The sequence below is a fragment of the Rudanella lutea DSM 19387 genome (genome assembly GCF_000383955.1).
Classification (GTDB): Bacteria; Bacteroidota; Bacteroidia; order Cytophagales; family Spirosomataceae; genus Rudanella; species Rudanella lutea.
The window spans coordinates 1254795-1370137 of sequence record NZ_KB913013.1 but is presented as its reverse complement, the minus strand read 5'-3'; the positions used below and the strand labels follow the sequence as shown (position 1 = coordinate 1370137).

Below are 115343 nucleotides of genomic sequence, written 5' to 3'. Positions count from 1 at the left end.
CGGGTTGCAGCCGCCACAACGGTACAACAACAAGAAATTCTGACGTATTTGAATCAGGCCCGTGCGAAGTCATGCCTTTGTGGATCAACTACATATCCGGCTACTACGCCCCTGCAACTCAACGCAAAACTCAACGCAGCTTCGGACAAACATGCGGTCGATATGGCTACATACAACTATTTCAGTCATACGGGTCGGGATGGGTCGCGGCCCTGGGATCGGATGACTCGTGAGGGATATGTTTGGCGTACGGCGGGTGAAAACATCGCAGCCGGTTACACTACAACCCGGGCGGTAGTTGATGGGTGGCTTCGCTCCCCAGGCCATTGTGCCAACATCATGAACCCGAACTTCAAAGAGGTGGGAGTAGGGTATGGTTACAGCACTACCAGCACGTACAAACACTATTGGGTGACCGACTTCGGAACGCAGCTGTAAGCGAATCACCGGTCGATACCATACGATTTTGTTTGTCTCTCCGGCATCTCCCCCGACCGCTATTTCGTTCGGTAAAGAGCGCTAAAGAGACGTGAAAAACAAAAGGCAGAGCAGTCATCCGGTTTAAGAAGATGACAGCTCTGCCTGTTACTTAGGAGAAGGTTTTTCGTTTACTGGTACTGTACGTAAACCACTTTGGGCGTGAGCGACAGTACTTCCTGCGGAGTCATAAGGTGAGGAACCTTGTGCTTCGACCGCATATCGACCTTCTTCAGATCGTTTTTGTAGAACAGCTTAAAGCCAGTGTACTGAACGGGTTCTTTCACGATGTAGTCGCGGTACGTATCCATCTTGAGCGATGGTGGCCCCCAACCGTCCATGTGCATCACAATCTGCACATTGGGGTTCAGCTTGATGTTTTTGTAGTTCGTAACCATTCGCTGCGTAAACCGGTGCACCACCAGAATTTTGGGGGGCAGGTTATTCGCTTTCACAATGTCGCTCAGGAAGTTGACGGCCTGATTGATGTCGGCGGCATCGTACGTGCCAATCTTGGTGCCGGGCCGGGCGCCGGTTTTCATCGAAAACTCAGGGTCAATACCCAGGTGTACGTATGGCAGCTTGAGGTAGGGCTTCAGAAACTCCATTTCGGGGCCGAGGGGAGCTAAACCCACCTGAATATCCAGAAAACAGATGGCGTTGTGTTCGGCGGCCCACCGGATCACCTTCCGAATGGTTTTGTCGCTCATCCGCATCCGGTAGTAGCCGTCTTTGCCCGGTGCGCCCTGTGCTGAAATAGCGACGAGGTGCAGAGCCTGCTGTACCGGCAATGAGTCAGCCTTGGCCCACTCCTGGCTCTGGCGGTCGAGCCGCTGCAGCATGTCATCTTTAGGGTACTCGCCCAATGCCCCCATTTTTTTCGAGTGCGGATTGCCGTAGTAGGCCACAATCCGCTTGTTAGGCAGAATAGCTCCGGTAATTTTCGGGCCAATCAGCTTGAGCGAATCAAGGGGCGACAGGGGTTCGGCGGTACTCACCCCGGCCGAGTCGGGGGCGGGGGCTGCCGCCGAAACAGAGGATGTGGTGGCCGAAACCGGCGTTTGTGCCGAATCGGGTGGGCTGGCCGATCCTTCGGTCGGCTTGGAACTGGATTGGCATCCGGCCAGGAAAAGGGTAGCAAGCAGGGATGCAGAGAGCGTACTTTTGAACATAATGCCGAAAAATACGACCTCGGGTAATTATTTCTAAGGACTTGGTGGATTAAATTGACTTTATTTAAAAATCGACTACACCCAGCCCCTCCCGAACGACTTCTACGTCGGTGCCTTCGGCCCGGATAATCGTCGACGGGACATTACCGCCGTATCCGCCATCAATCACAATATCGACCTGATGCTGAAACCGTTCGAAAATAATCTCAGGGTCGGTGGGGTACTCTATAATTTCGTCGTCGTCCTTGATTGACGTTGTAATAATCGGGTTACCCAGCTCATACACGATCCGGCGTGGAATTTCGTGGTCAGGCACGCGAATACCCACCGTTTTCTTGTTCGTATTCAGAAGCTTGGGTACACGGTTGGTCGCGTCCAGAATAAACGTGTACGGGCCCGGCAACAACCGTTTCATGAGCTTAAACGCCCCGTTGTCGACGCGGGCGTAATCGGCAATGTGGCTCAGGTCGTAACAGATAAACGAAAAGTCGTTTTTCTGGGGTTTGATGCCTTTGATCCGGGCGATCCGCTCTACGGCCCGGGCATTATGAATGTCGCAACCCATCCCATAAATCGTATCGGTTGGGTAAATGATCACCGCGCCATCGCGCAGGGCCGATACCACATGCCGGATTTTCCGTTCTTCGGGCGTTTGGGGGTGAATATGAATGTATTCGGCTGGCATAGCGGCAAGTTTACGGTTTTTCGATTACAGTTTTGTCTGGTATGGCGCTGATGTTGGCCCTCAGGTTTAACTATCCACGGCCCAAAATGTATGGTAATGACCCCGACGAATGCCCAAAAGATGATTCTGTAGCATTGACGTACACAACGTAGCGTTAGTACAGAGGGCGGCTAAACGAACCGTAGCCGAAGTCGGATGTACTGCTGGTACAACCCGTTGACGGGCAGGTGCAGGCGGCTCAGAAACAGAATGCCGGACGTAAGCAGGCCGGGGCTTTCAATATGGTTGAGCAACTCCCCAAACCGCAGGGCCAGCTCAAACTGCTCGGCATAAAACGCCTTGCGCAGAAACTGCCGCACCCGGTTGGCCAGAGCGTGGTACTCGTCGGGGGTTTGGCAGCGGTCGAAGGCCTTGTAGCATACGTCGAGGGTCGAAGCCAGCAACCGGTTGTGCGGCTCAATCACCTGCATGGATTGTGAATTAGGAAGACGCCGTTTGTAGGTCAGAATCTCGTCGATGTATCCGTACGCGTAGTGCCGGGCCGAGCGTACCCAAAAGTCAAAGTCTTCGTAATCCAGCGATTCGTCGTAACCGCCCAGCTCATCGAGCACGGCACGGCGCATCATCATGGTAGGGGTACAGATAAAGTAGCGTTCCAGAATCTTGCTAAACACGTATCCCGACGGCACTTCCGACACGGCCCGGCCCCGCTCGTCGGTCGGAAAGTGGATAGACAGGGGTTGCCCTGCTTCGTCGATGTACACAGCATTGCTGAACACGACAGCGTATTCGGGCGGGAGCTGCTCGAATCGCTCTACCTGTCGGGCAATCCGGTCGGGGAAAAGAATATCATCCGCTGCCAGGTCGATTAGGTATTTGCCGTTGGCATGCCGCAGTCCCTGATTGAAAGCCCGGCACAGGCCAATGTTTTCGGAATTCTGGATAAACCGTACGGCGGGGTGCCGTTTCACAAACTCGGTAATCCGGCGGGCGCTCCCGTCGCTGCTGGCATTGTCGATCACAATCAGTTCAACATTCGGGTAACGCTGATCAACCACCGACTGTAGGGCCTCCTGTACATACGCTTCGTGGTTGTAACACGTACACACAACGGTCACCCACGGCTTTATCTGGTTTAGATAAGGCCCCATTGGCAGGGTGGTTGTTTGGTCGGTTACGGAGGTCATGCGCACGGCAGGTAGCCACAGCTACAAGTGTCGGGAATACAGATTAACGTTCAGGTTTATTTGAGTGACACAATATTACACCAACCTGTATTCGTCTGGTCAGACGTTTTAGGGAACGGAATTGTTTTAACGTTTACGGTATCAATTGAAAGTTTGGCACGGTTTTTAATTGATCCTAACCGGTTGCTTCCGCAGTTTAGTACACAGCCTCAAAGGGAGCAATCATTAATCACATTTTATGGGTTAGGGTTTGCAAACACCACACTACTTGTTTAGAGTGGTGTTTGTTGTTTTTGTGTCGGCCACTTTCTCTTCGGGTTTGGGTTTTTTCTCACCTTCCAAACCATACAGCGACACGTTCATTTCGAACCCCAGTACTACCAGCAATGCGATCAGGTTGATCCAGACCATTAAGGCAATTAGTGTACCTATTGAACCGTAAATTTTATTATAAGAACCAAAATTGGACAGGTAGAACGAAAAAAGGAGGGTAGTCAGCACAATTAGGATCGAAGCCGTGAGCGAGCCGGGCGTGATAAATGTCCACTTCATGTCAACGTCGGGCCCGAACTTGTAGATCACCGAAACCACGCCTACAAACACCGCAAACACCAGCAGATACCGGACGAAACTGAGGAGATAGGCGATAACCGGATTGCTAAAAAAGCCGAATTGAAGCAGGTATTCCGTAATGATACCCCCTACAAGTAGCACGATTATTGCTACAACAATTGCCACACCTAATGAAAAGGTAAGGGCCAGCGCGGTTAATCGGATTTTCAAAAAACTTCGCCGGTCCGGCGTTTCCTGCGAGGTATGAAATGCATTCATCAGGGCCACCATACCATTGGTAGCGGCATATACTGTTGCCAGAAAACCGAACGATAGTACCCCACTCCGCTGACGGCCAATAATATCCCGAATGGTAGTATCAACGGCTTCAAACGTACCGGCTGGTATGACCCGGCTCAGCAGGTTCATAATTTGTGGTTGCAAGTCCGGTATCGGGATGTACGGAATAAGGGTAAATAAAAAGATAATAGCGGGAAAAATGGCCAGAAACAGATTGAACGCAACGGCTGCGGCCCGTTCGCTGAGGTCGTTACCCGCTATTTTGTCGATTATCTTGTTGATGAAATCGTACCAGGTGATGACCTTCGAATCAAAGGGCCGGTGAGTGCGCAGCCAGTCGCGAGCGCCCGAAAGCGCTGACAAGCCCATGAGTTTGTCAAACATATCATCAGTGAGGTTGCTCAACGTTCAAACGGTCTCACTAAAAAAAGGTTTCAGGGCCTGAAGCAACGGTTCGGGGGCCGCGCAGAGCCGCCCGGTATCGCGCCGTTGAAACACGAGCGTTGTCTCGCCCGTGTTGAGCAGCAGACCGGCTTCGTTCCGAATGGCGTATTGAAACACAATGCGGGCCTTGGGCAGGCTCGGAATCGTCACGGTCACCGAGAGCAGGTCGTCGTACCGGGCGGGCTGAAGATACCGCGAGTGATTTTCGTACACGGGCATCATCACACCGGATTCCTCCATCTCTTTGTAATGAAACCCTAGGCTCCGCAATGCCTCTACCCGCCCGATCTCGTAAAACCGGGCGTAGTTGCCGTAATACACGTAACCCATCTGATCCGTATCGGCGTACCGAACCCGGATGTCTGAAACAAGAAAAGTAAACATGGGAAAGAAAGGGAGGAAGGAGGAAAGGGAAAAAGGAAGAAAGGGAGAAAGGAGGAAAGTATTACCCAAATCGGGCTTCTCCCTTTTCCTTTCTCCCTTTCCTCCCTTCTCCTTCTATTTCATAATCTTCCGCTCGGTCAGAGCCTTCTGGTAGAGCCGGGCGTTGGCGAGGTGTTCGCTCAGCGTTTTCGAGAACGTGTGGTAGCCATTGAAACGGGCGTCGACCACGAAGAACAGGTAATCGTGCTTTTCGGCATTCAGCACGGCGTCGATGGCATTGATCGACGGCAGGTTGATGGGGCCGGGGGGCAAGCCGGTGTACCGGTAGGTATTGTACGGCGAGTCGACGGTCAGTTGCTTGTTCAGGAGCCGCCGGATCGTGAAGTCGCGCAGGGCAAAAATCACCGTTGGGTCGGCTTCGAGCTTAATGCCCCGCTCCAGCCGGTTTAGGTACACACCCGCTACCCGAGGCTGTTCGTCGACCTTGTTCGTTTCGCCCTGTACAATAGATGCCAGCGTCTGCACCTGCGTTTGCGTCATGTTGAGCGCTTTCGCTTTTGCCTGCCGGGCGGGTGTCCAGAACGACTTGTATTCTTTGGCCATACGGTCGAGCAGGGCTTTGGGCTTAATGGTCCAGAACATCTCGTAGCTGTTCGGGATAAACATGCAGACGATCGTGGTGGTATCGAACCCGTATTCTTTACACAGGGCGGGGTCGTCGAGGTATTTGCCGAGTGAGTCGGGGCCAAACGCAAACTTGGCACCCAGGCGTCGCGACAGGTCCTGCTTCAGCCGGATATTGTTAAACGTCACCGTGAGTGGGTCCTGACTACCACTCCGCAATTTCTTGATGGCTTCGTAATTGCCCATGTCCGGCTGAATTTCGTACCGGCCCACCTTCACATTCTGGTCGTATTTCATCAGCCGCGACAAAAACCGGAACGACTTTTCGTCGTTGAGAATTTTGTTGGCCTTCAGGGAGTCCAGCACGGTTTGGAAGGTAGCCCCCCGCGGTACCAGCAAGGCTACCGGCTTTTCGCTTTCCAGGTTGAGGTTGGGCGTCCGAAACACCTGCCAGAAGTAAAACGAAAAGGTTACTGAGATGACGGAGACGGCGATGAAAAGGCCAATCTTGACGTTTTGAGACATGGTCGTAAAGCGTTGGCCAGGTAAGAAGCCAAACAGGCCGCAAAAATAGGCAGAACCGACCGTAAACCGAAGGATGTACGAAACCGCTACGCGATTGCCGGCCACTTTTTGCAAACAAAAAAGCCCCGCAGCGATTTATTTGGGTAGGGCCACCAACGTTCAGCGTGGTCGCTAAACTCGACGTAAATAGATACGATTATGCAGGAAGACGAAACATTAGACGGAGTTCGCTTAGACATTGAAGCCGTTGGATTCACGCTCGACGAAGACCTGGAAGCTTCGGTGATGGATGCCCTGGGTAAGCTCCGGCGCTATTACAAAGGCGATGTGATTACGGCCGAGGTGTATCTTAAACTGGAACCGAATCAGCGCAGCAATGATAAGCATGTAGGGATCAAATATGGGGTACCCGGCAATGATGTGTTTGCCGACGATAACGGCGACAACTGGTACACGCTCATCAACAACGTAGCGGCCAAGCTGCAAAAGCAACTGGAAAAGCGATTTGGGAATCATACCAATGCGAACCGGGGCAATATTGACGAGATTGATCCGGCAAGCCTGGCTTAATCAGTTTGGTTGCCAGTTAGGCCCTGACTTTTGTTCTTCAGAAGTCAGGGTTTATTATTTACCTGTAAAAATTACTTACTTTTGAGTGTGTTTAGGTTTAGGCGTGTATATGTAATTGTACGTATTTCTTTTAATCGTTTATCTACGACTAATCTAATATTTTATTAATCAATTTATAATCAACTGTCTGCAACGGCACCGTAGTTTTGTACGTAATGCTTGCCTCTCTGAAAGTAATACTAACACCAGGACTCGTTTTACCAAACAACGTAATCTGTACTTCTCCTTACAAATTATGAGCGACAGTGTACCAACTGCGAAATCACAAGGCCCATTAGCCAGTATCTCTTCTTTCTTTAACCGTAAAATTCTGCGTACCGACCGCTCCCGGTGGAATTACCAGTACGAAAAAGGGCTTTGGGATGGGCTCGAAAACCTCGACGAGTTGGCGCGGTTTAGTGTGTTGGCGGGCTACGTTCAGTTTTTGAAGCCCAACAGCCCGGCTATTCTGGAGATTGGTTGTGGTGAAGGCATCATGGCGCAGCGAATCGGTCGGAAGCATTATGGCTCGTATCTGGGCACCGACGTAGCCGATACGGCCATTGAACGGGCCCGGCAGCGGTTTGGCGATGCCCAGACCCAGTTTGAAGCCGTGGATATGAACGATTTGCGGACGGAGCAGAAGTTCGATATCATCATCTTCAACGAAGCTATCTATTACCTTGAGCCGATGGTCGACAAGCTGGTGACGCAGTATGCGCCGATGCTGAAGCCCGATGGCTTGCTCATTATTTCAATGAACACCGGTCGGCATGCCAATAGCGAAGCCCGCTGGAAGGAAATCGAAGCTGGTTTTGCCACTGTCGACAGCACGTTTGTGAAAACCGACAAGAACGGCTGGGACGTAAAAGTACTGCGACCCCTTGCGGCCTAAAGCGACTTTTGCTGTAAAACCCCAAACAGCGGTTGTATCTTTGCACCCCGATACAACCGCTGTTTGATGTTTGCTGCTACTCAATCCCGTCCGTCGCTGTACACCTTACCATTCTGGTTGCTGAGTACGAGTAACTTTCTTTTCTCGGCCAGTTTCTCCATGATGATACCCGAATTGCCCGCTTATCTGGAGGGTATGGGTGGTCGGGAGTACGTCGGGCTCATTATTGCGTTGTTTACCCTTACGGCGGGCCTGTCGCGCCCGTTCAGCGGCAAACTCACCGACCGTATCGGCCGTGTGCCTGTTATGGCATTTGGGTCGGTGGTGTGTTTTGTGTGCGGTTTTATGTATCCCCTGGCTCTCTCGGTCTGGGGTTTTTTGTTGTTACGGCTCATTCACGGGTTTTCAACGGGCACCAAACCCACCGCTACGGCCGCCTACGTAGCCGATGTTGTGCCCGCCGACCGCCGGGGCGAAGCGATGGGTGCCCTGGGTTTGTTTACGGCCACGGGGATGTCGTTGGGGCCGGCCATTGGCAGTTGGCTGGCCGAGTCGTTTTCGCTCAACGTTATGTTTTACACCTCCTCAGCATTTGCGCTGCTGTCGATCCTGATTCTGCTCCGAATGCCCGAAACGCTGACCGATCGGGAGCCGTTTCGGTGGGGGTTGCTGAAGCTGAAAGCCGACGAGTTATTTGACCGAAACGCCCGCTGGCCGTTCTGGATTCTGTTGCTGCTCTCGTTTTCGTCGGGGGCTGTCCTGACGGTTATTCCGGCCCTGAGCATGAAGCTGGGCGTGGCCAATAAGGGGCTGTTTTTTACCGTTTACACGATTGCGTCGCTGGTAGTACGGGTGCTCTTTGCCCGAACCTCCGACCGCTACGGCCGGGTGCCTGTACTGCTGGTATCGTCGGGGGCATTGGCGGTGGCAATGGGTATGCTGGTACTGGCTGGCCTGGCCGATGCGGCTGCACCCGTCTGGTTTTGGGCGGGTTGTGTGGTGTACGGCCTCTCGTGGGGCATGAACTCGCCCACCGTGCAGGCCTGGACAGCCGACCTGAGCGATGAGCATACGCGCGGCCGGGCTATGGCTACCATGTACATTGCCCTCGAAGCGGGGATTGGTTTGGGGGCCGTAGCGGCTGGCTGGCTCTACAACCACATGGCGGGTGGCACGCAGGCTTCGTTTGCCGCTTCGGCCTTGCTGGCGCTGGTGTCGGCCTTGTTGCTTATCTGGAAACTGAAGCGGTAAGAAAAAAACACATTGACTTCTATCGAACCCGGTATTCTGCCGCTTGTTGAGGCCCTCAACGCCACCGGACTGGTGCAAACGTTTTCGAGTTGCGAAGGGCATTTCGATGCCGACGGCAAGGGCGTGCCCGGTCGGGCCTTTGTCGACCGGGGCCATGCCTACGTGCGGTTTATTCCTGCGCCCGATATGCCCACCGAACACATCGAGCGGCTGTTGGGTAACTGGCTGCTTACCTACAAAAAAAAGCACGGACTCATGCCCGTGCGTGTGGTTGGCTACAAACTGTTTACGCCCGTCGATGATGAAATCGACGTGACGTTTGTGCTCGAACTGCACCCCTTCAACCGCTTCGACCCGGCCCCGACCCGACGGGCTGATATTGACCGGGCTGCGCGCCAATTGGCAAACTATGTCGGAGATAATGTGTAATGGATAATGCAAAATGGATAATGAGTAATGCGAGTTCTCACATTTTACATTGTCCATTCTGCATTATCCATTCTGTCCTATAAAATGTATTGACTCAAATCGCGGTTCTGTACCAAGCCGTTTAGTTTTTCGGCGACGAGTTCTTTCGTGACCAGTACGTGCGCGTTGGGTCCGATTACGTCGGGGATGTCGAACATGAAATCGTTGAGCAGCTGACTCAGTACCGTCTGGAGTCGGCGGGCACCGATGTTTTCAACCTCCGAATTGACCTGAAACGCAATCCGGGCCAGTTCGCGCAGGGCTTCGTCATCAAAGGAGAGGTCGACGCCCTCGGCGGCCATCATGGCCACGTATTGCTTGGTGAGCGCGTTTTTGGGTTCTTTCAGAATCTGGTAAAAATCGTCTTCCGACAGGCTTTGCAGCTCCACCCGAATCGGGAAACGGCCTTGTAGCTCCGGGATAAGGTCGCTTGGTTTGGAGACGTGAAACGCTCCGGCCGCAATAAACAGGATGTGGTCGGTGTGGATGGTGCCGTATTTGGTGTTTACGGTGCTGCCTTCCACAATCGGGAGCAGGTCGCGCTGCACCCCCTCGCGGCTCACATCGGGTCCACCCGCCCCGCCCGAACGGTTGGTGGCAATTTTGTCGATCTCGTCGATAAAGATGATACCGGCATTCTCCGCTTTCTGAATGGCCTCTTCTTTTACCTCGTCCATGTCGATGAGTTTGGCGGCTTCTTCTTCGAGCAGAATTTTGCGGGCTTCGGCAATGGTCACCCGGCGTTTTTTGCCTTTTTTGGGCATCATGCCGCCGAGCATTTCCTGCAGATTCATCATCGACAGGTCGTCGATAGCCCCGCCCATCACGCCGATATTGGGCATTTGGCTCTGTTGCACGTCGATTTCGATGTGTCGGCTGTCCATCTCGCCCGACTGCACCTTGGCCCGGAACCGTTCGCGGGTACGTTCGTTCAGTTCGGCATCGGTATCGCGGATACCGTCGCCGTTGTTGTCGCCCGTATCGCCAAAGCCCAGCGGTCGCACCATTGACGACGACGGCCGCACCGGCGGAATGAGAATGTCCAGAATCAGATCGTCGACAATCTGGCTTGCCCGGACTTTCACGGCTTCTTTTTTGGCGGCTTTCACCATGTTGATGGCCTGCTCAACCAGGTCGCGTACCATGCTTTCGACATCGCGGCCTACGTAGCCCACCTCTGTAAACTTCGAGGCTTCGACTTTGGTAAAGGGCGCATCGGCCAGTTTGGCCAGTCGGCGGGCAATCTCGGTTTTACCGACGCCGGTGGCCCCGATCATCAGAATATTGTTGGGGGTAATTTCGCGCTGCATATCGACCGGGGCATTCATCCGGCGCCAGCGGTTGCGCAGGGCAATAGCTACGTTGCGTTTGGCATCGTGCTGCCCAATAATGTATCCGTCCAGTTCGGCAACAATCTGCCGGGGCGTAAGGTCTTTCAGTAATGGGGTCATTCGGTTAACAGGCCTTGTGGTGGCTCTTGGTTAAAGAAACGTATTCGGGGCAAAATTGTGCCAGAATGGGCCGGATTAATTCGGCTGGTGGGGGCCAGGAGCCATTAACGAACTTATTGGCCGCAAGAAAAATACTGTGTGTACGTTTGCGGCAAAGGTTCGTTATGTATCCGATGGAAAAGCAACCCAAGACCTTTTGGGATCAGTTAAGTAACCTGCTCGTGCCCAAGCGGCAGTCGGGCGCGCCCGAACCAATCAAAAGCGACCGGATTCTGCACGAGCTGATCCGTTGCTTTGAGGCCTCGCTCAACCGCGAAAGCATTGGGAACAGCCTGCTTTTTGATGCCCACTACATTGTCATTCTCCACCCGTCGAGCTATACCGAACGGCTGGCGGCTCTGCCCGTGATTGTCAATGAGGCCGTCAATGCGTTTTATGCCGCCATAGACCGGCGCAAGGGCGGTGACGACCGAATTGTCACCGTGGCCTCGCACTGGCAGTTTAAGTTTGGGCCGGGCACCGAGTTTGAAGGCCGCGCCATTGGCCCCGCCGATATTGAGGTGATTGGCTCGTTGACCGGGCATTCGCTTGAAATTGACCCCGGCCCCCGGCCGTCGGCAAACAGTAATCTGAAGGCTACGCGCAAGGTGAAAAACACGAACGTCTACGAAAAAATGGACGTGAACCTGCCCGCTTTTGGGCACATCGACTTCCGCGAGTCGGGGGCGTTTGCCGTGCGTATCGACCCGGCCCGGTTGGCCCCCCCGGTGCCTGCCCCGGCTGTTACCGACGGGGTTGCATCAGCGAATGCCCCGGCCCCGCAGTCGGTGGCACCCGCCACCGCGCCCGGCCCTGTAGTGCCACCAGTAGCTCCGGTCCGGCCCGAACACCTGGCCCGGATTGATTGCTACATGGCCGATCAGAACACCGAAGAAACCCACTGGATGAAAGACCGCGAAGTGGTTATTGCCCGGCATGAGCCCGACAATGGCGCGTTTGCCAATTACATCCGGCTTCGGTCGCCCTACGTGTCGAACCCCCACGCCCGGATTCGGTACGATGCCTCCGCCGGGGTGTTTCAGCTGGCTTCGTTCAGCGCACACGAAACCCGCTTGAACGAGCAGATTGTGGCCCGCAGCGAACCGACCAACCCGGTTTGGGTGGAGTTGCCGAGCCCGTCGCAGATTTTGCTCAATGGAGTTGTCACGCTCACGTTTACCCGCACCGACTGACGTATGATTGATGTGATTATTGCGCTCGTGTTAACCGTGTTTGTGGGCGTGCTGCTGGTGCGGCACTTCCGAAATCTGCCCCAATAACACCCTGCCGCATGACGACGCTTTTAGAGATAGCTGGTCAGACCGACGTAGGTCAGAACCGGCACGACAATCAGGATACGTATCTGGCCGGGCCGCTCTGGACCGACCACAGTGTGCTGTTGGCGGTGATCGATGGTGTGGGCGGATACGCGGGCGGAGCCGAGGCTGCAGCCCTGGCGCGGGAGTCGATTGGGCAGTACATGGCTACGCCTACGGGCGACACACTCACCATGCTCCGCGAGGCCGTGGTGTTTGCCAATAACCAGATTGTGCAGCAACGGCAGCAAAACCCGGCCCTGGCCCGGATGTGTTGTGTGCTGACGGTTGTGGTGGCCGATGCGCAGCTCGGGCGCCTGTACTACGTGCACGTGGGCGACACCCGGCTGTACCGATTCCGGCAGGGCCAACTCGAAAAAATTACCCACGACCACTCACTCGTGGGTGTACGCGAAGATGCCAATCAGCTCACCGAACGGGAGGCCATGCGGCATCCGCGCCGGAACGAAATTCTGCGCGATGTGGGCTCCATGCCTCATCGGGTCGATGACCCCGATTTTCTGGAATCGGGTGAAAGCGATTTTGAGCCGGGCGACGTGCTGTTGCTGTGCAGCGACGGCCTGACGGATATGCTGACGCGGGCTCAACTGATGGATGTACTTGGCCAACCCATGCCGGTAGCCGAACAGATAGAGGCCCTCATTGGCGCGGCCAACGAAGCCGGCGGACACGACAATATCACGGTGGTGCTCGGTCGTTATTCAGCACCGGAGGGAGCAGAAATAGCCCCGGCCCTTCCGATAGATGACTCCCGGTCAGCTACGGCCTCGATACGGGTGGGAACCCAGGGGCTGATGCAATCGGAGGCCACTCTGGCCGCTGAGGCTTTACCCGAACAGCCGCCCAAACGCCGGTGGGGTGCACTCGTGCTGGTTGTGTTGGGGGTATTGGCTGGGGTACTCTGGTGGCAACTTAGCCCCTCCGAACCTACACCGCGCCCCCAACCTGTACGAGCCGACTCGGCCCGAACCCCGAAACCATTCACAACGATTGACTCAACTCGAACGCCTTGACGACTATGCCAACCGTTAGTTTCAATACCAATTTTCCGGGCTATGACGTTTTGGGCGAGATAAACCGCAGCAACGCCCGCGTGCTTAAAGCCCGGCATATTGCCACCGGCGATCTGGTGGCCATCAAACACTTTTCGCTCAATACGGACGCCGATACCTTACGCCGTTTCGAGCGAGAATCGGCCATTATGACCCGAATGAGCCACCCCAACATTGTGCGGGTGCGCGAGGTCCGGCTCGATACCGACCTGCCGTATCTGGTGATGGACTACGTGGAAGGGGGCAGTTTGCGGCATTTGCTCAGTACGCAGAACCACCTGCCCGTAGATGTGACCATCCGGCTGGGGTTGCAAATGCTCGATGTGTTCCGGCTCATTCACGCGCAGGGCATTATCCACCGCGATCTGAAGCCCGAAAACATCCTGTACCGGCAGCTGTCGAGTGGGGAGCTACACTTTCTGCTGACTGATTTTGGCGTGGCGCGTCTGCACGAACAGCCCGTTACGGTAACCGGGCAGTCGCTGATGACGTACGAGTACGCGGCCCCTGAGCAGTTCGACAATCCCCGTCAAATCGACGAGGCTGCCGATTACTACGCTCTGGGCGTGGTGCTCTACGAATGCCTCACCGGGCGCGTGCCGTTTGCCATGCGCGATGAGAGCGGGCTGGTCACGTTTATGAACATGGTGCTTAGTACCCCGCCCCCTCCGCCGGTGCTGCCCACGGGTGAGGCCCTGCCGGGGAGTATGGTGGCTCTGCTCGATCAGTTGCTGACCAAAAACTGCCGCGAACGGCTGCATAACCCCGATGTGGCCAAGCTGGCTCTCAAACAGGCCGAGGTAGAGCAGCTGTACCATCAGCAAAAGCCCGTCTCGGGGCAGACAGTGGCGTTTCGGCCCCCGGTTCGGGAAAAAGCCGCGCCCGAAACCCCCGTGCGCCCGGTGTCGAATACGGATAAGGAGAGGATTACGGTACCCCGCCGGAGCCGTGCCGTGTGGCCAATGGCTGCGTTGGTAGGGGCCTTGCTGCTGACCGGGTTGTGGGTGTACTGGTACTTCACACCGACGGCATCGCGGCCGGTAACCCCCGGTTTGGCCGGTGTGAGCCGTGCCGAAAATTCCGAAAGCGATTCGGAAACGTTTGAGTTTTCGGACCTGACGGTATCAGCTGCCGAAAAACGGGCGCAGGAAGAACGTCGGCGACAACTGGCGCTCGAAGCGGCCCGCAAACGCTATCAGGAGGAGGTTAGCCGGGCCACCAAACAGCTCGAAGCTACCGCTTTCGGTGGGAAAGTAGGCTTTTTTGGGGGCGTAAAAGGCTTATCGGTGAAGTTGGAAAACCCGTCGACGGTTACGTTTAAGTCGGTGGCGGTGCAGGTGACGTATGTGAAAGATAATGGCGATACGTTCAAGTCGCCGATCATGTATTTCAACAACATTGGCCCCGGCGGCTCTATCACCCGCCGGGCACCCGACAGCCAACGGGGCATACGGTTCAGTGCCAAAGTGCTCCGCGCTGATGCCGCCCCATCCGACAGCCTTGCTTCCTCTTCGTTGCCCAACCCCTGATAGTCATGTCGACGGTTAATTTTAACACACACCTGCCCGGTTATGAGGTGCTGGCCGAACTGGGCCGGGGCAACACCCGCGTGCTCAAAGCCCGGCACACAGCTACAGGTGAGGTGGTAGCCATTAAACAATACGCTTTTCCGGCCGACCCCGATACGCTCCGGCGATTTGAGCGGGAGTCGGTCATTATGACCCAACTGAATCACCCCAATGTGGTGCGGGTGCGTGAAGTGCAGCTAACTGCGGCTATGCCGTATGTGGTAATGGATTACGTGGAAGGGGGCGACGTGCGCGCGCTGTTGCGCCAACAGGGGCCGCTGCCTATCCCGACGGTGATCCGGTTGGGGTTGCAACTAACCGAGGCTTTCCGGGCGGTGCACCCGCTCCGGGTGGTTCACCGCGACATAAAACCCGAGAATATTCTGTACCGAAAGCTGGTGAGTGGCGAACTGCATGTGCTGCTCACGGATTTCGGCATTGCCAAATTCTGGTCTGACGATAACGCCCGCACCCGCACCGGGCAGTCGATGATGACCTGTGAGTATGCCGCCCCCGAACAGTTCGATAATCCGCGTCAGATCGACGAGGCTGCCGATTACTACGCCCTAGGCGTGGTGCTGTACGAGTGCCTGACCGGACAGGTGCCCTTTCGGCTGGAGCATGAAACTGGGTTGGCCTATTTCATGCAGCAAGTGCTAACGGCACCCATACCTACGCCGGTACGACCCTCGGGGGAGCCCATTCCGCCCGGTCTGCAAAACCTGCTGATGCGTTTGTTGGAACGAAATCCGCAGGAGCGCCTTCGGAACCCCGACCAACTGGAACTGGCACTCGAACAAAGCCGGGTGGAGCATTTGCAGGCCAATTGGTCGGCGAAAGAACCCGCCGGATACGGTCCCAAAACAAGGGTTGGCCCAACGGTTCAGCGGGTGCCCGATGAGGTGGTGCCTGTCGACGAACCGCGTCCGGGCCAATGGGCTTGGTGGGGTATTGGGGGTGGGGTGGCCGCTGCGGCACTGGCTCTGTTTCTGTACACCCGCCCTGCCGATGGCAACGCCCAAAACCAGACGCTACCGACCGATTCGACCGCCGTTGTGGCTGCCGACAGTACCTTGAGTGAGCCTGAATCGAGCCCTGTTCCGGCTGATACTGCTACGGAATCTGGCGGTGACACGGAACGTGAGAACGAAGCTCAAACGGAGCCCCTCGCGACCGAATCGGCCTCGGATGAAATACCTCAGGAGCGGACAGCGCTACCTGATTCCGTCGGAGAGGCCGTGCCCGACACGACACAAAATTAGACGTCAGCTTATTTCTGCATAATGAATGAACGATTGTTTCCGGCCGGGCGCGGTTATCTGCTCGGAGCTACGGTGCTACTGTTGCTGTTGTTTACCCGCCTGTATATCAACCGGGTGCCGGTGCTTCAGGAGGCTGAGCAGGCGTATCTGACCGGCAACCGGCTCAACCTCGAACCGGGTTTGCGGGGCGAGGCTATCCGGCGGCTGTTTCGGCAGGGTAATTACCTGTCGGATAGCCGCGATGTCGACCTGATTGCCGACTCGCTGCCCGCCAAACTGCGGCAGGAGGGAACCCCCGATAATTTAGGGGCCATCAATAAACGGGCGTTTGCCGTGCGGACGCCCCTGCCGTGGAAAAGCCCTATCGGTGGCGATAATTTTGCCAGCCGACTGCGCGTATCGCGGCAACTGATTGGCTTCGATTCGGCCAGTTATGTGCGGGAGTTACAAAATCCACGGGCTTATCCGTCGGTGGTAGGGGCGGGCGGCCTGCAACTGTCTGGGCAGGTACTCGACAATGCCGAATCTCCCCGACCCATGGCCGACGTGCTCGTGCAACTCAAGCGTTACGACGCCGGGCGTCGCGACGCCCGGCGTAGCGACTCGCTCACGTACGCCCGCACCGATGCCGACGGCCGGTTTGTGTTTGCCGATCTTCAACCCGAGGGTGCGTACAGCGTATTACCGCTTCGGCCGGGGTTTGAATTTGGCGGCCGACGCGGCACGAGTAGCCTGACCCGCTCGCTTGATTTTCAGTTTTCGGCCCGTCCGCACACGCTGCGACTCATTGGCCCCGTAGCCTACGGGCAGCTCAAAAGCGACGGTGCCTTTACAGTGCGTACCCCCGCGGAGTTTGGATGGCTGTACTGGCTACAGGTGGGCTTATTTGGGCTGGCGTTCTGGGCGGTTTACGGGTTCTGGTCGATCCGGCGGTTCCGGCCCGATCCGCTGCTGCTGCCGGTGCTGATGGTACTCACCGGATTGTCGTTGCTTACGTTGATGGCGATTCAGGACCCGTTGCAGGATACGTTCTACGGCGGCCAAACCATGCTGGGCGTTGGGCTGGGTTTGCTGGGGCTGGCGTTGGTATCACAATTGAACGTGGGCCGGTTTTACACCCGCTGGTGGTTCGATCCGCTGGTCAACCTGCGCCGTCGGTCCACGTTCCGGCTCACGGGCTGGACCTGGCTCGTGCTGGCTTTTGCACTGGCGGGCCTGACACTCGCTTTCGGCACCGGCCCTGAGGGTAGTGGGGTGCGGGTCAACCTGAACGTGGGCGGCTTGCTCTTTCAACCCAGCGAGCTCACCAAATACCTCATTCTGCTGTTTCTGGCGGGTTTTTTTGCCGCCCACGAAGAGCAACTCCGCACCCTGCCCGACCTGCGCTGGCGCTGGCGTGTGAGTGCCGGGGTATTTATGGGCGTGAGCGGGCTCATGGGGCTGTACCTGTTGCTCGGCGATATGGGCCCGGCCCTGGTGGTGGGCTTTACGTTTCTCTTGTTTTACACCATTGCCCGCCAAACGTTGGGCATCACGCTCCTGACCGGCGTAGCGTACGGCGTGGCCCTTTGGCTGTTGCCTGCGGTACTGGCTACCGGGGTGGCCGTAGTGGTAGCCCTTGGTTTGCTGGTACTGACGGGTCATGCCCGGTCGGCAACGCCCGCGGGTTGGCTGGCCTTGCTCGCCGAGGGGCCGGTGCTACTGGTGCTGGTAATGGCCGCTTTTGCCTTTGGCGATCAGATTCCGGTAGTGGGCGACCGCCTGGCCGACCGTAAAGCCATGTGGCTCAGTCCCTGGAACAACGATGTGTACGGGGGCGACCACCTCGCGCACAGCCTCTGGACGCTGGCTACCGGCGGCTGGACCGGGCAGGGCCTTGGCAAAGGGTTTGCGACGGCCATGCCGGCCACCCATACTGATATGGTGCTGCCGAGCCTGGCCGAAGAACTGGGCTGGACGGGCCTGGTGGTCGTTTGTCTGCTGCTGTTCATTCTCCTGCACCGAACTCTGCTCCATGCCCGCCGGGCAGGTCAGCCATTTAGTTTTTATTTGTGTGCGGGCATTGCACTGGCTACGGGCGTTCAGTTTTTTCTGATTGCGGGCGGCTCATTGGGGCTGTTTCCGCTTACAGGCATTTCGGTGCCCTTTCTGAGTTACGGCAAAGTGTCGCTCATTATCAACCTGACGGCCATGGGCGTGGTGTTTGCTCTCTCGACCCGGCCCGGCGATGTGGAGCAGCATGTGTATCTGGAGAAACAGTACGACCCCGTGCTCGCTACGGGGATTGCCGGTTTTCTGATTGGGATGCTGGTACTGATCGGCCGGGCGGGCGAGGTGGCTCTGCTCAACTGGGCCGACTACATTGTGCGCCCAAGCCGGGTGCTGAGCCGCGATGGCTTGCCCGTTTACAGCTACAATCCGCGGATTAATCGCCTGACCGACGTGCTGGCGGCTGGTACGCTCTACGACCGAAAGGGGCAGGTGTTGGCCACGAGTTCGCCCGATACCGTCCGCCGAAATCTGCCCCGGCTTCGGCAGGCTGGTCTCGACCAAGCCGACCTGACGGCCCTTAGTCGCCGTCGGCTAAAACGATTTTACCCCTTTGGCGAGCACCTTTTTTACTGGGTGGGCGACGCCAATACCCGGCTGTTCTGGGCGCAGCAAAACGGCTATTTTGCCGAAGCGTCGCACCTGAGCGATTTGCGTGGTTTTGACAACCATCCCCGGCAAAACACTCTGCTCACAACCCGCTACCGGCCCGACCGCTTTACGGCCCCCGTCGACCGGGCGCTTACCCTGCCCTTATACGATTACCGCGAACTGGCTCCGGCTATCCGGTCGGGAATCGACGGGCAGGTGGTGGAAGAATACCGGGCCCGCAACCGAAACCTCTACCTGAGTGTCGATGCGGCTTTGCAGGTTGAATTGCAGAAAGCCCTGGCCGAATCGGAGTTCAACGACAAGCGAATGTCGGTGGCGGTGCTCGATGCCGCTTCGGGCGAGGTGCTGGCCTCAGCCGTGTACCCGTTGCCCAACCTGAAACGCCCCGACGAGCTGGCCCTGCCCGACCGCGAACGGCTGAGTTTGCCGTATCTGGTTACCGAGCGCGATCTGGCCCTGACTTACCCGACAGCCCCCGGCTCAACGGCCAAGATTATGACGGCCACCGCCGGACTGAACAAACTGGGTATCGAGGGAGCCGACGTGCGTTTTTCGGTCAGTTGTGGCGAAATTATCCGCCGGGGGAAGGTGGAGAGTGAGCCTTGTGGGGGAGCGGTCGATATGCGGCAGGCTATTGTTCGGTCGAGCAACGTGTACTTCATCCGCCTGGCCAATGAATACGCCTTAGACAACGAAATGGCGAATCTCTACCTGGCCACGGGTATGAACATCGACTACGTGGGGGGCTACTCCTTTACCGACCCTCATTCTGCCACCGATCGGGCCGAGATTATGAAACACTGGCATGATTCGTCGTTTGTGGTTCGGCGGAAGCTCTACAACGATTTGCGCTACCCCCGGCGGTACCGGAGCGAGTTTTCGGGGCTGGCGTGGGGGCAGGGGCAGCTCACGGCTACGCCTATTGCGCTGGCCCGGATGGCCGGGGCCGTTGCCAACGGGGGCGTTATGCAGCCTTCGCGCTACGTGGTTCGGCGAGCTGGCAAGCGGGTCGCTTTGGGTAAAGGTGTACCGCTGATGCGCGAGCCGGCCTACGCTGACCGGCTTCGGGAGTTTATGATTGAGCAGTCGAATCCGGGTGGCCGGGCCAAGATTGAGGTTGCCAGAGTGGCGGGTAAAACCGGTACGCCCGAGCGTATTGTCATGGGCGAAAAGCAGAACGATGGCTGGTACGTCTTTTTCGCCCCCACGCCCGATGGCCGCTCGCAAACGGTCACCTGTATCCGTATCGAACTCACAGAGTCGTCGGCCGATGCGGTGAAACTGGCCAATACAGCCGTTGCGCCTATCCTGAAAGCGCGGGGGTATTTGGGGACGTATTAAAAGAGTAAAAGAGTGAAAGAGTGCGGGCCGCTGGCGGGTATGAGTGAATAGTGAACGACGAACAATGAACAGTGAACAGTGAACAATGAACAATGAACAACGAACAACGAACAATGGGTTGTGAATTATTTTGTTGATTGTCAGTTTATTGGCTATTCATTACGCATTACGCATTACGCATTACGCATTACGCATTACACATTACACATTTGAATGCACATGGCTTTTATCGATAGTTTGAAACAGTTTTTTGGGCTTGGCTCTGGGTCGGCTCCGTCCGGGCGGAGTGAGTCTGGGTCAGGACCGGTACCAACCGATTCAACTGAGCCGACTCCGGTTGTCTCGCCGGTTGCGCCACCGCCCGACCCGGCGCGGGGGGCCATGCCCGCCACTCCGCAACAGCGCGAGCAGTTGTACCGGTTTGTGGTCGATAAGCTGGCGGCTTACGTGAGCGAAACCGACGGCCTACCGGTGGGCCTGACCTTGTGGATTCGGTGCGCAAGCCCGGAAGAGGAAGACCGTATGGCCGTTGCCCTGTATGCAGGACAACCGGGCCATTTTAAGGCCGAACTAAGCCGCCACCTGGCCAATCAGTACATTAAACTGGCTCCCGCTTGGCAGTTCGATTGGCAGTTTGTGCGCGATGCGCTCCCGGCCGACTGTACCTATCAACAGGGGAATCTGGGCCTGACGGTGGTACATCCGCAGAGTAGTCAGCCGTTGCGGGCGCGCTTGCGAACCCTCACGGGCCAAACCGTGCAGGAAACCTACCTGCTCGATCCGGCGGTGCAGGCTGAATTTCGAATTGGTCGGGGCGACATGGTGCAAACGGCATCGGGCCGGGTTCGTACCAACGACATCGCCTTTGTCGATTCGGGCGAACCCTATTTTGACCCGCAGCGGGGCGAGCCCAACCTGAGCGTGAGTCGGCAGCACGCTACCATTCGGTACGATGCGGCCAACCGGCAGTTCCGGCTTTTTGCCGATGCGGGAGGGCTACCGGCCAACGGGAACAAAACGAAGATTCTGCGGGTAGACGACACCGTGGAGCGTGCCGACCTGCCGGGCGTAGGGTACCGCCTGGCCCATGCGGATCAGATTGAGCTTGGTGGCGAAGCAAAGCTACTGATAGAACTGCTGTAAATCTTAAAGCAAAGCCAGAATGGAAAGAAACTGACCCATCGTTACAATAGTAGTATTTTGGTAGGTTTCTAAAGTGAGCAAATCTTTACATAAACAAATTCGCATCGATAACAAGGCGGACTTTACGCTTTCTGTTCACGGCGATAGGCGTCAATCTCTTGTTGAATTTCGTCGGTTGTCAACGGTGCATCAGGTAAGTCAGCGTTAAGCTCCTCGAACAACTCGTCGATCATCCGTGCCTGAATTTTCCTGGCGATAGCTAATCTTGCTTTTGCAGGGAATGTTTCAAACGTTTTTATGAATTCGGTTTGTGTCATTGTGCTATAAGACAAGATCTAATAGACCGGTTATTGATATATAACACCTTAAGTTACGAGAAAATTGATAAACAGCATCGAGTAAATTATGCTGCCTCTCCTTACAACAGCCGCGCCAGATCAATGCGGAGGGAGAGCTGACTGTTGCCGCCTGCCGTGGGCGTGTACACAAATCGGGCGTAGGTGAGCTGAAAAGCTCGTGCCTGTACCGATGCCCCAAACGATAGCCCCGACAAACCAGCGCCGTTGAGCAGGCGGCCTTCCTGCCGTTGCCGGTGGTTATAGGCAACCATCAAATTGACGTTGCGGCTGATGAGTAACTCAGTGCCCACAATCAGGTGGTGCGCCAGCCGGTTGGCGAGACTCACCCGGCGCGGAATGGCGTTGCCGTTCAGGTCGAAGGTGACGTTGAGGGCCGGGTCGTTGTAAACAATATCGAAACGGTGCAGCTGGTAGGCCGTGAGCGTGACCCGAACGGGTGCGTAACGCGGCTTGAACGTAACCCCCGCCTGCAAATCGAACGGAAGCTCGGCCTCGCGTGAGGGTCCGTAGTTGCGTAGCAGAATCCCCGCGTTTTTGGCCGTGATACCTACGGTCAGGGCTTGTTTGGGATGCCGCCACACGCCCCCAAAATCGGCCATCAGCCCAAAAGCTGAATAGGTTTCGATGGCAGAACCCACCGCTTTGACCGTAGCGCCGAGGCTAAAGGCGCCCTCGGTGCGGGCGTGGGTCAGGCCCAGGGCATAGTCATTGGCCGAAAACGTACCGAGGGTGTTACCCTGTGGGTCGGTGAGGTTCATTTGGCCGTAGCTGAGGTACTGCAAGCCCGCGGCCCAGCGGCCTTTGCCCCGAACTGGTAGCCCGTACTGAACCGTGTAGTACCGAGCTGCGGCCAGATACGGCATAAAACTCAGGCCCAGCTCGTGGGGAGGGAGCGAGTCGGCGAGGGCGGGATTATTCTGGAAATAAACCCCGTCGGGTTCGGTTGCCGATGCCACCTGCCCGCCCAAAGCAGCTACACGGGCGTGGGTAGGCAGGTTGAGAAACGGGAACACCCGCTGCCCGCCAAACGACTGACCACGGGCTGGCATACTGACCAAAGACGTTGCCAACAAAAGTAATCCCCCAAAAAAAGTCAGTTGTGTCAAAGGCCGAATCTCATTTTTACACCGGCAGGCAGACTGGGTGTCAGAAACCCACCTGGCTCAAATTTCGGTACCAAAATACACATCAAACCCCACACGGCCCGCTTTTTTGTCGGTCCCGATGGGGCGCTGTGCGTCAGCCATTTTTAAACTTGTCCTTCACCCAGGCCCAATTAGGCGGGTATGTTCTGCCCGGAAAGCCGTTTCTTTGTCAACTGCACAATAATAGAGAACTACGTATGCTATACCGAGCCTTCCGGTGTTTACTTATTTCCGTTGCCTTGTCGGCCACGGCTTATGCCCAACCCGCTGACCCCGTTGAGCTGGTGAACACGCTGATGGGAACCGACTCGAAACCCAGCCTCTCGAACGGCAATACCTACCCCGCCATTGCCCTGCCCTGGGGCATGAATTTCTGGATGCCGCAAACCGGTAAAATGGGTAGCGGCTGGGCCTACACCTATGCAGCCGATAAAATTCGGGGCTTCAAGCAAACCCATCAGCCTTCGCCCTGGATGAATGATTACGGGCAGTTTTCGCTCATGCCCGTGACCGGTAAACTCCGAATTGATGAGGACGAACGTGCCAGTTGGTACTCGCACAAGGCCGAGGTAGCCAAACCGTACTACTACAGCGTGTACCTCGCCGATCACGACGTGACCACCGAGATTGCCCCCACTGAGCGGGCCGCGAGTTTCCGGTTTACCTTTCCTAAAACCGACAGCGCTTACGTGCTCATCGATGCGTTTGACAAGGGCTCGTATGTGAAGGTGCTGCCCCGTGAGCGCAAGATTATCGGCTACACCACCAAAAACAGCGGGGGCGTGCCGGCCAACTTCAAAAACTACTTCGTTATCTACTTCGATAAGCCGTTTGTGACGGCCCAAACCTGGCACGGCAAAACGATTGCCCGCGATACGCTGGAGTTGCAGGCGGCTCATGCCGGGGCAGCGGTGCAATTCAAAACGGGCAAAGGCGAGGTGGTACACGCCCGGGTGGCTTCGTCGTTTATTAGCTTCGAACAGGCCGAACGGAATCTGGAAGAGATCGGCAACGCCACCTTCGATGGGGTCAAACAAAAAGCCAAAGCCGCCTGGAATACCGAACTGAATCGGATTCGGGTAGAGGGGGGCACGCCCGAGCAGATCCGTACATTTTACTCCTGCCTGTACCGCTCGCTGCTGTTTCCCCGCAAATTTTACGAACTCGACGCCAACCGCAAGGTGGTGCACTATAGCCCGTACAATGGGCAGGTGTTGCCGGGTTATATGTTTACCGATACCGGTTTCTGGGACACCTTCCGGTCGCTGTTCCCGTTCCTGAACCTGATGTACCCCACGCTCAACGCGCAGATGCAGGAGGGACTCGCCAACGCGTACAAAGAAGGCGGCTGGCTCCCCGAGTGGGCAAGCCCCGGTTTGCGCAACGTAATGATCGGGTCGAACTCGGCTTCGGTTATTGCCGATGCGTACCTGAAAGGGGGGCGCAACTACGACATCAATGCTTTGTACGAGGCCGTGCTTAAAAACTCCGAAAACGAAGGCCCGATGGACGCCGTGGGTCGGCGGGGAGCGCAGTACTATAACCGCCTGGGCTACGTGCCGTACGACGTGAAAATCAACGAGAATGCCGCCCGTACGCTCGAATACGCCTACGACGACTTTGCTATTTACCAGCTGGCCAAGGCCCTCAAACGACCGGCCGCCGAGATTGAGCGGTTTGCCAAACGTAGCCAGAACTACCGCAACCTGTTCGACAAGGAAACGGGCCTGATGCGCGGCAAAAATGCCGATGGCAGCTTCCAGAAGCCGTTTAACCCCTTCAAATGGGGCGATGCCTTCACCGAGGGCAACAGCTGGCATTACACCTGGTCGGTTTTTCACGATGTGCAGGGTCTGATCGACCTGATGGGCGGGCGCGAGAAGTTTGTGGCTAAACTCGATTCGGTGTTTACGCTGCCGCCCGTGTACGACGAAAGCTACTACCGGAGCGTGATTCACGAGATTCGGGAGATGCAGATTGCCAACATGGGGCAGTACGCCCACGGCAACCAGCCCATTCAGCACATGATTTACCTGTACAACTATGCCGGTACGCCCTGGAAGGCCCAATACTGGTTGCGCGAGGTAATGAACCGGCTATACCTGCCCACGCCCGACGGCTACTGTGGTGATGAAGATAACGGCCAAACGTCGGCCTGGTACGTGTTTACGGCCATGGGCTTTTACCCGGTTTGCCCCGCTACCGATCAGTACGTGCTGGGGGCTCCGCTGTTCAAAAAAGTGACAGCTACGCTCGAAAATGGCCGTCAGCTGGTCATCAACGCGCCAAACAACAGCGACCAGAACCGGTACGTCAACACGATGCAGCTGAACCGGAAGCCGTACGCCAAAAACTGGCTGAGCCATACCGAACTGCTTAAAGGGGCCGTGATCGACTTTACCATGTCGGCTACGCCCAACACACAGCGCGGCACTACGCCCGATGCGTTCCCATATTCCATGTCGACGGAAGGGAAATAAACACCGCCAGGGACCCGTGATGCCTGATGTGCGTCATGGGTCAACCTCTTTTTATCTTGCCCGAACCGGGCTATTTCGACTTCCGCATCTGTTTCCTTCGTTTTTGCATGATTACAAACGACGCCGTTGTTCTCGGCATTCTGCTGGTCATTCTGGCCTTCGTCTTTCAAACTTCTGACAGTCCGCGCCCGTTCTGGCAACGGTTTTACGCCTACGTACCGGCCACCCTGCTGTGTTATTTTTTGCCCTCGTTGCTCAATACCACGGGCCTGGTTGACGGGACCAACGCCAACCTGTACCCGGTGGTGTCGAAGTTCCTGTTGCCAGCGAGTCTGGTACTGTTTACCCTCAGTGTCGATTTTAGTGCGTTTCGACGGCTGGGGCGGGCATCGGTGCAGTTGTTTGCGGCTTCGGCCCTCAGTGTGATGCTCGGCGGCCCCCTCACGGTCTGGGTGCTGGCCCAACTGGCCCCCGACCTGGTGGGTGGTACCGGCCCCGAAGCCGTATGGCGGGGTATGGCCACCATGGCGGGAACCTGGATTGGCGGTGGCGCCAACCAAACGGCGCTCAAAGAAGTGTTTTTGCCGAGCGACCGCCTGTTTTCGGCCTTCGTCACAGTCGATATTTTTGTGGCTAATATCTGGCTGGCCCTGCTGCTGTACGGAGCGAGTCGGTCGGCCGTGCTCGACCGCTGGCTGCGGGCCGATGCGTCGGCGGTTGAGGACGTGAAACAACGAGTGATTGAGCAGGCCGAAGCCGGTCGGCGCAATCCCACCGTAACCGACCTGATTACGATTGTTGCGGTGGGCTTCGGAGCTACGGCCGTAGCCCATGCCGTTGCCGACTGGGTGGCTCCGTACATCGACGCCAACTACCCGGCCCTGAAACAGTTCAGCCTGAATGCGCCGTTTTTCTGGATTGTGGGCGTGGCTACGGCGCTGGGCATTGGGTTGTCGTTTACGCGGGCCCGCTCGCTCGAGGGTGCGGGCGCTTCTAAGGTGGCCACGGTTTTTCTGTACATCATGATTGCCACCATCGGGCTCAAAGCCGATGTACTGGCCATTACCGAGCAGCCGGGCCTGATTCTGGTGGGCGTAATCTGGATGCTGTTTCACGCGCTCATTATGGTCCTGGTGTGCCGGTTGTTGCGGGCCCCGTACTTCTTTATGGCGGTGGGTAGCATGTCGTGCATTGGTGGCCCGGCCACAGCCCCTATTGTAGCGGCTGCGTTTCATCCGGCGTTGGCTCCGGTAGGGGTGCTCATGGCCATTATGGGGTACGCGGTGGGTACCTACATGGGATACATCTGCGGTGTACTGATGCAGTTGGCGTCGCCGTAAAATAGGCATAAACAACACGAACGAATGGCAAAAACATCGTTTACGGCGTTACTGGCCCGCGTGGGTCTCGATTGGTTTATTCTGGCCCTGCTGGCTATGATTGGCGTGGCGCGGCTTTGGCCCGAACTTGGTATGCAAACGGGGCCGCTGTCGCTGTCGTCGCTTACCAACGTGGGCGTGTCGCTCATTTTCTTTTTCTACGGGCTAAAACTCAATTTCGAGCAACTGAAAGCCGGTTTGCGGAATTACCAGCTGCATTTGCTTATTCACCTGACCACGTTTGTTCTGTTTCCGGCGCTGGTGCTGGCCGCCCGGGCGCTGCTTATTCAGCCCGATACGGTGCTGCTCTGGACGGGGATTTTTTACGTGGCCGCCCTGCCGTCTACGGTATCGTCGTCGGTGGTGATGGTATCCCTGGCGGGGGGTAACCTCCCGGCGGCCATTTTCAACGCCAGTATTTCGAGCCTCATCGGGGTGTTTATCACACCTATCTGGATGAGCGTGCTGCTCACGGCGGGTAGTGACTCGTTCGATTTGCAGGGGGTGATGATTAAGTTGTCGTTGCAGGTGATTGTGCCGGTATTGCTGGGGTTGGCCCTCAATCAACGGCTGGGCTGGCTGGCTAGCCGGTACAAAACCCCGCTGCGTTATTTCGATCAGATCACGATTTTGCTCATCGTGTACACCTCGTTTTGCGAGTCGTTTACGCTGAATCTGTTTGCCGACTATTCGGTAGCCGATCTGCTGTGGCTCTCGGCTGGTATGCTGGTCTTGTTTTTTGTGGTCTATGGGCTGGTATGGCTGGCCTGCCGATTGCTCCACTTCAACCGCGCCGACGGGATTACGGCCTTGTTTTGCGGTTCCAAGAAGTCGCTGGTGCAGGGCAGTGTGATGGCAAAAGTCCTGTTTTCGGCGAGTACGGCGGGGGTAGCACTGTTACCCATTATGGTGTACCATGCCCTCCAGCTGATTGTAGCCAGTATATTGGCGCAGCGTATGGCGGCTCAGACCGAAGCGAGTGAATAAATAGCCTACTCATTTAGTCGGTTTGTCGAAACTAAAGCCGGTGCGGTCCGTTAGTCTGGTAAATTAGTAAGTAAACTAGCTAATTAGCTCCGTTATGAAAGCAGCCGTTTTTTACAAACCCAACGACATCCGCTACGAAAACGCCGAAGATCCTACCCTTGTCGAATCGCGCGATGCCATTATTCGCGTCACCTCGACGGCTATTTGCGGCTCCGACCTGCATATTTTCGATGGGGTATTTCCGCAAATTCGGCCCATGACCCTCGGCCACGAGTTTATGGGTATTGTGGAAGAAGTAGGGCGGGGGGTAGGTAACCTCAAAAAAGGCGACCGGGTGGTGGTGCCTTTCCCCATTGCCTGCGGGCAATGCCACTTCTGCACCCATGGATTACCGCCACACTGCGAAAACTCCAACCCCGATCATTACGGTCCGCAGGGTAATCTGCTCGACGGCAAAGGGGGGGCTTTATTTGGCTATACCGACCTATACGGCGGGTATCAGGGTGGTCAGGCCGAGTATGTGCGGGTGCCGTTTGCTGACTTCGGCCCGCGCAAAGTGCCTGACTCACTCACCGATGAGCAGGTGTTATTTCTGACTGATATTTTCCCAACCGGCTGGACTTCTATCGACTGGGCCAACCTGCAAGGGGGCGAAACCGTGGTGATTTTTGGGTCGGGACCGGTGGGGCTGATGGCGCAAAAAGCGGCCTGGATCAAAGGGGCCGGGCGCGTGATTGCGGTCGATCCGCTCAATTACCGGCTTGAGATGGCCAAACGGGTCAACAAGGTCGAAACGCTGAACCCGCACGATGTAGACGTGGTGCAGGCTATTTACGACATGACGGGCGGCTACGGAGCCGATGTGTGTGTGGATGCCGTTGGGGCCGAAGCCGAGCGGTCGTTTCTGGAGAAAATCAGGTCGGTAATCAAGCTGCAACCCGGTACTGATAAGGTCATCGATCTGTGCATGCAGGCCGTGAAGCGGGGCGGCATCGTGCCGGTAGTGGGGGCCTATGGTAGCCCCTATGATAATTTCCCCGTTCACCGGATGTTCGATAAGGGGCTAACGCTCCGGTTTGGGCAGGCCCCCGCTCAAACATACATTGATGAACTGATTGGGTATGTTGAAAGCGGCCGGGTAGTGCTCGACGACATCATCACGCACACGTTGCCGCTCGCGCAGGTAAGCGAGGCATATAAGATGTTCCGCGATAAAGAAGATAACTGTACCAAGGTGGTATTGAAACCGTAGTGGCTTATGAGGCAACAGTGAACAACGAACAGTGAACAACGAACAGTGAACAGTGAACAGAGGCATGGCTTATCTTCCTGTTCGTTGCTGGTTGTTCACTGTTCGTTGTTCACTGTTTATTTTTACCCTGTTCCAACCCTTTCTGATACCGACGAATCATTGCTGTATGAAAAAGCTCGTTTTACTGCTCCTGATAGGCCTTGTTGCCTGTGACGAAGATTCCGTGTGTGAGAAAGAGCCCGATCAGACAACGGGCTTGATTCATAAGCGGTTTCCAGATGGCTACCTGGCCTACGATACCCGGCAGGGAGAAGATTTGGGGCGGTTTGGCATCCGGATTTCTACGGCCGACGAGTACAAACGAGTATTTACCCACTGCTGCGCTACCCGGCTCGATAGCGTCGACTTCAGTCAGTACGATGTGCTCGGCCTGTCGACCGTCAACGTTGGGACCTATACGGGCAGCTATTACGTGTACGATGTACAGCGTGATGATGTGGACAAACGAATTGTGTACACCGTGACCGAGCGGTACTGTAAGCGCGGGTCACCTGTCGACGGGCGGGGTAATTTTGTCTTAATTCCGAAAGTGCCCGCCGGTTACCGCGTCGAGTACGTACGGCAGCAGGTGAAACGATAGGGAATGCACAAGTAAAATGTATAATGAACAATGAATAATGAGCACTGAGTGGGTTGATAGCCAGCAGGGTAAAGCATTGTTCGTTCACTTGTGTGTGTTATAAAAACGGCTGACGCACAGGAACTCCTGCGCGTCAGCCGTTTCTTGTTCTACAGTCTAATTCCTTAATCCAGCCCTTCGGCTTCGATGGGTTCCAGTCGTTCGCGGGCAATCTCGGCCGCGTGCTGCTGCCCCGAATAAATTGACCCGTTCAGATCGGTTTCGTCGAGTACGACCTCGTAGCCTGCATCCTGAACGGTTCGCTCATAGGGGCGAAACTGCCCTTTGGGCACCCAATAGGCGGCTAGTCCGGTATAGACAGCCGCCAAACCGGCCGCTGTGTAGGCCAGCAGTTCCTTACCGGGCTTGTTCCAGTGCCGGGTGGCAATGCCGCCAAAACCGGCAATGAACGGCACCATAAACCAGGGGTCGTTGAGGTGCCGGGCAATGGCGTACCCAGCCCCGCCCGTTGCGCCCAGAATACCGGCCGCCAGTGGGATGTCGCGCTCGTTGTCGCGTTCCCAAAGTCCCAGCGTCAGCAAGGTGTCAGGAGTACCCACCACGGTGGCGGCCGTCAGCCAGCCGCTGTACAGGCTCACCGGAATCCGAAGGTATTTTTCCGGCGTAGGCACATCGGTCCGGCCAATTTCAAGGCTGTGATGCAGGGCAAGCGCCGAGGGCAGGTTAGCCTTTGTAGTCAGGTCTGAGATCACTACACTCTCCCGGTCCGACTGCGCAAAAAACTTCCCGAAAACGGCGTTGAGCGCAAAGCTACTCCACCACCACGGCAGGGCTTTCTGGTAGCGCGGGTTGTTTGTCTGCATGGGCAGGGCCTGATGCACCAGCAAGGCCGTCAGGCCTGTGTACACCGTTCCCCAGACCGCTCCAAATGCCCACCCGGCTGGTACGATGAGGTTTTTATCAAACACCTGCTGGTATTCGACCGGTACATCGTACTCGGGCTCTTCGTTTGGATTGGCTTGCCGGTTGGTGCGCCGGGATCGGCTACTCGACGTGGTGGTGTAAATAATGCTGCCTACCGCAAACACCGCCGTCGCTATGCGCCAGAATGAGCTTGTTTTCATGCGGTTGTGGTGGCGTTTTGCACGTTGTGTTTCACTTTGTCCCAGCTATCTGCCAAAGCCTCTTTGGCATCGTCGAGCACCGAGTTGGCCTTGTATTTGAGTTTTGTGGCCTTGTACCGGTAGCGGGCACGGGTAAGGGCGTCGGCGTTGTTATAAGCCGTTACCAAAGCCACCCCGGCCACTACGGCAGCTGCGATGCCCAGACCCAGCGCCCAGGCCGAAGTCGTGGTGTTGCTTTCTTTCTCCCGTTCTGATTCCTCTTTGGGCGTGTTGTAGTGGCGCATCATACCCGCCAGTGTTTCCTGCGGCATGGTGTAAGCCATTACCTCGTAGGCTTTGTTCATGGCACCGCCCGGAATCACCTTCAGCTTACCCGACATCAGGGCGTCGTACCCGTCTTTGGCCACTACGGCCGGGTCATCGAGCTGATCTTCGACGTTGAGTTGGGGAGCGCCGGCCTCGCGGAAGAAATTCGTGTCCGTAGCATTGGGCAGCAGGGCCGTAACGGTCACGTTAGTGTCTTTCAGTTCGTTGTTGAGCGACTGCGTGAAGTTGTACACGTAGGCTTTCGTGGCGGCATACACGGCCATCAGCGGGAAAGGCGTAATGGCCACCAGCGAGGCCAGTTGCAGAATTTTACCCTCGTTGCGGGCCACCATGTCTTTCAGAAAGAGCTTGGTCATGTGCGTCAGCGTGAGCACATTCAGGTGAATGAGGGCTTTTTCGCGCTCCCAGTCGGTGTCGGTTGCAAACTTGCCGTAGGTGCTCACGGCGGCATCGTTAACGAGCACGTTGATGGTGAGGCCGCGGCCCGTCACTTCGTTATATACTTCCTCGGCTACGTTTTCGCGCGACAGGTCTTTGGCGATTACCGTGGTCTGAACACCGTAATCCTGTTCAAAGCCTTCGGCGAGTTGTTGGAGTTTGTCGTCGTTACGGCCAATCAGCACCAGGTTGTACCCGTCTTTGGCGAACAGTTTGGCTAACTCCTGCCCGATGCCGTTGGAGGCACCCGTAATCAAAGCGGTTTTTCCGGCTTCTGCATTCATAATTGTTGAGTGATTTAGTTATGGTACTGTCTCTTTTAACTGCCTGCTTACCCAGATGTTTCCTCTCCGATTGGTTTTATAGGCTACGCATTGGGGCTGGTTTGTATAAAAGCCTAAATAAATACTGGACTTAGTCGGGAATAGGTAGAATTATCCCCGTTTTTATGGCGACATCCGAAGGAGTTATTAGATAAAACAGGGATGCCGGAATCGATTTAGCGGTTCTGCTTGTTATAGAAAGGAATAGAAAGAAGATAGTTTTAGTTTGTAACTATCTGATTACTAATTTAATCCGTATGATATGAAGACGAGTGAAGCAAGTAAAGGCCGGGGTGTATTCTCACTAGCCCAGCCAACCATCAAGATTTTTTCAGAAGAGAAAAGGGTTCATTTTGTCGCGTTCAATACCGATGTGTTTGGGTGTCTGAATCGTGCCGAAAAGGAGCAGGAAAAACAAAAGTAGAGCCGCAACATATTGCGTCTGTATTTATGACCGACCTGCCCCACTTGGCGGGGATACATAAAGCAAAACGCTCCGACGGTTAGATCACCGTCGGAGCGTTTTGCTTTATACCTGTCAAGGTAGCTATGTGTATAGACGCAACTTATCGCGTCTACTGCAAGTTGGCGTCTTCGTTGCTGTTGAAGGTATCGCCCTGGTTAATATCGCCGGTTTGGTAGCCTTTCTTAAACCAGTACACCCGCTGTGCCGAGGTGCCGTGTGTGAACGCATCGGGCACCACGTAGCCCTGGGTCTCGCGCTGAATCCGGTCGTCGCCGATGGCGTTGGCGGCTTGTAAGGCTTCTTCAATATCGCCCGGCTCAATCATACCGTTATTTCGGGCCCATACTCCCGCCAGAAAATCGGCCTGTAACTCCAGCCGAACCGATAGCTGATTGGCCTGGCGTTTGCCCACCCGTTGCTGAGCGGCCGACACTTTATCCATAATGCCGAGTTCGTCCTGCAGGTAATGCCCCACCTCGTGCGCAATCACGTACGCCATGGCAAAATCGCCCGGTGCATTGAACCGGTCGCGGAGTTCGTCGTAAAACGACAGGTCGATATACAGTTTTTTGTCGCCGGGGCAGTAAAACGGCCCCGAGGCCGATGTAGCCGTACCGCAGCCCGACTGGGTGCGGTTGCGAAACAGCACGAGGGTGGGCGGACGGTACTGTTGCCCTTCCTGCGCTAATAGTTTGGTCCAGACGTCTTCGGTTGATCCCAGTACGACCCGCGTGAACTTGGCCGCCTGATCGTCGGGTTGCGGACTAGCCGGGGCCTGCGCACCGGGCATAGACGGACTCTGATAACTGTTGTCGGATTGGCCAATAATCTGCGATGGGTCGCCCCCGAGCAGGTACACGATCAGGGCAATCACCAGACTGCCAATACCTCCGCCGATTACCAGGCCTCCGCTGCCGCCCGATCCACGGCGGTCTTCTACATTGTCGCTTTCACGACCTCCCAGCCAACGCATAGAAAAGAGAGTTTAGAAAAATACTGCTTTTTACAGGGCAATACTACCCAGAATGACACAACAATAAAAATGCCGCCCCGGTTAGAGCGGCTTTACAGAACGGTCTGGCACAAACCCTGATAGACTCTCTCGGCAGTGTACCTTCCACTTGGGAATACAGGCCGACAGTGAGTCTATCGGGATTTGTTTATTTAGCCGCGGGTGCGGTAGAGGGTGCCGTTTTCAACCACGTACAGGTAGCCGTCGAGTGCCACAATCATGGTTACTTCTTTGAGCAAGCCACGCTCACCTACCTGCTCGTAGTTGCCGTTTGTATCGGTTTTGAACAGCGTGCCATCGGCTTCTACACTCCACAGAATGCCGTTGTCACCAACCATAGCCACCGTATTTTCCCAGTCACCTTGCTTGCCAACCTGCTCCCAGCGCAGCGTACGCATGCTGGTGCGGTACAGGGTACCATTTTCAACCGTCCAGAGGTAACCACCCATGGCTTCGAGCATGGTGGCGTCACCAAATTCACCGCGCGCGCCAATCTGCTGCCAAGCACCATTTTTCGAGGTTTCGTACAGGGTACCGTTGGTTTCGATGCTGTACAGTTTACCGCCCATAGACACCATGGCTTCGGTGTTTTTCCACTCGCCGGTGGGGCCTACCTGCTTCCACGATACGGTGTTGGGGTTGGTACGGTACAGAGAGCCATCTTCAACAGTCCAGATTTCGCCGTCCATGGCAACCAGGATATCGACATTGTTGAACTCACCTTTGGCGCCCAGCTGGCGGTAGTTGCCCTGCTTGTCGGTCTGGAATAGGGTGCCGTCTTTCTCGATGCTGAACAGTGAGCCGTTCATGGCCACTACATCGATGGTATTTTCCCAGTCGCCGGCATTGCCGACCTGCTGCCAACGCTGGGCACTCACAAACTGAAACGCGGATAGAACGAAAAGGAGGAGGGTAGTTATGGTACCTTTTTTCATGATGAATGGTTTCTTACCCAATAAACTGATCTCCCTATGAGACCAGGCTGGGCAATTTAGAATCCAAATTATAGGGTCAGTGGCTCTGTGTCAACCTCTAAGTTAGTAGACTAGTGATTGACAAAATGCTGCAATTGTACCGATGAGTTACAAAGTGATTTTGTGTAGGGTTATATATCTGATTATTAATGTATTGGGGTGTGTTGTTTTAGGTTTACCGGTTACGAAAAAGTAGTCGAAAATTAATGTTTTAATCGGATTTTAAACTGAAATGGGGTTGGTGATAGCGATGACATCTTTCTAAACAAGATGTCATCGCTATCACCAACCCCATTTACCAACACATTGTATTGAACCAAAGGGTTATACCCGGCTCGCATCGGTTTTTACCCCAACCGTTTGGCTACTGGCACCGGCAACCGTTACGGGCGCGCCGTACACAAACAGCGTAACCGGTTGGGCCGAAAAGTTCTCGACCGTTACCGTTTGTTGAGTGGTTGTTACCTGGAGCAGGTTGCCCCGGAACCGGATTTTAAACGCCAGTTTCTGCCAGCCCTCGGGGCAGTACGGGCTGAGCCGGAGCCCATAATCGGCCGATTCGGTTTGTTCGACCCGCATGCCGCCAAAGCCTTTTACCACCGCTAGCCAGGTGCCCGCCATCGAGGTGATGTGGAGGCCATCTTCGGTATCGTTGTTGTAGTCGTCGAGGTCGAGACGGGCTGTGCGCAAGTACATCTCATAGGCTTTCTCTTTTTTGCCCAGCAGTGAGGCCAGCACTGAGTGCACACAGGGCGACAGCGACGACTCATGTACGGTCATGGGCTCGTAGAAGTCGAAGTTGCGGGCAATGGTGCTGTGGTCAAACTCGTCTTCGAAGAAGTAAAGTCCCTGCAATACGTCGGCCTGTTTGATAAAGCACGAGCGCAGAATCCGATCCCACGACCAATGCTGATTGAGTGGCCGCTGCCCCTTCGGAATGTCGGAAACGGACAGGAGTTCTTTGTCCAGAAAATCGCTCTGCTGCAAGAATACCTGCCGGGTTTCGTCGTACGGGTAGTGCATATGAGCCACAATGTGCGACGCCTTCTCAACCTCCTTTTCTTCCTGAAAATGAATCCGGTCGCATAGCTCGGCGTACCTGTCGGGGCTAAGGGCTTTCACCTTTTCAACTACCTCCATCGTGTACCGGAGGGTCCAGGCGGCAATGTAGTTGGTGTACCAGTTGTTGTTAACGTTGTTTTCGTACTCGTTGGGGCCGGTAACGCCCAGCATCACGTACTGCTGCTTAGCCTCCGACCAGTTGACCCGCTGACTCCAGAACCGGCTGATGGCAATAAGCACTTCGAGCCCGTACTCGACCAGATACGCTTCGTCGCCGGTGTACCGCACGTAGTCGTAAATGGCAAACGCAATGGCCCCGTTGCGGTGAATCTCCTCAAACGTAATTTCCCATTCGTTGTGGCACTCCTCGCCGTTCATGGTCACCATGGGGTACAAAGCTGCCCCGGCCTTGAAGCCCAGTTTCTGCGCGTTTTCGATGGCTTTGCCGAGCTGCTTATACCGGTACACGAGCAGGTTACGGGCTACTTTCTGGTCAGCGGTAGCCAGGTAAAACGGCAGGCAGTAGGCTTCGGTATCCCAGTAGGTCGATCCGCCGTACTTCTCGCCCGTAAAGCCTTTGGGGCCAATGTTGAGCCGCTCGTCTTCGCCGGTATAGGTTTGGTTGAGCTGGAAAATATTGAACCGGATGCCCTGCTGAGCGGCCACCGTGCGGTCATCACCGTCGATGGTGATGTCGTTCATTTTCCACTTGTCTGCCCAGGCTTGCTTCTGCTCGAAGAGCATCTTTTCGTAGCCCTTGCGGGTCACTCGCTGCATGTACAGGCGGGCCTCCTGAAGCAGCTCGTCGGAATCGTAGTTGAGTGATGACAGGTTTACGCCGTACTTGTAGATAGCTGTCTCCTGCTCCTGCCGACAGTCGAGCGTGATTCGGTTGGCAACGTATTTTTCGTACTTGATCGGTTGCGACTGGTAATCGATCCGAACGCCATCCTGCTCAATCTCAACGCACATACCGGTTACGACGTGGAAGCCAGTTTTACGGGTGCGGAGTTCAATGTATGCCTCACCGTAGCCGGTTTCTTTGCGTACTTCGTCCCAGAACGTCTCGTCGTAGTTGGCGTCTTTGTTCCGAATGGCCCCGTCGAGGTAAGGGGTGATGGTAATTTTAGCGTCGAAGTTGAGCGGGGTAATGGCGTACCGAATGGCCCCGGCTTCGTCGTCGACGATGGAGCAGAATCGTTTACTCACCACTTTCAACTCTTTGCCGCTCTTGAATACGGCCACAAACGACCGTTCGAGGTAGCCTTCCTGCATATTGAGCACCCGCCGGAAGTCGCGCACCTCGCAGGTGTTCAGATCGAGCGATTCGTACTCAATATCAATGTCGATACCAATCCAGTTGGTGGCATTGAGCACCTTGGCAAAATACTCAGGGTAGCCGTTTTTCCACCAACCTACCCGGGTTTTGTCGGGATAATACACCCCGGCTACGTAGTTGCCTTGCAGGGTTTTGCCCGAAAATTTCTCTTCAAAATTGCCCCGTCCGCCCATACGGCCGTTGCCGAGACTCATGAGGCTTTCGGTGATTTCGTTGTACTCGCGGTGAAACCCCTCTTCAACAATGTTCCAGGGGTCGTGGGATATGTAATTTTTCATAGTGTAAATGCCTAAACAGGCCTCAATACGGTAAACCTTCTTTCACCCGCAGGGCCTGCGCCATGTGCCGTTCGGTATGGAGTACCAGCATCTGAATGGCGTCGCCCAGTCTCATTTTGAGCCAGTTGCCCAGCAGAGTGGGTACTTTTTCGCGGTTCCAGTCTAAATAAGTCGCTTTGTCGAGCAGGCTGTTCAGTAACGTTTGCAATTCGACAAACTGATTCAGCACCGGCCCTACGTCGAGGTCGGCAGCAGTGCGGGGTTTAATGACGCCCGGAGCCGGTACTTTTCGGGTATTCTTAGGGTCAACAACCTTGATCATCAACCGGCCAATCCAATCCGATTCGAGTGTCTGATCGGTTGGCATGTGTTGCACCAGCCCCAACTGATCTACCTTGTGCTGAAGCTGCCGGATGTAAAACCGCTCGGCTAGGTTCAGGTGTTGCAGGCATTCAATGATGCTCCAGCCCCCGTTGGCGGGTTTGGTTCGCAGTTGGGCATCGGTCAGCGGCCTGAACTCCCGCTCGACGGTGTCGAGAACGTGGGTTAGCCGGGCTTGCAGGTCGGTAGCAGTGGTGAGCTTTTGCATGACACAGATGGGGTATAAATCACTCAATCACTCAATATCCCAGCCCCTGCGCCCGTTGGACGGCCGCGAGTAGTTCGACAACGGTGAGGTGTTCGAGTGAGGGTACCACCAGGTCGGCCTCGGTCAGTACGTCGGGTGAACCAATACCCACGGCAAACATACCCGCACGTTTGGCCGCTTCAATCCCAGCCACGGCGTCTTCAAACACCACGCATTCGGCTGGTGTAGCGCCTAATTCGGCGGCCCCGTTCAAAAACACCTCGGGGTCGGGTTTGCCGCGAGTGATTTTGGTGCCGTCGATGATTGCGTCGAAGTCGTCGATCATGTGGATGCGTTCCAGAATAAGCCGGGCGTTTTTGCTAACCGAGCCGAGGGCCGTTTTCAAGGGTGGTTGGGCGTGTTTTACCTGGTGAAAAAAGCCCGCGACACCCGGCAGAATCTCATCAGGCGTCATGCGGCTGACCAGTTCGAGGTACCAGTCGTTTTTCTGGGTAGCGAGTTCGAGTTTCCGGTCGTCGGAGAGGGTCACCCCGCCATGCGCCAGAATCAGATCGAGCGAGTCCATGCGGCTCACGCCTTTGAGGGTTTCGTTGAATTCATGCGAAATGTCGAACCCCAGTTCGTTGGCCATTCGGCGCCAGGCCTGATAATGAAAAACGGCCGTATCGACAATAACTCCGTCTAAATCAAATAAGAATGCGCTGATTGGCATGTACTTCAGGTTGAATGAGTACGCAAAATAACATAAAGTTGCGCGCATTGTCTGTGCGCCCGACAAGTTCAGGACTGACCGGGTCGGGTAGTTTGTGCCCCTGAAAGGATGGCAAACCGGCTCTCGGTAACCAATGGAACTTAATAGGGTAGTTCGGGTTTATGCTCTTGAATTAGTCAAGAACAACAATAAACAATCATTGTCATGGCAGCAGGATCTCGCGCCTTTGAAGCAACTGACGCAAATTTCAACGAACTCATTAATTCTGATAAACCCGTATTGGTAGACTTCTGGGCTGAGTGGTGCGGGCCTTGTAAGATGATCGGGCCACTGGTTGAGCAACTCGCCGACGAGTTTGAAGGCAAGGCTGTTGTGGCCAAAATGGACGTAGATCAGAACGCTCAGGTGCCGATGCAGTTCGGTATTCGGAGCATCCCGACCCTGATGGTTTTCAAGAACGGTCAGCTGGTCGATAAAGTTATCGGTGCTGTTCCCAAGGCGGTTCTGGAGCAAAAGCTACAGGCTGCGTTGTAAAAGGGTTTATAGTTCTTGGTTTTTAGTTTATCGTTTCTGGCGGCCAACGTTCCGGCTTCTACGACCAGAAACGATAAACAAAAAACTAAAAACCCTACTATACAAAAAGCCCCGGCTGATGTCAGCCGGGGCTTTTTGTGTACTAAGCCGTAGCGTTTACCCATTGAGCAACTTGGTTTGCAGCATGGGTACCTCTTCGCGGTGGCCCTGATCGCTGATGCGAATCTTCTCGATTTCGCGCACGACATCGATAATGCCTTTGAGCGGAATCTTCACCCAGTCGGGTCGGTAGCTGATTTCGTACCCCAGTTCATACACTGCTTTTTCGAGCAGGTACACCAGCAGCAAAAAGTTGATCTCGTTGTTGTTTTTGAACAACGGGTGGGGGCTGCCAAACTCGCTCAGGTAGGCATCCAGGTACGTGTCGCGGATGAGGTAAAACCAGCGGTCCGACACACGTTGCAGGTGCTCGGGCGAGATACCCTGCGTTTCGGCCGCATTGAACAACTTAGCCGATACCGCGTAGTGGTACGACCGAATCATACCGGCCACATCTTTGAGGGGCGAATGCTTTATTTTACGGTCGGTGATGGTGCTTTCGGGTTCGCCCTCAAAGTCAATCATCACAAAGTCGTCGGGGGTGGCCAGTACCTGCCCTAAGTGATAATCACCGTGGATTCGGATGCGCAGGGAGTCGAGCGGGCGCGTCCGAAACTCTTCCACAAAGGCATCGATCATTTCTTTGGCCTCCATAAATACCCACGCCAGCCGCTGCGCCGGCAAGTCGAGCCGGGTGTAGTTGTCGATGAGTAGCGCGTACCGGCGGTCGAGCAGGTCAGCAAACCGGCCAATCAAAAACTGCCGGTACTCGTCGGTGAAGGGCTCCGGCGAAAAGGCTGGGTTGGTGGTACGGGGCTGGTACAGGGCGCAGTGCATCTGCCCGGTTCGTTTGCCCAGTAGTTCAACCTTGTCAAAAACGTCTTCTTTGATGGTGAACAGCCGGTTGGGCACGGCGTACAAAAAGTCGTTCAGGTAATCGCCGGTTTGCATCCACGAATCCTTATCGTTTTGCACCATTCGCTGCATCATGCCCAGCGTAATGGGTGCACCGGCCGACGGATGCCAGACGAGCGTTCCGCAGAAAGCCGGAATATGTTCAAAACCACCTTCTTCGGTCAGAAACGCCACCATTTCGACCTCAGGGTTGGTTTCGGCAAACAGTTTCCGGTAGAGTTTCAGGAAGTACGTTTCCTGCATGGGAGCCCCGAACACCATCGCCGAGTTGCTCGAGTCGACGGGCAGTACCCGGCTGGCGGGATGGGTGTCGTCGGGGGAGAGGCCCCGGCCCCGCACGGCCGTCAGACGACCGTCTGGTTGTAGTAGTTCGGTGTTTTGCCGAATAGCTTCAAAGAGTGCCGTGCGGAAGTCGGCGTGGTAAATAGCGTCGATAAGCGTGCCCTCCTGATCGGCGCAGACCAACGGGCTGATTTTGCCTTTGTCGGGTACCTGGGTCGGGTCGTTCGTTGTCAGCAAAGTTACCGGTAAGAGGTACCGCTCTGATTCGCCCTCGGCGTAGGTAGCCTCTACCACGAGCAGATAAGCCGGTTGGTGGGCCGTTGGGAAGGTATGCACCGAGGTTACGGCAAAGCCCGTTTGGGTGCGGGCTTTGCCGGCAAACCAGCGGCAGGTATTCACGTAGGCTGGCAGTACATCGCGGGCCAACGCGGACCAGAAAGGGACGTCAGCAGCAAGAGCAGACCAGGAAAGTTGGGTTTGGAGCATAAAAGAAGGAAAGTTAACCTATTGGCTCGGCTAACTCGTCATGTTTACAATTCAATCCGGAACAGGTGCATGGGCAGCATGTACGGATCGAGTTCAACGTAATTCCATTCGCCTTTCCAATTGTAACGCGCACCGGTGAGCAGGTCGTGTACCACGTAGGTCGTATTGCCGTCGATACCCAACTGCCAGATCGGCACCTGCACCATGCCCGCCCGCCGGTTGTAGGCATCCAGATTGACGATCGTCAGCAGTCGGTTGTCGCCGGCTGTTTTGAGGTACGCCATGATGTGGTCGTCGTCGATGCGGCAAAACGTCAGGTTATTGGTCTGTTGCAAGGCCGGGTTTTCGCGCCGAATCCGGTTGGTGAGCGTAATCAGGTACGTCAGTTTATTGGTACGGTCCCAGTCCCAGTGCTTTATTTCGTATTTCTCTGAGTTCAGGAACTCCTCTTTGCCGGCATTGGGTACGTGTTCCATCAGCTCGAACGAGGGCCCGTAGATGCCGTAATTGCTCGAAAGGGTAGCGGCCAGAAAATACCGGATCAGGAACTGCGGCTCGTGTCCTGATTGCAGAATGTAGGGGTTAATGTCGTGTGTAGTCGGCCAGAAATTAGGCCGGAAATAGTAGCGCATGGCATCGGGTTGACCATTGGTAGCGGTCAGCTCGGTCATGTATTCCATCAGCTCGGTTTTGGAGTTGCGCCAGGTGTAGTACGTGTACGAGTGCGCAAAGCCTCGCTTGGCCAGCTGCTGCATCACTTTGGGCCGCGTAAAGGCCTCCGACAGGAAAATCATATCGGGAAACTCTTTCTTCACCTCGGCAATTACCCATTCCCAAAACGCAAACGGCTTGGTGTGCGGATTATCGACCCGCACAATCCGAACCCCCCACGAGGCCCAAAGCAACAGCACCCGCTTCATTTCGACCCAGAGGTTACGCCAGTCTTCGGTTTCGAACCAGACCGGGTAAATATCCTGATACTTTTTGGGCGGGTTTTCGGCGTATTGAATCGAGCCATCGGGCCGTTTTTTGAACCATTCGGGATGCTCGGTAGCCCAGGGGTGGTCGGGCGAGCACTGAATGGCCAGGTCCATAGCTACTTCCATATCGTAATTGCGGGCAATGGCAATCAGGTGCTTAAAGTCCTCAACCGTGCCCAGTTCGGGGTGTATGGCGTCGTGCCCGCCCTCAGCAGAGCCAATACCGTACGGCACACCCGGCTCGCCGGGCAGGCAGGTTACCGAGTTGTTTTTGCCCTTGCGGTGGGCCGTCCCAATTGGGTGAATGGGGGGCAGGTACAGCACATCGAAACCCATGCCCGCAATCCGGGGCAGGAGCCGTTCCACATCGCGGAAGGTGCCATGCTTGCCCTCGGTCATTGAGGCCGAACGCGGAAACAGGCAGTACCAGGTGCTGAAACCCGCCCGCGCCCGGTCGACCTCAACGCCCAGCTCGCGGCTGTAGCGGGCCGGGTGCTGCCGCTCGGGGTACTGCTCGGCCAGCTGATGAAAGGCATCGCCCAGCGCCACCTGCACGGCTTCGTCGTAGGCATCGGGATTGCGAAACAGCTCGGCAATCCGGTACAGTTCGGTCTGATCGTGGGCGTTACCAACCTGACTCCCTGCGCGGTGCGCCATGCCCTCGGCCAGGGTTGCCCCGGCCAGCAGTTCGCTCGTGACCCGTTGGCCGTCGCGCACTTTCAGGTCCAGCTCATGCTGCCATGAGCCAATATGATCGACCCAGGCTTCGAGCGTGTACTGATACCGGCCTACCTGCTCTACCGAAAAGGCGCCCGCCCAGCGGTCGTTTTCGAGTTTGTGCATGGGGGTTTCCTGCCAGTGCTTTTCGTGCGGGGCGCGGTACAACAGTCGGGCCGACACGTAATCGTGCCCATCGGCAAAAATATCGGCTTCTACCTGAATGGTGTCGCCGGGAATGGCTTTGATCGGGAAGCGGCCTCCATCGAGCTCGGGGCTAACACGTTCAATCACCACACGGACCTGCCCGTACACGTCGGCCAGCGAAAGGTCGACGGTGGGGGTTTGGGTGGCTTTAGACTTGCTCGGCTTTTTTGGGGTGGTCGTTTTACTCATGGATTGGTTCTGCGTTGTCATGAACCCGACGGGCTTGAGCCGGGTCTTTCGTTAGAACCACAATGATACGAAAATGTCTATTGTACCGCCCCCAATTACTCGGTTGTGGTCGGTTTGTGGCCAATCAGCCCGGCCATCATGACCAGTGCCGACAACACTACGGTCAGCATCAGCACGCCCTCCCGGAAGCCCGTGAGTCGGAGCGGTTCGGGGATATTCAGGTACAGCAGAATCGTTACCAAACCGCGCGGAGCTACCCAGAGTAGGGGTTTCAGCGGCCCATCCAGCGCTACCCGCAGCGATACATACCTGACGCCCAGAATAGTGCCCACAAACAGAATACTGACAATGATGGCGTCGAGGTCGATGAGGGTGCTCAGGTTAGCCGCGTAGCCAAACAGGAGAAAGAAAAAGGTACGGATTACAAAGCCCCCTTCGGCTGTGAGGTTTTTGAGCTGATCGAGCTCTTTTTCAAATAGATCGTTCTTGAAAATCTGATCGAGCCGCCCCCGGATAAACAGCTCGGTATTGTTCAGGAAGAGCCCAAAAACGAGGATAATCAGCAACGACGACATCTGGTAAATCTGCGCAATAGCGTACACCAGCAGTAGCACCGATATGATGGGCAGAAATTTGACCGTGTGGCTGATCCGGCTGATGAGGTACAGCAGACCCAGGCAGCAAAGGATCGAAACGAGCGAAATCAGCAGCGTATCGCGGGCAAAAACGAGGGTAGCCCCCAACACCGACGACGATTGGGCCAGCAACACGAAGTTGAATAGCATAACCCCCATGATGTCGGAAAAAGTGGCTTCGTAGAGGGCAAATTCGCGTTGTTGCTCCGATAGATTCTGAGCGCCCGGCACGGCTACCGTTCGGCTGATAACCGCAAACGGCAGGGCGTTGATGAGGCACCGGTAAAACGTTTCTTCGAGCAAAAGGAACAGCATCCCTGCCAGCAGCAGGGTGGTAAAAACAAGCGAACTGAGAGCCGTGAGGGCTGTTCGGCGGAGTAATCCGAACTGAGCCGACTGGATTTCGATGTCGAGACCCCCTTCGAGCACAATGAGGATGAGCCCCAATGTGCCGAGTGTGGAGAGGGTAGGGGCCACATACGGAATCTGTACGCCAAGGTACTCGGTAACCTGCCGGGTGAGCATACCCAGAGCCAGCAGCAAAATGACCGAAGGCATCTTGAAGCGGCTACTCAACAGGTCAAAAGCGTACGAAATCAGTACGGATAAGCTCAGCCCAATGATTAAATACGAGGAATCCATTCAGCGAACAACGAACAGGTAACAGGGAACAACCAATAGGTATCGATGACCAGCAAGGGGTGGTTTGTGGTGGGATTCGACAAAAGTACGCACAAACGGGCCACGGTTACCGCATTGACTGAATTAGGGTCTGGGTATGGGGTTGATGCCGTAAGGACATGGAGCTTTTGGCACAAGCTGATACATGTTTATGGATTACGTTGTCCATAATTCAATTTATTTTTTGCTCCATTTGTACCTCAAATTATACTTTCCTTATATTTCGAACTAAACTATATCAACACAAAATGAACGCCCACCTTTATAAACTGGTATGGGTAATGACCCTGCTGAGTACCTGCTTTCTTGGTACCAAGACCTCCCTGGCACAAACGACACCCACTCAGGCACCGACGGTTAAGTTAGGTCGGGCTACAGCGGCCGACTTTACCCCCGCAGCTACCGGGCTCGACTCCACTGCCGAGGCTGAGGTTCTGTATGATTACGGTAATGTCCGGTTCGATTTGCGGAACAACGCCTTTATAATGGAGCTTACCCGGCACCGACGTATCAGAATCTTGAAAAAATCGGCATTGGACCGGGGCACGGTTGAGGTACCCATGTTGAAAGGTGAGGGGGCCGAACGTGAACAGATGGTGGGTATAGATGGCTATACGTACAACCTCAACGGGCAGGAAGTAACCACCGACAAGCTTACCCGTGCGGGCATCGCAAGTGAGCGCGTGAGTGATAAAATTGTGCTCGAAAAATTCACCCTGCCCAACGTGCGCGAAGGCTCTATCATTGAGTACCGGTACGTGGTACAAACACCGTTTAATGTGGCGTATAACCCCCGGAATTGGGTGTTTCAGGAAAAAATTCCGGTTCGGTGGAGCGAATTCAACATTACAATACCCGACTATTTTTATTACAAAATCATAATGGGGGGCTACTTGGGGCTGACCGAGCAAAAACAAAGCTCAGTGTCGATGAACTTGCTGCCCGGCGTCCCAGATACTCGCGCAATTGTGTATCATTTTGCAATGGCCAATGTGCCGGCCTTTAAAAGTGAGGAGTACATTACGACGCCAGAGGATTATACGTCGAAAGTTGAGTTTGAGCTGGCTAAAGTGCAGATTCCGAATGGGCTGATTAAGGATTTTACCGTTAGCTGGCAAACCACGGACAAGACCCTCCTGGCGGCAGATTGGTTTGGGAACCAAATCAAGAAAGCCCCTTTTCTACGCGATGTTGCTACGTTGATTCGTTCGCAAAACCCCACCGACTCCCTCGCCCGGTTGTCGGCTGCGTACGATTATGTACGGAAGTCGATAAAATGGGACGGGACTAACAGCTACTCGTGCAACAACGCCAAGAAGATATTTGAAGCGAAAAAAGGCGACGCGGGCGATATTAACTTATTGTTGATTTCCCTGTTGCGTGAGCTCGATTTCGACGTGAACCCGGTTATTCTGAGTACTCGTTCGCACGGGCGGATGATGGAGGAATATGCCCTCTTGCGTCAGTTTGACTATGTAGTGGCCCATGTAAATACCAACGGGCAGGAGATTCTGCTCGACGCCACCGATCCCTTTATCAAGATGGGTATGCTACCCACGCGCTGTCTCAACCAAACAGGGCGGCTGGTTGCCCCCGATCAAAAGAGCCGGTTTGTATCGTTGTTGCCCACCGAGCGAGACACCGAGCTAACATCAGGCCAGTTTACCATAGCCGACGATGGCGAGGTCAAGGGGACATTAAAACACTCGCGGGGCGGTTATAGCGGCTGGAGTGCCCGGTCGGTTTATCAGACAGAAGGTGAAGCAAAATACCTAGAGCAGATTCAAAAAAAGCGGCCCAACTGGCAACTCTCAGCCTCCGAAATTACGGGCGTTAGCAACCCGGCTGCCGCGTTTGAAACCAATCACACGCTGGTTATTGCTGATGCGTACACCGAAGCTGGTGACCGTATCTATCTGAACCCCATGCTGACCGAGGGGCGCACACAAAATCCGTTCAAAGAAAAAACACGGCTCTACCCGGTCGACTTTGGCGCGCCCATTGAAGAAGCGTTCATGGCAACGTACACGCTGCCACAGGGATTTGTGGTTGAAGAACTACCCAAAGCCGCCGTCATTAGCCTGCCTGATAAAGCCGGCCGGTTTTCGTATCAGGTTTCGCACACGGGTAATCAGCTACAGGTGGTGAGCCGGGTGTCGCTGCGTAAGCCGATCTACAATGCCGAAGAGTACGGGGCTTTGCGGGAATTGTTTGCGTTGATCGTGACCAAACACGCCGAACGCGTGGTGCTGAAGCGGGGCGAAGTAGCTAAAAAATAGATATGAAAAAACTGCTACTATGGCTGTTGACGCTCCCGACGCTGGGAGTGGCTCAGGACGAGTACCGGGCGTCGGTTATCCCGGCTCCGCTGCTCACAGACGCCCATGCGGTAATCCGACGGCACGAAACGGTATTCACGGTTAAATCGCCCGGTGAAGCTACCCACCGGGTTCGAACCGTGGTGACCGTACTCGACGCCAAGGGCGACGATCAGGCGCAACTGGTGGTACGCTACGATAAACTGTCGCGCATCGACGATATCTGGGGGGCTTTGTATAGTGCCGACGGCAATTTGATCAAAAAGCTCAAGAAAGCTGATATTGACGACCTGAGTGCCTATGATGGCGTTAGCTTTTTGACCGATAACCGACTGAAACAAGCTGTTTTTCCGCGTCAGCCCTCTTACCCGTACACGGTTGAGTTTGTGTACGAGACTACGGAGCGCAACCTGATGTTTTACCCTACCTGGACACCGCAGCCCGACGAAAACGTATCGGTGGAGAAGGCAACGTTGAGCGTAGCCATGCAGGCCAACATGCCGCTGCGTTATAAGGAGGTGAATATGAAAACGCCGGTTGAGCGCGTAGCGGGTAGCCAGCAGACGGTGTATCGCTGGACGATTCAGAACCAGTCTGCTCTGAAACCAGAGCCTATGGCCCCGCCTACCTCAGAGCTATTACCCACAGTGTACACCGCCCCAACAACTTTCGAAGTGCAGGGATACACCGGTACAATTCTGTCCTGGGGTGACCTGGGGCGGTTCTACTACCTCCTCAACCGTGATCGTGACCAAATTCCCGAGACCCTCCGTCAACGGGTTGTGCAACTCACCGCCAACGAACCAACCGCGTTGGGTAAGATCAAAAAAGTGTACGAGCTGGTGCAGCAAACTACGCGCTACGTAAGCGTACAGTTGGGTATCGGTGGCTGGCAAACCATTGAGGCCGGTAAAGTAGCTGATACCCAATATGGCGACTGTAAAGCCTTGACCAACTACACCAGAGCGTTGCTCAAAGCGGCTGGTATTCAGGCAATTGACGCGCTGGTTCGGGCCGGCAATGGTGCCCCCGACATCCGCACCGATTTTCCCAGCTTTCAGTTCAATCACGTAATTCTGTGTGTACCCAATAATCGGGATACGCTTTACCTCGAATGTACTGACCAAAGCGGAGTGATGGGCTACAACGGTACATTTACGGGAAATCGGCATGTGCTGCTCATTACGCCCGATGGGGGCAAACTGACCCAAACCCGGCAGTACAAGCCCACCGATAACCGGCAGGTTCGGCGTATTGATGTGGTGCTGACTGCCGACGGCAACGCCACCGCCGAGGCCCGTAACCTGTACACCGGTATTCAGCAGGAGAGCCGTGCTCAGGCGTTGGTCAGCAAGAGCCAAACCGAGCAGCGTACCTGGTTGCTGGAGCGCATTGGGATCCCTAATTATGAACTGACCAAATTTTCGCTGACCGAACACCGCACCCCGATTCCGGCCGTAGCGGAGAATCTGACACTATCGGTTCGAAAATGGGCTATACCAAGCGGAACGCGTTTGTTTTTGCCACTCAACCTAATGTCGGTACTCGATCCGGTTACACCGGCGTCGGCCCCCCGGCAGTTCGAGCTGGACCTCGATGCTAACTGGGATTGGCAGGATACCGATACCGTAAGCTACCAGCTCCCGGCCTCGTACACGCCCGAATTCATACCCGCGCCGGTCAGCCTGAACGCAAAATTTGGCGATTACGCGGCTCAGGTCAGTTTGAAAGATGGTCGGCTGTTGTACATGCGTCGGATCACGATTCGGCGGGGGCGTCATCCGGCTTCGGCTTATGTCGAGTGGGTCGATTTCCGGCGAAAAGTGGCAAGGCATGATAAACTACAGGTCGTTCTCGTGAAACAGGAAGTAGCCACCAAATAAGACCGGTTACGTTCCATGCCCGTCTCATTATCAACGGTTTATTGTCCCCTGTTTGTTGCTCACAATTCCGTCGCGATTTTGGCCGAGAGCAGGCAGAGCGGAATACCTCCGCCCGGATGTACGCTACCGCCCACAAAGTACAGGTTGTCGATCCGGCTCGAAAAGTTGGGGTGCCGCAGGAAAGCCGCAAACCGGTTGTTCGACGCGGTGCCGTACAGGGCGCCCTGTGCCGACGAAGTTCGGGCTTCGATGGTGCGCGGGTCCAGAATAGCCTCGCACTCGATCAGCGCCCCTACGTCAACCCCAAGATTATGGCTCAATTTCCGAATTACGTCTTGCCGGGTTTGGGCGATGATAGTGTCCCAGTCTTGCCCTTCATTGGCGGGGGCGTTGAGCAGAATAAACCAGTTTTCGCAACCCGGTGGGGCATCGTCGGGCTTGTTTTTTGAGGTAATATTGACGTACACCGTCGGGTCCTCGTAAAGCCGGTCGCGTTTGTTGAAGAGGTAATCGAACTCGGTACGGTAATCGTTGGAGAAGAAAATGTTGTGCATGTCCAGCTCCGGAAATGTCCGTCGGATACCCCAGTAAAAAATCAGGCCCGACGACGAGCGGGGTTGCCGCAACGTCCGTTCGGGGGCAGGTTGGGTAGGCATAAGTCGCCGGTAGGTGGGCGTCACGTCCATGTTGGAGACGATGCGGGAGAAGGGCAAAAGGGAGGAAGGGGACGAAAGGGGTGTAACTTTGCGGCCTTCTCCCTCTTCTCCCTTTCCTCCTCTACCTATTTTAACCCCAATCGCCCGGCCGTTCTCGACCGCAATTTCCTCAACCGGTGTGCTGAAATGAAAGTGTACACCCTGCCGTTCGGCCAGCTTCACGAGCGAGTTGGTGATACTTACCATCCCCTGTTTCGGGAAAAAAGCCCCGATGTTGTACTCCAGATGCGGAATGATGTTGAGCAGAGCCGGAGTCTGATACGGGTCTGAGCCGTTGTAGGTCGCATAGCGGTTAAACAGCTGCACGAGTTTCGGATGCTCAAAAGCCCGCTTGTTCGCGCCGTTCATGGTGCCAAATACCCCCAGCCGGGGCAGGTTGAGGTAACCGCGCAGTGCCTTGCGGTTGAGCCACGTGCCGGCCTTATGCAGCGAATCGTGCAGGAACAACCCGTCGGTAACCTCGTATTTAAAGGCGCTGTCTTTCAGGAAATCGGTGACCCGATGGGCCGGTTCGCCCAGTTTGGTTTCTACTTCCTGCGCAAACGCATCGGTATCGGCCCAAGCCGTCAGCCGGGTGCCGTCGTCCCAGAAATACCGACAGATTTCGGGCAGGCGGAGGTACTCAAAATGGTCGGCGGGGTTCTCCCCCGCGAGCCGGAACAGCTCTTCGACCAAATGGGGCAGGGTAAACAAAGACGGGCCCGCGTCGAAGCGGTACGTGCCTGAGGTTCCCTCGACATCAAATGTAGATAGCTTACCGCCGGGGTACTCGTTGGCTTCAAATACATGGACCTCATACCCTTTGACCGCCAGCCGGATAGAGGCCGCAATGCCCCCAATACCGGCGCCAATCACAGCCGCCGTTTTCATTTTCGTGCGTAATAGAACAGTGATACGGCCGGCGAGTTGAACCGCTCGCTCAGCGTGTAATACCCTTTGTTTTCCCGGTCAAAGCAAACGGCTTCGCCTTGTGGCTCAAGCCGGTAGGGGAGAGCCCGGCCGTTTTGCCGTTGCAGGGCATCGGCTACCGACTGCCCCTCGCTCCGTTTGTAATACAGAATGTTGGTGTAGGTACGGAGCAGAATTTCGGTGCCGTCGCTCGATATGCCCGCGCCCGTCACCACCGAAATCGGAATTTCGCCCAGGGCTTCGGCTACCGTAACCACGTTGATGTCCTGAGGGTACTTGAGCCGGTACAGATGCACCCGCGACTCCCGTTTCGAGACAATGTAAATATCCTTTGTTTGCGGGTCTACAAACAGAGCTTCCGCATCGCGCGGCCCATCGGGATAGCGGTAGTTGATGCGTTCCACCTGCCTAATGGGCTCGGTCAGGCTCCCCGGCTCTGGAAACCGATAAATGACCCGCGTGGGGTGCTCACCGTTGTTGTCGCCAATATCGCCGATGTACAGGTAGTTGCGGTTATTCTGTGGACCGGGGCCACTGCTCATGTCTTCCCAGTCGATATTCTGCGCATTCGGGACCGCCATCTTTCCTTTCACTTTACCGTCGTGGCCGAGGAGTGAAAGCTCGGTTGGGCTGCCGCTATCCTGATGCACCCAAAGGTTACCCGGCATGCTTCGGCTATCCACCATCCCCGATGCCTCGTCAATTTGGCCGGGTTGAATGCCCACCGCAACCGGGTCGGAGCTAAACTGAGCCGTGCTACTCGGCGATACCCCCGGCAGTTTACAGTTTGTGGCAAGTAGGACAATTCCAAGAAAGAGATACGAGCGATTCATGATCACGGGTCATATAAACAGTACGCGGAGCAAAAATGGCTCCATTCCTCAGAAAGTAACGCCGGAAAGGGGGGCAGCGGTTATAAAAAACTTTGCTGAGTGCGTATTTTTGAGGGAATTGTTAACTACATGGCTATGCTTTATTTACTTCATGAACGACGCTTGAACCGTCTGGCTATGCTCGTGGGGCTGGCGTTCCTCTCAGCCGGAACGTTGCGGGCCCAATCGTACCAGACTCCTCCAAAAGCCCTCGCTGACCTGGTCACGGTGCCGCCCACGCCGGGGGTCAGCGTATCGGGTAAATCGGAACGCCGACCGGATGACTATCTTCTTATTCTCGAACGGGCCGCCAACCCGACTATTGCCGAGCTTTCCCAACCCGAACTCCGGTTGGCGGGTTTGCGGCTCAATCCGGCCATCAACGGCCCCAGCCGGGCTACGTACCTGACCAATCTGAAGCTTAAAAAACTGCCTGCGGGTACAGAAACGGCTATTGCGGGGCTGCCATCACCCGCCCAACTGAGCAACGTACAGTGGTCGCCCGATGAAACCAAAATCGCGTTTGTCAACTCGACCGACAACCGGATGGAACTGTACGTAGCCGACGTAGCCACCGCTACGGCCCGGCGCGTAGCCGATATTGCTCTCAATGGTGTGTTGGGCAGCCCTTACCAGTGGGTGTCCGACAGCCGGAGCCTGATTGTAAAGGCCATACCGACTGGTCGCGGGGCGGCCCCTGAGGTGAGCCGTGTACCGGTAGGCCCCACCACGCAGGAAAACGTGGGTGGTCGGCGCGGACAAGCCCCGACGTATCAGGATTTGCTCAAAAGCCCGTCCGACGAGGTGCAGTTTACCTACTACGCCACCAGTCAGGTGATGCGGGTGGGCCTTGACGGCAGCACGCGGGCTATCGGGCAGCCGGGCATTATCGGTGGAGCCTCGCCCTCGCCCGATGGCCGGTACGTGATGGTGCAAACCTACCACAAGCCGTACTCGTATCTCGTGCCGATTTACCGGTTTCCGGTGCGTACTGATGTGTTTGGAGCCGATGGAGCCCTGGTGAAGACCCTCAACGACGGGCCCTTGCAGGAAAATGTGCCCTACAGCCCCGACGGTGCCCCTTCGGGCCCGCGTGAGTTTGGCTGGCGCAACGATGCCCCCGCATCGATCTACTACACTGTAGCGCAGGACAACGGCGACCCCAAGGTGAAGGCCGACATCCGCGACAAGGTGTACCTGTTGGAGGCTCCATTTGCGGGTGAGCCCAAAGAAATTTATGCGGCTGCCTACCGGTTTGAGGGATTCGAGTGGGGCAATGCCAACACGGCCCTCGCGCAGGAGCGTTGGTGGCAGAGCCGGAAAGAAATCACGAAAGTGGTAAACCCCACTACCTGGGCTGCCACTCCGCTGTTCGACCGCTCGTACGAAGATCGCTACAATAACCCCGGTACACCCGACACCCGCCGGAACGAGTATGGCCGTCAGGTACTCAACCTGTTGCCTAATAACGAAATTATGATGGTGAATGCGCAGGGAGCATCGCCCGAGGGCGACCGGCCGTTTGTGAGTGTGCTGAACCTCAATACCAAGCAAAACCGCATCGTGTGGCGCTCAGGCAACCCCGGTCCTGACGCTACTGTGTTTGAGCGGCCCATCAGTGTGCTCGATGCTGCCAAGGGACTGGTGCTGACCACCCGCGAGACACCCGACGAAAACCCGAACTACTACATTCGGAACCTGTATCCGAAAGGGAAAAAGGCCGTTGCCCTGACGCAGGTAACCACCTTCCCGCACCCGTACCCACAACTCAAGGGCGCGCAGAAACAGCAACTGCGCTACAAGCGTGCCGATGGCGTAGACCTCACCGCGACCCTGTACCTGCCCGCAGGCTACAAAAAAGAGCAGGGGCCGCTGCCTACGTTCCTGTGGGCATACCCGGCCGAATTCAAGAGCAAAGATGCCGCCGGACAGGTGTCGGGATCGCCCTACCAGTTTAACCGGATCAGCTATTGGGGCGCGGCTGCGTTTGTGACCATGGGCTATGCCATTCTGGATAATGCCAGCATTCCGATTGTGGGCGAAGGCGACAAAGAACCCAACGACACGTACGTGGAGCAACTCGTTTCAAGCGCCAAAGCGGCTATCGACGAGGGTGTTCGGCTGGGGGTTGTCGATTCGACGCGGGTTGGCGTTGGTGGCCACTCGTACGGAGCGTTTATGACGGCCAACCTGCTTACTCACAGCCGGCTATTCCGGGGTGGTATTGCCCGAAGCGGAGCCTACAACCGGACCCTGACGCCCTTTGGCTTCCAGAATGAGCAGCGTTCGTACTGGCAGGCCCCCGATGTGTATAACAAAATGTCGCCGTTTATGAACGCCGACAAAATGAAGTCGCCCCTGTTGCTGATTCATGGCGAGGCCGACAACAACACCGGTACGTACCCCATTCAGTCGGAGCGGTATTATAACGCCCTGAAAGGCTTCGGGGCCACCACGCGCCTGGTGATGCTGCCCTACGAGAGCCATGGCTACACGGCTAAGGAATCGCTGCTGCACATGCTGTCGGAAATGAACAGCTGGCTCGATGCCTACGTGAAGAATCCGAAGCCGGTCACCACCGGTCAGAAACCCGCCCGAATTGGGGGCGGGGAGTAAAACAAATGAACCTTGCCCCTTGGCCCTAAAGTCCGTACCTTTGCGGCCTGAAATGAAATAAAGAGTGAAAGAGCGAAAGAGTGCGGGCCGTCGCTCCGGCGCACCGGTTCGGCAAAGCGTGACCGACCGGACATTCGCTCTTTCACTCTTTCACTCATTCGCTCTTTAGATTATGCTCCGATCTCATACCTGTGGCGAACTTCGCCTGGCTGATGCCGCTAAAACCGTAACTCTTTCTGGCTGGGTCCAGACCATCCGCGACAAAGGAAAGGTACTCTGGATTGATCTGCGCGACCGCTACGGAATTACCCAACTGATTCTGGAAGAAGGCGTTTCGTCGGCCGAATTGTTTGTTACGGCCCGCTCACTCGGTCGCGAGTTTGTGGTGCAGGCAACCGGCGAGGTCGTGGAGCGGAAAGCCAAAAACCCTAATGTACCCACCGGTGATATTGAGGTGCGCCCCACCGCCCTGACAGTACTCAACACGGCCAATACTCCGCCGTTCAAGATCGAAGACGAAACTGACGGGGGCGACGACCTGCGGATGAAATACCGCTACCTCGACCTGCGCCGGAACCCCGTGCGCCGGAACCTCGAACTGCGGCACCGCATGGCGCAGGAAACCCGCCGGTATATGGACGAGCAGGGTTTTATCGAAGTCGAAACGCCGGTGCTCATCAAGTCGACGCCCGAAGGTGCGCGTGATTTTGTGGTGCCCAGCCGCATGAACCCGGGTGAGTTTTACGCCCTGCCCCAGTCGCCCCAAACGTTTAAGCAGCTTCTGATGGTGTCGGGCTTCGACCGGTACTTTCAGATTGTGAAGTGTTTCCGCGACGAAGACCTCCGCGCCGACCGGCAGCCTGAGTTTACCCAAATTGACTGTGAAATGTCGTTTGTGGAGCAGGAAGATATTCTGGTGATGTTTGAAGGGCTGGTGCGGCAGCTGTTTAAAACCGTGAAAGGCATTGATCTGGCCGAAGTACCCCGCATGACCTATGCCGACGCCATGCGCCTGTACGGCTCCGACAAACCCGATACCCGTTTCGGAATGCAGTTTGTAGAACTGACCGACATGGCTAAGGGAAAAGGGTTCCCGGTGTTCGACGATGCCGAACTGGTAGTAGGAATCAACGTGCCGGGCGCGGCTCAGTACACCCGCAAGCAGATCGACGAGCTGACCGAGTGGCTCAAACGCCCACAAATTGGCGCGAAAGGGCTTATTTATGCCCGTGTCAACGAGGATGGCTCGGTGAAATCGTCGGTCGATAAGTTCTTCAGCCCCGAGGATCTGGCAGGTTGGGCGACGCAGTTTGATGCCAAGCCCGGCGACCTGATTCTGGTGCTGGCGGGCGAGGCCGACAAAACCCGTAAGCAACTGAACGAGCTGCGGCTTGAGATGGGTAGCCGCTTAGGGCTGCGCAATCCCGACGATTACAAAGTGCTGTGGGTACTCGATTTCCCTTTGCTGGAATATGGCGAAGAAGAGCAGCGGTGGTTTGCCATGCACCACCCCTTCACCTCGCCCAAACCCGAGGATATTCCGCTGCTCGAAACCAACCCCGGTGCGGTGCGGGCCAATGCCTACGACATGGTCATCAACGGTACCGAAGTGGGCGGGGGGTCCATCCGGATTTTCAACAAAGAACTACAGGCCCGGATGTTCAGCCTGCTCGGCTTCTCCGACGAAGAGGCTAAAGCACAGTTTGGCTTCCTGATGGACGCGTTTGAGTTTGGGGCTCCTCCGCACGGCGGTATCGCGTTCGGTTTCGACCGGTTAACGTCGCTCTTTGGTGGTGCCGACTCGATCCGAGACTTTATTGCCTTCCCGAAAAACAACTCGGGCCGCGACGTCATGATCGACTCGCCCTCGACTATTTCGGATAAGCAACTCGACGAGTTGAAGATCAAATCGGTTGCCGAACCCAAGTAAGGAAAGGGTAGCCATTTGGCTAGTGTTTTTTGAGATGACATCTCGTTTGGAGAGATCGGGGCCGCCCGTGCGGTCATCTCTTTTTTTATCCAGGTCATCTCTTTTTTATGCGGAACCCACCTCGCAGGCACCATCATTTCAAACCATAGGGATGACATCTCTCTAAACGAGATGTCATCCCTGCCCATCACCACTTCTTGAAAATAAAGAATACGGCCACAACGATGAAAAAGAACCCGACCAGGTGGTTCCAGGCAAGCTTGTCGGTGCGGAAGACGAAAATCGTAATCAGCGTGAACACAATGAGCGACACGGCCTCCTGAATGGTTTTGAGTTCGAAAAGCGAAAAAGGGCCGCCGGTCTCGGAAGAGCCGATTCGGTTGGCCGGTACCTGAAACACGTATTCAAACAGGGCGAGGCCCCAGCTCAGCAACACGATCCCGGCGAAAGAGAGCCGGGCCAGCGCCGGAAATTGTTTCACTTGCAGGTGGCCATACCAGGCCAGCGTCATAAACACATTGGAGATTACCAGCAGGCCAATGCAGTAGATTGCTTTCATACGTATAAACAAATAGGCGTTAAGTGACCCAAAGGTACAGGTGCAAACGGGTTGGTCAGTCTACGGAATCCCCAATTTTCCAGCCTGATTAGCTTCGATTGGCCTACTTATCACCTAAACAAATGGGCGGAATCGTACAGAACCGGCCCGAATGAATGTGATTTTCGCGCCTTTGCTTTAATTTTGGCGGCCGGTCGATGAGTAGTCTGTCTTTCCGTCGACCCTTACTCGATAGCATCCAACGTCTTAGCGCAATCCGATACATAATCTGACTATGGCTGAATTAATCCGAATGCCCAAAATGAGCGACACCATGACCGAAGGCGTCATTGCGGAGTGGCACAAAAAAGTGGGCGATAAAGTGAAGTCGGGCGATGTCCTGGCCGAAGTAGAAACCGACAAGGCTACGATGGACCTCGAATCGTACGAAGAAGGTACCCTGCTGTATATCGGCGTCGAAAAAGGACAGTCGGTACCCGTTGATGGGGTGCTGGCCATAATCGGTGCCGAAGGCGAAGATTACAAAGCCCTGCTCGACGGTGGAGCCCCGGCTGCCGCTTCGGCCGGAACGCCGGACCGTCCCGAAGCTGCGCCCGCTGGCGACATTAAATCGGAGCAGGTAAACACCGATATGCCAGCCGCCAACGCGGTATCGGCCGCCCCCGCCGAAGAAGTGAACGCTTCCGTGATCCGAATGCCCAAAATGTCGGACACCATGACCGAAGGGGTGATTGTGGCCTGGCACAAAAAAGAAGGTGATACTGTGAAATCGGGCGATGTGTTGGCTGAGGTAGAAACCGATAAGGCTACCATGGACCTCGAAGCCTACGAAGAAGGCACCCTGCTGTACGTGGGCGTGAAAGAAGGTGAGTCGGTAGCGGTTGATGCCGTGATCGCGGTTGTGGGCGAAAAAGGAGCCAATTTCAAAGTACTGCTCGAGGGCGGTGCGTCGGGGAGTGCTCCGGCCACTGCGGCACCAGCTGCCCCGGCTACGGAGGCCGCACCCGCAGCGTCGGCCCCAGCGGCTGCCGCGTCGTCGGAAAACGGCCGGGTGAAAGCATCGCCCCTCGCCAAAGCCATTGCCGAAGAGCGGGGTATCGATCTCCGTCAGGTACACGGCACTGGCCCCGAAGGCCGTATTGTGAAAGCCGATGTAGAGTCGTTTGCACCCGGTAAAGCCGCCCCAGCTCCGGCTGCTGCTCCGGCACCAGCTGCCCCGGTTGCAGCATCTGCACCCGCCCCCGCTCCAGCACCGCAGGCTGCTCCGCAAGCCGCCCCGGCTCCGGCGGGCGAGTTCGAAGACTTCCCGGTCAGCCAGATGCGCAAGACAATTGCCCGTCGCCTGAGCGAGAGCATGTTTACCGCTCCGCATTTCTACCTGACCATGGAAATCAACATGGACAAGGCGATGCAACTACGCGGAACGGTCAACGCGGTAAGCCCCGTGAAGATTTCGTTCAACGATTTTGTGCTGAAAGCGGCTGCTGTGGCTCTCAAGCAACACCCCGACGTCAACTCGTCGTGGCTCGGCGACAAAATCCGCAAGTACAAGTACGTTAACATTGGTGTAGCCGTGGCTATCCCCGATGGTTTGCTGGTGCCGGTGGTACGCAACGCCGACCAGAAAACGCTGTCGACGATTGCGGCTGAGGTAAAAGACCTGGCGGGCAAGGCCAAAGACAAGAAACTTCAGCCCAAAGATTGGGAAGGCAGCACCTTCTCGATCTCGAACCTGGGTATGTTTGGTATCGAAGAGTTTACGGCGATCATTAACCCCCCCGACTCGTGCATCATGGCGATTGGAGCCATCAAAGAGTCGGTGAAGTTTGTGGATGGACAGGCTCAACCAACCAACGTGATGAAAGTAACCCTCTCGTGCGACCACCGCGTGGTAGACGGCGCTACGGGGGCGGCTTTCCTGCAAACGTTCAAGCAGTTGCTCGAAGACCCCATGCGGATGCTGGTGTAGTCGGATAATCAACCGAAAAGTAAAGTCGGCCCATGCGAACAGTTGTAAGCATGGGCCGACTTTTGTTTTTGTGAAAGTCAGAATACATTGTAGTATGAAACCAGCCACCATTTACTTCGCGCTTTTCCTTGTTCTGAGCTATTCTCTCTCTGGATTTGCCCAAACAGACTCGTTAACGTTGGGCGATACGATTTCGATGAATCGTCGGTCTTCGTTATTTGGGCCACCCCGTCAGTACGGTTACCACCACGCCACCGCACTAAACTCACAGCAGTTGGTTTCGTTTTTAGAGCGCAACGCCGACTCTGAAGGAAATCGGTTGGTCCGGCGCTATAAAACGCTGCATGCCATAACAAAGGCGATACCCTTTGTTGTGTTAGGTGGATTCACAGGGAGCATTTTACTGAATCGTGATAACCATCCGCAGGCCCGAAGTCTACTGTTAAGTAGTGCCGTACTCGCGTATGTACCGCTGTTTATACCCGTTGAAAAAAGTATGGAGCGGGCCGTGAGGCAATACAATGGCCGTTTACGGGGGCAGTTTAGTGCGTATTATCAGCCGGTTGTTGCCTTGATTCCAAGCTCAGAACGGTTGACCCTGGCTGATACTGTCTCGATAAAGGGTATTGGCATACGGCCTCGATTTACCTATCGGGGTATTCGTGTCGAACCGGCCACGAACCTCCGGACGGCCTTCGACTACCTGAACAGCGGCCGAATCAACAGTAATCTGCGCTATGTCCGAACGGCCCGCCGGGTGGCAGGGCTGGTATCAAGCCTGGCGGTGGGAGTTTTGTCGGGCTATTTTGTGGGCTATGCGCTACGTGGAGCGTCTTATCCGGTTAATCGGGCAATCGTTTATCCGGCCGCATCCGTTATTGGGGCAAGTACCCTAGCGATTTGGCATACGAACTATATTCAGGCTGGTACGATGCATGAGTACAACCTGAAAATAAAGGAGCGAGTCAATAGCAGTAGGGAGGAGTAGGAACCAACCACCCCTGAAAACTGTAATCCCATCACTATGCAACAGACAATTCATGCCACCACTGTGGTGGGGATTCGCCACAACGGACAAGTATCGCTCGGGGCCGATGGGCAGGCTACCATGGGCAATACCGTTGCCAAAAGTAATGTTCGGAAAGTGCGCTCGCTGCTTGGCGGCAAGGTGTTAGCGGGCTTTGCGGGCTCAACGGCCGACGCCTTTACCCTCATCGAACGGTTTGAAGAAAAACTCAACGGCTACGGCGGTAACCTGAAGCGGGCCGCTATTGAACTGGCCAAAGACTGGCGCACCGACCGGTACCTGCGCAAACTCGAAGCCATGCTCATTGTGGCGTCGAAAGAGGATTTGCTCATTATTTCGGGGACGGGTGATGTGATTGAGCCCGACAGCGATGTGGCCGCCATCGGCTCAGGAGGGAGTTTTGCGCAGTCGGCGGCTATAGCCCTCAAAAAGCACGCAGCTCACCTCACCGCCGAAGAAATGGTGCGCGAGAGCCTGCACATTGCGGCCGATGTGTGTATTTACACCAACCATAACCTGACGGTCGAAAAAATTGGGTAAGATGCCTGAGAAGGTCATTGCCTAAATTTTTGGGAGGCTGGCGGGCGCGGGGCCGTGCGAATCGGCTACCTTTAACCCCTCACGTGGTGTGTTGACATGAAATCGATCGGTAACCTATTCGCGGCTATCAGTCCGGACCGCCGGATTGCGTTGGCTTTCCTGGTTGCCCTATTGCTCATTGCCGCCGGGTTTGTGCTGTCGTTTTACAGCTACAGCCGGTATGGCGCCGATAGTGACCGGGTACAGGCAACGCACGAAGCCATTAACGGGCTTGAAGATGTACTGTCGTCGTTGAAAGACGTCGAAAACGGAACGCGTGGGTACCTCGCGTCCGGGGGCGACTCGCTGTACCTGGAAGCGTACATTGTGGCCCGGCGCGAACTGCCCGACGATTGGGTTCGCCTACGCAAAGCCCTGGGCGATAACCCCCGGCAGCTGGCCCGGCTCGATACGCTCGAAGCGCAGGCCCGAACCAAACTGGCCATCGATAGTCTACAGATTCGGTCCCGCACCGACCGGCGGGCCTTAAATAGCCGATTGCTCATCGCGAAGCTCAAGATGGATAACATCCGGCGGTCGGTGGCCTGGATGATTGCCGAGGAAAAAAGCCTCATGAAAGCCCGCAACGAGAAGGCCGCAGCCTCGTATCAGCAGACCATCGTCGTCATTTTTCTGCTGTCGATGCTGACGTTTCTGACCCTCATTGCGGCTTACAATTCACTCAATGAAGAACTGACCCGGCGTCAGCTAACCGAAGATCAGCTGCGGGGGTATGAAGATGAGCTACAGGCCCGAATCCGACAGCTGACTACCTCCAATGAAGAGCTGGAACGGTTCGCCTTTATTGCCTCGCACGATTTGCAGGAGCCCCTGCGCAAGATTCAGTCATTTGCGGGCCTGATTACCCAACGCGCCAGGCTGGATACCGAAACGAGCCTTTTTATGGGCAAAATCACGGGTTCGGCCGACCGAATGTCGCGCATGATCAAAGACTTGCTGGAGTTTTCGCGGGTGTCTAATCAGGCGCATAACTACCAGACGGTCGGCATGAGCGAAATTGTAGGGCGGGTACTCGACGATATGGAATTGCAGATCAAAGGGCTTGATGTTGATATTCGGGTTGATCCGTTGCCGGTGTTGCCCGTGATTCCGAGTCAGATGGAGCAGGTGTTTGCCAACCTGATCAGCAATGCGATCAAATACCGTAAACCTGATACGCGCCCGGTGGTGCGGGTCACCTGGGAGCCCGTTGACGAAGTCGATTGTGCCGACCTGACCTCGAACCGTGCGTACGTCAAAATCTCGGTTTGTGACAACGGGATTGGCTTCGATGAGAAGTATGCTGAGCGTATTTTTCAGCTGTTTGGGCGGTTGCACCCGCAAACGGCCTACGACGGTACCGGCATTGGTCTGGCTGTTTGCAAGCGGATTGTGATGGCGCATCAGGGCTACATCAGAGCCCACAGCAAGCCGGGCGAAGGGGCTACGTTTGACCTCATTCTTCCCGAAAAACTGGCCATGGCCGAAACCGACGACGAGGGTTTACTGCTTACTCCTTCTTCCCGTTCAGTTGTACCATTGCCGCCAGAATCCGCTCCAGCTGGGCCGTTAGCGCCCGGTTCTGACCCGGCGTAAACCGGTTTACCATAACCGAAAAAGTCATCAGTTCGCCATCAGCCGCCGTGAAGTAGCCTGCATAGGCCCGCACTCCCTCAATCGACCCACTCTTGGCCCGCACATTCCCCGCGGCTGCCGTGTTGCGCGCCAGGCTCCGCACCGTGCCCGACTGCCCCACCACCGGAATGGTTTCGTAGAAGGCCGGGAACGTACGTTCGGTACCCATTCGGGCCAGAATTCCCGTCATATTGTCGGCCGATAACCCGCCCACGGTGGATAGGCCGCTGCCGTCGCGCATCCGGAATCCGTCGAGGTTAACGCCTTTGCCCCGCCAGAATTTAGCCACCGTTTCCACGGCTTCGTCGGTGTTCCGAACGCCCGGATTGAGCCGCAGGGCCGCCGTTCGGAGCAGGGCTTCGGCGTAGAGGTTCACACTCTGAAAGTTGGTTTGTTGTGCCAGCTCGGTCAGCGCTGGGGAACGGTGGGTGTACAGAAGTGTACGTCGGCCCGTCGGTTTGGGCGCGGGTAATCCCGATCCGTAGGCTGCGGGCTCGTTGCCCACCCGGACACTATCTCGCCGGAGTTGCTCGGTGAGGGCGTAGGCCGCAAAATAAGCTGGGTCGGGTAGCGAGCCTTTGACGCTAAACTCCTTGCTGTCGATTGGAATTTTGCCCGTGAGCCACTGCTGATTGGCGAGCGGAGCACCGTAAATATTGACCTGATCGCCCGTGTCGGCGGCATCGGTCGATACGGTATTGTGCAAGGTCAGATAGGGCAGGGGCGGATCGGTGCGGAGCAGGGTTGCGGCCGCGCCAACGGTCTTACCCGGTCTGAAAAATACCCGGTACAAGTTCTCGTTGAGATTGAGCCCACTCAGTCCGGCCCCGTAATAATTGCCCAGATCGCCATACGGCCAGGTATCAGGTACGGGTGGGTCGTTGTAAATCGACCCGTCGCCAATTACCCGACCTTCAATTCGGCGGATGCCTGCCCGCCGAATCGCGTCGGACCAGATACCCAGCAGGGTAGGCAGGTCGGGTGAGCGCAGTGTGGCTCCACCCGAATACCGCCAGGTACCCAGCGAGGGGTCGCCCGAACCCCGTATGTACAGGTTGCCCGTGAGCGTACTGTCGCGGAGTGGCCCGTCGTATTCCAGAACGGTGGTGTACGAGTAGGTACCACCCAATACGGCCAATGCGGTAGCGGTAGTGACCAGTTTGAGCGTCGAGGCAGTCGACAGGCTCTGGCGTGAATTGTAGCCGATAAGTGGCTCGCCATCGCTCACCCGCCGAACCGAAAGGGCTACCGTGCCATGCCGGGCCACGGGCCCCTGCTGAAACTGATCGAGGAGTAACAGCAGCCGTTGGGTGTTGGTGGAGTCGGCCCCTGACTGGGCCCAAAGGGGGAATGAGCCCAGAATCAGGCTTATGGACAAAACTAACCTACAGGTCAGGTATAGTCGATGGGAGTAAGCAACTGGAAGCATGGAGGCATTAAAGCCGGGTTAGGCGATTCGGCTCTATCTTAGTAACTTTGCAAACCTGGGGTTACTGAACCCTGGAAGACAAAAATAGCGGAATTTGATACGCCCGAAGGGTGTTTTTATACATGAACGCTGGATAATGGAGATTGACTACCGGTTGGGGCAGGCCGCAATCCGGTGGGCAGTATCCAGTATCGGCGTTCTCTACGACGTTTAAACGATACACATGAAGTTATCTTTTCTGGGGGCCGCCCGGCAGGTGACGGGCAGTATGTACCTGCTGGAAGTTCAGGACGACTACCGAATCCTGATCGACTGCGGTTCGGACCTCGAACGTTCTTCCTCGAACGGGCAGGCACCTCCCACCACGCCAGCTACCAGTTTCTTTCCGTTTGAGGCCTCTGGTATTAACCTTGTTTTGCTGACCCACGCCCACGTTGACCATTCGGGCAATCTGCCTAACCTCTACCGCGAGGGGTACGAAGGGCAGATCCTGTGCACCGAACCAACGTTTGCGCTCACTGAAATTCTCCTGAAAGATGCCGCTACCATTAACCAGAAGCGCATCAACGACCTCAACGCGAGTAAGAAAAAACGGGTAAAAGACCGGCAGGCCAAGATGCAGAATGATTTGTATCTGGAACGGCAAGTGCGCGACGCTATGGAAAACGTAGTGCCTATCGCGTTTAACCGGCGGTTTCGGGTGCATGAGGGGCTCGACGTTACCTTTATCCCGGCCGGGCACCTGCTCGGGGCCGCCCATATCGTGATCAACGTATTTGAAAACGGGGAGCGGAAAAGCATCTGTTTCTCGGGCGATATTGGGCGTAAAAATTACCCGCTCCTCATTGATCCGGCTCCGGTTCCCCCGGTCGACTATCTGATTTGCGAAAGCACCTACGGCAACCGGCTCCACGAAAATACCGAGACACCGGAGGAAGCATTGGCCGACGTTATCAAGCGAACCTGCATTGATATTCCGGGTCGGCTGATTATCCCCTCGTTTAGTGTGGGCCGCACACAGGCTCTGCTGTACACGCTCAACAAGCTGTATTCGGAACATAACTTCCCGCCGATCAAGGTTTTCTCGGATAGCCCGATGGCGTACGATAGCTCGCGGGTGTACACCAAAAATATTCGCTTGCTGAACAAAGAGGCTCGCGATTTTTACGAGGAAAACGAAGCCCTGTTCGATTTTGAAAACTTCACGTTTCTGGAGTCGACTAAGGCGAGCAAGGCCGTGTCGGATTACAACGAACCCTGCATTATCATCTCGTCGTCGGGCATGGTGCAGGGCGGGCGCGTGGAGCACCACATTGCCGCCAACATTGGTAATCCGTATTGCACCATTCTGATGATCGGCTACTGTGCCGAGGGCACGCTGGGTTGGCGTTTGCTCAACGGGCAGCCAACGCTCACCATCAAAGGTAAAGAGCAGGCCGTGAATGCGCGGGTCGAGAAAATCGACGTGTTCAGCGGGCATGGCGACCAAAATGATCTGATTAACTTCGTCAAAATGCAACCGGCCGACTCGCTTCGGAAGGTGTTTCTGGTACACGGCGAGCTGTCGGGTATGGAAGCCTTCAGGGAAGCCCTCGCCGAAGTCGGTTACAATCAGGTTGAAATTCCTACCAAAGGACAAACGTATGAACTTTAAATTGGGAGAAGGGAATAGGCAGAAAGGTACAGGAGGGTTTGTGATGACTAACCCACTTCTTTCTCCCTTATCCTTTCTTCCATTCTCCTGTGTTTATGAGAACTTACCTCGATTTTGAAAAGCCCATTGCTGATCTGGAAGCGCGACTGGAAGAAACCCGAAAATTAGCCGAACGGACCGGTGTAGACGTTAGCGATGCCGTCGACATACTCGAAAAAAGCATTGATAAGCTTCAGTTCGAGATTTTTCAGAACCTGACGCGCTGGCAACGGGTTCAGTTGTCGCGCCACCCCGACCGGCCTTATACGCTCGACTATATTGAGCGCATGTGCGATCAGTTTATCGAACTCCACGGCGACCGCTCGGTGCGCGATGATCCGGCCATGGTGGGTGGATTCGGTGAAATCGGCGGACAGTCGGTGATGATCATTGGGCAGCAGAAAGGCCGGAATACCAAGCAGCGGCAGCACCGCAATTTCGGGATGCCCAACCCCGAGGGCTACCGCAAGGCGCTGCGTCTGATGCAGTTGGCTGAGAAGTTCAACAAACCCATTATTACGCTGATCGACACGCCGGGCGCTTTCCCCGGCCTTGAGGCCGAAGAGCGCGGGCAGGGTGAGGCTATTGCCCGCAACCTGCGCGAGATGATGACCCTCAAAGTGCCCGTTATCTGTATTGTTATTGGTGAAGGAGCATCGGGCGGGGCCCTCGGCATTGCCATCGGCGACCGCGTGCTGATGCTCGAAAACGCCTGGTATTCGGTAATTTCGCCCGAAAACTGCTCGACCATTCTGTGGCGGAGCTGGAACTACAAAGAGCAGGCTGCTGAAGCCATGAAGCCCACCGCCCGCGACATGAAACAGGCCGGCCTGATCGACGGTATCGTGGAGGAGCCCATCGGTGGCGCCCATACCGACCATGCCGCTATGGCCGATATTCTGAAAGCCGTCATTCTGGCTACCCTCGAAGAACTCAACGCCCTGACCCCGCAGGAGCGCATTAGTCAGCGCATCGACAAGTTCTGCAACATGGGCGTGGTGTTGGAATAAAAAAGGAAAAGGGAGAAGAGAGAAAGGGGATTGACGCGCTTGCGTCCCTTCTCCCTTTCCTCGTTTCTCCTTTTTTTTACATCATCACGACCGACCGCCCCCCGTCGATGAGGTAGGTTTGCCCGGCGGAGAAGCGGGCGTAGTCGCTTGCCAGAAATACAAACCAGCCGCCAATTTCATCGGGCGTACCTAATCGGTGCATCGGAAACTGCGCTTCGGTGCGGGCTCGTTCGGCGGCTGGGTCCGGGAAAGTATTGAACCAGGCTTCGTTGAGCCGGGTGTCGATAAATCCCGGTGCTACGCCCACCGTCCGAATAGCCGGGCTCCACTCCAGCGTCAGGCTGCGTACCAGTCCCATCAGGGCCGTTTTGGCTACATTGTACGGAAAACAGCCCGGCAGGCTGCTGTACGCATGGCACGACGCATTGACCACAATCACCCCACCGCCGGGCGCGGTTTCCAGATAGGGCTTGCAAAGCCGGGCCAGCCGCCAATGCGAGGCCAGATTCAGATTCAGGTTCATTTCCCACTCGGCCGCCGAACAGCCGTCGATTCCCGCAAATACGTTGGTGCCCGCATTCGACGCCAGAATATCAATTCGCCCGTATTGGGCAACGGTTTCGGTCACGAGCCGGGCTAAGTCGTCGGGTTGAGTAACGTCGGCCTGTACGTACAGGGGCGTCTGTCCTGATTCGCTCTGGACAATCTGGATAAATTCGCCCGCCTGCTCGATGGATTCGAGGCCGCAACCGGACACGTGGGCACCGGCGCGGGCAAACTGCCGGGCAATTCCGAGCCCGATGCCGGCCGTTGAGCCGGTCAGCAGCACCACTTTATCGGAAAGGTCGATGGTAAAAGGCATACAAAAAGGGTTGTCTGCAAATCTAACGGTATCTTTGGCTTCTGGGTTATCTGGTTGGGCGTATAGCCCCGTCCTCTTATTGATAGTATGCTGAAAAATCTGATTTTTGACCTTGGCGACGTGATTATCCCCATCGACATGGGTGCGCCAATCCGTAATTTTTCGGTGCTTGCGGGCCTGCCCGAAGCCGATGTGACCGCCCTTTGGAAACAGCACGATTTATGGCGGCAATACGAAACCGGTATGGTCGACGATGCGGCCTTCCGGCAACATGTGCGCGATTTGCTTCGGAATCAGGGGCAACCGTCGAGCGAGGAGTGGACCGACGAGGTGATCGACACCACCTGGAATTCGATCCTGCTCGACCTGCCCGTCGAGCGTGTCGACCGGCTGGAGGAGTTACGGGCATCGGGCCAGTATCGGTTGTTTTTGCTGAGCAACACCAACGCCATTCATATCCGGCAGGTCAACAAAATGCTTACTGCGCTGGGTAAGCCAACCCTCGAAGACCTCTTTGAGCGGGTGTTTTACTCGCACGACGTTCGCATGGCTAAGCCCTCGCCCGCCATTTACGAGCACGTGCTGACCCAGGCGGGGCTGGAGCCTACCGAAACGGCTTTTTACGACGACAACGCGGCCAATATCGAAGCGGCCGCCCAGTTGGGGATTGAGGCCGTGCATGTGGTACCGCCCAAAACGATCATTGATTATTTGCAGGGCCTGTAAGGGGCTGCGCCAAACTTTATCCATACATTGAATGCGTAAGTACCTGATCCACGGGGGGCTTTTCCTGGTCACGCTCATCACCACTACCTTAGCGGGTGCTGAGTGGATGTTTGGGCGGTCGTTTATTCCCACATCGTGGCTGACCGACGATCCCGCGCTGATAAAAAAAGTGATTCCCATGGGCTGGTCTGAGTTTTGGGCAGGTCTGCACTACTCGGTTCCGTTTCTGGCTATTCTGACAGTACACGAGTTTGGCCATTATTTCACGGCCAAAGCCAACCGGGTACGGGTTACCCTGCCGTACTATATTCCGCTTTGGTTTGGCAGTACGGGCATTGGCACGCTGGGAGCGTTTATCCGAATTCAGGACTATATCAACAGCCGCCGTAAATACTTTGATATTGGTATTGCGGGGCCATTGGCGGGGTTTGTGCTGGCCCTGATTGTGCTCTGGTACGGCTTTACGAACCTGCCCGACCCCTCGTATATTTTCACTATTCACCCCGAATACAAGAAGTACGGCATGTATTTCGGGCAGTACGTGTACAAAAACCTGCCCGAAGGGGGCGCTATCGGCTTTGGCGATAACCTGCTGTTCTGGTTCTTCAAAACCTACGTGGCCGACCCCGCCCGGTTGCCGCACCCCTACGAGATGATTCATTATCCGTACCTGCTGGCGGGGTATCTGGCCTTGTTTTTTACATCGCTCAACCTGATTCCGATTGGCCAGCTCGACGGGGGGCATGTGCTCTACGCCCTCATCGGGCGCGACCGGTTTCGGTGGGTGGCTCCGGTTTTGTTTGTGGGCTTCGCCTTTTATGCGGGCTTGGGCTGGTTTCGGGTCGAGGAGTTCGATGTGGTGCAGGATGGTGCGTTTTACGACAAGCTGCTCAACCTGGGGCTGTATGTGTTTTTCCTGTTTATCTGTTTCTCCCGGCTGTCGGAAAATCGGACCAATGCCTGGATTCTGGCCTTGTCGGTGGTGGTAACGCAACTGGCCCTGTCGTGGGCCGTACCAACGCTTGAGGGCTACCCCGGCTTTTTTGCGTTTATTCTGATTCTGGGCCGCTTTTTGGGCGTTTATCACCCCGAAACCGAATTGCAGGAACCCCTCGATACCAAACGAAAAGTATTGGGTTGGCTGGCTCTGATTGTGTTTGTGATCAGCTTTAGCCCCAAGCCATTTATTTTTCTCTGAGGCTTTCCAACCGGTTAAGCTGCCGGGAATCCTGTCCGTCGAAATCGTCGCTTACAAAAAAGCCCCGACGGGACGTAACAGACCAAATAGGTGGTTGTTACGCCCCGTCGGGGCTTTCTGACCAGTGAGGTTCTGGAAAATGGCGACCAGTACGAAAGGCCTTCGACAAGCTCAAGCTGACTATAAGCTTGAGGGCTAATCATCAGCCTGAGCTTGTCGAAAGTCTGTTGTTACTGACTGTAAAACAGTGGGTTACAGTAGGTATACCATAAACGATAAACGATAAACTAAAAACCCTAAACTACACTTACAACCGGATAATCTCCGCGCCGATGGCATTCAGGCGGGTGTCGATGTTCTGATACCCCCGGTCGATCTGCTCAATGTTGTCGATGATGCTGGTGCCGCTGGCCGACAGGGCGGCAATCAACAGGGCAACCCCCGCCCGGATATCCGGCGATGACATCCGAATGCCCTTCAGCTGCTGCTGACGGCCGAGGCCCACCACCGTAGCCCGGTGCGGGTCGCAGAGGATAATCTGCGCGCCCATTTCAATCAGCTTATCGACAAAGAACAGGCGGCTTTCAAACATTTTCTGATGAATCAGCACTGTACCTGTAGCCTGTACCGTAGTCACGAGCACAATACTGAGCAGGTCGGGCGTGAAACCCGGCCACGGTGCGTCGGCTACGGTCATCATGCCGCCGTCGAGGAATGTTTCGATGGTGTAACGCTCCTGAGCCGGTACAAAGATGTCGTCGCCCCGGAATTCCATCTGAATACCCAATCGCTTAAACGTATCGGGAATAATCCCCAATTCAGGAATCCGGCAGTTTTTGATCGTGATTTCAGACTGCGTCATGGCGGCCATGCCGATAAACGAACCAATCTCGATCATGTCGGGCAGCATGGTGTGCTCGGTGCCGCCCAGTTCCGCAACGCCTTCGATGGTGAGCAGGTTAGAGCCCACGCCCGAGATTTTAGCCCCCATCCGGTTGAGCATTTTGCTCAGTTGCTGGAGGTATGGTTCACAGGCCGCGTTATAAATAGTAGTGGTGCCCTCGGCCATCACGGCGGCCATAAGCACATTGGCTGTACCAGTCACCGAAGCCTCATCGAGCAGCATATACGCTCCTTTGAGGTGATCGCCTTCGACCCGGTAAAAATCACCGTCGTAGTGGAACGTAGCGCCTAATTTCTCGAAGCCCAGAAAGTGCGTATCGAGCCGCCGACGGCCGATTTTGTCGCCACCGGGCCGCGGAATCCGGCCTTTTTTGAAGCGGGCCAGCATAGGGCCCAACAGCATCACCGAACCCCGGAGCGCAGCGGCTTTCCGCTTGTAGGCTTCGGTTTCCATATGCTCCAGGTTCACATCGCTCGCCTGAAACCGGTACGACGACTCGCCGATTTTGGTTACCCACACACCCAGATCGCCCAACAGGTCGATGAGCTGATTGACATCGCGGATGTTCGGAATGTTATGGATCGTGACGGGCTCTTTGGTCAACAGAACCGCGCACAAAATCTGGAGAGCCTCGTTTTTGGCACCCTGAGGTACTAATTCGCCTTTGAGCTGCCGCCCACCGGTGATTTTAAAAGATGACATTGTTATACTGGTGAATGATACATGATAAATGATGAGCGATGAATGACAGCAGGCCAAACGTACCGGGCCTCCATCATGCACCCGTCAGCATTTTACCTCCGACGCCGGTCGTTATTACGGCCTCCGGTATTGCCCCGGAAGTCATTCCGACCGCCGTTGTTGTTATTGTTGTTGTTACGTCCACCGGGGCCGTTGTTGCGCCCGTTGTTATTGTTACGTCCGCCGGGGCCATTGTTACGCCCGTTGTTGTTGCCGCCCGCGTTGCGTTGGTTATTGCCGTAGTTGGGGCGGTTGTTGCCATATCCCTGCCGGTTGTTACCGCGCTGGGGCTGCTGGCTCAGGCGTTGCGGCTGGGTCGATTCGCCGGTACGCTCGCGCGGGGTCGATTCTACCAGCCCTTCGCGCCGGATCAGATCCACATCATCGGCCAATTGTCCTTTCGACAGTTCGAGCATGCTCTGGTAGATCGTTTCGTCTTCGACCGACTCTTTGTTCCAGGTCGTGTAAAACGATTTCATCAGCCGGAACAGGTACGACACAAACGCCCGACGTTCGTCGGTGTCTTCCACGGCAAGTGCTTTTTTGATCAACAAATCCAGGTTGTAGCCGAAGTGCCGAAAGCGGAGGTTGTGCGTGTTATACGGAACGGGCTGCGGTTGTTTGCCCAGAGCTTCTTCCGACGGGGGCGGGTAGGGGCTGTCGACGTCGAGGGTAAAACCGGATATGATGTATAAGTCGTCCCAGAGTTTATTGTAGTAATCCTGCCCGTCTTTCATGTTCGGGTGGATCTGGCGCATCAGCTCGACGAGGATGTGGGCGTAGCGGGTACGCTGCTCCCGATCCTCAATGTTGACCATATTGTCAACGAGTTTTTGAATATTACTGCCGTATTCTTTCAAGCCAGCTATTGGATTCGGATGAATAAGAACAAAAGTAAGAACTTTACAGCGGAATCTATTCAAACACGACCGTTCGCCATGCGTACCTTCTGGATTATCACCCTCTTTGCGGGCTTTTTTTTCGTATCAACGCCCATGCTGGCTCAGTCGCCCGCGTCGGCACCGCCTTACTCCGACGCCGTTGAAGCGGGCGGAGTGCTGTACGTTTCGGGGCAGATTGGCCGCGCCAACGGGCAGCTCGTTACCGAATCGTTTGCGGCCGAAGCGCATCAGGTAATGCGCAACATCGGCGAAATTCTGCAAAAGCGACAGCTCACGCACGACGATCTGGTGAGCGTAACAATCTATCTAAAGGACATGAAAAACTACGGGGCCATGAACGAGGTATACCGTACGTATTTTCGGGGTACCCGGTTGCCTGCCCGTGTATGCATCGCCGTTGCCGACTTGCCGTTGAACGCCAACGTCGAGATTTCGGGCATTGCAGGGGTGAAAAGGGCGAAAGAGTGAAAGAGTGGAAGAGTGAAAGAGTGAATGGCTGTCTTCGGGCGGGTGTCGCTTCGTTCACGTTGGCATTTTGCCCCCGAACTTTTGTCGGAAGGGCGCGATTAAACAGGTATGAATCTTCGTGTATTAAAGCTTGAATTGGCCGATACGCTTCGGCTGAGTGTTCCTATTGTTATTGCTCAGCTTGGGGTAGTGCTCATGGGCGTTACCGACAACCTGTTTGTGGGCCGTTTGTTGGGGGCTGTGCCGTTGGGAGCGGCCGGGTTGGCCAATTCGTTGTCGTTTCTGGTGTCGAGTATCGGTATTGGAGGTCTGTCGGTGATTGCGGCTATGGTCTCGCGGGCCAACGGGCAGGGCAATGAGCAGGGAATCAATCAGTTGTTTCGCGCATCGCTGCGGGTAGCGTTGCTGTTTAGTCTGGTATTTGGTGGGTTGTCGGCCATTTTGGCGCTGAATTTCCATTGGTTTGGCCAAACGCCCGAGGTCACGCAGATGGGGCGCGAGTTTACCCTGATTCTGAGTGTCTCGACCTTGCCGCTGCTGATCTTTACAGCTACCCGTCAACTGGCCGATGGACTCCGGCAACCCCGTGTGACCATGACCATTACGATGCTCGCTTTGGCCATCAACGCCCTGTTCAATTACCTGCTCATTACCGGATACGGACCTTTCCCCGAGTTGGGGCTGAATGGCTCGGCGCTGGCAACGCTTATTTCCCGCATTTTTATGGCTATTTCGATGCTGGCGTATGTGTATCGCTCGCATCGGTTCCGTCCGTTTTTACAGGCTGCGTATGCTCACCTGCCCACCAAAACACAGGTGACCGAAATTATGCGGCTGGGTTTGCCCGGAGGGCTTGCGTTCTTCTTTGAGATTGCGGCTTTTTCGATTGCCTCCGTGATGGTAGGCTGGCTCGGGGCAGCCGAGCTGGGGGCGCATCAGATTGCACTCAACATGGCCTCGACCACGTACATGATTGCGACCGGAATTTCCACAGCGGGGGCTATACGGGTAGGCAATGCGGTGGGCCTCGGCGATCGCCTGCGGGTACGTCAGGCCGGTCTGGCGGCTTTTGTGCTAGCCACCGCTTTTATGACCGTCTGTGCGCTCGTGTTTTTTACGGCCAACGACTACCTCGTAAGCCTGTACATCAAAGACAACCCGACGGTAGCCGGTATGGCCGCTTCGCTGGTGATTGTGGCTGGTTTCTTCCAGCTTTCCGATGGTATTCAGGTAGTCGGTATTGGCACCCTGCGTGGCCTCTCCGACGTGAATGTACCTACCTGGATTACCTTGTTTGCCTACTGGGTGCTGTCGTTGCCGGTGGGGTATCTGCTGGCGTTCACTTTCGGGATGAAAGCCGTAGGGGTGTGGCTGGGTCTGCTCATTGGCCTTACCACGGCTGCTATTTTCCTGACCATCCGGTTTTTCAGGCTGGCCAACCGGTACCGGGTTACCGCATCTGATCCAACAGTTGCTCCCGCGACGGTTTCGTAGCGGTGGCTTCGTACCGGATGCCTTCCAGGTCGAGGTAGTCAACAAAGTCGGTGTACCCATCGCGCTCCACATCGAACAGGTAGAGGTTCGGGTAGGGATCGTAAAACGTTTCGACCTCGGTCAGGGTCGCTTTTTTCTGGAGTTCCCGGTACTGTGCCGTGCTCAGGTCGTCTTGCTGAATTATAAAATACCACATAGCTGCACAAAAATAACCCCGGTTTGCTCTGTACACAGAGTCAAGCCGGGGTTTGGTAGTTTAGTAAGCTTGTGAATGGTGATTTGTAAACAAACGACCAAAACTAGTCGTCAACGCGATCGGCTTTCTTAGTTACCGCTTTCGCCTTGGCTTTCACATCTTTGGCGTCGCTCTTCATAGCTTTCTTTACCGCTTTTTCTTCCTTCTTCCGAGCTTCGGCTAATTTCGTTTTATCGTCCGATACCATGGGTACCTCGATACGGCTGCGGTCATTGACATCCTGCCGTTTTTCGCGGGCTTTGTTCATTTTTTTCTCCGCTTTCATTTCCTTCTTTGCTTCTTTAGCTTCCTGAACAGCTTGAGCAAAAGCACCTTGTGCAAACAGAAGGAGGGCGCATGAGGCCGCAATCATTACCTTTTTCATAACGTGTTGAGTTTATGGTGAAAATAGACCAATCGGCGACTGACCTACTACGCTAATAGAACGGGACCTCTTTTAAAAGTGTTTGATTTTGCCCATGAAAATACCCTCAGTTGACTTGTTTTTGACTAAAATAAACACTTGAAAATTAGGGTGTTGACCGTTCCCTCAAAAAGAGTTTTCGTTATTTATGTTTATATAGTCTATATTTTTTATAGGTAAATATACGACTATAGATCGACCATTGAGATTTATTCGGGCTTAGGTGCACTATCCCCAAACAATGCTTTTAAATAGAGGGCTAGCCCCGGTAATCAGAAGCCCCGATCCTGAGGATCGGGGCTTCTGATTACCGGGGCCGAAGGGCTTACGCCAACCGGTTGATGCAGTTCAGATCTTCGAAAGCTACTTTCAAACGAGCTACCATGCTCTCTTCGCCCTTGCGCAGCCACACCCGTGGGTCGTAGTACTTTTTGTTGGGCGAATCGGGACCTTCGGGGTTGCCGAGCTGGGTTTGCAGATAGCCTTCTTTCGCTTTGTAGTAGTTCAGAACACCTTCCCAGGTCGACCATTGCATGTCAGTGTCGATGTTCATCTTGATGGCACCGTACTGAATAGCCTCGCGGATTTCTTCGCGGCTTGAGCCCGAACCACCGTGGAATACGAAATTCACCGGCAGGGCACCCGTGTTGAATTGCTGCTGAATGTAGTCCTGTGAGTTTTTCAGGATAATCGGCGACAGCTTCACGTTGCCTGGCTTGTACACCCCGTGCACGTTGCCAAAGGCAGCAGCAATGGTAAAGTTGGGCGAAATCTTGCTCAGGTGCTCGTAGGCGTACGCTACTTCTGAAGGCTGCGTGTACAGTTTCGAATCATCAACGTCGGAGTTGTCGACGCCGTCTTCTTCGCCACCGGTTACGCCCAGTTCGATTTCGAGGGTCATGCCCATTTTGGCCATGCGCTCGAAGTACTTGCACGAAATCTCAATGTTTTCTTCAATTGGCTCCTCCGACAGGTCGAGCATGTGCGACGAGAACAGGGGCTTACCCGTCTGATCGAAATGTTTTTCCGATGCGTCAAGCAGACCGTCGATCCAGGGCAGGAGTTTTTTGGCGCAGTGGTCGGTGTGCAGAATTACGGGCACTCCGTACAGGCTGGCCATCTGGTGAACATGCAGCGCACCTGAAATCGAGCCGGCAATGGCGGCTTTCTGGCCTTCGTTAGAAAGGCTTTTACCCGCGTAGAAGATACCCCCACCGTTTGAGAACTGAATGATAACGGGTGAGTTGACCGCTTTGGCGGTTTCGAGAACAGCATTGACGGAATTGGTACCAACGACATTGACGGCCGGGAGGGCGTAATCGTTTTCGTTGGCGTGCCGGAAGATTTCGGTGACCCCGTCGCCCGTGATAACGCCGGGCGCAAAACGAGAGGCTACTTCGCTCATGTGAACTGTTTTTAGAATATTACAAAAAATACTTAGTTTAGGGATAGATGTTACGAAGTGCGGTGGAAAACTGTCGCAAGCTACTATTTTTTGCGGACATGCCGAGGGTATGTGGTCGGGTACCCCTCTGACCCGGCTTCTTTAGGGGTGGCAGGAAGCTAAAGCTGTCTTTCCAGAAAAACGCACGCAATGCCCCGCCTGATCCTACCCCTTCTGTTTCTGACGCTTTCTGCGTTGGCCCAAAAGCCCGACAGCGATCCGTTTCTGCACCGGCTTTATGATCAGCTCCACCATTCGCCCGTACAGGCTGCTTACCGTAAGCTGGCGCCCATGCCCGCCGGGGTGGTGTATGTGCAGCAACCCCACGAGGGAGAGACCGAAATGCGGGCTCATTTCCGAACCATGAAGCGGCTCGGCTTCACTAATCTGAAGCAGATTATGCCCTGCGCCCCCAACTGGACCGTTGAGCGGATCGGAGCCATAGCCCTAAGCGAGGGCATTATTCCGTGGTGGTACGGCGAAGGGGGCTTTGTGCCGCCTTCGGATACATTGCTTCGGCGGCTGGGCATTCCGGCAAACACACCTACGGATGCGTTATTGAAGAATCCGGCTTTCAGAGCCTATCAAATGGATGTACTGGCGAAGCGGAACGCCCGCGAGCGAGCGTATGCGGATACCGCCCGCTCGGGCCTTTTTATGCGCTCGACCAGTGTAGCCTACGACCCCGAAGTAGGTGGGCGCGGGGCCGATCTGACCCTTGAGGGGGAGCGTCTGTTTCTCAACTGGCTTCGGCAAACGTACGGTACCGTCGACAGCCTGAATCGCGGCTGGAATCTCAACCATGCCGGCTTGTCGCTGGGTGAGACCAAACTGTTTCGCGACTGGAACGATGTGGCCAAAAACTGGCGCAGCCTTACCAGCCGTGAGTACCGGCACGTGCGGGACATTTTCCGGTTCAAAGTAGAACACAACCTCGCCCGTATTCGGCAACGGGCGGCCGGATTTCGGGCGTTCGATGCGCACGCGCCCTACCGGGGGGGCGGTGAGTTGGGCCTGTTTCTGCCGACAGCCTGGTACGGGGTCGATATGGAGGGTATTGCCGGGGTAATGACCGGATATGGCTCTTTTTACCCGTCGATGCATTTTTCGTGGCATTACGATCAGGTGAACCACGAACTGACGCGGCCTATGTATATGCAGGCAGCCCTGATGAACGACCTGTTCAAAGGTGGCTGGACAGGCGGGTGGGAGAGTACCGGCGGCCCTCAGCAGCTCGACGGTGAGCGCGGTGCCCTTGTGAATAGCTACTACGTGGGGCTGGGCGAACTAACGCAATTGTTTCTAAGCCAGTTAGCGGCTGGTTTTAAAGGATTCGGTATCTGGTGCTGGAACAGCCGTTCGGCCGGCAAAGAGGCCGGAGAGTACGCTCTTCTGGATCGCAACGGACAAGTGACCGACCGGGCCGTTCGGATGGGGCAGATTGGGCAGGCCATGCAGCGCTACCGTTTCGAGCTTTGGCAGGCCCATAAAGAACCCGTGGTGGGTGTTTTCTACGACTGGGAGAACGAAGCCGCCTGGGGGGCTATGGCAGTGCCCGGTCGCGATAATTTCAAAATGAAGCCGGTAGAGGCCCGCGTAGGCATCAGCCGGGTTCTGATCAATGCCAATGTGCCGTTTGAGTATGTGACCCCCACCGATTTGCGGAAAGGGCTTTCGGGGCGTTACAAAGTGCTTTATCTGCCTGCCGTAATTGCACTGCAAACCGATCTTCTATCCATACTGACCGACTACGTTCGGCAGGGTGGGCGGCTGGTGATGGATCTGCCCTCGGGCTTGTACGACGGCCAAATGCAAAAGTTGCCAACGGGCACGGCAAGCGCGTTTGCGACCCTGTTCGGAGCCACGCTGAATGACTTTCAATACGCCGGAACCAACCGCCCGCAACGCCTGAGCAATCAGCCATTGACCGGTTTTACGGCCGACCTGACGCCCGTTGGGGCTCGCCCGTTGGCCCGTTACGATACGGGAAAACCAGCCATTCTGGAAAACCGGATAGGTCGCGGGAGCGCGCTGCTGCTGGGGTACGAAGCCTCACTCGGGTGCTTCAAACCCGGCGATGAGTCCGCTGAGAAACAAGTTCTTAAGTACGTTCTTGGGGCTCACGCGTCGCCGTTTGCCTGTACAGGGGCCATTGCTTATCGGTTAGCGGCTCCATCGGCCGATCATTATTTTCTGATCAACGATGGCCCCGCCCGTACGGTGCGGCTCGATACCAAAACCATGCGGTATAAAGCCTTCACCGATGCTATAACTGGCGAAAAATTAACGCCCACCACGATCCCGGTGGAGGGGTACGGTGGGCGTTGGGTGCGGGCCGAGAAGTAAGCAATCAGGGTTTTGGCCGAACAGCGTAAAGCGTACCGCCTTTTGGCGGGCGGGCATCCCTGAGGGGGGAGACAATGGGCGAGCCAAACTGATTCGTTACCACGTAGATCACCGATGACTGGGCGAGCAAAGGGACTTTGGTGCTAAAACCGGGCTTGCCTTTAGAGCGTACCGCATTGTTGAACAGCAGATTCCCCTTGCCGGGTGGGCCGTGTTTGGCCGGGGTACCCGTAGTCACGGCCGTCCAGCTGTGCCAGACCGGCGTGTGTATCCGGCACCCTTCGACCAGGTTGTCACCATCGTCGCGGTCGTGGAAGTTTACATCGACCTCGAAATTGCAGTTAAGCACCACGTTGTACCGGCATCCCGGCAGCATGAGCGCAAAGTGCCGGATACGCCGAACGGTTTCGTTGTAAAACAGACAGTAACTCGAACCCCAGCAACCGTAGTACCCGCCATGCCGGCTGTCCTGTTTGATATAGGCCCGGTCGATGATGTTGTGGCGGAGTGTCATGTGCTGGCACGCCGATACACCCAACGGATGGGCTCCCGCCCACAGAAACGTACAGCCATCGACCCAACTGTTGCGGCAACGGGTGAAAATCAACAGGTGAACGTACACCGTGGTGTCGCGGAGTTCGGGGCGGTGAAACACATCGGGCGACCAGGCTGCGTTGGTATCAGCACGGTCGTTCGGTTCAAACGATACAGCCGCGTACCGCATGGTCAGGTTCTCGACACCGACCCGTTCGGCATCGGTTACGGCGAAGCCGGTAGCGGGTGTACTGCCGTTGGTTTTGAAAAAAGGCGCTTTCATCTGCACCAGCAGGCGGGTACTGTCGCGGTGCTCACCTCGTAAAATAACGCCCGACCGGATGGTTACAGTTTGGCGGATGGGGTAGTCGCCCTTGCGGAGCAGAATTACCCCACCTCCCTTGGTTGCTACCTGATCAATGGCCTGCTGAAGGTTGTCGCCGGGCCGGAGTGTAGCCCGGACAGGCGTTGCCGATCGGGCGGGTATACCTCCCTGAACGCCCGCCCTGGCCCACTCCCGCATGGCCGGAAAGCGCGGATCGAACCGGCTTTCGTCAAATTGCCAGCCCGCATCGCCAATCATAGGTTTTTGGGCCAATGCCCCCGTAGCCAATATCCAGAAGACAAGAAACCAGCGCATTCCTTAGTTTATGGTGTTTAGTTCTTGGTTTATGGTGCCCCGACTTCCGGTTGTTTTTTGTCAGGCCGTTCACTGTTTGGTAAACGTGGCTGTGATCTGGGCCACCCGGCCCGCCCAGGTTGTATTCAGGTTTTGGTTAGCGGGGGTAATGGGTACCTGCGGCAGATTATTCACGTTGCCCGTTGTCTGGAAACCCAGCACCAGCCTATTTCCCGACACCGACTGAATCGTGAGCGGGTAGTTGGGGTAACTGGTGTAGGTAAACGCCGGCTGATTTTGGGCGTTTGGCAATACGGTGCCGTGAAACACAAAGTCGTAGTTCCAGCGCGTAAGTTGCCCACGTGTGTACGTAGGCCGCCCCACGCGCAGCATCGTCGCACCGGCGTCGGCACCGCTGGCCAGGAAAAAATTACCCTGTTGGCGAATGCCCCGGTTGCGGGTAAAAAACGTATCAATCCGGGCCGTAGCTACTGTGCCAATATACAGCGTGTCGGTAAAGGGCATAATCACGTTGGCCCGGTTAGGCACCAGAAGCGGGGCCGTGGTGGGGGTGAGTGTCAGGGTGGTGTCGCGCTGCCGGGGTGTCAGGCCAACCTGATACTTGATCTGGAGCTGAGTGGGTAGCCAAATCCCGCGCAGCGTTGTTTTCAGGGCATCATCGGTCGGTGTGAGTGTCGGGAGAACGTCGTCGTTGCAGGCCATTACAGACAGGGCCAGCAGGAGAGTGAGCAATAGGGTTTTCATGGGTATATCAGTCATTCTGTACCGCGAGGGGGTTACGGTCCAGAAAGGTTTGTGGAATCAGAAAAACAGTGAGTCGGCTATTCCAGGGAACAGGCTGGCAATCGCCTGCGGCACAATCGGCTCTACCCGGCGATGCGGTTCGGTCGCCGGGATCGACGGCCTCACGTCGGCGTTTGAGGTCGTGAATGCGCTGCCCTTCGGTAAACAGTTCCCGCACAAATTCCCGGCGAATTTCGGCGACGAGGTCAGCCGGAGGGGCCGCAAGGGCGGTTAGGCCGGCCCGTTGGCGAATGGCATTTAGGTCGGTGAGTGCGCCGGTAACGTCGTTTTTCCGGGCGCGCATTTCGGCCCGCATCAGAATAAACTCCGCCGACCGGAAATACACCACGTTGGAATTGACACCCTGCGCCGGGCCAAGGTTTGCGGTACCCCGGGTGCCCCATTTGAGCGTGAACCAAAGCCGGTCCGGGCTATTCCAGGCGGTAGTGGCGTTGGCGGCCTGCGTGGTGTCGATAAGGGTGCGGTAGCGGAGGTCGCGGGTGCGGTCGAAGCTGGCGAGCGTTTTGAATCGCTGGCTCATGCGGAGGTTGGGCCCGCTGCTGAGGTTGTTTACGTTGCCCAGCTGAGCGGGTGTGTACGCCGACTGTAATACGTAGTGAGTTCGGATTGGTGCCCCGTTGGTGGTCTGCACATTTCGGCCTACCACGTTCACAAATTCCATAATCACCTCATCCCGCGTGGCTGCGTTGGTGGTGGGGGTAATGGCCGTTCGCTGAAACAGACCTGTGAGCATCTGATTGCCGGGTACGAGCGGAAACCGATAGGTAGACCCTGAGCCCAGCAAGCGGTTGCACACGGCGAGGCAACTGTCCACATTGTCCTGCTGAAAATACACCCGGGCCATGAGCGCCAAAGCCGCGTATTTGTTGGCGCGGGGCTGGTAGTCGGGCAGGTGCCGGGCCGGGTCGTAATTTTCGGGCAACAGTCGCTCGGCAATGCGTAAGTCGTTCAGTACGGAGTCGTAAGCCGCCCGAACGCTCAGGCGCGGGTAGGCCAGATCGCCGAAGTTCGACATCGACCGGAACGACGCGATGGGACCGGGGTGGCTGTTGTCGTTCGTGTAGCCCCAGGGGTAACCCAGCAGGCGGGTTTGCTCAAACACACACAGCGCCCGTACAAACCGGGCTTCGCCTTCGATCCGGCCGCGTTGCTGGGCAATATCGCGTCGGGGGTCGCCCGGCATGGAGGTTTGCACCTGATTGGCCCGCAAAATTTCCAGTACGTTGTTGGCGTTGGTGAGACCAAACGTACTCCATTGCAGAAACTCGGCCTGAAACCCGTAGTCTTCTTCGCGGTGGGTCCAGGTGTACACTCGCGACGACCGGCCGGGGCTGTTTCGGTAGCCGGTGTTGTTGATGGCTACCAGATCGCCAAAGGTTTCGCCGATGATGAGCGCGTTGCCGCCAAAGGCGATATTTCGGGCAATACCGGAGTAAGCCCCCGTCATCAGAATCTCCAGTTCTTCAACCGTGCGGACATTCTCGGCCTGAATCAGGGTCTCCGAGGCTACTTCGTCCAGGTAGTTTTCGCAGCTTGCCAGGCCCAGTACCGAGCCAATGGCCAGACAGCCTGCTATGAGTCGTGTTTTCATGGGGTGCTGTGGGTTAAAAGCCAAGGTTTATGCCGAACAGAAAGGTTCGGATCTGCGGTAAGTCGTTGTTGGTAACGCCCGGCGACAGGTTGGCTATGCCGCCACTCGCGCCCCCGTTGCGGAACACCTCGGGGTCCCAGCCGTTGAACTTTGTGAACGTCAGCAGGTTCTGGCCCGTTACGTACACCCGCAAGCTTCGCACACGCAGCTTTTGCAGGGCGTCGGTGGGTAGGTTATAACCAACCTGTAGGTTTTTCAGGCGGGCAAACGAGCCATTATGCAGGAAACGTGTCGACTCGATGCTCCGGGCGTTTGAATTGAATATCAGCCGGTTGAGGGCTGTGTTGTCGTTCTGGCGAATGGCTTCCTGCACATCGCCCACGCCCGGAATGGTTCGGCGCAGTACCTGCGACGACTGAAACGAGGCACTGCTGTTGATACCGGGGTAGCTTTGGGCGCGTTCGCCCTGATCGTAAATCCAGTTGCCATACTGGAAGTAAATGAGCGCGCTCACATCAATCGGGCCGAACTGAAACGTATTGTTCAAGCCGCCAAACAAGGTTGGGTAAGGGGTCCGATTGGTGATAATGAATGCGTTGTTGCCGCTCTGGTTGTTCAGCGTTCCGTCCCAGAGGTTGCCTGTACGGACTGTTCGCCCGGTATTGGCAAACACCGACCGGTCGCGCTCGTAGAAAAGCTCATTGCCCGTTGCTGGGTCGAAGCCAGCGAACTGAGCCATGTAGTATGTACCGAGTGGTTGACCCACGGCCGCAATGTTGGTACCGCTGATAAACTGGAATGGGTAGTTCAGAAAGGGCGCTTCGTAAGTGCCCAGAACCGTGTTTTTGTTAGTCGCAATGTTGAAGTTGGTCTCCCACCGGAACCGGGGTTTTACCACGTTTTTCGTGTTCAGCACAAACTCCAGCCCCCGGTTGCGTACCGAGCCGAGGTTCACCGTGATGATGTTGTTGATGGTGCCGAAGAGGGGGCCGAGTGAGTAATCGAGCAGGAGGCCGTCCGATACCTTGTCGTAATAGTCGATGTTACCGCTGATCCGGTTATTGAGGAGCCCGAAATCAAGCCCCGCGTTGAACTGCCGGGTCGATTCCCAGCTCAGGTTCCGGTTGCCGAGGCTCGTAAACTGCCCGCCCTGAATACCGCCGTAAATGGCCGCGTTGTAGCCCACAAAGGTGAACACTTTCTGCCACGAGAAATCGCCGATTTCGGCGTTGCCCGTTATCCCGTAGCTGGCCCGTAGTTTCAGGAAGCTGATGGCCGGGATGGCTTGCATGAAGGCTTCGTCGCTCACGACCCAGCCCGCCGACAGGCTCGGGAAGGTGGCCCAGCGGTTGCCCGGCCCGAATCGGCTCGACCCGTCGGACCGGAAGCTGGCTTCGAGCAAATACTTGTCGCGGAAGGCGTAGTTGATACGCCCAAAAAACGACACGAACCGGTACGAGAGCTGGTCGTTGAAAACAACGGTGCGTATGGTGTCACGGCCCCGGGTAGCGCCCTCGGCCACGTTTTCGGTAATGTACGTTTCGTTGTCCTGCACGGTGCTTTGCAAGCTGTTGCCCAGCAGCACTTTGAGCGAATGAGCCTTGCCGAAGGTGCGCCCGTAGCTGATCAGATTATTGATGTTGACCGTCTGATTGGTCACGTCGCGGTTGTCGGCCCGGCCATTGCCATTGCGCTCCTGACTGCTGATGCCCGCCGGAAACAAGGTCGGGTTGAACAGAATATCGTTGCGGGTGCGCTGGTAATCGTAGCCCACTTCTGACCGGATGGAGAGGCCCTCCAGTGGTTTAAGGTCAATGTAACCGATGTTGGAACTGCGGAACGTCTGGGCCAGATTTGAATAGTTATTTCGGAAGAAAACCGGGTTCGTACCGATCTGAAACGTATTGTTCGTACCGTTGTTGATGCCGTTGAAGAACGTGCCGTCGGGGAGTTGGACCGGATACGCCGGCAGGGCCGTCGACAAACCGTACCGGAACGAGTTGTCGATAGGCACCGTGGGGACGTTCACCTGATTGGCCGACAGGTTGATGCCCGCATGGAGCCAGCGCACCGGCTTTGCATCGACCTTGACCCGGCCACTGACCCGTTCGAGCCCCTGCCCGATAACGATTCCGTCTTCTTTTCGGTACGAGCCGCTGGCATACACCGTGATGTACTTGTTGCCCAGGCCCGCCGACAGCGATGCCTGCCGGTAGCGACCCTGCCGCAAGACCTGATCGACCCAGTTGGTACTGGTATTGTAGAGCGTGGTGGAATCGACGAGCCGGTTGTTCAGGGCTGGAGCGAGTGAACCTTGCAGAATCCCCGTCGGCAGCACGTTGATCAGGTTAGAACCGCCCGGCGTTAGGCCCGTACGGGTGGTGTTCTGGGCCGACCGCTTGTAGATGTTCAGCAGGTCGGCCCCGTTATCAACCAGATCAATGCGGTTGGTGGGGTTGCTGATTCCCTCTTCGTAGCTCAGGTCAAACTTGGGCTTGCCGCTCGCTCCCCGCTTGGTGGTAATCAGAATAACCCCGTTGGCTGCCCGTGATCCAAACAAGACCGAGGCCGACGCATCTTTGAGCACTTCCATGCTTTCGATATCGTTCGGGTTGATTTCGGCCAGAGGGTTCATGGCGACGCCACCCGCCCCGAACGCCGACGACAAAACCGGGACGCCATCAATCACAATCAGGGGTTGGGAGTTAGAGTTGATCGACGCCACCCCCCGGACATTGATCCGGACGGCTCCGCCCGGCGTACCGCCCGCCTGAGTAATCTGGACCCCGGCCGCCCGGCCCTGCAAGGCTACGTCGGGGCTGGCCGCGGTGTTGAGCCGGATGTCGGCGGCTTTGATGCCGGCAATGGAGCCGGTTACGTCGCGGGTGCGTTGCTCGCCAAAGGCTACCACCTGCACCTCATTCAACGACCGCTCGTCGGGTTTGAGTTGCACATTAACCGTGCTTTGGTTGCCAACGGCTACCTCCTGCCGTTCGTAACCAACAAACGAGAAAACCAGAATAACGTTGCTGCCGTCGGGAATGGTCAGGTTATATTGCCCCGCTCCATCGGTAACGGCTCCCCGGTTGGTTCCCTTGATCGTCACGTTTACGCCCGGCAGGCCGTCGGGGCTATCGGTAGCCGTCACCCGTCCGCCGACGGCTCGATCCACGGCCACCGCTGATGCGTTTGGGTTGGCTTCCCGCAGAATAATTTGGCGGCCCACCACTTCGTAGGTCATGCCCAGTGGGGTAATGAGTTCGGTAAGGACCCGGCTTAGGGGCTGGTTGGTAAATGCAACCGAACGGCGGGTTGAGCGCAGCCGGGTTGAGCTGTAGAGCAGGGTAAAGCCGCTCTGCCGCTCTATTTCTTTCAGGATTTGGTCGAGTGAGCGGTTGGCAACCGTCAGGCTGATGGTGGCCTCGCGGGTGGGTGGGGTATCCGACCGGGCAATGGCGTTGTGTGCCAGTAGCGACACGCTTTGAGCCTGAGCCCATCCGTTCAGGCTCAGCAACAAGGCGATACCGAAGGGTAGAAGACGTTTCATCGGGAGTCGATTGGATATAGAAGGAATAGCTATCGTGCTGTGGATTCGTGGGCGATGGTTTACTCGCAACCCTGTCCGCCAATGGTTAGCTCGTTGTTGTTCAGCTTATAGCGGAAGCGGCCGGTGCGGCTCAGGAGGTCCATTACTTCGGTAAGCGATTGCCCCTCAAAGGTGGCCGTGAGAGGGCAGTTTGCCAGATCGGGTCGTTCGAGGGTCACCGTAACGCCATACCAGCGTTCGAGGGTACGGGCTACCTCCGACATGGGTGTCTGATCGAAAACCAGCTGGTTGTCTTTCCAGGCGGCTTCTTTCTGGGCCACAACGGTTTCTTCGGCCACGGCCATTGTCTCAACCTGCTGAATCACGTGCCGGTTGGGGGTGATAAAGAGGGTGTCGGACGGCTGACTCCGGGCCATTGCTGATTTCCTATTCGGGACAAACGCAACCCGGCCCGTCACAACGGTGGTTTTAACCGTCTGCTCACCCGGATAGGCCCGCACATTGAACGAGGTGCCCAACACCCGAATGCTGGCCGTAGCCAACCGAATCACAAAAGGCTGACGTGGATTGTGGGTCACATCAAAAAAGGCCTCGCCCACCAGCCGAACCTCCCGAAGCGATCCGTCGAACGTTTTCGGGTATTCGAGTCGGCTGTCGGCGTTGAGCCACACCCGGCTGCCGTCGGGCAGGGTGAGCAGGGTGCGTTTGCCCACGGGGGTCTGGGCCACCTGCGCGTTGGTCTGGCTCTGAATGAACTCATATAGCCCGTACACCGATAAGCACAGAACCACCACCGCGGCCGCAACTCGCCAGGTTCGGCTCAGCCAACCCGTACGCAGAGGCCGCACCACAGGGGCATCGGTTTCGCTCAGGCGCGGGGCAATGTGCCGTTCCCAAACCGCGCTCGGGTCCGACTCCGGCAGGGTAGAGAAGGTATCTGCCGTCCGGTACTGCTGTTGTACCCGTTCGAACAGGCGCCGGTTTGCATCGCTGGTGGCTAGCCATTTTTCCACCGACTGTCGTTCGTCGGAAGTGGCTTCGTTGGCGAGGTATCGGGCAAGTAAGGGCCAGAGGGTATTGTCGTTCATCAGGCAAAAGAGCGTGTCTGATGAAGGAGACAGCGGGTGTAAGACGGTACCCCTAAACGATTTTTAGAAAAAATGCGAAAAAAGAAAGGCCAGCAGTATAGTTGGGTTGCTCTCGCCCAGGGTCGTGGTTAGTTGCCCCAGCCGTTTGAGGGCTATTCCCATTTGAATTTCTACCGTTTTGGGGCTGATTCCCAGAGCCTCGGCCACTTCCCGGTACGAAAGCTGCTGATGCCGGACCATATCGAAAATAAGCCCGCAGCGCGGAGGCAGCGATGCAATGGCCCGGTTTAGTGCCTGCTGCATTTCGTCCCAAACCAGTTCCTGTTCGGGGCCATCAGTCGGGTTCGCAAGCGAATATTCTTCGTCGAGCAACGACAGGTCGCCCATGTAGGTGGGTTGCTGTTTGCGCAAGTGGTTGAGACAGTGATTTTTGACCGACGTGAGCAGATAGGAGCGAGGGTGCAGCACCGTACCGAGCGATTCCCGGCGTTCCCAGAGCTTTAGAAAAACGTCGGACGTTAGCTCTTCGGCGGTCTCTTTATCCTGAATATAGAAAAACGCCAGCCGGAACGCATCGCGGTAGAAATAATCAAAAAACTCGCGAAAAGCACGGCTATTGTTGTGCAGCGTCATCTGCACTAACCAGTTGCGGACCATATCGGGCGTAATAGCCATGCTGACGTAGTTTTCTGATCCAAAGAAAAAATAGGAATGAATCAGTAGCAATAACTATTTTCCGTCGGGTTTTGTGTTGGCCGGTTTAAGAGGGGGGCAAATTGGCTCCGAAGGTTGGCCGGGCCCTTTTTATACGTCCGGCTGCCTTGGGTCCGTACAGCTTAGCCAACGGGCATTATGCCTGTGTACTCACCTGCTTTATAGGGCATGAACCGACGCACGTTTCTTCTTGCCACCACGGCCGCTGGTGCCTTTTCGCAAATCAAGGCGCAGCCGCTGCCCAACCCGTTGCCCCGGTGGCGTGGGTTCAACCTGCTCGAAAAATTTGTAGCCCGCGAGGGTGGCTCCGGTCGGCGGGGCGCGTACCGGGAGTCTGATTTTGAGTGGATGGCCAACTGGGGCTTCGATTTTGTCCGGTTACCCATGTCGTACCGGTGCTGGGCCCCCGGCGACCCCGCCCATTGGACCGAGCTAAACGAAACGGTACTCAAAGAAGTAGATGCGGCCGTCCGGCTGGGCAAACAGTACAACCTGCACGTTAACCTGAATCTGCACCGGATTCCGGGCTATTGCGTTAATCCGCCCGCCGAAGCCCTGAACCTCTGGACCGACGACCGGGCTCTGGAAGCGGCCGTTTTTCACTGGAAACACCTCGCTGAACGCTACAAAGGCATTCCGAATGCAGAAGTGAGCTTTGATCTGATCAACGAGCCGGCCAACGTGAGCGAAGCGGCCTATGTGCGCGTCGTGCGGGCGTTGGTCGAAGGAATTCGGTCGGTGGATCGGGAGCGGCTCATCATTGCCGATGGGCTTCAGTACGGCACGTTGCCAGTGTTTGGGCTGGCCGGTACGGGCCTGGGCCAAAGCACCCGTGGCTACGCGCCCATGGTGGTGAGCCACTATGGTGCCAACTGGGTGCAGGGTAGCACCGACTGGGCCGTACCTACCTGGCCCGCCAAAGGATCGAACGGGTCGGCCGAGGCTCTGCGTCGCAACATGATCGAACCCTGGCAGAAACTACAGGCGCAGGGAGTGGGCATTCATGTGGGGGAGTGGGGCTGCTACAACCGGACTCCGCACGAGGTGGCCCTTGCCTGGATGGAAGATCAGCTCAAACTGTGGCAGGCTGCGGGCTGGGGCTGGAGCCTCTGGAATTTACGGGGGGCTTTTGGTATCCTCAACAGCGACCGGCCGGATGTGGCCTACAAAGACTTCAAAGGCGCCCGGCTCGACGAAAAGATGCTCGAACTGCTGCGCCGGTACTGAGCCTTTGAAACCGGTGAAACTGCCACTAAATTGCCCGAAAGATTGTTTGTAAGGTATGAACCTGACTGTAGAATCTCCCAATACATCGCAGCTTATCCGCACGGCCTGGTGGTTAAGCCTGCTGACGATTGCGTACAATATCGCTGAGGGGCTGGTGGCCGTTTGGCAGGGCTGGGAAGACGAATCGCTCACCCTGTTTGGGTTTGGGGTCGATAGTTTCGTTGAAGTGTCATCGGCCATTGGTATCGCCTACATGGTGTTTCGGATGCAGAAAAATCCCGTCGCCGGTCGCTCCGATTTTGAACGACAGGCCCTGCAAATTACCGGTTGGGGCTTTTATGTGCTCACAGCGGGCCTAACGGCTTCGGCGTTGTATAACCTGTACATTGGGCACCGGCCCGAAAACTCGTTCTGGAGCGTTGTGATCTCGTCCGTGTCGATCAGTATCATGTGGCTGCTCATCCGTTCTAAAGAGCGCGTTGGGCGGGCGCTTAACTCAGCCCCGATTATGGCCGATGCCGCCTGCGCACGGGTGTGCCTGTACATGTCGGGTATCTTGTTGTTGTCGGGTGGGCTGTATGCCCTGACCGGCTTTGCCTACGCCGATGCCATCGGGGCACTGGGGCTGGCTTGGTTCTCGTACCGAGAGGGAAAAGAAAGCTTCGAGAAGGCGCGGGGTGGAAGCTGCGGCTGTGACCATTGCGAAGCATGAACATCAAAGACCTGCTGAAATCATTTCCGCGCGCGGGCCGGGTGGTCTGGATTGGCCTCCGGCCCGAACGCCGTGGCCCCGTTGCCGTAGTCGAACAGGTGCTGGCCTCAGAAGAGGAAGGCTTGCTGGGCGATCATTACGCCGGTCGGCGCGACGGCCCCGCCAGTGGAAAGCGGCACGTAACCCTCATTCAGGCCGAACACTTGCCCGCTATCGGGAGCTACCTGGGCCGCGACACGGTTGACCCGGCCGAACTCCGCCGAAACCTGGTGGTATCGGGCTTGAACCTGCTGACCCTGAAAGATACCCGCTTCCGTATCGGTAAGGCCGTGCTCGAATACACGGGCGAGTGCCACCCCTGCACCAAAATGGAGGCAACACTGGGGCCGGGTGGTTATAATGCCGTTCGGGGGCACGGGGGCATCACGGCGCGGGTGGTCGAAGGGGGAGAAATCCGGCTCGGCGACGCCGTAGAGGTGCTGGTCGATGGAGCGTATTAGCCAAATTCGCGCGAATTTGGCTAATACGTTAGCTGATTTAGCGCGAATTTGGCTACTCCCCCTCCCGAACCCGCTGCGTATCCGGCTGATTGACAACGTGAAACTGAAACACGTCGGGCCGGGCGTAGTGCCCCACCACATCGAAGTCGAGCTTGCTTTTGGCGAGTACCGAAAAGTCGAGTTCGGCCGTCAGAAGTCCTTCGGTATTCCAGAGCGGTCCGGCCAGCACCTCTCCCATGGGCGATACAATGACGCTGCCCCCCGGACTCATGATTTCGGGTTCGTCGGCCAATTCGGCCTGATACCGGTCGGGGTAGTCGCTTTTGCGAACAAACTGATTGGCGGCCAGCACAAAGCACCGCCCTTCGAGGGCGATATGTTGCATGGTCGATTGCCACGAGGGGCGGGCGTCGGCAGTGGGGGCGAGGTAAATCTGAACGCCTTTCTGGTACAGGGCCGTACGCGCCAGCGGGATGTAATTTTCCCAGCAGATGAGCCCGCCTATTCGGCCCAGTTCGGTATCGAAACTAACGAGCGTACGACCGTCACTTTCGGCCCAGAGGTAGCGTTCGAGGCCGGTGGGTTTCAGCTTCCGGTGTTTACCCAGCAACCGGCCGTCGGGACCAAAATACAGCAGTGTGCAGTACAAAGAGCCGCCGATTGGCTCGCGTTCAGTAACCCCCAGGGCCACCATTATGCCCGCCTGCCGGACGGCTTCGCGAATACGGTCTATCTCGGTCGATTCGGTTTCAATGCTGTTGGTCCAGTAGTCGAGCCAGACGGCCCGCCCGGCTTCGGTGCGCCGACCCACCACGGCATCGAACCGGAGCCCGCGCGGATAACACGGAATGAACGATTCGGGGAATAAGAGAAGCTGACAGCCCTGTTCGGCCCCTTTCTGAATCCAGTCGACCACCCGGTCGACACTTTTCGCCAGATCAAATAAGGCCGGTGTGGCCTGCACAACACCTACGTTTACAGTTGGTAAAGGCATGACTTACTTCTGTTGGGGGTCGGGGCTGATCCGCAGACTCCGGCGGCCCGACCGGAATAGTTTGTGGCGGGTTTGAATGGCTCGAATCAGGTCGTAATCGGTAGCCTGCAACACATCGTCGTCGACAAAGTCGCAAAAATCGATAAACTGATCGACCTCACTTCCTTTCAAGTCCGTAGCCTGATCGACCAGGAGTCGCATACGCTCATTGGCCAGTTTCTGTCGCCGGTACTCCTGCGCCAGCACAGCCGCTTTCCGCCTACCTTTGGCTTCTTTGCTAAACATCTCGTACAGAAGCGTGACGCCAGCGCCGTCGGCGAGCCGGTCGAAGGCCTGTTCGCCGGTCACGGTTCGGGAGGCAACGGGCTCGGCCAGAAGTTGCTGAATTTCGCGCTTTACTTCCTCGTACCGTTTGGCTTTGACCGTCACTTCGGCAAGGTCGTAAGAGCGGTCGATAGTGTAAGGGAGCTTATTGACGGTGATTACGGGTTTATCGGAGCCATCCCACCGGATACCCGCACGGGCGTGGGTTTGGCTGGTGGCAATGAGCGAATCGCCGGGCAGGGCCGTGATAAAAAAACGCCCGGCCGTGTTGGTCCGCACCCGTTGCAGCGTACGTTTGTTGGTCACAGTCACCTGATTCACGCCGACCTGATTAGCTTGGTCAAACACCATACCGACCACGTAGCGGCCCTGAGCCCGGGCCGGGCTAAACCCGATCAGCAGGAGGGTTGTGACACCCAATAACATGTAAAGAAATTGACGCATGGTTGACCGTAAAGTTAGACTATAACGTCTGGTGCGGGCCATTTGGTTTGGTTAAAAAAGCTTAACTGTCCCCAAGCCATAGCCCGGCTTCAAAGGAAAGAACGGGTTTCCTGCCTTCTCCTTTCGGGTTAGTTGTATCTTTGCGCCCTGAATCACAACCGAATCGTTTTGACGTCGTTACGCTTAACCCCGCCTGAGGGCCCCGTCCGGGCCACTATTCCGTTAGCCTCTTCCAAAAGCGAAAGCAACCGCGCGCTCATCATCAATGCTCTGACCCACTTCCAGGGTGAGGTTCAGAACCTGGCTTCGGCCCGCGATACCCAAACCATGATTCGGCTGCTGGCCTCGACCGACGAGGTGGCCGATGTGCTCGATGCCGGTACAACCATGCGTTTTCTGACGGCCTATTTTGCCGCCACCGGGCAGCGAAAAGTGCTCACGGGCACCCCGCGTATGTGCGAGCGGCCTATCGGGTTGCTGGTTGAAGCCCTGCGGACCTTAGGCGCGGACATCACGTACCTGCAAAAAGACGGCTACCCACCCCTGCGGATCAATGGATTTACACCCTCGGGTGCCGACCGGGTCGCTATCCGGGGCGATGTGAGCAGCCAGTATGTTTCGGCCCTGCTGATGATTGCGCCCACCTTGCCTACGGGCCTGACCATTGAGTTGACCGGCGAAATAGGGTCGCGGCCGTACATCGAAATGACCATTGAGCAGATGCGTCACTTCGGCGCTTCGGTGCAGACCGATTGGGCAGCCCAAACGCTCACAGTGGCCCCGCAGCCTTATACACCCACTACGTTTGCCGTGGAGTCCGACTGGTCGGGGGCCAGCTACTGGTATAGCGTGGTGGCATTGGCCGAAGAAGGGAGTGAGCTGGAGCTACTCGGCCTGAAAGCTCACTCGTTGCAGGGCGACAGTGCCATTCAAACAATTATGCGGGCGTTCGGGGTGGAGAGCACCTTTACTGAGCGCGGGGTTCGGCTGACCAAAATACCGGCACAGGAAAGCCTGACCTGGGACTACACCGGCTGCCCCGATCTGGCGCAGACCGTAGCCGTATGTGCCGCCATGACCGGAATTCCGCACACACTCACGGGTATCGAAAGCCTGAAAATCAAAGAAACCGACCGCGTTTTAGCGCTCCAGAACGAACTCCGGAAGCTCGGTGCCGAACTGGTAGAGGTGGAGCCAAACACCCGCTACGAAGTCCGCTCATCGCTTATCGATCATCAATCCTCACTCCCCCAGATCCATACCTACGACGATCATCGGATGGCCATGGCCTTCGCGCCGGTAGCCATGCGCCGGGCAGTGGTGATCGAGGAGCCGGGTGTAGTGGCCAAATCGTACCCTTCATTCTGGGAAGATTTCCGGCAGGTAGCGGGCGTTGAATAACAAGGCGAAAGACCATAAAAAAGGGCTCTGCTGAACTGCAGAGCCCTTTTGTTTTATTGTAATGGTCGGCAGGTCTATGGCCTGCCGACACTGAAGCTATTACCGTGGGCCACCGCCACGACGGGCTCCGCCACCGGCTGGAGCACCACCGCCCTGCGGCTGACCACCGCCATCGCCACCGCCACCTTCACCTTCTTTCACGTCGTCGTTGTTAACACCGCGACGCCGACGGCCCTGCGGCTGATCGAAGCTCATCTTACCCAGTCGGTAGCTGAACGTCATCCGAACGCCCGAGTTGTAGAGGCTCGTTACGCTGTTACGAGAAAAGGCACTTGGTGTTTCCGACTGCGACCGTACCCGGAACGGATTGTTGAAGAAGTTTTCGCCCGCAATACCGATGCTGCCGCGCTTGTTCTTGAAATCCTTCTTGGCACCCAGGCTGTAGAAGAAGAAACCGCCCTGATAGCCTTGCAATTGCACCTGACGGCCCCGCGCAAAGCCAAAGCCCTGAACACCCCAGCCGTTTTTCAGAGTCAGGTTCGTAAACAAACGACCCGAAATCACCAGACCTGTGTTGGTGGCCTCTACGGTACCGTTTGTGCCGCCAGATGGTCCCGACGGAACCTGCCCTTTCAGGTAAGCCACGTAGCTGTCGATACCACCGCCAATCTGCCATTTTGAGAACAATGTTGCGTTACCAAACAGGTTCAGACCGTACGCGTTTTCGGTACCGATGTTGCGATACGTTGTAAACAGAGCCGTTTGGTAAACAGGATTGAGCACATCAAACCCAGTCTGTACCAGCGTACTTGTGGTTACGTTGGTGATGGCGCTGTTGGAGAACCGGGCAAACACCGAACCATTGATATACACCGCCTTGATGTATGTGCTACCGCTAAACTCGAAATTATCGTTCATCTCGGGCCGCAGATTGGGGTTACCCTGCGTGATGTTGAGCGGGTTGGCCGCGTTGATGTTCGGGTTCAGAAACTGGATACCCGGCCGCTGAATCCGGCGGTTGTACGCCAGCTTGATTGTTTTACCACCTTTGAGCGATTTCGATATGTTGATGCTCGGTACAAAGTTGCTGTAATCGGGAATATCGCTCAGGTTGCCGCCCTGTGTTTCGTTGTTGAACCGGGCATTAATAAAGGTGTACTCGTAGCGTGAACCAACCTTAATGGTATACTTGGTTTTCGACTGGTAGGTGTACGAGAGGTACGTAGCGGCAATGTCCTGGTTGTAATCGAGGGTATTACCCGCCTGGCTCGCCTGGAAACTGTCGAGGTTGGGAGCCGTAGACGTTAGGAACGAGAACCGGCTGTTTACCTGCCGCATAATTCCCTTACCACCAAATTCGATCAACTGATTCGACGCCAGCGGGGTCTGGTAGTCAATCTGAAGGGTCGATTCCTGGTTATAGCTGGGGTTGATGTTGCGTTGCCGTGAGATGATCGTTTGCAGATCTACGTTGTTCAGAATGTCGGCCGTGAAGTTGTTTTCGCGGGTGTTGCGGCTAAACTGACCCGAGATGCTGAATTCCTTCTGGGGCTTTTCAAACGTGCGGGTGTAGTCGATGTTGGCGTCAACCGTGTTGGAGTTGTCGCGGGTGAGTACGTCGCGGATACCAATCAGCAGCGAGGTCGACGAGGGCAACTGGGTTTCTGTCCGCAGGTTGTCCTGAGTCGAGGTGTTGTTCCGCAAACCGAAGCGCACGCTGGCAGTCAGGGCGCTGTACTTGTTGATGTCGTAATCCCAGCTCAGGTTATACTGTCCAAAAGCGCCCTGGTTCAGGGTGTTGGCAATCTGGCGGGTGCTCGATACGCCGGCTGCTGTCACGGTACGCTGGGTGTTATCAAACGCGCCTTTCACGTTGTAATTGGCCCGGCCAAAACCACCCAGGTTAAAGCCCATCTTGCCTGTGCGCAGGCTACCGTTCAGGGCGAGGTTAGCACCCCGGTTGCCCACCCCGGTATCGAGGTTGAGGGTAGCACCCTGCAAGGTGTTCTTCTTCGTAATGATGTTGATGATCCCGGCGGTACCTTCGGCGTCGTACTTGGCCGAGGGCGAGGTAATCACTTCCACCGTTTTGATCATGTCGGCCGGAATTTGCTTCAGGGCGTCGGCTACGCTGCTGGCTACAATGGTCGAGGGTTTGTTGTTGATCAACACCCGCACGTTGCTGCTGCCGCGCAGCGACACGTTTCCGTCCAGATCGACCGAGAGCAGGGGTACTTTCCGCATTACATCGGTGGCATCGCCCCCTTTGCTGGTCACGTCTTTTTCGGCGTTGAACACCAACCGGTCAACCTTCTCTTCGATCAGGGCGGCCTGTCCGGTTACCGTTACCTCTTTCAGCGTACGGGTTTCCGAACGCAGGTAGATTACGCCCAGATTCAGGTCGTCGCCCCGGCGGCCAATGCGCACACTCGGAATCGTCTTATTCTGGTAACCGATAAACGAAATCAGGACGTTGTACTCACCCACAACGGCCCGGTTGATGGTAAACCGACCTTTTTCGTCGGCGGCCGTTCCGTCGATTGGTTTGTTGGTGGCCGGATCGATCAGGGCGATACTCGCAAATTCAACCGGTTGCCGCGACGTAGAGTCGAGAATGATACCCGTGATTTTTACGTTGCCCCGGTTGGCATTGTCGCTGCTCGTACCCGGAATAACGGGCGGAGGAGTTTGAGCCCCCATGCCGGGGAACATGCCGCCCGGTGCTCCACCGGGTGCACCTCCTGCCGGGCGCTGACGGGGCGCACCCTGACCTGCCGGCTGCCCCTGACGGGCGGCTCCGGGTTGGGGTGCGCTATCAGGGTTAGCCGTCACCGTCGACGGTACCGTACCCGGAACCGGGCGCGTTGTGTCGGGGCGGGTGGCCGTTGAAGCAGGAAGCGAGTCGCGTACGGCGCCCATGATGGCGCTGCGCCGGGTACTGCTGTCGGGCGGTGTGGCGGGTGTCGACTGGGCCAGGGCCAGGGTCGTACTACCCGTGAGTAAAAAAGCTAAAAATTCAATCTTCATAAATTTGGCGGCCATATGGCTGGTTGTATTCGGTTGGTCTTGTCCGTTTTGCTGTACTCTGAAAAGCAGACGATGATTCAAAATTGGTATACATTATGACGAACTCCTCGACCGAATAGGGTTAGTGGTTCGTGACGAGGATGAGCGGTCAGGCGGCAAACAATTCGGGTTTGCGGGCCAGTTCGGGGTAGTTGGCGGGCTCCAGCACCTCCGGAACGTCGCTGGTCTCGGTACGGGAGGTGATCCGTTTGCTGATCGAGTGACTGTGCATTCGGCTGGCGGGGTAGGCCGTGGCGAGTAGTTCGAGCGTCTGTTTTTCGTCCAGCGACTCATGCAGCCAGGCCTGTTCGGCTTCGGGGGTGAGCAGGCACGGCATCCGTTGCTTCGTGTTATGAATAGCAGCCAGCAATGGGTTGGCGTCGGTGGTCAGCAGGGTGTAGGTAGCAACCAGCTCACCGGATTCGGGGTCGGCCCATTCGTCCCACAAACCCGCTACCGAAAAAATAGGCGTATCGGTCGTGGTGATATAGAACGGATACTTTTTACTGCCGATCGTGTGCCATTCGTAAAAACCGGTCATCGGAATCAGGCAGCGCTGCCCCTGCTGGGCGGCCGTTCGGAACGAGGGCTTTTCGAAGATACTTTCAGAACGGGCATTGATTGTTTTGGCCCGGATCTGATCGGCATCGTCGGCCGAGCGTACCCAACGCGGAATTAGCCCCCACCGGATGTACCTGAACTGCTCGGGTTGCTGGCGGGTCAGGATGGGCCATGCCGGAAACCCGAATGCACTGGCGTGGTACACCGGTTCTAACGGGCTACCCTTGGGTAGGGTGGCCTTGAACCGACTTTCGAGCGCGGGCTGATCCGTTATGAGCGAAGTATGATAACACATGATTGACTGTCCGGCGCGACTTGTTGAGCCGTAGACGGCACCGGGTAAGCGTAACAAGGATTAGACTTAGGTATAACAAACCAGAAAGTGATGGAGTTAGAAAAGAGTTCTGACCAACCGACGAACCCCCCGTTTTCCCCGATGGATTCACCCCCCAAATCGACTGTTTCGGATACGTCCGTTCATACTTCGTTACCCCAAATCGAACATACGCTCTGGGCGCAGCTGGCGTCGGCACCGGGCGAAAAAGAAAACGGATTTCAGACGTTCACACTCGTGACTACGTCTGACGACGGGCCGCCCGATGCCCGGATGGTTGTACTCCGGCAGGCAGATACCGAGCGCCGGGTGCTGTGGTTTCATACCGACCGCCGGGCGCAGAAGGTGGCTCAGCTTCGGGTGCACCCAGTAGCCACGCTCTTGTTTTGGGACCGAACTACGCAGGTGCAACTCCGCTGCCGGGTAAAGGCGCAACTCCATACCGACGATGAGGCCGCCGATGCGCAGTGGGCGGCTACGTGGGAGGGGAGCCGCAAAATGTACCTATCAGAACGGGAGCCGGGCAGCCCGCAGCCGGAGCCCTATCCGGGGTTTCCCCGGGAGCTGGGTGAGCGACTACCCACCCGCGAGGAGTCGGAAGCGGGGAGGCCTAATTTTGCGGCTGTGGCCTGCACGGTACTTTCTATTGATTACCTGAATCTGGGGCGGGCGGGCCAAACCCGCGCCCGGTTTTCATACGACGGCGCACCCGAAGCGATTTGGGTGGTCCCTTGAGAGTGGGTAGGTGACCACCCCCCGCCCCCCTCCTTGAACTAAGGAGGGGGAGAACGTCAATCTTGCTTGCCCAAAAGACTTGTAGTCTCGCTATTTGACCACTGGCACCGTCCGACACTGCGTCTAAAACGTTCTATTTCAATATTCAAGATTGACGTTCTCACCTCCCCCTCCTTAGTTCAAGGAGGGGGTCGGGGGTGGTCAAACCGGTGGTAAAACCTGCCCCTTACAATTTAGCCTGCGTAGTGCCGCCGGTGGTCATCGAAATATCGACGGGCTTATTTTTCTTCCAGGCCCCGCGGGTGAAGTCGGGAACATCAATTGAGTTGGAGCGGTTGGCAATCGACCAGGTGCTTAGGGGGCCAATCGAACTCCAGAGGGCTGCATCGTACACGTCCTGATCGAGCGGAAGCCCGTTGCGCAGGCAATCAATCGTCCGCCAGTCCATCAGGAAATCCATGCCGCCGTGTCCGCCTACCTTTTTGGCGACTTCGCCCATTTTCTTCACGATCGGCGGCATGTATTTGGCCTCCAGGGTTTTGTATTCGCTTTCGCTTATCCACTCGTGACCGGTTGAGAACCGGCCCGGCTCCGGGTATTTGAGCGAAACACCTTTGGTACCGCTGACGAGCTGGATTCGGGAATAGGGCCGGGGCGACGATACATCGAACTGCACCAGAATGGTCTTCCCTTTCTTAGTCCGAATGGTCGAATTGTTCATGTTGCCGTTGAACGAACGCCCGGCGTAGGGCTTGTAAAAACTGTCCTGCGCGGCCAGTTCTTTGGCGCGGTCGCCAAGGCTGAAATCATTGGTCGACATCGAGACGAGATAGTCCATTTGGTCGCCCCGGTTGATGTCGAGCACCTGACAAATCGGCCCCAGCCCGTGTGTAGGGTACAGGTTGCCTTTGCGTTTCGAGTTTTCTTCCAGCTCCCACATCTGGTAGAAGTGGGTCTTTGAAAACATGTAGTCCTGCAAATTGTGAATGTAGGCACCCTCGCAATGCACAATTTCACCGAAATACCCCTGCCGGGCCATGTTGAGGGTCAGCAGCTCATGAAAATCGTAGCAGCAGTTTTCGACCATCATGCAGTGTTTCCGGGTCTTCTCCGACGTTTCGACCAGTTGCCAAGCCTCTTCCAGGGTTTTAGCGGCTGGTACCTCCACGCAAACGTGCTTGCCGTGGTTCATCGAAAACAGGGCCATCGGGGTGTGGTAGGCCCAGGGCGTGAGAATATACACCAGATCGAGGTCGGTGCGCTCGGCCAGCTTTTTCCAGATATCCGCACTACCCGAATAGGTTTGCGGGTTGTGGCCCGAGGCCGAAACGAGCTTTTTAGCTTTGGCTACCTGCTCTTCGCGCAAATCGCAGAGCGCCCGGATGTCCACGCCTGCGAGTTTGTTGAGCCGCTCTACCGCGCCCATACCCCGGTTGCCGATACCAATAATGCCCACCCGAACGGTATCTAGTTTAGGGGCTGCGTAGCCCGACATGTTAAACGTTTGCGGGGGCGCGTACCGGGCTTGTTCTTCAATACGGAGCAGATCGTCGGGGGTAGCGGCAAACGCCGACAGTGAGCTGCCAGCCAGCAAACCGAGGCCGGTTTTTTTAAGAAAATCTCTGCGGTTGTTTTCCATCGGAGTGTCGTTGAAGAGGGGTTTATTCGTTGAAAAGGGCATCGCCCAGAAAAGCCGGTTGGTAACCGTGGTCGGTGGCCCATTGGGCAGCCGTCAGAATCCGGTCGCGGTAATCGGGCTGATAGGCTTCGTAAAACGGGTAGAAGTATTGCTCATGCACCAGAAAATCGACGTAGGGCGGTAGGCCTGATGGCGCATCGGCGTAGCTGTTCAGAAACGGTACAATGTCGGGCAGGTCTTTTTTGTCGAGCACAATGCTGCTTCGGACAAACGTGATGCCCTCGCGGGTGTCGTGCCACACAAACCGCTTTTTCAGATGCCGCCGTTGCGGTATGTCGAGGTAGTACGATACGGCCGGGAGGTCGTCGTCGACGTTAAAATACCCGAGTTGGGCCACGTAGCCCGCATCGCGCATGGCCCGCGACCCTTCCATAGTGGCCTCACCCCAGTGAATGGTGGTTACGGGCCCCATGAGTGGCTCGCCCGCAAACCGGCGAATCTCGTTCATAATCAGGTCGCAGTCTTGGCGCACCACCTCATAGCCAGCCGTGCGGTAGGGCATATCGGGAAATTCGGCGAGGGCGTGAAAACTGAGCCGGAGCCAATCGGCGTTTTGCTGCCATTCTGTGCGGTACTTGTCCGGAAACTGCGACAGGTTGAAGCCGTCGGTCTGGTAAAAAAGGTTCAGGTGTATTTTGGTGCCGTATTGCGCGTGTACCTCCCGCAGAAACCCCAGAAACGGATTGTCGAAGAGGGAGGTGTAGGTATCCTGATTCCTGTAAATGTCGCGTAGAAACCAGATGTTGTCGTCAATTGACAGGCGGTAGTGGCCCGCAAAGTTCAGGAGCCGAAATACGGTGATTTTGGCTTGTTCGCCTGTCGTGTGGTCGCGGGTTGTAAGTGTATTTTTAAATGCCGACAGGCCCACTTCGGCGGTGTACAGCCCGTTTTGTTCGGTGGTTGGCTGGTTGTTGATCGTGACCGAATGGCCGGTTGGTGCCTTAACCTGAACCGGAATGAGTAAGGTTTGGCCTTGCCGTTGCCCATCGCGGGTGTGCAGCATATCACCCTCAATGGGGTTGACAAAGTGAAGGGTTGACGTGTGCATAGCGGTGTTGAGTGGGTTAGAAGTCGGGGGTAAACAAAGCCTCAAACGTGGGCACCGGCTCCGTTTTGCGGTTCTGGATTTTATAATCGAGCACCTTGAGGTGCAGCTTGCGCCAAAGTCCAAAGTCGAGATCGAAACGGCCGAGCATGGTATTCAGGCGGTACGGCATACACTCGTCGAGCCAGGCTTCGGCATAGGCGGTTTTGAGCTCGCCGGTTTCGTCCTGCGCATCTACCAGCAGGCTATGACACGGGTAGGTGAGGTCGTAAAACACGAAGTCTTCGGTTTTGCGTACCACCATAGCCTCGTTCCAGCGGTCGGTAATGGCCTTAGCCCACAAGAAACGCATGGCCGTGTAGTTGACCAACCGCGCCGTGACGAGTAGGGAGTTAACCAGTCCACGCTCGCTTGGGGGGGCTTTCTGAAGGGCCGTAATGAGCTGTTCGGCAGCGGCTTCGGTATGTTTTCGTACGGCTTCAAAATCGGCCTTGTGCTCAGACGTGTTTTTCAGGTAGTAGGCCGAAAAGGGATTCGACCAGGCCTCAATCAGCGTCCCACGCGGCAGGCTTTGGGTGTTTTTGCCGAGGCATTTGTCGAGGTACGTGCCGGCCGTAGCCAGATGGTCGTACGCCTGTTGCAACTCGCTCGCTATACCGGGGTGAACCAGGGCGGAGTAGGCGGTCGTGAATGCGGCTTTGTCGGGGGCGGTACCCTGCCAGGCACCGATGCAGCCATACGCCATAAACAGCCACGACGCCCGCACAAACGGCTCCACCGAGTCGGTCCAGACGGAGGTGATATAGCCGCGCGTCTGGTGTTTGAGGCCCACTTTCAGACAAAGGTCAATGTTGGTGTAGGTGTAGTCTGAAGCCGGATAAATATGGCCCCAGCCCGACACCGCCGGTTGGATAAGAAATGGCTTTTTTTCTTTTAAAACGGGGTTCAGGTAGTGGTAAATAGCCGTAGTGTCGGGCGTGTACTCCCAGATTACGGGCACTACCTCGGCCGGAAACTTGCGGATAATATCGGGGTAGTACGAACTCATGTCGGTCCAGGCCATCACCGTTTTGTTGTACGGTTTAAGGGCCTGCGTCACAAACGTGAGTTGGTCGATGTACAGGGCTTCGGGGTTGAGCCCGGCCGTAGCGTCGCCGGCCAGCCGTTTAGTTTCCCAGGTTTCGTCGAAACCGACATGGATAAACGGACTCGTAAACAAGTCCATGTACTGCCCAATCCAGTTGCGCAGCAGGGTTTGCACGCCCGGCTTGCGGGGGTCGAGCTCGTGGCCGTAAGTGCCAATGGCAAGGTCGGCGTATTTCTCGTTTCGGATCAGCTCGTGCAGGTGGCCGTAGAAATTCACGAACGGAATCACGTCGATGTGTCGCTCACGGGCGTATTCGACAATGCTTCTGACTTCAGCTTTTGTATAACTGGCTTTGTAATTGAGCGTCGGGAAACCGTCGAGCTGAATGCTCACTTCGTTGTAGAAATAGTACTGGTTGGTTTTCCAGCGGGCCAGAAAATCAAGCTGCCGTTTAATCTCGGCTACGGTCAGCAGGCCACCGTGGGCAAAATCCATCATGACGCCCCGGTACGCCAGTCGGGGTTTGTCGTCGATCGTCACCGTGGGCAGCCAAGCCGTGGGGCCGCTGCCCTGGATCAATTGCCGGAGCGTCTGCACGGCATAGTACAGGCCCGCCGACGTTTCGGCCGTAATGTCGATGCCTTTGGGCGATACCACCAGCCGATACGCTTCGCGTTGGTTGCCGTTGGTAGCTTCGTCGGGTCCGGGCAGTTCACCCCCCACCGACCGAACGGTGTACCGGACTGTAGCGGCCGAGGCCGAAGTGGCTTTCCGAACAGGTGAGCCACTTCGTTCCTCGATCCACTTTTTTAGCTCGTTGATTGAAAATGTAAACGCCCTGTGTGTATTGGCCCGCTCAAACACCGTCAGGTTGCGCAGCGGCAGTTGCCCCGCCCCGTATTGCATCGATACCGGTTTGGGGAGCAGAACTGGCTGCTGGGCAAAACTGCTCAGGTGCCAAAACAGGCCAATAACAAGGAGGGTAAGAACCCGGAACATACAATGTGGTTTAAGGTTTTTTTTGGGGGGGGGAGGTTTACCATCGGCTCCGGTTGACCACCAGCAGCGGTTGACCACCCCCCGGCCCCCTCCTTGAACTAAGGAGGGGGAGGTTTACCAGACAATCTAAGCGACCATAGGTATCTTTCGTTAGTCAAGGTTGATCACCGGCCTCGGTTGACCACCCCCTAACCCCCTCCTGTTTTTCAGGAGGGGGAGGAGAACACGTCAATCTTGATTAACCTAAGCGACTGCTTATGATTTCGTTGATTGTCTGGTAAGTTTCCCCCTCCTGTTTTTCAGGAGGGCGGTCCGGCGTTCCGGGGTTAGGGGGTGGTAAAACATCCCTCAATACGTAGCCCGGCCACCCGACAGGTCGAACGTGAAGCCCGTGGTAAAGCTGTTTTTGGGCGAAACGATATAGGCCGCGAGGTTGGCGGCCTCGTCGAGGGTGCCGCAACGTTTCATCGGAATTTTGTCGGTCATGTAGGTCACCTGCGCGTCGGGCATGGCGTCTACGAGCGGAGTTCGAATCACGGCCGGGGCCAGTGCATTGACAGTAATGCCCGTTTCGGCGTACTCTTTACCCTGCACTTTGGTCATGCCGATCACGGCTGCTTTGGAGGCCGAGTAGGCCAGCATACCGGCGTTGCCTTCTTTACCGGCAATAGAGGCAATGTGCAAAATCCGGCCGTAGCGTTGCTCCAGCATGATGGGCAGAACGGCCCTGGCTGTGTAGAAGCTGCTCATGAAGTTGACCATGAACACCTTTTGTAGATTTTCGCTGCTGACCTCGTGGCTTTTGATATTAGTGGCCCCGGTGATGCCCACGCAGTTGACCAGAATGTCGATCCGGCCAAAGTGAGCCACTACCTGCTGCATGACTTCGTTTACCCGGTTTTCGTCGGTGATGTCGATGCCGATAGGCAGTGTGTTGTCGGAACCTGTGCCAAACTCCCCGGCGAGCCCCTCGGCATTGAAGTCCAGTAGGGCTACGTTGGCGCCTTCGGCCAGTAATTTGTGGGCAATAGCCAGCCCGATGCCTGAAGCAGCCCCCGTCACGACGGCTACCTGTCCGCTAAATTCCTGCATCCTATGTGGTTTTGAGGTTTATACGTTACGCCAGTACTTTCTCCACCGGCCGAATGGCGTACGTTTCGTCGTTGAGCAACTCGACAACGCGCTCGTTCAGCTCCCGAATGTAGCGCACACTCGACGCGTCGGGGATGTAAGCGGCTTTGCGGGCAATGCTGTTCGAGAGTACCCCACGTGCCATAAGCAGCTCTTTTTCGGCATAGTGGAAAAGCTCCATGTTTTGCAGCGAAAAGAAAATCTGCGGCATAATCTTCTCAAACAGATCGAAGGCTTTGGCATCTTCACCGTTTCGGCGGAGGGTAAACACCCGTTGCAGAATATCGGCTACGGCCAGGCCGGGCATTACCCCCTGAATACCCACCGGCACCAGTTCGAGCATGTACAGGCCACCCCAGCCCTCAAAAAGACCGATTTTGCCTTTCGTGGCCTCAATAATGGCTTCGAACTTGGGCGCGCACAGGGGTTCTTCCAGCTTGAGGTATTTGAAGTTGGGGTGCTCGTTCATCAGCTCCTGAATAAACGACACACTGATCGACGAGCCGCCGGGGTTGAAGTCCTGAATCAGAACTGGGGTGTTCGGAATGGCCTCCAGAAACTCCGACAGGTAGGCTTTGAGGGAGGTTTCGGGCAGGCTAAAAATGCGCGGTACGGCGAGCGAAATCACATCGGCCCCGGCTTCCACGTTGGCCTGCGCCAGCCGGATAGCTACTTTGAGCGACGGGTGGTTCGACTGAGCCACCACTTTCATCCGGCCGGCCGCGTGGTCTACAGCCACCCGTACCACCCGGAGTTTCTCGTCGTCGGTGAGTTTATAAAATTCGCTGGCGTAAGCGGGCAGGCAGGCGGCCCCGATGCCTCCGGCAATGGCAAAATCGACCAGGTTGCGGAGGGCATCTTCATCAATTTCTTCCTGCTCCGTGAATGGGGTGGGGATAATGGGTACTACGCCGAAAAGATCGTTGTCTGTCGTTGTCATAACTTGGCTGTTTCTGGGTTGATATTCACCACTTTTTTTTGTTGTACTTTACTATCGACAATGGATAGGATAAGGGTTGAGGTTAAGACGAGGATACCGCCGATAATGGCCTGTTGGTTCAGGGTTTCGCCGAGCCAGATGGCAGCTATGGGCAGGCCCATAAACGTGATCAGGTAGTTGGAAACGGCTATCTGCATAGCGTCCAGATTCTTCATGGCTTTGAACAGCAGGAGCATCGACAGGAAGTTGTGGAACACCGTCAGCGAGATCATCCCGATCCAGGTGTTGCCCGTAAAATCGGGGATACGGGCAAAGGTGTCGGGCTCGTAATACAGCACGAGGGGCGTCAGCAGAATCGACATCACGAGATAGGTGTAAAACACCATTTCCATCTCGGTGTAGTCGTTGGCTACTTTTTTACAGCCTACGTTGTAGTAGGCGTTACCCAGAATGGCCAGAAAAATCATGATGTTGCCCACGGCATAGCGCGAACTCAGGTCGGCGCTCTTGATGTCGTCGGTAGAGCAGAGGGCCACCCCGACAATGGCAATGCCGAAGCTGATCCAGCGGGCGGTGTTCATTTTTTCGCGCAGGATGAAAAACGCAAACACCGCCGTAATCACGGGTAGGGCCATAACCAGAATGGCTGCGTTGCTGGCGAGCGAATACTGGGTGCCCCAGGTCATCAGCACCTGCGACGGAAACGCCCCCAGGGCGGCCAGTTGCACAAACACCAGTACGTCTTTGAGCCGTTTGTTACCCTTCCGAAAATCGCGGACCACAAACGGTGCCAGAAAAAGGGTGGCCAGCAGCATGGGCGCCCATACCGTGAAGTACGGCCCTACCTGATCCTGCGTGAGCTTGATACTGGTGAAATGAAACGCCCAGATCAGGTTGCAGAAAAACAGGATGGCCCACGACATAATTGACTTGTTCATACGCGCTTGTGTAAAATCCGGTTCGTTGAGAAATGACTAAGAGCAGCCCGATCCAGCTCGACACCAAGGCCCGGCCCCGACGGCACCAGGGCGGCTCCGTTCTCGAACCGAATTGGCTCCTGAATGAGGTCGTCGGTGCGTACCAGCTCGCCAAACAGGTCGGCGGGGAGGGTGCAACTGATACTGGCAGCGGCAATGTGCAGGCCCATGGTTTCTGAAATACCCAAGTCCACCTCGGAGCCCCGCCAGCAGGCTTTCCCTTCCAGATGGGCTATTTCGGCCAGCAGCACACAGCTGAAGGCCGGGCCGTTGAAGTTGTACCCGTCTACGGCGTCGGCCCGGACAAAGGCAATCATGTCGCGGATGTCCTGCGTGTACGGCAGCGAGATGTGCCGGTACATGGGCACGCCGAGGGTCTCGCGGAGGTGCTTGAAACCGGCTACGTCGGGGTGCAAAATGGGGTCTTCGAGGCCGAGCATGATCGTTTTGTCGACGCCCTCCATCAGCCGGAGGGTGGTTTCTACGTCGGTCCATCGCTGGTTCGGGTCGAGCAGAATCTGGATGCCGTCCCCGCACGTTTTACGGATTTCTTCGGTCCAGAGCCGCACGGGGTCTTCGTCGGAGCACTTGAACTTAAACGCCTTGTGCCCTTTCTGCATGGCTTCGTAAGCTTTCCGGGCGGCATCTTCGGGGGTACGCCGACCTGTCCAGCCGAAACAGTCGACGCGGTCGCGGTAAACCCCGCCGAGCAACTGCGACACCGGCACACCGAGCAGCTTGCCCACTACGTCGAGTACCGCACACTCGAAGGCTTCGTACACCCGGGCGTCGCCCACCGGCAACCGACGCCAGTTGAGCCGCAGAACATCTTCGCCCAGCAAGGTCTGTATGGCCTGCTCAACGGCTTCAGCGGTGGCGCTGCGGTACGTTTCGCCAAGGCCCACGAGCCCGTTTTCTAGCGTCAGTTCAATGATCCACTTGGGCTGATTGGCAAATTCGGTCCAGCGTTCGCCCGTCAGAAATTTCTGGGCAAAGGCCGCGTCTTTGTCCTGCACCTCGTCGGAATTGAGGCTGCCGGGCTTGGCGGGCACCACCACTTCGGTGGCTTTGATAGCGGTGATACGGGTCATGGCGCAGGGTCGGTGGGTGGAAGGCTGTATTTCTGGGCCAGCTTGCGGATGTCGTAGCTGAACGCAATGAAGTTTTCTTCCCACGCATGGGCGGTTTCGGGCGTGTAGGGGTAAAATCCGTGGGCGTTTTGCACGCCTTTGGCCCCGGCCGCAACCAGGTCTTCCATCATGCGCGGGGTTTCGGGGGTGTTGCTGAGGTCGGGAAACAGGTCTTTCATCACGGTGAGGTAGGCCGGAATACCCGTCAGATCCATGAACCGGAATGGCCCGGCAAAGGTGATCCAGTACCCCAGGTCGTTTCGCAGCGACCGGTCAACGTCTTCCACCGTCGCGTAGCCATTCTCGACCAGATGAAACGCTTCGCGCAGCATGGCGTACATGATGCGGTTGGTGATAAAGCCGCGAATATCTTTCCGGAGCAACGACGGTTCTTTACCCCAGCTTTCGGCCAGGGCTACCAGCCGATGAGCGTAGGCCGGGTCGGTGGCGTCTCCGCAGATCACCTCCATAAACCGGGTGATGTGGGCAGGTTCGGCCCAGTGCAAACCGAGCACGCGTTCGGGGTGCGCAAGGCCGCTTTGCAGAACCGAGACCGGAATAGCCGAGGTGTTGCTGCCGATGATGGCCGTGGGCGACAGCACCGTTTCGAGCCGTCGATAGACCTCCTTTTTCTCCGCCACACTCTCCGTGATCGACTCAATAATCACCTCGTGCCCGCGCAGGTCGGCCACGTCGTCGGTGATGCCTATACGTTGAATGAGGGTTTCCGGCGCGGCTCTCAGCAGCCCCTCGGCCTGTAGCTGTTGCAGGTAGCCCAGAATCCGGGTCCGGGCTTCGTCGGCCTGTTGGATGTCTTTGACCAATGAGGTGACGGAGTGCCCGGCCGCGAGCAGACAGGTGGCAATGCTGCTACCCATCAGGCCCAGGCCCACCGTGCCAATTGGTATGTTCTGTTGCGGGTTATTCACGCGTTAGATTAGTTGGATTGGATACGCGCAATGGCGTCAATTTCAATTTTGATGCCGTCGGCCAGCACCGACTGTACTGTGGTGCGGGCGGGTTTTATGCCCGGAAAGAAGCGCTTATATGCCTCGTTGTACCGGTCGAAATCGGCAATATTTTCGAGGTGAACGGTGCATTTCACAATATCGTCTACTGTCCCTCCGGCGGCTTCTACAATTTTCTGCACGTTTTGGAGGGTCAGCAGGGTTTCTTCTTCAATGGTGCCGTGCAGCACCTCGCCCGTAGCCAGATCGAGCGGCCCCTGACCACTCACAAACAGTAAATCGCCAACGAGTACACCCGCCGAGTACGCGCCCGTATCGACCTGTTTGTCGGGGTGATGAATTTCTATTTTTTGCATGTTTACTGGTTAGTGGTTACTGGTTTAGGGTTTTGAGTTTTTAGCGTGGTTTCGACTATTTTCCAATCACTTATTCACCCATTCACTCGTGTGCCATTTGGAGAAGGCACTCAGAAACTCGGTCAGGGCGTTCAGGGCAGTCTCGAACAGGTGTTTGCCTTTGTCGGCCGTGCCTTTCTGGGGCTCTCCGCTGCTGCCGTTGCTGGAAATAAACTCGGTCTGTTTGAACACCGTAACCCCCCGGTACGGCTCGTCGTCTTCCCAGCCGACATAGCCGTTGGGTGCGGGTCGTCGGGCGCGTTCTACCCGATCCATCCAGACTTTTTCGGGGAACAGGTGGAGCATCAGGCTTGTCTCGTACTCACAGGCATGGCTCAGGGCTGGGCTTTCCATAGGTGCCTCGCCCGCAAACGCTTTGCCACCCAACTCCCAGTACGTAGCCAGGGCAATAAGGGGGCTATTCGTCCGGTCGAAGCGGTGGCTGAGCAGGGCCAGCGCCTGCCGAACAGGGGTGATGTTGCCGCCATGCCCGTTGAGCAGCACGATACGCTCGAACCCGGCCTCGACCAACGAACTGACCAGATCAACCACGACCTGCGTGTACAGCTCCGGGCGTAGACTCAGGGTGCCCCCAAACGCCAGGTGGTGGTGACTCGACCCAACCGGCAGGGTGGGGCAGAGCAGGACCGTATCGGGCAGTTGGGCTTCGGCCTGTTGGGCTAGTTGGGTTACAATGTCAGTATCCGTCGACACCGACAGGTGGGGGCCGTGCTGCTCAATAGCGCCGAGCGGCAACAGCACCACCTTGTCGGCGCGATGTTGGTTAAGGGTAGGATATGGGGCTGCGTGAAAAAGCATACAGAAGGAAAGCGGTGGAATAGAAGCGGTGGTTTGGGCGTTTAAGTTACCCCATCTGCCAAAAAAGTTGTAATCCGGTGCTGATGGAACCCCTTGGTACTTGCTGCAAATGGGGTAGACTGACTCGCTTTACCAATTTAAATTTTGTTGGGAGGTTGAGCACAGGTACCACCGGCATCGGCCGCCCGGCCCCGGCTGACCACCCCCCGGCCCCCTCCTTAGTTCAAGGAGGGGGAGGTGAGTAAGTCAAGCTTGACTAACGAAAGAGTACTTGTAGTCTCGTAGTTTGACTGGTAAGTCACCCCCTCCTTAGTTTAAGGAGGGGGCAGGGGGGGGGGCGTGATCAATCAATACCCCGGATTCTGCTTCAACGTAGGCGTACCGTTCACCACGCTCAGGTCGATTTGGGCCTGCGGAATCGGGTAGAGTTCGGTTTTACCTTTCTTGAAGGTGGCACCTTTCATGTACGTGAAGTCGTAGCCCGGAATCGACGTTTCGTGTTTTACGTAGGCGTTGAGCACGTTGGCCATATAACCCGTACCGTTGTCCCACCGGCGCAGGTCGAAGAACCGGTGCCCCTCCATAGCCAGCTCCAGTTTGCGCTCAAACCGGACGGCCTCGCGGGCAAAATCCTTGCCTTTGGCCGTGAACTCGTTGGTGTACAGACCCACTTTGTAGTTGGCCGCCGGTTCGTTGGTGAAACCTTGCAACGGGTTGGCCGGGTTGATGTACTTTTTCACCCAGCCCGCCGGATTGGCAGCCCGCGCCCGCACCCGGTTTACGTATTCCTGCGCCTTGGCCAGACTCCCGATTTCCACTTCCACCTCGGCGGCCCAGAGCAGCACGTCGGCAAAGCGGATCATGGTGTAATTGTTGGATGTCCAGCGCGAGAAAGCCGAGGTCGTAGCGGCCTGAGCCTGATAATAAACCGTTTTGATCGGGCTGTACGGCCCCGCTACCGACTGTACCCGAATCCAGGCTTTGCCGGGGTGGTTGCCCCAGTCGAGGTAGGGGATACCCCGGCGGCCCACCGTCCAGTCGAGCCGGGCATCGAGCGTACCTTCGTGGGGCGTAAACGGCGTGCTGCTTTCAATGTTCTGGTCGTTTTTTACGTTCGAATCGTTGAACGTATCGATGAGTGGCAGGCCGGTGTTCGGGTCGGTTTTGTACGAATTAACGAGGCTGAACGACGGCTGATACGCTCCGCAGCAGGTAGCCGGGCCACCCATCGGGAAATTAAGCGCATCGCCATAGTTGCCGTTCTGGAAGTTCTCCGAAATAGACATCTGCACGGCAAATACCGACTCAGGGCCGTTTTTCTTGGAGGGGTTGAAGTTGTCGGCGTAGTTTACCAGCGCGTACTTCTGCCCGGCGGCCGTTACGCCGTTGGCAATGATGTCTTCGAGCACCGGTTTGGCCTCCGCGTATTTGTCCTGAAACATATACACCTTCGCCAGAAACGCCTTGGCTGCCCAGCTGTTGGCCCGGCCTACCTCGGTTTTGGTGGCCGTGAGGTTGTCGGCAGCAAACTTGAAGTCAGCTTCAATTTTGGGCCAGGCGGAGGTCGTGTTGGGTACGTTGAAGTTGCCGTTTGAGTAGCTCACGTTCTCGTCCAGATAGGGGATGTTTTCCCACATCTTGGCGGCTTCGAAGTGGTACACCGCCCGCAGAAATGTAGCCTCGGCTTTAAGCTGTTTTGCTTCGTCGGCCGAGAGCGAGGGGTCGTTTACCTTAGCCAGTACCCGCAGCACGTCGTTGGCGCGTTGCACCCCGGCGTACAGCACCACCCATTTGTTGTTGAAGGGGGCCAGCGAGGGATCATAGTTGTAGCTTTCGACGGATTCCATCGGCGGCAGGGCCGATGCCTGCGTGCCCGTATGGGCGTCGTCGGAGGTGACGCCCCCGAAAATCCAGTTGCTCACCCCCACAAAGTAGTAGGTTGTATTGGGCACACCCCAGCCGTCGAGCAGGGAGTATGCCCCCGTGAGCAGACCATTGACCCCGGCTTTGTTGGCCAGAGTGGCCTCACCGGTGGTACCCAGCGGCCCAATTTCCAGATAGTCTTTGTTACAGCCGTTGGTCGTGACGAGCAAAAAGGCCAGGCTTGCTGCGGAGAGTAAGGCTTTCGCTTTTTTCATGGCGATAAAGAGTTTGGCGGGTTAGAAAGACAGGTTCAAACCGAAGATGAAATTTTTCTGATTGCCCGGATAGTTGGCGTAATCGACGCCAAAGGCTGAGCTTAAACCGCTGATTTCGGGGTCGAGACCGGTGTATTTTGTCAGCGTGAACAGGTTGGCTCCCTGCGCGTAAACCCGCAGTTTGTTCAGGCCGATTTTGCGGAGTTGCGCCGGGCTGATAGTGTAGCCAATCACCAGCGACCGCAGTTTCAGGAACGACCCGTTCTCGACATAGAAGGAGTTAGAAACGCCCGATGAACTAAACGAACCGGTCGATTCAATTTTGGGAATCGTGCTGTTGGGGTTTTCAGGCGACCAGGCGTTGAGCAGATCATTGCTCTTGCCGCCCACGTAGGTGCTGAAGAAGTGCGTAAACGACTTCACGGTGTTGTAAATCTCGTTGCCCTGCGAGCCGTACAGCACACTCGAAAAATCGAAGTTGCGGTACGTCAGGCCCAGATTCAGGCCGTAGGTAAAGGCCGGGTTGGGGCTGCCGAGGAAGGTACGGTCGTTGGCGTCGATTTTGTTGTCGCCGTTGATGTCGGCGTACCGGAACCGGCCCGGTGCGGCCCCGCTCTGCGTGGGGGCTGAGGTTACCTCCGACTCATTCTTGAACAGACCCAGCACCTTGTACCCGAAGTACGAGCTGACAGGTTGCCCTTCCTGATTCCGAATCACGTTGCCCAGGTTTTGGGTATTGGCCGCGTCGAAATAGCCTGGCCCCGGAATATTCACCACCGTGTTCTGGTAGGTGGTAATGTTGGCCCCGATGCTGTAGCGCAGGTCGGTGCCAACGGAGCCTCTATACGTCAGGTTGGCATCGAAACCTTTGTTCTGAATATCACCGATGTTGACCGTTGGGGGCGTTGCGCCACCGGCCGTAGCGGGCAGCGGTTCGCTGAAGAGCAGCCCATTGATCGACTTTTTGTAGTATTCGAGCGAGAGGTCGAGCCGGTTGTTGAGAAACGTAGCGTCCAGACCGATGTTCTGCACAATGTTTTCTTCCCAACCCGTGTTGGGGTTGCCAATGCTCGTTTGGGCGAAGCCCTGCGTGAGCCGCCCGGCCCCGCTGATGTCGTAATAGGCGTTGAAGAACGTGCCGCCGAAGAGCGTGAAGGCATTTTGTGGGCTCACGTTGTTTTGCGACCCCAGCACCCCGTAGCTACCCCGCAGTTTGAGGTCGTCGATCCACGTCACGTCTTCCATGAACTTCTCGCCTTTTACGCGCCAGCCGAGCGATACCGACGGGAACACCCCGTACCGCTTGTTGGCCCCGAACCGCGACGAACCATCGCGCCGGACGGTAACCCCCACGAGGTATTTGTCGGCGTAGGCGTAGTCGAGTCGGCTAAACAACGAAAACAGGGTGTTGTTGTATGCGCTGCTGCCGTTGGTGATGTTGGTAGTGCCGTTGGTGAGGCTCAGGTAGTCGAAATTGGTGGAAAACAGCCCACTCGACGAGCCCGTCAGGAACCGGCCGTAGTTGCGAATGGCCTCCGAACCGGCAATCACTTTTACCGAATGCTGCCCCAGTGTTTTGGCAAACGAGAGGGTGTTGGTCCACATCGTGTTGCTGTTGTACAGGGCCGACTCGGCAAACGAGTTGGGATTAGTGTTGCCTTCCGAGTTGTTGTACGGCGTGAAGGTGAAGTTGGTATAATACTGATTGTCAATGAATCCGCCAAGGCTGGTGCGGGCCGTGAAGTACTTCAGGAAATCGACTTCGGCAAATACATTGCCCACCACGTTCCAGGTGTTCGACTTGTTGTTGAGCGTGTTGTTCTGCACGGCCACCGGGTTCGATGAGCTACCCAGCTCCGGCCCGGCAAACGTACCGCCGTAGTTGCCCCGGATGTCGTACACCGGAATAATGGGCATGGCGCGGTAGGTCCAGGCAATGGGGTTGCCTGTGCTGAGGTTGTCAAAGCCGGGGTTCTGCTTGTAGAACACGTACAGGTTTTCGCCCACCCGGATGTTTTTGCGCACCTTAAACTGGGTGTTGACCCGCGCCGAGTAGCGTTTGAGGTAGGTGTTCAGGAGCGTGCCCTGCTGGTTGAAATAGCCCAGCGAGACCAGGTAGTTCGATTTGTCGGTGCCCCCGCTGGCGGTCAGATTGTGGTTGGTGATGGGGGCGGGTTTGAACACTTCGTGGAACCAGTCGGTGCCGGTTTTGTTGACGGCCTGAATCAGGTAGTTGTTGGCCGGGTTGTTGGCGTCGAAATTGTAGCGCGCAGGGTCAACCGCCGGATTACCCGCGTTGCCGACGCCTGTAGCACTACGCCCACGGTACATAAAATCGGGCAGGCCGTTCTGAAACAGGCCCGTATTGGGGTATGCAATTTTGGTGAGCCGGGCAAAATCCGTTGAGTTGAGCAGGTTCCAGACGTTGCCCTGTTGCGGAATCTGGGTGCCGTAGTAGGCATCGTACGAGAGCGTAGGCTGGCCCGACTTCCCTTTTTTGGTGGTTACAACGAGTACCCCGTTGGAGCCCCGAACCCCGTAGATAGCGGCCGCCCCGGCATCTTTCAGTACCTGAACCGACTCAATATCGTCGGCACTCACATCGTTTAGTTCGCCCTGAATCCCGTCGATAAGTACGAGTGGCTGGGTGTTGCCAAAAGAGCTGATCCCCCGGATAAAAATGTTGGCCGGGCTACCCGGCGCCCCCGAACTGATCACGTTGACCCCGGCAGCCTGCCCTTGCAGCGCCTGCACCGCCGACCCCGCCGGTACCGACTTGAGCGCCTTCATGTCGACAATCGACACCGAGCCGATGATGTCTTTTTTGCGCTCGGTGTTGTAGCCTGTCACCACCACCTCGCTTAGTGAGGTCGTTGTTGGGGCGAGGGCCACGTCGAGAAAGGTCTGGTTGCCAACCGTAATCTCCTGGGTGAGATACCCGATATACGAAACCACCACTACGGCATTGGCTGGTACGTTGAGTGTAAAGCCCCCCTCGGCGTCGGTTACGGTGCCGCTGTTGGTGGTGCCTTTGAGGAGAATGGTTGCCCCGGCAATGGGCTTCTGGTCGTCGGTGCCGGTGACCTTACCCTTCAGCTGGGTTTGGGCATGCACCACGAAGGAGGTCAGTAAACAGGCCAGCAAAAGGTAAACCCTGGCTTTGCGGAACAGGAGAGTGTAGACCATAAATAAGTTAGGTTTAAAGGTGTCAGTGCAATGGCCAACCGTTGTTACGATTTTGTGTTTACAAATAAAGGTAAATTTTGTAAACAATAAAATGAGGTTAAAAAAATTTTTCCAGCCAACGGTTTGGCCACAGATAGAATGGAAAAAGGCATTGGTTGCCCAATGCCTTTTCGTGATGCCTATAAAAGATGTTTACCTTATTCGAGCTCCAGGGCCGATACTTCGCCCCGGATCAGGTGTTTGGAGAGAGCCTCCTCGGCCATTTTAAGATCGCGCTCGCGTAATGCCTGTACAATTTGTCGGTGTTCCTGATCCGTCTGTTCGTAATCGTCCATGTGAATTTGGGTCTTGCCCAGCTTCTGATGAAACAGCGGAATGTTACTCAACTCGTATATATTCTTCAGTTTATCGTTGGCAGCAATGGCGATGAGCGTTTCGTGGAATTTCACGTCTGCTTCGCAGGCACCGCCAAAGTAGCCCCGTTCGACCATTGCCGTGAAGTCATTGCAGATTTGTTCGAGTTGCTTAATCCCCTCGGCGTCAATCTTCTGAATAGCCAGCCGAATAGCCCCCAGTTCCAGGATTTCGCGTAGCTCCCGAATCTCACGCACATCGGCGGCTGTGAGCGTTTTTACGAAGTAGCCGCCTTTTTCGCCAAACTCAATCAGTTGTTCCCCCAGCAGACGGGTCAGGGCTTCGCGGACCGCCATCCGATTTACGTCGAGCTTTTTGGCCCAGATATCTTCTTTTAACCGGGTTCCCGATACCAACTGGTTAGAAAGTATCTTACGCCGGAGCTCCAGATAGACCTTATTGGCGAGCGAATCGATTTTCATGCTTATTTCTTTTTAAACAAAAAATGCCTTGTTTTGTAAACAAAGTTTGGTGTTGGAATAAAGGTAGTATTACTTTTTGCACATAAACAAGCGAAGGCCCGCTTTTCTCCGCCCGTGTTTTTGCCTGAAAAGTAAAACCACTTCTGTAATAGCTTCTAAACACATACCGAATTCAATCGTTTATGCCTACTTCTTATCCAAACCGACGACAGTTTATGCAGCGGGCTGCCCTGGGCAGTGTGGTGCTGAGCCTGTCTGAACCCACTTCTTTTTTTTCCTCGTCCGTTGCCCCCGGCAAGCGGGTCGGTATTATTGGTCTCGATACGTCGCACAGCACCGCTTTTGTGAAAGTACTTAACGCCCCCACGCCCGACCCGGCTTATCTGGGGTATCAGGTGGTGGCGGCTTACCCGTACGGTAGCCGCGACATCGAAAGCAGTACCAAGCGGATTCCGGGCTATACCGAGGAGGTCAAAAAAGCGGGTGTGGAGATTGTGGATTCGATTGAGGCCCTGCTCAGGAAGGTCGATGTCGTAATGCTCGAAACCAACGATGGCCGTCTGCACCGCGAGCAGGCCCTGCACGTGCTGAAGGCGGGCAAACGATTGTTTATCGATAAGCCTATTGCGGCTTCGCTGCCCGACGTACTCGCTATTTTCGGGGCGGCCCGGCAGTACAAAATCCCCATTTTTTCGGCCTCGTCGCTCCGCCATATTAAAGGAATCGAGGCTGTCGATAAGTCGAAGGTGGTGGGGGCCGATACGTTCAGCCCGGCTGTTCTCGAAAAAACGCACCCCGACCTGTTCTGGTACGGCATTCACGGGGTTGAAACGTTGTACACTGTCATGGGCACCGGTTGCCGGCAGGTGGTGCGGATTCATAACGAAGGTACCGACATTGTGGTGGGTACCTGGGCCGACGGCCGCGTGGGTACGTTTAGGGGTACGCGCACGGGCAAGCACGATTACGGCGGTACGGTGTTTACCCAAACCGGCAACCTCACGCTGGGCCCCTACGGCGGCTACGACCCTCTGCTGAAAGATATTGTTCGCTATTTCGATACGGGTGAGGTACCCGTAACCCCCGAAGAAACCATTGAGATTTTTGCCTTCATGGAGGCCGCCGACGAAAGCAAGCGCCGGGGGGGCGCACCCGTTACGCTCGAAAGCGTACTGGCCAAGGCAAAATAACGGGCCTACCCGACGGGGTATCGGCCGGATTGAACCAACTTAACCCTTTTTGGACGAATGAAGAACCGCCATTTTTCGCGCCGTGAATTCATCAAACGCCATTCGCTGACAGGCCTCGGCGTGGCCCTCACGCCCTCACTACTCACCCAGGCTGCCCCGGCCCCCGCGCCGATCGGGCCGTTTTCGCACTCCGTGGCCGAGCCGCTTGCCTTGCTGGGTGGTAAGCCCGTGCGGGCGAAAGAATGGCCCACCTGGCCGATCTGGAAATCCGAAACCGACGAAAAACAACTGCTCGACGTGATTCGGAGCGGGGTGTGGTCGCGGGCTAATGTGGTTACTGAGTTTGAAACCAAATGGGCGGCTACCGTCGGGTCCAAGCGGTGCCTGTCGGTGGTCAATGGGACCAACGCGCTGGTGGCTTCGCTGGCGCAGTTCAACATTCGCGGGGGCGACGAGGTGCTCGTGCCTGCCTATACCTTTATCGGCACGGTAGCCCCGGTGCTGGCAACAGGGGCGATGCCCGTATTTGTCGACATCGACCCCGAAACGTTTCAGATCGACCCGGCCAAGATTGAGGCCAAAATCACCCCCCGTACCCGCGCCATCATTCCGGTGCATATTTTGGGGTTGCCCGTCGACATGAAGAAGGTGCTCGCTATC

General features: G+C 56.1%; 92 protein-coding genes (2 of these 92 cut by a window edge). 40 read left to right on the top strand and 52 right to left on the bottom strand.

The features are described 5' to 3' along the window. Positions 1-438, top strand: the 3' portion of a protein-coding gene (locus RUDLU_RS0105850) for a CAP domain-containing protein (protein ID WP_019987422.1). It extends 171 nt beyond the left edge of the window; the window shows 438 of its 609 coding nt (coding positions 172-609); the start codon falls outside the window, past its left edge; it ends in the stop codon at positions 436-438. A 170-nt stretch (positions 439-608) separates the two neighbouring features. Here the strand turns inward: RUDLU_RS0105850 and RUDLU_RS0105845 are convergent, their stop codons facing one another. From RUDLU_RS0105845 to mltG, 6 genes are all read right to left on the bottom strand, one after another. Next, entirely contained in the window at positions 609-1649 is a 1041-nt protein-coding gene (locus tag RUDLU_RS0105845; protein WP_019987421.1) for a hypothetical protein, read from the bottom strand. Between the two features lie 64 nt (positions 1650-1713). Beyond that, entirely contained in the window at positions 1714-2334 is a 621-nt protein-coding gene (locus tag RUDLU_RS0105840; protein WP_019987420.1) for an L-threonylcarbamoyladenylate synthase, read from the bottom strand. A 170-nt stretch (positions 2335-2504) separates the two neighbouring features. Continuing rightward, positions 2505-3485 (bottom strand): glycosyltransferase, encoded by a 981-nt coding sequence (locus RUDLU_RS0105835; RefSeq protein ID WP_019987419.1) that lies wholly within the window; start codon positions 3483-3485, stop codon positions 2505-2507. 300 nt (positions 3486-3785) lie between these two features. Then, a complete protein-coding gene (locus tag RUDLU_RS0105830; RefSeq protein WP_019987418.1) occupies positions 3786-4757 on the bottom strand; it encodes a YihY/virulence factor BrkB family protein in 972 nt (323 codons plus the stop codon). Between the two features lie 24 nt (positions 4758-4781). Next, positions 4782-5201 carry an acyl-CoA thioesterase gene (locus tag RUDLU_RS0105825; RefSeq protein ID WP_019987417.1) on the bottom strand — a complete coding sequence of 140 codons (420 nt, stop codon included), beginning with the start codon at positions 5199-5201 and terminating at the stop codon, positions 4782-4784. A gap of 114 nt (positions 5202-5315) precedes the next feature. Continuing rightward, positions 5316-6350, bottom strand: coding sequence for an endolytic transglycosylase MltG (gene mltG, locus RUDLU_RS0105820; RefSeq protein ID WP_027302797.1), 1035 nt, complete (start codon positions 6348-6350; stop codon positions 5316-5318). 198 nt (positions 6351-6548) lie between these two features. On the opposite strand from mltG, the gene RUDLU_RS0105815 reads away from it, so the two are divergent. The 4 genes from RUDLU_RS0105815 to RUDLU_RS0105800 all read left to right on the top strand — a co-directional run bounded on the left by RUDLU_RS0105815 (position 6549) and on the right by RUDLU_RS0105800 (position 9534). Beyond that, positions 6549-6920, top strand: coding sequence for an HPF/RaiA family ribosome-associated protein (locus tag RUDLU_RS0105815; RefSeq protein ID WP_019987415.1), 372 nt, complete (start codon positions 6549-6551; stop codon positions 6918-6920). A 295-nt stretch (positions 6921-7215) separates the two neighbouring features. Further along, positions 7216-7854 carry a class I SAM-dependent methyltransferase gene (locus tag RUDLU_RS28645; RefSeq protein ID WP_019987414.1) on the top strand — a complete coding sequence of 213 codons (639 nt, stop codon included), beginning with the start codon at positions 7216-7218 and terminating at the stop codon, positions 7852-7854. A gap of 66 nt (positions 7855-7920) precedes the next feature. Next, a complete protein-coding gene (locus RUDLU_RS0105805; RefSeq protein WP_019987413.1) occupies positions 7921-9105 on the top strand; it encodes an MFS transporter in 1185 nt (394 codons plus the stop codon). A gap of 12 nt (positions 9106-9117) precedes the next feature. Continuing rightward, positions 9118-9534: a hypothetical protein gene (locus RUDLU_RS0105800; RefSeq protein WP_019987412.1), complete on the top strand. Its 417-nt coding sequence runs from the start codon at positions 9118-9120 to the stop codon at positions 9532-9534. A 77-nt stretch (positions 9535-9611) separates the two neighbouring features. Here RUDLU_RS0105800 and hslU read toward each other — a convergent pair whose 3' ends face one another. Beyond that, positions 9612-11024 (bottom strand): ATP-dependent protease ATPase subunit HslU, encoded by a 1413-nt coding sequence (gene hslU / locus RUDLU_RS0105795; protein WP_019987411.1) that lies wholly within the window; start codon positions 11022-11024, stop codon positions 9612-9614. Positions 11025-11197: 173 nt separating this feature from the next. Between hslU and RUDLU_RS0105790 the strand changes: the two genes are divergently transcribed. From RUDLU_RS0105790 to RUDLU_RS0105760, 6 genes are all read left to right on the top strand, one after another. Further along, positions 11198-12256, top strand: a complete 1059-nt coding sequence (locus RUDLU_RS0105790) for an FHA domain-containing protein (RefSeq protein WP_019987410.1) — start codon at positions 11198-11200, stop codon at positions 12254-12256. Between the two features lie 98 nt (positions 12257-12354). Next, positions 12355-13413 (top strand): PP2C family protein-serine/threonine phosphatase, encoded by a 1059-nt coding sequence (locus tag RUDLU_RS0105780; RefSeq protein WP_019987409.1) that lies wholly within the window; start codon positions 12355-12357, stop codon positions 13411-13413. A gap of 5 nt (positions 13414-13418) precedes the next feature. After that, complete coding sequence (locus tag RUDLU_RS0105775; RefSeq protein WP_019987408.1) at positions 13419-14981, top strand: serine/threonine protein kinase; 1563 nt, start codon at positions 13419-13421, stop codon at positions 14979-14981. 5 nt (positions 14982-14986) lie between these two features. After that, on the top strand, positions 14987-16282 hold the full coding sequence (locus RUDLU_RS0105770; protein ID WP_019987407.1) for a serine/threonine-protein kinase: 1296 nt from the start codon (positions 14987-14989) through the stop codon (positions 16280-16282). A 21-nt stretch (positions 16283-16303) separates the two neighbouring features. Continuing rightward, entirely contained in the window at positions 16304-20284 is a 3981-nt protein-coding gene (locus tag RUDLU_RS0105765; protein ID WP_019987406.1) for an FtsW/RodA/SpoVE family cell cycle protein, read from the top strand. Between the two features lie 219 nt (positions 20285-20503). Beyond that, positions 20504-21427: an FHA domain-containing protein gene (locus RUDLU_RS0105760; protein WP_019987405.1), complete on the top strand. Its 924-nt coding sequence runs from the start codon at positions 20504-20506 to the stop codon at positions 21425-21427. A gap of 122 nt (positions 21428-21549) precedes the next feature. Here the strand turns inward: RUDLU_RS0105760 and RUDLU_RS0105755 are convergent, their stop codons facing one another. Together RUDLU_RS0105755 and porQ are read right to left on the bottom strand one after the other, a co-directional pair. Beyond that, positions 21550-21744 (bottom strand): hypothetical protein, encoded by a 195-nt coding sequence (locus RUDLU_RS0105755; protein ID WP_019987404.1) that lies wholly within the window; start codon positions 21742-21744, stop codon positions 21550-21552. A gap of 101 nt (positions 21745-21845) precedes the next feature. Next, complete coding sequence (porQ, locus tag RUDLU_RS0105750) at positions 21846-22856, bottom strand: type IX secretion system protein PorQ (RefSeq protein WP_281168765.1); 1011 nt, start codon at positions 22854-22856, stop codon at positions 21846-21848. A 272-nt stretch (positions 22857-23128) separates the two neighbouring features. On the opposite strand from porQ, the gene RUDLU_RS0105740 reads away from it, so the two are divergent. The 5 genes from RUDLU_RS0105740 (at position 23129) to RUDLU_RS0105720 (ending at position 29669) form a co-directional block, all read left to right on the top strand. Then, positions 23129-25411 carry a GH92 family glycosyl hydrolase gene (locus RUDLU_RS0105740; RefSeq protein ID WP_027302795.1) on the top strand — a complete coding sequence of 761 codons (2283 nt, stop codon included), beginning with the start codon at positions 23129-23131 and terminating at the stop codon, positions 25409-25411. Between the two features lie 107 nt (positions 25412-25518). After that, the gene (locus RUDLU_RS0105735; protein ID WP_027302794.1) at positions 25519-26751 is read left to right on the top strand and encodes a DUF819 family protein; all 1233 of its coding nucleotides are present in this window, start codon (positions 25519-25521) and stop codon (positions 26749-26751) included. A 24-nt stretch (positions 26752-26775) separates the two neighbouring features. Next, entirely contained in the window at positions 26776-27777 is a 1002-nt protein-coding gene (locus tag RUDLU_RS0105730; protein WP_019987400.1) for a bile acid:sodium symporter family protein, read from the top strand. A gap of 94 nt (positions 27778-27871) precedes the next feature. Next, positions 27872-29029 (top strand): zinc-dependent alcohol dehydrogenase, encoded by a 1158-nt coding sequence (locus RUDLU_RS0105725; protein WP_019987399.1) that lies wholly within the window; start codon positions 27872-27874, stop codon positions 29027-29029. A 166-nt stretch (positions 29030-29195) separates the two neighbouring features. Beyond that, positions 29196-29669, top strand: coding sequence for a hypothetical protein (locus RUDLU_RS0105720; protein WP_019987398.1), 474 nt, complete (start codon positions 29196-29198; stop codon positions 29667-29669). Positions 29670-29833: 164 nt separating this feature from the next. Here RUDLU_RS0105720 and RUDLU_RS0105715 read toward each other — a convergent pair whose 3' ends face one another. Next, the gene (locus RUDLU_RS0105715) at positions 29834-30793 is read right to left on the bottom strand and encodes a hypothetical protein (RefSeq protein WP_019987397.1); all 960 of its coding nucleotides are present in this window, start codon (positions 30791-30793) and stop codon (positions 29834-29836) included. Further along, positions 30790-31842, bottom strand: a complete 1053-nt coding sequence (locus RUDLU_RS0105710) for an SDR family NAD(P)-dependent oxidoreductase (protein WP_019987396.1) — start codon at positions 31840-31842, stop codon at positions 30790-30792. Before RUDLU_RS0105710 ends, RUDLU_RS0105715 begins: the two co-directional genes overlap by 4 nt. A gap of 301 nt (positions 31843-32143) precedes the next feature. On the opposite strand from RUDLU_RS0105710, the gene RUDLU_RS29625 reads away from it, so the two are divergent. Further along, positions 32144-32305 (top strand): hypothetical protein, encoded by a 162-nt coding sequence (locus tag RUDLU_RS29625; protein WP_019987395.1) that lies wholly within the window; start codon positions 32144-32146, stop codon positions 32303-32305. 151 nt (positions 32306-32456) lie between these two features. On the opposite strand, the gene ypfJ is transcribed toward RUDLU_RS29625, so the two are convergent. The 5 genes from ypfJ to pgmB form a co-directional block, all read right to left on the bottom strand. Then, entirely contained in the window at positions 32457-33320 is an 864-nt protein-coding gene (ypfJ, locus tag RUDLU_RS0105700; RefSeq protein WP_019987394.1) for a KPN_02809 family neutral zinc metallopeptidase, read from the bottom strand. Between the two features lie 191 nt (positions 33321-33511). Further along, positions 33512-34294, bottom strand: a complete 783-nt coding sequence (locus RUDLU_RS0105695) for a hypothetical protein (RefSeq protein ID WP_019987393.1) — start codon at positions 34292-34294, stop codon at positions 33512-33514. A 363-nt stretch (positions 34295-34657) separates the two neighbouring features. Beyond that, on the bottom strand, positions 34658-37012 hold the full coding sequence (locus tag RUDLU_RS0105690) for a glycoside hydrolase family 65 protein (RefSeq protein ID WP_019987392.1): 2355 nt from the start codon (positions 37010-37012) through the stop codon (positions 34658-34660). 22 nt (positions 37013-37034) lie between these two features. Beyond that, positions 37035-37601: a DinB family protein gene (locus RUDLU_RS0105685; protein WP_019987391.1), complete on the bottom strand. Its 567-nt coding sequence runs from the start codon at positions 37599-37601 to the stop codon at positions 37035-37037. Positions 37602-37632: 31 nt separating this feature from the next. Beyond that, positions 37633-38313, bottom strand: a complete 681-nt coding sequence (gene pgmB, locus RUDLU_RS0105680; RefSeq protein ID WP_019987390.1) for a beta-phosphoglucomutase — start codon at positions 38311-38313, stop codon at positions 37633-37635. A 204-nt stretch (positions 38314-38517) separates the two neighbouring features. Here pgmB and trxA point away from each other — a divergent pair, with 204 nt between their 5' ends. Beyond that, positions 38518-38847, top strand: a complete 330-nt coding sequence (trxA, locus tag RUDLU_RS0105675; protein ID WP_019987389.1) for a thioredoxin — start codon at positions 38518-38520, stop codon at positions 38845-38847. Positions 38848-39003: 156 nt separating this feature from the next. Here trxA and RUDLU_RS0105670 read toward each other — a convergent pair whose 3' ends face one another. The 3 genes from RUDLU_RS0105670 to RUDLU_RS0105660 all read right to left on the bottom strand — a co-directional run bounded on the left by RUDLU_RS0105670 (position 39004) and on the right by RUDLU_RS0105660 (position 43999). Continuing rightward, complete coding sequence (locus tag RUDLU_RS0105670; RefSeq protein ID WP_019987388.1) at positions 39004-40629, bottom strand: putative maltokinase; 1626 nt, start codon at positions 40627-40629, stop codon at positions 39004-39006. Between the two features lie 44 nt (positions 40630-40673). Beyond that, positions 40674-42722: an alpha-1,4-glucan--maltose-1-phosphate maltosyltransferase gene (locus RUDLU_RS0105665; protein WP_019987387.1), complete on the bottom strand. Its 2049-nt coding sequence runs from the start codon at positions 42720-42722 to the stop codon at positions 40674-40676. 95 nt (positions 42723-42817) lie between these two features. Then, complete coding sequence (locus RUDLU_RS0105660; protein ID WP_019987386.1) at positions 42818-43999, bottom strand: cation:proton antiporter; 1182 nt, start codon at positions 43997-43999, stop codon at positions 42818-42820. 287 nt (positions 44000-44286) lie between these two features. Here RUDLU_RS0105660 and RUDLU_RS0105655 point away from each other — a divergent pair, with 287 nt between their 5' ends. Continuing rightward, positions 44287-46317 (top strand): DUF3857 domain-containing protein, encoded by a 2031-nt coding sequence (locus RUDLU_RS0105655; RefSeq protein ID WP_019987385.1) that lies wholly within the window; start codon positions 44287-44289, stop codon positions 46315-46317. A 2-nt stretch (positions 46318-46319) separates the two neighbouring features. Continuing rightward, positions 46320-48239 (top strand): DUF3857 domain-containing protein, encoded by a 1920-nt coding sequence (locus RUDLU_RS0105650; protein WP_019987384.1) that lies wholly within the window; start codon positions 46320-46322, stop codon positions 48237-48239. A 59-nt stretch (positions 48240-48298) separates the two neighbouring features. Here RUDLU_RS0105650 and crtD read toward each other — a convergent pair whose 3' ends face one another. Both crtD and RUDLU_RS0105640 read right to left on the bottom strand, forming a co-directional pair. After that, complete coding sequence (gene crtD / locus RUDLU_RS0105645; protein ID WP_019987383.1) at positions 48299-49825, bottom strand: 1-hydroxycarotenoid 3,4-desaturase CrtD; 1527 nt, start codon at positions 49823-49825, stop codon at positions 48299-48301. Further along, positions 49822-50697, bottom strand: coding sequence for a hypothetical protein (locus RUDLU_RS0105640; protein ID WP_019987382.1), 876 nt, complete (start codon positions 50695-50697; stop codon positions 49822-49824). The genes crtD and RUDLU_RS0105640 overlap by 4 nt, the downstream gene beginning before the upstream one ends. Before the next feature lie 135 nt (positions 50698-50832). Here RUDLU_RS0105640 and RUDLU_RS0105635 point away from each other — a divergent pair, with 135 nt between their 5' ends. Together RUDLU_RS0105635 and aspS are read left to right on the top strand one after the other, a co-directional pair. Further along, positions 50833-53352, top strand: coding sequence for a S9 family peptidase (locus tag RUDLU_RS0105635; RefSeq protein ID WP_044129974.1), 2520 nt, complete (start codon positions 50833-50835; stop codon positions 53350-53352). A gap of 172 nt (positions 53353-53524) precedes the next feature. Further along, on the top strand, positions 53525-55282 hold the full coding sequence (gene aspS, locus RUDLU_RS0105630; protein WP_019987380.1) for an aspartate--tRNA ligase: 1758 nt from the start codon (positions 53525-53527) through the stop codon (positions 55280-55282). A gap of 187 nt (positions 55283-55469) precedes the next feature. Here aspS and RUDLU_RS0105625 read toward each other — a convergent pair whose 3' ends face one another. Continuing rightward, positions 55470-55841, bottom strand: a complete 372-nt coding sequence (locus RUDLU_RS0105625; protein WP_019987379.1) for a DMT family protein — start codon at positions 55839-55841, stop codon at positions 55470-55472. A gap of 274 nt (positions 55842-56115) precedes the next feature. On the opposite strand from RUDLU_RS0105625, the gene RUDLU_RS0105620 reads away from it, so the two are divergent. From RUDLU_RS0105620 to RUDLU_RS0105605, 4 genes are all read left to right on the top strand, one after another. Further along, a complete protein-coding gene (locus RUDLU_RS0105620) occupies positions 56116-57810 on the top strand; it encodes a pyruvate dehydrogenase complex dihydrolipoamide acetyltransferase (RefSeq protein ID WP_027302791.1) in 1695 nt (564 codons plus the stop codon). Between the two features lie 94 nt (positions 57811-57904). Next, on the top strand, positions 57905-58798 hold the full coding sequence (locus RUDLU_RS0105615; RefSeq protein ID WP_157580097.1) for a hypothetical protein: 894 nt from the start codon (positions 57905-57907) through the stop codon (positions 58796-58798). 36 nt (positions 58799-58834) lie between these two features. Beyond that, positions 58835-59377: an ATP-dependent protease subunit HslV gene (gene hslV, locus RUDLU_RS0105610; RefSeq protein WP_019987376.1), complete on the top strand. Its 543-nt coding sequence runs from the start codon at positions 58835-58837 to the stop codon at positions 59375-59377. Positions 59378-59473: 96 nt separating this feature from the next. Then, positions 59474-61012, top strand: a complete 1539-nt coding sequence (locus RUDLU_RS0105605; RefSeq protein ID WP_019987375.1) for a sensor histidine kinase — start codon at positions 59474-59476, stop codon at positions 61010-61012. Here RUDLU_RS0105605 and dacB read toward each other — a convergent pair. Then, a complete protein-coding gene (gene dacB / locus RUDLU_RS0105600) occupies positions 60927-62429 on the bottom strand; it encodes a D-alanyl-D-alanine carboxypeptidase/D-alanyl-D-alanine endopeptidase (RefSeq protein ID WP_019987374.1) in 1503 nt (500 codons plus the stop codon). The genes RUDLU_RS0105605 and dacB overlap by 86 nt on opposite strands. Positions 62430-62703: 274 nt before the next feature. On the opposite strand from dacB, the gene RUDLU_RS0105595 reads away from it, so the two are divergent. Both RUDLU_RS0105595 and RUDLU_RS0105590 read left to right on the top strand, forming a co-directional pair. After that, positions 62704-64134 (top strand): MBL fold metallo-hydrolase RNA specificity domain-containing protein, encoded by a 1431-nt coding sequence (locus RUDLU_RS0105595; protein WP_019987373.1) that lies wholly within the window; start codon positions 62704-62706, stop codon positions 64132-64134. A 95-nt stretch (positions 64135-64229) separates the two neighbouring features. Beyond that, entirely contained in the window at positions 64230-65183 is a 954-nt protein-coding gene (locus tag RUDLU_RS0105590) for an acetyl-CoA carboxylase carboxyltransferase subunit alpha (protein ID WP_019987372.1), read from the top strand. 76 nt (positions 65184-65259) lie between these two features. On the opposite strand, the gene RUDLU_RS0105585 is transcribed toward RUDLU_RS0105590, so the two are convergent. Then, entirely contained in the window at positions 65260-66045 is a 786-nt protein-coding gene (locus tag RUDLU_RS0105585) for an SDR family oxidoreductase (RefSeq protein ID WP_019987371.1), read from the bottom strand. Between the two features lie 87 nt (positions 66046-66132). Here RUDLU_RS0105585 and RUDLU_RS0105580 point away from each other — a divergent pair, with 87 nt between their 5' ends. Together RUDLU_RS0105580 and RUDLU_RS0105575 are read left to right on the top strand one after the other, a co-directional pair. Continuing rightward, positions 66133-66771 (top strand): HAD family hydrolase, encoded by a 639-nt coding sequence (locus RUDLU_RS0105580; protein WP_019987370.1) that lies wholly within the window; start codon positions 66133-66135, stop codon positions 66769-66771. Positions 66772-66802: 31 nt separating this feature from the next. Beyond that, positions 66803-67969, top strand: a complete 1167-nt coding sequence (locus RUDLU_RS0105575; protein ID WP_019987369.1) for a site-2 protease family protein — start codon at positions 66803-66805, stop codon at positions 67967-67969. Between the two features lie 307 nt (positions 67970-68276). On the opposite strand, the gene murA is transcribed toward RUDLU_RS0105575, so the two are convergent. Further along, positions 68277-69575, bottom strand: coding sequence for a UDP-N-acetylglucosamine 1-carboxyvinyltransferase (gene murA / locus RUDLU_RS0105570; RefSeq protein WP_019987368.1), 1299 nt, complete (start codon positions 69573-69575; stop codon positions 68277-68279). A gap of 92 nt (positions 69576-69667) precedes the next feature. After that, the gene (locus RUDLU_RS0105565; protein WP_027302789.1) at positions 69668-70474 is read right to left on the bottom strand and encodes a DUF4290 domain-containing protein; all 807 of its coding nucleotides are present in this window, start codon (positions 70472-70474) and stop codon (positions 69668-69670) included. 78 nt (positions 70475-70552) lie between these two features. On the opposite strand from RUDLU_RS0105565, the gene RUDLU_RS0105560 reads away from it, so the two are divergent. Continuing rightward, a complete protein-coding gene (locus RUDLU_RS0105560) occupies positions 70553-70984 on the top strand; it encodes a Rid family detoxifying hydrolase (protein ID WP_052316741.1) in 432 nt (143 codons plus the stop codon). Positions 70985-71092: 108 nt separating this feature from the next. Further along, positions 71093-72478 (top strand): MATE family efflux transporter, encoded by a 1386-nt coding sequence (locus RUDLU_RS0105555; protein ID WP_044129361.1) that lies wholly within the window; start codon positions 71093-71095, stop codon positions 72476-72478. On the opposite strand, the gene RUDLU_RS0105550 is transcribed toward RUDLU_RS0105555, so the two are convergent. The 3 genes from RUDLU_RS0105550 to fbaA form a co-directional block, all read right to left on the bottom strand. Next, entirely contained in the window at positions 72435-72674 is a 240-nt protein-coding gene (locus RUDLU_RS0105550; protein ID WP_019987364.1) for a hypothetical protein, read from the bottom strand. The two genes, RUDLU_RS0105555 and RUDLU_RS0105550, sit on opposite strands and share 44 nt — an antisense overlap. A 103-nt stretch (positions 72675-72777) precedes the next feature. Beyond that, positions 72778-73098, bottom strand: a complete 321-nt coding sequence (locus RUDLU_RS0105545; RefSeq protein ID WP_019987363.1) for a hypothetical protein — start codon at positions 73096-73098, stop codon at positions 72778-72780. Positions 73099-73462: 364 nt separating this feature from the next. Then, positions 73463-74542 (bottom strand): class II fructose-bisphosphate aldolase, encoded by a 1080-nt coding sequence (fbaA, locus tag RUDLU_RS0105540; protein WP_019987362.1) that lies wholly within the window; start codon positions 74540-74542, stop codon positions 73463-73465. A gap of 189 nt (positions 74543-74731) precedes the next feature. Here fbaA and RUDLU_RS0105535 point away from each other — a divergent pair, with 189 nt between their 5' ends. Further along, complete coding sequence (locus RUDLU_RS0105535) at positions 74732-76927, top strand: beta-galactosidase trimerization domain-containing protein (RefSeq protein ID WP_019987361.1); 2196 nt, start codon at positions 74732-74734, stop codon at positions 76925-76927. A gap of 4 nt (positions 76928-76931) precedes the next feature. On the opposite strand, the gene RUDLU_RS0105530 is transcribed toward RUDLU_RS0105535, so the two are convergent. The 6 genes from RUDLU_RS0105530 to RUDLU_RS0105505 all read right to left on the bottom strand — a co-directional run bounded on the left by RUDLU_RS0105530 (position 76932) and on the right by RUDLU_RS0105505 (position 85806). After that, positions 76932-78101, bottom strand: coding sequence for a right-handed parallel beta-helix repeat-containing protein (locus tag RUDLU_RS0105530; RefSeq protein ID WP_019987360.1), 1170 nt, complete (start codon positions 78099-78101; stop codon positions 76932-76934). 69 nt (positions 78102-78170) lie between these two features. Then, positions 78171-78845 (bottom strand): hypothetical protein, encoded by a 675-nt coding sequence (locus RUDLU_RS0105525; RefSeq protein WP_245581628.1) that lies wholly within the window; start codon positions 78843-78845, stop codon positions 78171-78173. 7 nt (positions 78846-78852) lie between these two features. Then, positions 78853-80496 (bottom strand): RagB/SusD family nutrient uptake outer membrane protein, encoded by a 1644-nt coding sequence (locus RUDLU_RS0105520; protein ID WP_019987358.1) that lies wholly within the window; start codon positions 80494-80496, stop codon positions 78853-78855. Positions 80497-80509: 13 nt separating this feature from the next. Continuing rightward, positions 80510-84043 (bottom strand): SusC/RagA family TonB-linked outer membrane protein, encoded by a 3534-nt coding sequence (locus RUDLU_RS0105515; RefSeq protein WP_019987357.1) that lies wholly within the window; start codon positions 84041-84043, stop codon positions 80510-80512. A 59-nt stretch (positions 84044-84102) separates the two neighbouring features. Continuing rightward, positions 84103-85131: a FecR domain-containing protein gene (locus tag RUDLU_RS0105510; RefSeq protein ID WP_019987356.1), complete on the bottom strand. Its 1029-nt coding sequence runs from the start codon at positions 85129-85131 to the stop codon at positions 84103-84105. A 63-nt stretch (positions 85132-85194) separates the two neighbouring features. After that, entirely contained in the window at positions 85195-85806 is a 612-nt protein-coding gene (locus RUDLU_RS0105505) for an RNA polymerase sigma-70 factor (protein ID WP_044129964.1), read from the bottom strand. 207 nt (positions 85807-86013) lie between these two features. On the opposite strand from RUDLU_RS0105505, the gene RUDLU_RS0105500 reads away from it, so the two are divergent. The 3 genes from RUDLU_RS0105500 to RUDLU_RS0105490 are packed head-to-tail and all read left to right on the top strand — an operon-like array spanning position 86014 to position 88284. Next, the gene (locus tag RUDLU_RS0105500) at positions 86014-87072 is read left to right on the top strand and encodes a glycoside hydrolase family 5 protein (protein WP_019987354.1); all 1059 of its coding nucleotides are present in this window, start codon (positions 86014-86016) and stop codon (positions 87070-87072) included. A gap of 55 nt (positions 87073-87127) precedes the next feature. After that, positions 87128-87784 (top strand): cation efflux transmembrane domain-containing protein, encoded by a 657-nt coding sequence (locus RUDLU_RS0105495; RefSeq protein ID WP_019987353.1) that lies wholly within the window; start codon positions 87128-87130, stop codon positions 87782-87784. Next, on the top strand, positions 87781-88284 hold the full coding sequence (locus RUDLU_RS0105490; RefSeq protein ID WP_019987352.1) for an MOSC domain-containing protein: 504 nt from the start codon (positions 87781-87783) through the stop codon (positions 88282-88284). The genes RUDLU_RS0105495 and RUDLU_RS0105490 overlap by 4 nt, the downstream gene beginning before the upstream one ends. 52 nt (positions 88285-88336) lie before the next feature. Here RUDLU_RS0105490 and RUDLU_RS0105485 read toward each other — a convergent pair whose 3' ends face one another. Next, on the bottom strand, positions 88337-89278 hold the full coding sequence (locus RUDLU_RS0105485) for a carbon-nitrogen hydrolase family protein (RefSeq protein ID WP_019987351.1): 942 nt from the start codon (positions 89276-89278) through the stop codon (positions 88337-88339). 3 nt (positions 89279-89281) lie between these two features. Beyond that, positions 89282-90046 (bottom strand): hypothetical protein, encoded by a 765-nt coding sequence (locus RUDLU_RS0105480; protein WP_027302787.1) that lies wholly within the window; start codon positions 90044-90046, stop codon positions 89282-89284. 168 nt (positions 90047-90214) lie between these two features. Here RUDLU_RS0105480 and RUDLU_RS0105475 point away from each other — a divergent pair, with 168 nt between their 5' ends. Next, a complete protein-coding gene (locus RUDLU_RS0105475; protein ID WP_019987349.1) occupies positions 90215-91447 on the top strand; it encodes a 3-phosphoshikimate 1-carboxyvinyltransferase in 1233 nt (410 codons plus the stop codon). Positions 91448-91546: 99 nt separating this feature from the next. Here the strand turns inward: RUDLU_RS0105475 and RUDLU_RS0105470 are convergent, their stop codons facing one another. Both RUDLU_RS0105470 and RUDLU_RS0105465 read right to left on the bottom strand, forming a co-directional pair. Beyond that, positions 91547-94474, bottom strand: a complete 2928-nt coding sequence (locus tag RUDLU_RS0105470) for a TonB-dependent receptor (RefSeq protein ID WP_425414098.1) — start codon at positions 94472-94474, stop codon at positions 91547-91549. Positions 94475-94622: 148 nt separating this feature from the next. After that, on the bottom strand, positions 94623-95369 hold the full coding sequence (locus tag RUDLU_RS0105465; RefSeq protein WP_019987347.1) for an SOS response-associated peptidase: 747 nt from the start codon (positions 95367-95369) through the stop codon (positions 94623-94625). A gap of 141 nt (positions 95370-95510) precedes the next feature. Between RUDLU_RS0105465 and RUDLU_RS0105460 the strand changes: the two genes are divergently transcribed. Then, complete coding sequence (locus RUDLU_RS0105460) at positions 95511-96143, top strand: pyridoxamine 5'-phosphate oxidase family protein (RefSeq protein WP_019987346.1); 633 nt, start codon at positions 95511-95513, stop codon at positions 96141-96143. A gap of 226 nt (positions 96144-96369) precedes the next feature. Here RUDLU_RS0105460 and RUDLU_RS0105455 read toward each other — a convergent pair whose 3' ends face one another. From RUDLU_RS0105455 to RUDLU_RS0105395, 13 genes are all read right to left on the bottom strand, one after another. Then, positions 96370-97782, bottom strand: coding sequence for a Gfo/Idh/MocA family protein (locus RUDLU_RS0105455; protein ID WP_019987345.1), 1413 nt, complete (start codon positions 97780-97782; stop codon positions 96370-96372). A gap of 22 nt (positions 97783-97804) precedes the next feature. Continuing rightward, complete coding sequence (locus RUDLU_RS0105450) at positions 97805-98890, bottom strand: hypothetical protein (RefSeq protein WP_019987344.1); 1086 nt, start codon at positions 98888-98890, stop codon at positions 97805-97807. Positions 98891-98906: 16 nt separating this feature from the next. Beyond that, on the bottom strand, positions 98907-100973 hold the full coding sequence (locus RUDLU_RS0105445; RefSeq protein WP_019987343.1) for a glycoside hydrolase family 20 zincin-like fold domain-containing protein: 2067 nt from the start codon (positions 100971-100973) through the stop codon (positions 98907-98909). Between the two features lie 348 nt (positions 100974-101321). Next, positions 101322-102065, bottom strand: a complete 744-nt coding sequence (locus tag RUDLU_RS0105440; RefSeq protein WP_019987342.1) for an SDR family NAD(P)-dependent oxidoreductase — start codon at positions 102063-102065, stop codon at positions 101322-101324. A gap of 25 nt (positions 102066-102090) precedes the next feature. Beyond that, entirely contained in the window at positions 102091-103044 is a 954-nt protein-coding gene (locus RUDLU_RS0105435) for a dihydrodipicolinate synthase family protein (protein WP_019987341.1), read from the bottom strand. Next, positions 103041-103982 (bottom strand): DMT family transporter, encoded by a 942-nt coding sequence (locus tag RUDLU_RS0105430; protein ID WP_019987340.1) that lies wholly within the window; start codon positions 103980-103982, stop codon positions 103041-103043. Before RUDLU_RS0105430 ends, RUDLU_RS0105435 begins: the two co-directional genes overlap by 4 nt. Then, positions 103979-105112, bottom strand: a complete 1134-nt coding sequence (locus tag RUDLU_RS0105425; protein WP_019987339.1) for a mandelate racemase/muconate lactonizing enzyme family protein — start codon at positions 105110-105112, stop codon at positions 103979-103981. Before RUDLU_RS0105425 ends, RUDLU_RS0105430 begins: the two co-directional genes overlap by 4 nt. Continuing rightward, positions 105109-106080 carry a 3-hydroxyacyl-CoA dehydrogenase family protein gene (locus RUDLU_RS0105420; protein ID WP_019987338.1) on the bottom strand — a complete coding sequence of 324 codons (972 nt, stop codon included), beginning with the start codon at positions 106078-106080 and terminating at the stop codon, positions 105109-105111. The genes RUDLU_RS0105425 and RUDLU_RS0105420 overlap by 4 nt, the downstream gene beginning before the upstream one ends. Positions 106081-106088: 8 nt before the next feature. Continuing rightward, positions 106089-106475 carry a RidA family protein gene (locus RUDLU_RS0105415; RefSeq protein ID WP_019987337.1) on the bottom strand — a complete coding sequence of 129 codons (387 nt, stop codon included), beginning with the start codon at positions 106473-106475 and terminating at the stop codon, positions 106089-106091. 66 nt (positions 106476-106541) lie between these two features. Further along, positions 106542-107333 (bottom strand): creatininase family protein, encoded by a 792-nt coding sequence (locus tag RUDLU_RS0105410; RefSeq protein ID WP_019987336.1) that lies wholly within the window; start codon positions 107331-107333, stop codon positions 106542-106544. Between the two features lie 347 nt (positions 107334-107680). Next, the gene (locus RUDLU_RS0105405; RefSeq protein ID WP_019987335.1) at positions 107681-109471 is read right to left on the bottom strand and encodes a RagB/SusD family nutrient uptake outer membrane protein; all 1791 of its coding nucleotides are present in this window, start codon (positions 109469-109471) and stop codon (positions 107681-107683) included. 21 nt (positions 109472-109492) lie between these two features. Further along, positions 109493-112657, bottom strand: coding sequence for a SusC/RagA family TonB-linked outer membrane protein (locus tag RUDLU_RS0105400; protein ID WP_019987334.1), 3165 nt, complete (start codon positions 112655-112657; stop codon positions 109493-109495). 197 nt (positions 112658-112854) lie between these two features. Beyond that, positions 112855-113493 carry a GntR family transcriptional regulator gene (locus RUDLU_RS0105395; protein ID WP_019987333.1) on the bottom strand — a complete coding sequence of 213 codons (639 nt, stop codon included), beginning with the start codon at positions 113491-113493 and terminating at the stop codon, positions 112855-112857. 182 nt (positions 113494-113675) lie between these two features. Here RUDLU_RS0105395 and RUDLU_RS0105390 point away from each other — a divergent pair, with 182 nt between their 5' ends. Further along, positions 113676-114683, top strand: a complete 1008-nt coding sequence (locus RUDLU_RS0105390; protein WP_027302786.1) for a Gfo/Idh/MocA family protein — start codon at positions 113676-113678, stop codon at positions 114681-114683. A gap of 57 nt (positions 114684-114740) precedes the next feature. Continuing rightward, a protein-coding gene (locus RUDLU_RS0105385; RefSeq protein WP_019987331.1) for a DegT/DnrJ/EryC1/StrS family aminotransferase crosses the window boundary here: on the top strand, positions 114741-115343 show its beginning. Its footprint extends 795 nt past the window's final position; 603 of the gene's 1398 nt are visible here — the first part of the coding sequence; its start codon is at positions 114741-114743; the stop codon falls past the right edge of the window.

Bases quoted from the DNA above. Each gene is read 5' to 3' on its own strand.
- RUDLU_RS0105845 (WP_019987421.1), bottom strand. From the start codon at position 1,649: ATGTTCAAAAGTACGCTCTCTGCATCCCTGCTTGCTACCCTTTTCCTG.
- RUDLU_RS0105840 (WP_019987420.1), bottom strand. From the start codon at position 2,334: ATGCCAGCCGAATACATTCATATTCACCCCCAAACGCCCGAAGAACGG.
- RUDLU_RS0105835 (WP_019987419.1), bottom strand. From the start codon at position 3,485: ATGGGGCCTTATCTAAACCAGATAAAGCCGTGGGTGACCGTTGTGTGT.
- RUDLU_RS0105830 (WP_019987418.1), bottom strand. From the start codon at position 4,757: ATGTTTGACAAACTCATGGGCTTGTCAGCGCTTTCGGGCGCTCGCGAC.
- RUDLU_RS0105825 (WP_019987417.1), bottom strand. From the start codon at position 5,201: ATGTTTACTTTTCTTGTTTCAGACATCCGGGTTCGGTACGCCGATACG.
- mltG (WP_027302797.1), bottom strand. From the start codon at position 6,350: ATGTCTCAAAACGTCAAGATTGGCCTTTTCATCGCCGTCTCCGTCATC.
- RUDLU_RS0105815 (WP_019987415.1), top strand. From the start codon at position 6,549: ATGCAGGAAGACGAAACATTAGACGGAGTTCGCTTAGACATTGAAGCC.
- RUDLU_RS28645 (WP_019987414.1), top strand. From the start codon at position 7,216: ATGAGCGACAGTGTACCAACTGCGAAATCACAAGGCCCATTAGCCAGT.
- RUDLU_RS0105805 (WP_019987413.1), top strand. From the start codon at position 7,921: ATGTTTGCTGCTACTCAATCCCGTCCGTCGCTGTACACCTTACCATTC.
- hslU (WP_019987411.1), bottom strand. From the start codon at position 11,024: ATGACCCCATTACTGAAAGACCTTACGCCCCGGCAGATTGTTGCCGAA.
- RUDLU_RS0105790 (WP_019987410.1), top strand. From the start codon at position 11,198: ATGGAAAAGCAACCCAAGACCTTTTGGGATCAGTTAAGTAACCTGCTC.
- RUDLU_RS0105780 (WP_019987409.1), top strand. From the start codon at position 12,355: ATGACGACGCTTTTAGAGATAGCTGGTCAGACCGACGTAGGTCAGAAC.
- RUDLU_RS0105775 (WP_019987408.1), top strand. From the start codon at position 13,419: ATGCCAACCGTTAGTTTCAATACCAATTTTCCGGGCTATGACGTTTTG.
- RUDLU_RS0105770 (WP_019987407.1), top strand. From the start codon at position 14,987: ATGTCGACGGTTAATTTTAACACACACCTGCCCGGTTATGAGGTGCTG.
- RUDLU_RS0105765 (WP_019987406.1), top strand. From the start codon at position 16,304: ATGAATGAACGATTGTTTCCGGCCGGGCGCGGTTATCTGCTCGGAGCT.
- RUDLU_RS0105760 (WP_019987405.1), top strand. From the start codon at position 20,504: ATGGCTTTTATCGATAGTTTGAAACAGTTTTTTGGGCTTGGCTCTGGG.
- RUDLU_RS0105755 (WP_019987404.1), bottom strand. From the start codon at position 21,744: ATGACACAAACCGAATTCATAAAAACGTTTGAAACATTCCCTGCAAAA.
- RUDLU_RS0105740 (WP_027302795.1), top strand. From the start codon at position 23,129: ATGCTATACCGAGCCTTCCGGTGTTTACTTATTTCCGTTGCCTTGTCG.
- RUDLU_RS0105735 (WP_027302794.1), top strand. From the start codon at position 25,519: ATGATTACAAACGACGCCGTTGTTCTCGGCATTCTGCTGGTCATTCTG.
- RUDLU_RS0105730 (WP_019987400.1), top strand. From the start codon at position 26,776: ATGGCAAAAACATCGTTTACGGCGTTACTGGCCCGCGTGGGTCTCGAT.
- RUDLU_RS0105725 (WP_019987399.1), top strand. From the start codon at position 27,872: ATGAAAGCAGCCGTTTTTTACAAACCCAACGACATCCGCTACGAAAAC.
- RUDLU_RS0105720 (WP_019987398.1), top strand. From the start codon at position 29,196: ATGAAAAAGCTCGTTTTACTGCTCCTGATAGGCCTTGTTGCCTGTGAC.
- RUDLU_RS0105715 (WP_019987397.1), bottom strand. From the start codon at position 30,793: ATGAAAACAAGCTCATTCTGGCGCATAGCGACGGCGGTGTTTGCGGTA.
- RUDLU_RS0105710 (WP_019987396.1), bottom strand. From the start codon at position 31,842: ATGAATGCAGAAGCCGGAAAAACCGCTTTGATTACGGGTGCCTCCAAC.
- RUDLU_RS29625 (WP_019987395.1), top strand. From the start codon at position 32,144: ATGAAGACGAGTGAAGCAAGTAAAGGCCGGGGTGTATTCTCACTAGCC.
- ypfJ (WP_019987394.1), bottom strand. From the start codon at position 33,320: ATGCGTTGGCTGGGAGGTCGTGAAAGCGACAATGTAGAAGACCGCCGT.
- RUDLU_RS0105695 (WP_019987393.1), bottom strand. From the start codon at position 34,294: ATGAAAAAAGGTACCATAACTACCCTCCTCCTTTTCGTTCTATCCGCG.
- RUDLU_RS0105690 (WP_019987392.1), bottom strand. From the start codon at position 37,012: ATGAAAAATTACATATCCCACGACCCCTGGAACATTGTTGAAGAGGGG.
- RUDLU_RS0105685 (WP_019987391.1), bottom strand. From the start codon at position 37,601: ATGCAAAAGCTCACCACTGCTACCGACCTGCAAGCCCGGCTAACCCAC.
- pgmB (WP_019987390.1), bottom strand. From the start codon at position 38,313: ATGCCAATCAGCGCATTCTTATTTGATTTAGACGGAGTTATTGTCGAT.
- trxA (WP_019987389.1), top strand. From the start codon at position 38,518: ATGGCAGCAGGATCTCGCGCCTTTGAAGCAACTGACGCAAATTTCAAC.
- RUDLU_RS0105670 (WP_019987388.1), bottom strand. From the start codon at position 40,629: ATGCTCCAAACCCAACTTTCCTGGTCTGCTCTTGCTGCTGACGTCCCT.
- RUDLU_RS0105665 (WP_019987387.1), bottom strand. From the start codon at position 42,722: ATGAGTAAAACGACCACCCCAAAAAAGCCGAGCAAGTCTAAAGCCACC.
- RUDLU_RS0105660 (WP_019987386.1), bottom strand. From the start codon at position 43,999: ATGGATTCCTCGTATTTAATCATTGGGCTGAGCTTATCCGTACTGATT.
- RUDLU_RS0105655 (WP_019987385.1), top strand. From the start codon at position 44,287: ATGAACGCCCACCTTTATAAACTGGTATGGGTAATGACCCTGCTGAGT.
- RUDLU_RS0105650 (WP_019987384.1), top strand. From the start codon at position 46,320: ATGAAAAAACTGCTACTATGGCTGTTGACGCTCCCGACGCTGGGAGTG.
- crtD (WP_019987383.1), bottom strand. From the start codon at position 49,825: ATGAAAACGGCGGCTGTGATTGGCGCCGGTATTGGGGGCATTGCGGCC.
- RUDLU_RS0105640 (WP_019987382.1), bottom strand. From the start codon at position 50,697: ATGAATCGCTCGTATCTCTTTCTTGGAATTGTCCTACTTGCCACAAAC.
- RUDLU_RS0105635 (WP_044129974.1), top strand. From the start codon at position 50,833: ATGCTTTATTTACTTCATGAACGACGCTTGAACCGTCTGGCTATGCTC.
- aspS (WP_019987380.1), top strand. From the start codon at position 53,525: ATGCTCCGATCTCATACCTGTGGCGAACTTCGCCTGGCTGATGCCGCT.
- RUDLU_RS0105625 (WP_019987379.1), bottom strand. From the start codon at position 55,841: ATGAAAGCAATCTACTGCATTGGCCTGCTGGTAATCTCCAATGTGTTT.
- RUDLU_RS0105620 (WP_027302791.1), top strand. From the start codon at position 56,116: ATGGCTGAATTAATCCGAATGCCCAAAATGAGCGACACCATGACCGAA.
- RUDLU_RS0105615 (WP_157580097.1), top strand. From the start codon at position 57,905: ATGAAACCAGCCACCATTTACTTCGCGCTTTTCCTTGTTCTGAGCTAT.
- hslV (WP_019987376.1), top strand. From the start codon at position 58,835: ATGCAACAGACAATTCATGCCACCACTGTGGTGGGGATTCGCCACAAC.
- RUDLU_RS0105605 (WP_019987375.1), top strand. From the start codon at position 59,474: ATGAAATCGATCGGTAACCTATTCGCGGCTATCAGTCCGGACCGCCGG.
- RUDLU_RS0105595 (WP_019987373.1), top strand. From the start codon at position 62,704: ATGAAGTTATCTTTTCTGGGGGCCGCCCGGCAGGTGACGGGCAGTATG.
- RUDLU_RS0105590 (WP_019987372.1), top strand. From the start codon at position 64,230: ATGAGAACTTACCTCGATTTTGAAAAGCCCATTGCTGATCTGGAAGCG.
- RUDLU_RS0105585 (WP_019987371.1), bottom strand. From the start codon at position 66,045: ATGCCTTTTACCATCGACCTTTCCGATAAAGTGGTGCTGCTGACCGGC.
- RUDLU_RS0105580 (WP_019987370.1), top strand. From the start codon at position 66,133: ATGCTGAAAAATCTGATTTTTGACCTTGGCGACGTGATTATCCCCATC.
- RUDLU_RS0105575 (WP_019987369.1), top strand. From the start codon at position 66,803: ATGCGTAAGTACCTGATCCACGGGGGGCTTTTCCTGGTCACGCTCATC.
- murA (WP_019987368.1), bottom strand. From the start codon at position 69,575: ATGTCATCTTTTAAAATCACCGGTGGGCGGCAGCTCAAAGGCGAATTA.
- RUDLU_RS0105560 (WP_052316741.1), top strand. From the start codon at position 70,553: ATGCGTACCTTCTGGATTATCACCCTCTTTGCGGGCTTTTTTTTCGTA.
- RUDLU_RS0105555 (WP_044129361.1), top strand. From the start codon at position 71,093: ATGAATCTTCGTGTATTAAAGCTTGAATTGGCCGATACGCTTCGGCTG.
- RUDLU_RS0105550 (WP_019987364.1), bottom strand. From the start codon at position 72,674: ATGTGGTATTTTATAATTCAGCAAGACGACCTGAGCACGGCACAGTAC.
- RUDLU_RS0105545 (WP_019987363.1), bottom strand. From the start codon at position 73,098: ATGAAAAAGGTAATGATTGCGGCCTCATGCGCCCTCCTTCTGTTTGCA.
- fbaA (WP_019987362.1), bottom strand. From the start codon at position 74,542: ATGAGCGAAGTAGCCTCTCGTTTTGCGCCCGGCGTTATCACGGGCGAC.
- RUDLU_RS0105535 (WP_019987361.1), top strand. From the start codon at position 74,732: ATGCCCCGCCTGATCCTACCCCTTCTGTTTCTGACGCTTTCTGCGTTG.
- RUDLU_RS0105530 (WP_019987360.1), bottom strand. From the start codon at position 78,101: ATGCGCTGGTTTCTTGTCTTCTGGATATTGGCTACGGGGGCATTGGCC.
- RUDLU_RS0105525 (WP_245581628.1), bottom strand. From the start codon at position 78,845: ATGAAAACCCTATTGCTCACTCTCCTGCTGGCCCTGTCTGTAATGGCC.
- RUDLU_RS0105520 (WP_019987358.1), bottom strand. From the start codon at position 80,496: ATGAAAACACGACTCATAGCAGGCTGTCTGGCCATTGGCTCGGTACTG.
- RUDLU_RS0105515 (WP_019987357.1), bottom strand. From the start codon at position 84,043: ATGAAACGTCTTCTACCCTTCGGTATCGCCTTGTTGCTGAGCCTGAAC.
- RUDLU_RS0105510 (WP_019987356.1), bottom strand. From the start codon at position 85,131: ATGAACGACAATACCCTCTGGCCCTTACTTGCCCGATACCTCGCCAAC.
- RUDLU_RS0105505 (WP_044129964.1), bottom strand. From the start codon at position 85,806: ATGGCTATTACGCCCGATATGGTCCGCAACTGGTTAGTGCAGATGACG.
- RUDLU_RS0105500 (WP_019987354.1), top strand. From the start codon at position 86,014: ATGAACCGACGCACGTTTCTTCTTGCCACCACGGCCGCTGGTGCCTTT.
- RUDLU_RS0105495 (WP_019987353.1), top strand. From the start codon at position 87,128: ATGAACCTGACTGTAGAATCTCCCAATACATCGCAGCTTATCCGCACG.
- RUDLU_RS0105490 (WP_019987352.1), top strand. From the start codon at position 87,781: ATGAACATCAAAGACCTGCTGAAATCATTTCCGCGCGCGGGCCGGGTG.
- RUDLU_RS0105485 (WP_019987351.1), bottom strand. From the start codon at position 89,278: ATGCCTTTACCAACTGTAAACGTAGGTGTTGTGCAGGCCACACCGGCC.
- RUDLU_RS0105480 (WP_027302787.1), bottom strand. From the start codon at position 90,046: ATGCGTCAATTTCTTTACATGTTATTGGGTGTCACAACCCTCCTGCTG.
- RUDLU_RS0105470 (WP_425414098.1), bottom strand. From the start codon at position 94,474: ATGAAGATTGAATTTTTAGCTTTTTTACTCACGGGTAGTACGACCCTG.
- RUDLU_RS0105465 (WP_019987347.1), bottom strand. From the start codon at position 95,369: ATGTGTTATCATACTTCGCTCATAACGGATCAGCCCGCGCTCGAAAGT.
- RUDLU_RS0105460 (WP_019987346.1), top strand. From the start codon at position 95,511: ATGGATTCACCCCCCAAATCGACTGTTTCGGATACGTCCGTTCATACT.
- RUDLU_RS0105455 (WP_019987345.1), bottom strand. From the start codon at position 97,782: ATGGAAAACAACCGCAGAGATTTTCTTAAAAAAACCGGCCTCGGTTTG.
- RUDLU_RS0105450 (WP_019987344.1), bottom strand. From the start codon at position 98,890: ATGCACACGTCAACCCTTCACTTTGTCAACCCCATTGAGGGTGATATG.
- RUDLU_RS0105445 (WP_019987343.1), bottom strand. From the start codon at position 100,973: ATGTTCCGGGTTCTTACCCTCCTTGTTATTGGCCTGTTTTGGCACCTG.
- RUDLU_RS0105440 (WP_019987342.1), bottom strand. From the start codon at position 102,065: ATGCAGGAATTTAGCGGACAGGTAGCCGTCGTGACGGGGGCTGCTTCA.
- RUDLU_RS0105435 (WP_019987341.1), bottom strand. From the start codon at position 103,044: ATGACAACGACAGACAACGATCTTTTCGGCGTAGTACCCATTATCCCC.
- RUDLU_RS0105430 (WP_019987340.1), bottom strand. From the start codon at position 103,982: ATGAACAAGTCAATTATGTCGTGGGCCATCCTGTTTTTCTGCAACCTG.
- RUDLU_RS0105425 (WP_019987339.1), bottom strand. From the start codon at position 105,112: ATGACCCGTATCACCGCTATCAAAGCCACCGAAGTGGTGGTGCCCGCC.
- RUDLU_RS0105415 (WP_019987337.1), bottom strand. From the start codon at position 106,475: ATGCAAAAAATAGAAATTCATCACCCCGACAAACAGGTCGATACGGGC.
- RUDLU_RS0105410 (WP_019987336.1), bottom strand. From the start codon at position 107,333: ATGCTTTTTCACGCAGCCCCATATCCTACCCTTAACCAACATCGCGCC.
- RUDLU_RS0105405 (WP_019987335.1), bottom strand. From the start codon at position 109,471: ATGAAAAAAGCGAAAGCCTTACTCTCCGCAGCAAGCCTGGCCTTTTTG.
- RUDLU_RS0105400 (WP_019987334.1), bottom strand. From the start codon at position 112,657: ATGGTCTACACTCTCCTGTTCCGCAAAGCCAGGGTTTACCTTTTGCTG.
- RUDLU_RS0105395 (WP_019987333.1), bottom strand. From the start codon at position 113,493: ATGAAAATCGATTCGCTCGCCAATAAGGTCTATCTGGAGCTCCGGCGT.
- RUDLU_RS0105390 (WP_027302786.1), top strand. From the start codon at position 113,676: ATGCCTACTTCTTATCCAAACCGACGACAGTTTATGCAGCGGGCTGCC.